The sequence below is a fragment of the Rhizobium giardinii bv. giardinii H152 genome (assembly GCF_000379605.1).
GTDB lineage: Bacteria > Pseudomonadota > Alphaproteobacteria > Rhizobiales > Rhizobiaceae > Pararhizobium > Pararhizobium giardinii.
Genome location: NZ_KB902679.1, coordinates 1 through 101,167 on the forward strand (window position 1 = coordinate 1; position 101,167 = coordinate 101,167).

Below are 101,167 nucleotides of genomic sequence, written 5' to 3' on the forward strand. Positions count from 1 at the left end.
CACGCAAAACGCTGGTAATAGTGGCGATTTTGCTCACGCAAAACGCTGGACATTCGGCAAAGCCGAATGCGGACGCGACAATCCTAACGGATTGCGCTGGTAATACCGACATTCGGCTAAAGCCGAATGCGGAGATAACGCGGGGTGGAGCAGCCCGGTAGCTCGTCAGGCTCATAACCTGAAGGCCGCAGGTTCAAATCCTGCCCCCGCAACCAAAAATTCCCAAAATACCCGACCCTTGTGCCCTCACGCACAAGGGTTTTTCTGTTTCTGAGCTTAGAATTTACAGGGTCTCCCCTTGGGGGAGGCACGAATTTGCCACAAGATCCCCGATGAGCGGTCCGGCTTTTGATAGCTCTCTGATGGTTTGGCGCCAGCTTCAGGCCGGATTTGCTGGTGCTATGCCCCTCCCTGGCTGGGGCGCTGTGAAACGGTTGTGCCCTGGGTCAGCGCCTGTAGCGCAGGCCCTCCCGGAGAGTGGCCAGCAACACAAACCAACAGTGTTGCATCATTGCGATATACGAGACAGGAATGTCGGCGCGGTTCCAGGATTGTGGTCCTTGCAATGGCCACTTGTTAAAATCGCATCAAAACGATATTCCTCGGAAAAAGGGGAAAGGGGAGGATCGAATGAACCCTCGAAAAGGACAACGCATTGCGGTGCTGTCTGATGCCCTGTCACAGCACCGCATCCTCCATATCAAGACGGCGGCCCAGATACTCGGCGTTTCCGAGATGACCGTTCGTCGGGATGTGAGCGCCAACGCCGATCAGTTCGCGTTTTTCGGCGGCCATATCGTGCCTGCCTCGGATGTGGAGAACGACAATCCCTATGAACTATCCAGAGCCGCGGACAGTCATGCCGCGGCAAAGAGGCAAGCTTGCGCCCACGCTGTTGAATACATCCACGACGACGACACGATCTTCTTCGATTGCGGCACGACGGTGCCATATCTTGTTGACCTTCTTCCCGATCACTATCACCTCACCGCGATCTGTTACGCCCTCAACATAGCCGAGCGGCTGACCCGCAAGCCGAACGTTCGCCTCGTCATGCTGGGCGGGCTTTATCATTCGGCTTCGGCGTCTTTTTCCGGTTCCGCAGGGCTGGAAACGCTTGATGCCCTCGGCATCAATGTCGCGTTTCTCTCCGCCGCAGGCGTCGACAGCCGCCGCGGCGCGACATGCGCGCATTTCCACGAGGCGGAAATCAAGCGGAAAGCCATGTCCCGGGCCCAGAAGACCATTCTCCTTGTCGACAGCAGCAAGATCGGCAAGCTCAAGCCCGCTTTCTTCAGCGATCTGCAGTCCTTCGATGCGGTCATCACCGAAGATGGAATCAAACACTTCCCGGAGTGATTGCCTTTTTTCCATTTGCTGGCAAGAATCAAACTTGACGCCGCCTCGGTATGGTGGAAATGTCACAAAATAATGTTATGAAAATAACAAGCAAGCCGATGGTGTAACACCGCCCAGCACGGGGGAGGATAATCAAGTGGAACGAGAAAGCGGGCTGCGCAGGTTGGCCGGTGACGAAGCGTCCCCCATGCTGTCGAACCATGCCGCGGTGCGCAATCCAGGCATGCCGCTGGATCTCTCCTGGGTGCTGGATTCACGCGTCAATCTGTCGGCGACCGAGCGCCGCGTCGCGACCTTGCCCGGCCGTCGCACGGTCAAGAAGGACGCGCAGGCGGCCTGGCTGCTGAAGGCAGTTACCTGCATCGATCTGACGACGCTGAACGGCGACGACACGGCCGAGCGTGTCAAGCGGTTGTGCGCCAAGGCGATGAACCCCATCCGCGCCGACATTCTGGATTCCCTCGGCATGAGCGGCCATTCGATCACCACCGGCGCCATCTGCGTCTACCATCGTTTTGTTGCCACCGCCGTCGAGGCGCTCGGAGATTCCGGCATTCCGGTTGCTGCGGTTTCGACAGGGTTCCCGGCCGGTCTCAGCCCGCACCATCTCAAGGTCAAGGAAATCGAAGCATCGGTTGCCGACGGCGCCAAGGAAATCGACATCGTCATCACCCGTGAGCACGTGCTGACCGGCAATTGGACAGCGCTTTACGAGGAAATGAGGGACTATCGCGCCGCCTGCGGCGATGCCCATGTCAAGGCAATTCTGGCGACCGGCGACCTGAAGACCTTGCGCAATGTCACCAAGGCCTCGCTCGTTTGCATGATGGCAGGCGCCGATTTCATCAAGACATCGACCGGCAAGGAAGGCGTCAACGCGACGCTGGCCGTGACATTGACGATGCTGCGGGCGATCCGCGCCTATCAGGAGCGCACCGGCATCAAGATCGGCTACAAGCCGGCCGGCGGCATTTCCGCGGCGAAGGACGTGTTGAACTACCAGTTCCTGATGAAGGACGAACTGGGCCGCGAGTGGCTGGAGCCCGACCTCTTCCGTATCGGGGCATCAAGCCTGCTTGCGGATATCGAGCGGCAGCTGGAGCACCACGTCACCGGTGCCTATTCTGCCCTCAACAGACACCCGATTGGATGATCCAGATGACCGTTGCCAAGTATTTCGACGAAATGTCCTACGGGCCTGCACCTGAAGCCGACACGGAAGCTCGCGAATGGCTGGCGCGCCACACTTCCGGTTTCGGCCACTTCATCAATGGGGCGTTCGTGGCTTCCGCGTCGGCCAGGAGCTTCGACACGTTCGAACCAGCCACCGGCAAGGTCCTTGCGAAGCTCGCGACGGGCGGCGCCGAGGATGTCGACAACGCGGTTGCCGCGGCTCGCAAGGCACAGGTGTCATGGGCGCGACTGCCGGGCCATGCGCGCGCGCGCCATCTCTATGCGCTTGCCCGGATGATCCAGCGTCATGCGCGCCTGATTGCTGTGGTCGAGGCGATCGACAATGGCAAACCGATCCGCGAAACCCGCGATCTCGACGTGCCGCTGGCGGCCCGTCACTTCTATCATCATGCCGGATGGGCGCAGATCCAGGACACGGAATTTGCCGATCATGTGCCGGTGGGCGTCGTCGGCCAGATCATTCCGTGGAATTTCCCGTTCCTGATGCTGGCCTGGAAAGTGGCGCCTGCTCTGGCGCTCGGCAATGCCGTCGTTCTGAAACCTGCCGAATTCACGTCACTGACGGCCCTTCTCTTTGCCGAACTCGCTTCCGCGGCGGGTCTTCCGCCGGGCGTGCTCAACATCGTCACGGGAGACGGCGAAACAGGAGCGCTGCTTGTCGGGCACGAGGATATCGACAAGATCGCCTTTACCGGATCGACCGAGGTCGGACGCGTCATTCGCGAGCGCACGGCGGGCAGCGGCAAATCCTTGACCTTGGAACTCGGCGGCAAGTCACCTTTCATCGTTTTTGACGACGCCGACATCGACGGCGCCGTGGAAGGGGTCGTCGATGCGATCTGGTTCAATCAGGGGCAGGTCTGCTGCGCGGGTTCGCGACTTCTGGTGCATGAAGGAATTGCCGACATTTTTCATGAGCGGTTGAAGCGCCGCATGCAGACATTGCGGGTCGGTCAGCCTCTGGACAAGTGCATCGACATGGGTGCGATCATCGCACCGGTGCAATTGACGCGCATCGAAGCACTGGTGAATAAGGGAGTGTCAGAAGGCGCGACGCTGCATCAAGCCAAGATCGATATGCCGAAGGGCGGCAGCTTCTATCCGCCGACGCTTCTCAGCGGCGTGCAGCCGACATCGATCGTGGCGACTGAGGAAATCTTCGGGCCGGTTGCGGTCTCCATGACTTTCCGTACGCCGGAAGAGGCGATCCAGCTTGCCAATCACACGCGCTACGGCCTCGCCGCGAGCCTCTGGAGCGAGACGATCGGCCTGGCGCTGAACGTTGCTGCGAAGCTCGCAGCAGGCGTGGTCTGGGTGAACGCTACCAATCTATTCGACGCCGCCGTCGGTTTTGGTGGCAAGCGCGAATCCGGTTTCGGCCGGGAAGGCGGACGGGAAGGTTGCTACGAATATCTGAAGCCGAAGGCCTGGATCGGCCGCAAGGCGCGCCCTGCAACCCCTGCTCCTTCGCCAGTTAAGCCGGCTGCCGGCGATTTTACCCTGTCCACCATTGACCGGACGGCAAAGCTCTTCATCGGCGGCAAGCAGGCGCGGCCGGACGGCAATTATTCCCGTGTCATCGCCTCACCCAAGGGCAAGGCGATCGGCGAAGTCGGCGAGGGCAACCGCAAGGACATCCGCAATGCCGTGGTTGCCGCTCGAGCCGCGACCGCCTGGTCGAATGCTACCGCCCACAACCGCGCTCAAATTCTGTATTACATCGCCGAAAACCTCAGCGGCCGCGCCGACGAGTTCGCCGCACGGATAACCGCGATGACCGGAGCGTCCGCAGCCAGTGCAAAAGCCGAGATTGACGCCGCGATTTCGCGTCTCTTCACCTATGCGGCCTGGGCGGACAAATATGAAGGCGTCGTTCACCAGCCACCACTCCGCGGTGTGGCCCTGGCCATGCCGGAAGCCATTGGGGTGGTTGGCGTCATTTGCCCGCCGGAAGCGCCGCTGCTCGGCCTTGTCAGTCTGGTTGCGCCGCTGATTGCCACCGGCAATCGTGTCGTTGTCGTGCCGAGCGAGCCCTATCCGCTGTCGGCGACGGATTTTTACTCGATTCTGGAAACGTCGGACCTGCCTGCCGGTGTCGTCAACATCGTGACCGGCTCGGCAATCGAACTGGCAAAGACCCTCGCTGCACACAATGATGTCGATGCGGTGTGGGCCTTCGGCTCCACCGAGCTTTCGGCGATGGTGGAGAAGCTGTCTTCGGGCAATCTGAAACGCACGTTCGTGGACAATGGCAAGGCGACGGACTGGATGGACAGGGCTGCGGCAGAAGGGGCGCTATACCTTCGCCGCGCCGTGGACGTGAAGAATATCTGGATCCCCTACGGAGAATAAGGGATACTGCTTGCTCACCTGGGCGGGAGGAGAACCGCTGTGAAAGGCGTGAGCGCACGCAATTTTTAAGGCGATCCAGATCGGCGTCGTTGACGGACGGCGAATATCAGGTCGCGCAGCAGACCAAGGCTCAAAAATCCGTGCTTTTGCGAGCCGCCGGCGTTGGATGACCTGCCGAAGAGGAGTTGCGGCACGGCCGGCTCTCGTCCATATATCCAGGCATCCGCCTCGCAGAGGCATTCAAGGCCGGAGGCCAAATGAGCTCGCCTGCAGACAATGTCACGGTCGAACCGGCTAGTACACGGAAATTCCTCGTCCTTCTGCTTGGCTCCATCGGGGTGGTCTATGGTGATATCGGCACCAGTCCGCTTTATGCCTTCCGAGAGGCGCTCAGACCTTTCTCCCACGACGGCGTGACCCAGGCAGAAATCGTTGGCCTGATCTCGCTGATGGTGTGGACGCTGACGATCATCGTCACCTTCAAATACGTCCTGTTTCTGTTGCGCGCCGACAATGACGGCGAGGGCGGAACATTGTCGCTGCTGGCGCTGCTGATGAAGAAGACTGGTCGATATATGCCGGTGCTGTTCTTCGCCGGTCTTATTGGCGCAGCGCTCTTCATCGGCGACGCAATGATAACGCCGGCGCTATCGGTAATGTCTGCCGTCGAAGGGCTGAAGCTCGTCACGCCCGCCCTTGAAAGCTACGTGCTGCCGATCTCGGCCATCATCATGGTCCTGCTGTTTGCTGTTCAGTCGCGTGGCACCGCGGCCGTTTCGAATTTCTTTGGACCGATTACTGCGCTTTGGTTTCTTGCCATGGCCTGGGGCGGTCTTCTGCATATCGGCGACGACTTCACCATTCTCCAGGCCTTCAACCCGGTGAACGCCATTTGGTTCATCACCCATGCGGGGTTTGTCGGCCTCATCGTACTTGGCGCCGTTTTCCTCACCGTGACCGGCGCCGAGGCGCTCTATGCAGATCTCGGTCATTTCGGCAGAAAGCCGATTCAGGTCGCCTGGTTCACGCTCGTTTTTCCGTCGCTGGCCCTGAACTACCTTGGCCAGGGTGCGTTTGTGCTGGCGCATCCAGAAGCCGCCACAGACCCATTCTACCTGATGTATCCGGACTGGGCACTTCTGCCGATCGTCCTGCTTGCTACCGCCGCCACAATCATCGCCAGCCAGGCCGTCATCACCGGCGCTTTTTCTCTGGCGCGGCAAGCGGTGCATCTCGGTTTCCTTCCACGCCTGCTGATTGCATTCACGTCCGAGACCAACACCGGGCAGATCTACGTGCCGGCGGTGAACACCCTGTTGTTCGTCGGCGTGCTGGTTCTGATCTTCACCTTCGGTGACTCGGAATCGCTTGCGACCGCATACGGGATCTCGGTCACCGGCGCGATGGTCGTCACGACCCTGATGGCGTTTCAGTTCCTCCGTTCGGTTTGGGGATGGTCGGCAATCATGGCCGGGGTGACACTCGTGCCTTTGCTCCTCCTGGAAACCGTCTTCCTTGGCGCCAACCTTCTCAAGGTTCACGATGGCGGCTGGGTACCGATTCTGCTGGCGATCGCGATCATGCTGATCATGTGGACCTGGACGCGGGGATCCCAACTGCTGCGCGAGAAGACGGCCCGGAACGACATTCCGCTCGATGCCTTCATTCGCTCGATTGAAAAGGATTCGGAGCATGCGCCGGTGCGGGTGCCTGGAACCGCCGTTTTCCTCACCAGTGTCGGGGACAAGGCCCCGGCGGTCCTCTTGCACAACATCAAGCACAACCATGTGCTTCATGAAAAGAACATCATCCTGACGGTCAAGACCACGGAACAGCCCTATGTGGCCGACGCCAACCGCGTGACAATTACGAAGTTGTCGGAGCGCTTCGCGCGGATTGAAGTTTACTTCGGCTTCATGGATGAACCGAACGTCTCGAAGGCGCTCGCGCTGTGCAAGAAAGCCGGCCTCAAATTCGAAATCATGCAGACATCGTTTTACCTTGGACGGCGAACCTTGGTCAGCAAGGCGAATTCGGGATTGCCGGGCTGGCAGGACAAGCTCTACATCGCGCTTTCAGGACTGGGAATCGACCCCTCGGCCTATTTCAGCCTCCCTGCCAATCGGGTCGTCGAGATCGGCGAACAAGTCGCCATCTGACAGTCAAGCCATTAAGGCCAAGTCAAAAATGCCTCGCCGCCCTGGAGTGAGGTGCGATCAGAATAGCGGTACGTTCTCGCTTTCCTTTTCAACAAGGACAGCAATCCGTAGCCGCCCGTCCACCTGCCGAAGCCGCTTGCAATATTGATATGCCCGGCCTGTCCAAGGTTTCTGGCCTCGGTCTTCCAGAGGCGGCAATACAGCGACAGGCTTTCGAGAGGCATGTAGATATCGTTCAAGCTTCCAACGGTGATGGTTGGAAATGGAAGTGTCCGGGTCGGCATCCGCCCAAAATGGATGGCGCCGGGATGAAGCTTTTCGGTGGTCGACAGGTCACAGGGAGCAACGAGCAGAGCACCTTTGATCAGCCGCGCGGAGGGCCTATCTGCGCATTTGGCGGCGAGCAGGCAGCCAAGGCTGTGAGCGACAATGTAGGCCGGCCCCTCCCGGACAAGAACCTCTTCCAGGCGCTCCAGCCAGACCTCAACCCTCGGGGATTGCCAATCATCCTGCTCGACCAGACGGCTTTCGGCATCGTCCTTGAGCCAGAACTGCTGCCAGTGCCCCTCGCCGGATCCATTCAAGCCAGGTAAGATTAAGGTGAGCGTCATCCGGGCTGTCCTCGACCGCGACGGTGTCAGTACTGCAAGGAGCAGCGAGACCGCTGTTCCAATGCGAAGATTTCTTCCGAGATCTCGGCTATCCGGTCGCGCAGGTCACGCCGCCTCCGGTAATCCATGCGACCACTTCCCGAAATGCCCGCCTCATCAAGATCGAGCCTTTCCTCCATCTGGTCTCTCATTGTTTGCAGTCGGTCAAAATGGCTAAGCAAGCTCATTGTGTCCTCATTCCAAAGGGGTGAAAGTCCCATCCTCGCTGTCGAGGAAATGAGACAACATAATTGCCCATAAAAATGATAGACTAAAGCAACGGCGAACTAGGCGCACCGACGATTGCAGAAAAAATTGGCCGTTGGCTGGAAAAAACGCTCTGGCCGACCGAGAGCGAACGGCCGACTCATCGCGAGCGGGCTATCGCAATCAGCATGGGGTCGCGACCGGCGCTGATTGCCCAGATGTGTTCAGGGCCAGAGCCGCGCAGCAGCCACCGGACAATCGTCGCACCTTGGTCGACCCGTAAGGCGATTGCCCGGAATGTTATCTCTGGCAGCAACCGTCTGCCCGGACGAACATCCGGCCGTAGAGCGGCCGGATTTGGGGGCCATCGTTATGGATTCTCGTAGACGCGGGCCAAGCTCAAGAGTGCGGAGACAGCCCCATGTCCGGACTTGCCCGGCAGCGGCAAGCGGCTCCTAGCCGTTAAGGCTATGCGCAAGCTTGTGAATGTGCTTGGCGCCGATGCCACAGCAGCCGCCGACGATGGTGGCGCCGGCCTCGACCCACTCGCAGGCGAAAAGCGAGTAGCGGTCGTCCGTCAAGTCATCGCGTGTGCCATGAAGGGTTTCGTTTGCGCCGCCGTCGCTCTCCTCGGCTTCGAACGCATTGGCGTAGACGCCGATATCGATAGTCACGCCCTTCCGTTGAAACACGGCGGATGCGGTTTCAACGGCGCGTCGCATGACCTCGGGCCGGCTGCAGTTGAACAGAAGCGCCTGCGCGCCTGAACCGGCTACCCAGGCGGCGGCTGCTGCAACGGTTTCGCCGGATCTCAGCCTTGGTTCGTCAAGCGAAAAGGCCTCATCGCCGTCCTCAAGCGTGAAGGAAATCCAGAATGGTTTGCCGAGCGCAGCAACGGCGGCGCGCACGGCATCGCCTTCGGCGATCAGGCTCAGCGTTTCCCCCAACCAGACATCGACATGAGGCGCCAGTCCCTCGACGAGGACGTTCAGGTATTCACCGGCGCGTGCGGGGTCGAAGCGCTCCGGCTCGTAGGAGCCGAAAATCGGCGGCAGCGAGCCGGCAACCAGGACCTGGCGGCCGGCCTGTGCATCGGCAGCCTCGCGTGCAAGCTTCCCCGCCAACGCTATCAGCGCCGGTCCCTCGGAGCGAAAACGCTCTTCGCCGATGTGGAACGGCACCAGCGCATAACTGTTGGTGGTGATGACATCCGCGCCGGCATCGATGAAGTCCGCATGGACCTGCCGGACGATATGCGGGGTTTCCATCAGCGCCAGGGCGGACCATTCCGGTTGCCGCAACTCGGCGCCAAGGCGGATCAGTTCCCGGCTCATTCCGCCGTCCAAAATACGTGTTTTGCTCATCAGGTAACAACTCCAAGTCAGAACAGTTCGGTCAGCGCCGGATCATCGATCGCAGCGCAAAGGCGGTCAGCGTGTCGCGGACGTCGGGGAATGTGGCATCTTTGCTCGCAGGACGCCTCGCGCGTGGGCGACGTCGCCGCCGCGCCTCCGGTCGCCACGGTAGCCGAACATCATGGCCGCGATCGTCGACGCTGCGAGCGGCGTCTCTCGCGGTTGCTGTCGGCAAGGCATCATGCGCTCAGCGCCTGGTCCAGATCCTCGACAAGGTCGTCGACCGATTCGAGGCCGACGGAGAGCCGGAACACGCCGTCTCCGGCGAAGGTCCGGTAGTCCGCCAGTTGCGCCCCTTCAAGACGATAGGTGGAGTGCATCATTTCGGCCGTATCGAGAAGAACGACGATGCTGCGCTGGTGGCCGAGCGAAAAGGCGTAATGCGCAACCCGAAGCTTGCTGGCGAGACGGACCGCCATCATCTGCGGATTTTCGGTCTGGAACGTCAGCAGCCCGCCGAAGACGTCCATCTGGCGTTTCGCCAGATCGTGCTGCGGGTGGGTTTCCAGCCCGGGATAGGTGACCGATGTGACGCCGGGGTGATCGCCGAGGAAGCGCGCGATCCGCAGGGCGGAATCGGACACGGTCCGCAGCCGTGGAAACAGCGTATCGATACCGCGCATGACCAGCCAGGCATTCTGTGCCGACAGGGTTGCGCCAAGATAGACGCCGGCGCGGGAGCGAATTTTCTCGACCAGGTCTTTGCAACCGCAAACGATACCGCCGAGCGCATCGCCGTGGCCATTGATGAACTTGGTCAGCGAATGGATGACCAGATCGACACCGAGCGCCAGCGGCCGGGTTGCGACCGGTGTGGCAAGGGTCGAATCGACCGAAACCAAGGCACCATGTCGATGTGCCAGCGTCGCCACCGCGGCAAGATCGGTCAGCCGCAGGATCGGGTTGCAGGGGCTTTCACAATGGACCAGCCGCGTGTTGGGCCGGAAGGCCGCCGCCAGTTCGCCGAGGCGCGACATGTTCACGGCAGTCACCTCGATGCCGTAATCCGGCAATATTCGCCGCGCGAGTTCATTGGCGCCGGCGTAGCAGACGTCGCTGACGATCAGATGATCGCCCTTCTTGAGAAAGGTCAGGAACGTGGCGGCAATCGCTGCGACACCGGTTGCGGTTGCGAGCGCATCGTCGGCGCCCTCGAGTGCCGCCATGCGCTGCTCAAGCTGTCGAACGGTCGGATTGGTCCAGCGGGCATAGAGAAAGGGCAGGGCGGTGAGGTCCGCGACGCCTTCAGCCGAAAAGGCTCCGTCACCGGGCGTAAGGATGTTGTTGACCGACATCGAGATGTTGGGGGCGATGGCTTTAGTCGCCGCGTCGATGACCAGACCGCCATCGAGCGCCAGTGTTTCGCGGCGCAGCACACGATTGGCTCCGCAGGATGGGCGCAGCGGAACCGCGCCGCTTGGGCGATCCGCTGCCGCGAGGGAGGACGATACGCTCGGGGACATGGAAGACCTTTCCTGAAATGCAGTGAGGTGTGGAACTCTAGTCCGGCCCGCATGTTTGTGACCGCTCAATCGCTCGGAATATGCCGATAAGCGGCGCCAGACGGGCCTGTCGCGCGCCGGCGCGGAGAAGCGATACTAGCGTCGCGCCGGGACCTGCGCCTCGACCAGCTTGAAGGCGCGGGTAATGAGAAGCGTCAGCAAGACGTAAAAGACCGTAACGACCATCAGCGGCTCGTAGACCAGCAGCGTGTCCTGCCTGACCTTGTACGCCACGGCATAGAGGTCCATCACGGTGACGGTGAAGGCGAGCGGCGTTGCCTTTAGCTGCAGCACGACCTCGCCGGCAATCGTCGGCAGTGCAATGCGGACGGCGCGCGGCAGCCAGATCCGCCTCAGCAGCGTCCAGGAGGACATGCCGAAGGATCGGCCCGCTTCGAGTTCACCCTTGGGGACGGCCAGGAGCGCGCCGCGCAGTACTTCCGCTTCGTAGGCGGCATAGTTGAGGGTGAAACTCAGCGCCGCGAAGAAGAAGCCTTCGCGTACGATCGGCCAGAGGAAGCTGCCGCGCAGGCCCGGAACGAGCGGCAGCAGCGACCCGACGCCGTAGTAGAGCAGCCACAACTGGATCAGAAGCGGCGTTCCACGCAGGCAGGTGCAATAGCCCCGGGTAAGCCATTTGAGCCAGCGCGGGCCGCTGACCTGCGCCAGGGCGAGGCCGATCGCCAGGATGAAGCCGAAACCGACGGAAATGACCAGAAGCAGCACGGTCTGAACTGCGCCCGCTGCAAGCAGCGGCCAGTAGGAGAAAATCCACGAAAAGTTCACCGGCCAATCCTCATGCGGTTTTCGGTTGTCCGCGCCGGAAGCGGCTCTCCAGCAGGCCGAAAACGACGTTGGAAAGCAGCGTAATGACGAGATAGAGGGCGGCGGCGGCAAGGAAGAACAGAAAGTAGTGCTTGGTGTTGCCGGCTGCGAGGCGCGTCGCGAGCGCCAGTTCCTGATAGCCGACGACCGCGATCAGCGCGCTGTCCTTGGTGACGGACATCCAGAGATTGGCAAGGCCGGGGAGCGCATTCGGCATCAAAGCCGGCAGCACGATGCGGCGAAACCGTAGAAATGGCCGCATCCCAAACGCGCTGGCAGCTTCGATCTGGCCGACCGGAATGGCGAGGATGGCGCCGCGCAGGACCTCCGTCATATAGGCACCCTGGACGATACCGAGCACTGCAATGGCCGCGACGAAGCCGTTTATCTCGATGGCTGGAAGGCCAAGGCTAAGCAGAATGCGGTTCAGGCCATCAGTGCCGGCGTAATAGAGACCGATGATCAGGATCAGTTCGGGAATGGCGCGGACCGCCGTCGTATAGACATCGAGAACGAAGAGAACCGGTCGGTTGCCCTTCAACTTGCCGGTTGCCCCGAGAAGGCCGATCAGCACGCCGACAAGATAGGCTCCCAGCGATATCATGACCGTCGAAAGTGCTCCGCTGAGAAGAACGCCACCCCAACCCGGCGGGTAGGGCGACAGCAGTTCCAGCATGGATTGGGTGGATGACATGACGTACCTTGGTGTCGGGAAGCTGCGGCGCATCTGCAAAGGGCGGCCGCGCGGTTCGGCTCAGCCCGCAGTGGGGAAACGGCGCATGACGAAGCCGCATGCGCCGTTTCCGTCAATCATTCGCCATAGGGATCGAAGTCGAAGTACTTCTTGGAGATTTCGGCATATTTGCCATTCGCGCGGACTGCCGCGATGGCCGCATTGAGTTTTTCAAGCAGCGCGTGATCGTCTTTACGCAATCCGCCGCCAATACCGGACCCCAGAATTGCCGGATCGTCCTTCACATTGCCCTTGTCCTCGCAGCAGTCCTTGCCGAAGTCGGATTTGAGAAATTCCGACAACGGAATGGAATCGCCGAAGACATAGTCGATCCGGCCGGCGGAAAGGTCCTGAAACGCTTCATCCAGCGTCGTGTAGGTGTTTTCCGATGCCTTGTCGGCAAAGTATTTCTTGTAGTAGTCGGACTGGATGGTCGAAACCTGGATGCCGATGGTCTTGCCGGCGACGTCGTCGGGCGATGCGCCGGTCTCGCCATCCTTGGCGCCGATCAGCTTGCTCGGCGTGTTGTAGTATTTGCCGGTGAAGTCGATGGTCTTCTTGCGCTCGTCGGTGATCGACATCGACGACCAGATGACGTCGAATTTTTTCGCCTCGAGACCGGGAATGAGACCATCCCAGGACATGTCGACGATGGAGCACGTCTCCTTCATCTCGGCGCAGACGGCATCCATCAACTCGATTTCCCAGCCGACCCACTTGCCGGAGGCGTCCTTGGTGAAGAAGGGCGGATAGGCTTCGTTCATGACGCCGAAGCGGACTTCGGCATTGGCTGCGGCGCTTGAAACCGAAAGCGCGGCGCCGGCCAGCAGGATAGACAGCAATTTCATGTATTTCCCCTTTTTCAGTTTGGGCAGAATGGGCGCGGTTGAATGATCAATTGTCGAGCGCGCCCGTGAATTCGCGGCAGCGGGCGCTGATCGGTGCACCGAAGACCTGAGCCGGCGGTCCTTCCTCCTCGACGCGCCCCTGATGCAGGAACATCACGTGATTGGAGACGTCGCGGGCGAACTTCATCTCGTGGGTGACGAGCAGCATCGTCCGCCCCTCTTCCGCCAGATCGCGAATGACCTTGAGCACCTCGCCGACAAGTTCCGGATCGAGCGCCGACGTGGGTTCGTCGAGCAGCATCACCGCAGGGTCGACGCATAGGGCGCGCGCGATCGATGCGCGCTGCTGCTGGCCGCCCGACATGAAAGCCGGATAGACGTGGCGCTTCTCGTAGAGGCCGACCTTGGCAAGCAGCCCTTCGGCCCGCTCGATCGCCTCCTTGCGGTTCATTTTCTGGACGTAAACCGGAGCCTCGATGACATTTTCTAGCACGGTCATGTGGGGCCAGAGGTTGAAGCTTTGGAACACCATGGCAAGGCCGGTCCGAATCCGTTCGATCTGCCGCCAACTGGCCGGATACGCGCGCCCGCCTTGACCGGACTTCAGCAAGACGTCTTCGCCGTTGAAGACGAAGCGGCCGCGATCCGGAATCTCTAGGAAGTTGATGCATCGCAGGAACGTGCTCTTGCCGGAGCCCGACGATCCGATGAGCGAGATGACGTCGCCCTTCGCGGCCGATAGCGATATGCCTTTCAGGACCTCGTGGATCCCATAACTCTTGTGAACATCGTCCACGAGTAAGGCGGGAGGAGCCAGTCTCGTCATGCCTCACGTTCCCCATTTGCATTTTTTTGCGTTGCCTTTGGGCCGATATTATCGTGCGCTCATGCGCGGCATTCCCGCGCAATTGGTATGCACAACGCGGAATTTGCGCGCAAGCGCCTTCCAGGCGCGGAGAGTCGGCAACAACGTCCGGCATGACGGACCTTTGGCTGAGTAGAACGGCACGACCTCGGCAGTTTCCCTTAAAGCGATGCAGAAGTGCGGGGAGGATGCGCGCATCGTTCGATTTTTGACGAATCGCCGCGCTGATCTAGGATAGGCTGCGGCAAATCACTGCACGTGGAAACCGTGCACAGTCCTTCCCTTGAATCATTTCGGTTTCAGGGTTTATCCACAATAGGCGAGAGGCAGATGACGGAACCACTGGACCAATTCGACCGAAACATCCTCGACATTGTGCAGCGCGATTGTCAGATGAAAGCGGAAGCGGTCGGCGAGATGATCGGCCTTTCTGCGTCCGCCGTGCAACGCCGCCTGAAGCGAATGCGAGAAGAGGGGATCATCTCGGCGGAAATCGCAGTCGTCGATCGAAAGGTTGCCGGAAATCCGATGACGTTCATCGCGGGAATGGAGATCGAGCGCGAGAACTACGATGCGCTGGCGAAATTCCGCACCTGGGTCGATAAGCAGGACCATATCCAGCAGGTCTATTACGTGACAGGTTCAGTGGACCTTGTCGCGATAATTACGGCGCAGGACGTTGGCCAATATGATGAAATCACCGCGCAGATCATGTCGCAGAACCCGCAGATCAAGCGAATCCACACGAATGTCGTCCTCAAATCCGTAAAGCTGGGCATGTTCGTTCCGACACAGTCCTGAGGTTCGATGCACCTTCATCAGGCGAGGCGCGATCGCAGCAGGCGGTAGTAACCGCCAAGCCGCGGAATCTCCCGTTCCAGTCGCTCCAGCGCAGAATCGTGCGCGCGCAGCGTTCCGGCGTATTTGGCAGCAAGCATCTGCTTGTGGTTCTCCAGAGCCTGCGGCGCGGGCGCGGGCTGCAGGATTGTGAAGATCGGCGACAGTGCAGTGCGGCCTTTGACGGTGATGCTGTCGAGCTCGATGCTGGTGAAATCAGCCGCGCTCAATCGTGCCGTCTGCTCGCCGATGAGCAGTGGCACGCCGTAATTCTTCGATTCGCCCTCGAGCCGAGAGGCGAGATTGACGCAATCGCCGAGCACCGAATAGTCGAAGCGGCGCGACGAGCCCATATTGCCGACGACGCAATCGCCGGTGTTGATGCCGATGCCGATCTTCAGCACATGCGGCGCTGTGCCCTTGCCGTCTGCCTCCCGGCGCAGTTCGGCATTCAGTGTCTCGATCGCTTCCAGCATGCGCAGCGCGGCACCCACTGCATGGCTGGCATGGTCGGGATCATCGAGCGGTGCGTTCCAGAACGCCATCAGGCAGTCCCCGATGAACTTGTCGATCGTGCCGCCGCTCTCGAGGACGATCTCCGAAAGCGGGGTGAGCAGCCGGTTGATCAGGGTCGTGAGCTGCTCGGGATCGTCTTTCAATGTTTCGGAAATCGTGGTGAAGCCGCGCACGTCGCAGAAAAGAATGGTCAGCGTCCGTCGCTCGCCGCCAAGTTTCAATTGCGAGGGGTCGTTGGCGAGCCGCTCGACCAGCGCCGGGGAGAGGTAGCGCGAAAAGGCGCGCGTGATCTCCCGGCGACTGCGCCGCTCCGCAGCATAATCAACCCCGGTCTGACCTGCAACGACGCAGATATAGGACAAAACCGGGCCGACCGGGGAAACGAACATGTGGCCGAGTCGCAGCAGCGCATAGCTCGCGGCCGCAAAAAGGAGCAGGACCAGGGCGCTGACGGCCGCCGTTGGCCAACCGATCGAACGAAAGACAATGCCGGCCGCCAGCAATGCACCAAGGGCAATCGCGGCAATAGCGATCGGTCGCCCGGCCGTTTCGATGAACAGGCCTCCGGTTAGATTGTCGAAGATCGTCGCCTGGATTTCGGCGCCGGAGATCAGTTGGCCGGTATGGACGGTGAACGGCGTCGCAAACGCATCCGCGCCGCCGGCCTGAAGCGTCGGCGCGTTCTGCAGACTGAGCCCGACGATGACGACGCGGTTTCGAAAGAAGCCCTCCGGCAGGAACTGGCCGGGATCGAGCGCCTGATAATAGGACACGGTCGGATAGGTTCGCGCCGGCCCGAACATCTGGAGCAGTGCGGGGCCGGATCGCGCCTTTGGCTGCCGTCCGGCGGTCTGCGCCAGTAGTGCGGCAAAGCCGTCCGGATAGGCAGGCACCTGCCGAAACGTACCGTCGCCACTCAACTGCACCGATGCGATCCCGGTTTTCGCGCCGCGCTCGATAAGCTGGGCCAGCGGTTCCGTCCGCACGAACTGATCGGCCTGCGGCGTCTCGATCAGCGTCTCGTCGCCCGCCAGCACCACATCCGGGCCCACCGCCGCAGCAAGGGTGGCATCGTTTTCCGGCGCCACCGAAGGTTCGGCAAAGATGATATCGACCCCGATGGCTTTCGCCCCGGCCCCGCGCAGCGCTTTGATCAGCCTTGCATGCAGCGCGCGCGGCCAGGGCCACTGGCTGCCGATCTCCGCCATGGAGGGCTCGTCGATCGCCACGATTACCGGCCCGTCCTGCGGCAGTGGTGGTGGCGCGAAGGTGGAGAGATAGTCGAAGCTGCGCAACTCGACGAGCGAGAAGGGAGAGGTCAGCGAGACGAGGGAAAGGGCGGCGACCGTGAGGGCCGCGAGCAGGCCCAAGCGGGTGCGCCGGCGTCGGATGCGCCCGGCGGCTGTTTCGGTCGAAGGGCCGCTGGCATTCCGGCGATGCGCTTTGAGTATCGCCATCAGAAGCGCACTTTCACCGTTCCCTTGAAGGTCGGTCCCCAGCCGGGCAGGCCGGACTCGAGGTCAAAGTTCTCGTCCAGCAGGTTGAATGCGGCGAGATCCACCTCGACGCGTTTGTCGAAGGATTCCCATTTCACCCCGGCGTCAAGCGTCCAGTAGTCTTCAAGACGGGTCCCCGAACTGTCCAGGCGTTCGCCGGTATAATTCGCGGCAAGTGTGGCGCGGATATTGTTGGTGTTGACCCATGTCAGGGCAATGCGGCCCGCAGTATCGGGAACGAATGGCAAGGCACCATCGAACATGTCGCCGACGGCGGCGCCGTGGCCGCTGGACTCGTTGGCGGCGATGGTGGCCGAAAGCCCGAAGCCGTACCCAAGCCAGAAGTTGGCCGTCAGGCTTCCCCGGTCCAGCCGCCCTTCGTCGATCGCGATCAAATCAATCGTATAGGGCAACGTCGCCGTTATGGAATCAAATTCCTGGTGCTGGACATCGACCGACGTGAAAAAGCGATCGGTCCATTCGGCGTCCCAGCGAAACGCGAAGGTGTCGACTTCACCGTCCAGTGCGAGATCGAGCTGGTTTGACTGTATGCCGACCACGCCGATCGGGGCGAGCGTAGGGGTATCCGATGCGGCGCCTTCGCGCAAATAGGCGGCCCGCAGCCATTGCCCCTCGAAGGGGCTCCAGGCGAGACCGACGCGGGGCTCAAGTCTCTCGATGCTGGCGCCGCCGCTTTCCAGATAGGTGGCGAAAAGGGATGCCTCTGTTTTGACGGAAGGCGTTATCTCGGCAAGTACGGAGGCATAAGCCCTGCCGAGCGGCGACGTCTCGCTCGACGCGATATCGAAAAACGCGCCCGGTGGTGTAATATCGCTGTGCACCAGGCGCGACTTTACTGCGAGTGTGCCACCTTCAAGTCCATACCGAAAGGTCAGGCCGCCATCTCCATAGATATGACCAACGGCAGCAACGACGCTAGTTGTTTCAACGTCTGTGGATTCTTCGACCAGCGGAATGTTACGGACCAGCGATCGCTCAAGAATGTGTGCCTCACTGGATGAATAGAAGAGACCGGCATTGACGACATTCTGATAGGCGATGGTGTGGCTCCACCCGGCCCCGACGTTCAGGTTCTTGGCCGATACGTCCAGCGGACCGTCCACCAACTCAGGAAGTGGAAACAGTGGCAATGTTGTTAGAGTGCTCGAATCGCGCGAAAGGTCGCTGCGCGCATAATTGGTATAGAAGACGAGCCGGTCGTCAGGCGTCGGAGTTGCCGTCAGATAGCCGTTCCCGGCAAGAAGCTCGGTCTCGGCTGCAAAGTTGTCAATGACGCCATCGAGCGCACGGCCCTGCGGGGTCGTTTCCCATTGCAGGGTACCGTAGAGGCTGATGGGAAAGACTGAATTGCTGAAGCTGCGGATGTCGGCCTCGCCGATATATCCGAGTTCTCCGTCACCTGAAATCAGGCCGCCGCCGAGGGATGCCTCCACGAACGGTCTCTGGATGAGATTGGCGGTGCGGTCGCGACTGACAAGCATATGGGGCTCGATCAGCAACCCTTGAATGTAGGACGAGAACGACGCATCATTGATGCTGTTTTCGATGATTTGGCCATCATAGCCGTCTTCGCCGGTGAACGGATTGACGCTGCCGCGCACCGCCTGGTCGATATAGCTCGAACCGGTAAAGGGATCGAACACCACGTCGCCATAATATTGCCCCCAGGCATCGAGCCCCTGCAGGCGGAAGGCGTCGTTGAGCGTCGAACCCGCCTGCTGGTTGGCGCCGAGCGGTGCGTAGTCGCCGCCCCGAGCACGCGTCCGTCGCATGATCTCCTGCGCGTTTCGGATCGCGGCATCGGAATCATATTCATCTATGGCGATCGTCGTGCGAACGACCGGGACAATGGGATCTTCGGGATCAAGCCGCTCGGCATTGTCGAGCGCTTGCGCGGCAGGCAGGCGATCGCCCTTTTCATAGTGAGCGGCAGCCAGCAGCAATTGCGCCTGGGAATAGCCTGGATTGGCGGTCGATCCGGCCAACAGGTCTTCCACCGCCTTTTCCATCTCGCCGGTCTGCAGGTGATACCGGCCGCGGGCCACCAAGGCGATGTCGAAGGACGGATCGACCTTCATCGCTTCGTCGATCTCTCGCTTGGCTTCCGCCATGCGCATCTCGTCGAGATAGAGAAGCGCAAGATTGGCGTGGCCGACGGGATCGAGCGGGTCGAGCTCGATCGCTTTCTTGAAGGCGGCTTCGGCTTCCCGGTTGGCATCCCGGTCGGATTGAGCAATGCCGATCGTGTTCCAGATGGTGCTGGAGCCCGGCGCGGTTTGCAGAGCGCGGTTCAGATCGTCCAGTGCCCCCTGGCGGTCGTTCAATATAGCGAGCTTATAGTGCGCCCGCGCTTCGAGCCCGGTCGGATTGTCCGGGTCGATTGCCAGGGCGCGTTCGAAGCCATCGACAGCCTCTTTTTCATCGGCGAGCAGAATGCCGAGTTGGGCGCGTATGGCGGGCAGGGTTGGATCGTTGGGCGTATTGCGCTCGCCCTCCTTGATGACCGCGATCGCTGCCGGGAGGTCCTCGCGGAAGCCGGCGGTCCAGGCCTTTGCCACGGCGGCATAACCGCTGCTGCCGACCCTGGGCGGTTCTTCGACGTGGTTGGGGTCGGCAAGAGACCGGGCGAAGTAACCGCCATAGGCAGCGATCGCGCGGCGCTTGGCATCAAGCCCTGGCCGGGCTTTCTCGAACAGCCTCGCCGCATCCTGGTAGCGGTTCTCGGAGCCGGCGATCAGCGCATCGAGCAGATCCGCGCGCGCCACCTCAGCGCCGTGCAGGCCTCTGGCGCGTGCCTCTGCCAGCGCAGCGTTTGCCTTCTGCTTTCCATCGAGCGCGAGATAGATTTCCGACAGGCTCAGCCAATCCGCCGCCGAACGCGCACCGGCTTCCTCCATTTCGATACGGCTTCGCTCGGAGCGCATTTGCGGCACAATCAGTGGCGTTGCAGGCATCCACTGGAAGGCGGTCCGCAGCTGCAGGCTGAACAGCATCTGCTCCCGGTCTTTCGGCTTGGCAATGATGATCTTCGAGGGCGCCTGACCAATGGCCGCGACGGCGCCTTCCCCTTGGCTGACCGTTACTGAACCCTGCGCATTTGACAGTTCGACCAGGCCTTCGAGCACGATCAGCGAGGTCTTGCCGTCGGCGCCGACGGTCATCGTCCAGTCGGTGCCGCGAATGGCGGCTGTCGCGGCAGGTGTGTCGATGGATACGCCCTGCCCCCCGCGTTCGGCGCGGGCCCAGATCGTGCCGGACTGCAGCTCGAGCCCGGTATCGCTGCTGCCGCCCATCTGCTTGACGAGAAGTGACGTGTTGCGCCCGAGACGGACCTGGGTGCGGTCGGAAAACAGGACGGCCAGCTGGCCAGTCGCATTGGTGCGCAGCACGTCGCCGGTCAGCAGATCCTGCTTGAGGTCGACATAGCGCCAGCTGGAGACATCGACGAAACGCACCTCCTCGCCGGATTTGCGGGCAATGACCGATCCGGCGGCGGGAAACGGACGCGGCAAAGGGTCTGCCAATGCTGCGGACGCAGCGAGACAGAGCAATCCAAACGCATACACGACCCCCACGGATGCGTATTTCATGCAGTTCCCCAAAAAATGCACAGATGATCACTGGATTTGACCACCCCAAAAGTCAAGCCGGACGGGCGCGCGAACATTGCTTTGCAGGAGCGGTGTAGGAATGAAGAAACACATTACAACATCCGGGGGGTATTCCTGTCGATACATGAAGAAGCTCGGCTGCAACCTCTGGAAGACGCACACGAGTTGCGATCTATTCAAACGACAATCAACGCTTGGCCTGTCTTGCTGCCGCCGGGCAAGCGCCGCCGGCGCGGTGCGTTCATCGGCAAGCTCGGTCACGTCCTCAACGCTCCTAAATTCCTATGAGATTTTTATTTCTCTCCCGGGTCATGCGTCTCGAACGCTTATGCGGTTCGGCGGCATAGTGAGCGTGGAATTCAGGCCCCGGATCTTGTGCTGAGCAAGGTCTGACGGGGCCACTTTCGCGTCATTTCCCTCCTTTGACGAAGAGGGAACGTTGAAATTCAACAAATGGAGCCTGCATCGATGCTGGATATCGTCTTGATCGGGATCGGCGTTTTGTTTTTCGCGCTGTCGTTTGCCTACACCAACGCCTGCGACCGTCTTTAATTCGAAGGATCAGAAGAATGTTTGTCGATTATGTGCTCGGAGCCGGGGTGACCTTGTTTCTCCTCGCCTACCTGACCTACGCCCTCATTCGCCCTGAGCGCTTCTAACGCCCGGGTATTGAAAGTTATTGCTATGACACTCAATGGATGGATCCAGATCCTCGTCTTCTGCGGGATCGTCATTTTGCTCGTCAAGCCGCTCGGCGCCTACATGACGCGCGTTTTCAACGGCGAGCGGACGCTTCTGTCACCGCTCTTCGTTCCGCTAGAGCGTGGCCTCTATCGGCTGGCGGGCACCCATGAAAAGGAAGAGCAGCACTGGACGAGCTATGCTTTTTCCCTCCTGCTGTTCAATCTCGCCGGCTTCTTCATTCTTTATCTGGTGCAGCGCTTTCAAGGCGCCCTGCCGTTCAACCCGGCCGGCATGACGGCCGTCGGTCCCGAGCTTTCGTTCAATACCGCCGCCAGCTTCATGACCAACACCAACTGGCAGAATTACGGCGGCGAAAGCACGATGTCCTATCTCGTGCAGATGGCCGGGTTAACGGTCCAGAACTTTGCCTCGGCCGCGACCGGCATTGCCATCGCCGTCGCGCTCATTCGCGGTTTTTCGCGGGCCTCCGGCAAGTCGATCGGCAATTTCTGGGTCGATATGACCAGAACCACGGTCTATATCTTGCTCCCCGCCTGCATCATCCTGACGCTTGTCTACGTCTATCTCGGCGTTCCCCAGACCTTGGGCGCCTATGTGACGGCAACGACGCTCGAGGGTGCGCAGCAGACGATCGCGCTCGGTCCGGTCGCCTCGCAGTTGGCGATCAAGATGCTTGGCACGAATGGCGGCGGCTTCTTCAATGCCAACTCGGCTCATCCGTTCGAAAACCCCGATGCGATCTCCAATCTCATCCAGATGGTCACGATCTTCGCGCTCGGCGCGGGTCTCACCAACGTCTTCGGCCGCATGGTCGGCAATGAGCGCCAGGGCTGGGCGATCTTCGCGACGATGGGCGTGCTCTTCGTCGCCGGCGTGGTCGTGACCTATTGGGCAGAAGCCGCCGGCAATCCGCTTGTCCATGCCATGGGCATCGATGGCGGCAACATGGAAGGCAAGGAAGTCCGCTTCGGCATCGCGCTGTCGTCGCTGTTTGCGGTCATCACCACAGCGGCCTCCTGCGGCGCGGTCAATGCCATGCATGGCTCGTTCACGGCGCTGGGCGGCCTCATTCCGCTGATCAACATGGAACTCGGCGAAGTCATCGTCGGCGGTGTCGGCGCAGGCTTCTACGGTATTCTCTTGTTCGTCGTTCTCGCTGTCTTCGTGGCGGGCCTGATGGTCGGACGCACGCCGGAATATCTCGGCAAGAAGATCGAGGCCAAGGAGGTCAAGATGGCCGTTCTTGCCATCCTCTGCCTGCCGACGGCCATGCTGATCTTCACCGCGATCGCCGTGATCCTGCCGACAGGGGTCGCCTCGATCGGCAATCCCGGGCCGCACGGATTTTCGGAAATCCTCTATGCCTACACCTCGGCTGCCGCCAACAACGGATCGGCGTTCGGCGGGCTCACCGGCAACACGCCCTGGTACAACATCACGATCGGCATCGCCATGCTGATGGGCCGCTTCCTGGTGATCATCCCGGCGCTCGCCATCGCAGGCTCGCTGGTGACGAAGAAGACGGTTCCCGCCTCGGCCGGCACCTTCCCGACCGACGGCTCGCTGTTCGTCGGCCTGCTCTGCGGCGTCATCCTGATTGTCGGCGGTCTCACCTTCTTTCCGGCGCTTGCGCTGGGGCCGATCGTCGAGCACCTGGCCATGATCTCCGGCCAGACGTTCTAGGCCGATGATCATGGCTCGCCCCTTGATGACGTTCGGCAAGCTCCGTCACCCTCGCGACGGCGACCCGCCGCGAGGGGCTCATGGAACGCCGGCTACCGATATTGTCCTCGCGATGATGCTGGTCCTCCTGGTGGTGACCGTTCTCGCCCTTGCCTTCACCGAATTGTTCCACGGCTGACCGCAGTCACCGTGATCACAACAAAAGAAACTGGAGTTCTGTCATGAGCCAGTCCAAATCTGCGAGCCTCATGGACTCGCGCATCATCATTCCCGCCGTTGGCTCGGCCTTTGCCAAGCTCGACCCGCGCGCACTCGCCAGGAATCCGGTGATGTTCGTCGTCGCTGTCGTGTCGACGCTGACGACCATTCTGTTCCTGCGTGATCTCGTCACCGGCGGCGAAGACCTCGGCTTCTCGCTGCAGCTGAATGTCTGGCTCTGGTTCACCGTGCTTTTTGCCAATTTCGCCGAAGCCGTCGCCGAAGGCCGTGGCAAGGCGCAGGCGGATTCGCTGCGCAAGACGCGCACCGAAACCCAGGCGAAGCTGCTGACCGGCAGCGATCTCAAGAGCTACAAGATGGTTCCGGGAACCAGCCTCAAGGTCGGGGACGTCGTGCTCGTCGAGGCCGGCGATATCATTCCGTCGGACGGCGAAGTCATCGAGGGTGTCGCCTCCGTCAACGAGGCGGCGATCACCGGCGAATCGGCCCCGGTCATCCGTGAATCCGGCGGCGACCGCTCGGCCGTCACCGGCGGCACGCAGGTGCTGTCGGACTGGATCCGGGTGCGCATCAGCGCCGCTGCCGGCTCCACTTTCATCGACCGGATGATCGCGCTGGTTGAAGGGGCAGAACGCCAGAAGACCCCGAACGAGATCGCGCTCAACATCCTTCTCGCCGGCATGACGCTGATCTTCGTGCTTGCCGTGGCGACGATCCCGAGCTTTGCCACCTACGCCGGCGGCGCCATCCCGGTCATCGTTCTCGTCGCTTTGTTCGTGACGCTGATCCCGACGACGATCGGCGCGCTTCTCTCGGCCATCGGCATTGCCGGCATGGATCGCCTCGTCCGCTTCAACGTGCTTGCCATGTCGGGTCGCGCCGTCGAAGCTGCCGGCGACATCGATACGCTGCTGCTCGACAAGACGGGCACGATCACGCTCGGCAACCGCCAGGCAACGGAGCTGCGGCCGATCGCCGGTGTCTCGGAACGGGACCTGGCCGACGCCGCCCAGCTGGCATCCTTGGCCGACGAAACGCCGGAAGGCCGGTCAATCGTCGTTCTCGCCAAGGAAAAGTACGGTATCCGTGCGCGCGACATGGCGCAACTGCACGCGAGCTTCGTCCCGTTCACGGCGCAGAGCCGCATGAGCGGCGTCGATGTGGAGGGCTCGTCGATCCGCAAGGGTGCGGTGGACGCCGTGCTGAGCTATGTCGGCGGATCTGCCTCGGCGCACCCGGAAAGCGTCCGGGAAATCCAGGCCATTGCCGACGGGATCGCCAAGGCGGGCGGGACGCCGCTGGCTGTCGCCCGTGACGGCCGTTTGATGGGTGTCGTGCACCTGAAGGATATCGTCAAGGGCGGCATTCGCGAGCGTTTTGCCGAACTGCGCCGCATGGGCATCCGCACCGTGATGATCACCGGCGACAATCCGATGACGGCAGCGGCGATCGCGGCCGAAGCCGGCGTGGATGACTTCCTTGCCCAGGCGACGCCCGAAAACAAGCTGTCACTGATCCGCGAGGAGCAGGGCAAGGGCAAGCTCGTCGCCATGTGCGGCGACGGCACCAACGACGCCCCGGCACTTGCCCAGGCCGATGTCGGCGTGGCGATGAACACCGGCACGGTGGCAGCCCGCGAAGCCGGCAACATGGTCGACCTGGATTCCGATCCCACGAAACTGATCGAGATCGTCGAGATCGGCAAGCAGCTCCTGATGACCCGCGGCGCGCTCACCACCTTCTCGATCGCCAACGACATAGCCAAGTATTTCGCCATTATCCCGGCGATGTTCCTGGCCTTCTATCCGCAGCTGTCAACGCTGAACATCATGGGGCTGGCGTCACCGCAGAGCGCCATCCTGTCGGCCATTATCTTCAACGCGCTGGTCATCGTGGCGCTGATCCCACTGTCGCTGAAGGGCGTGAAGTATCGCGCCGTCGGCGCTGGAGCGCTGCTGTCGCGCAACCTGCTCGTCTACGGCCTTGGTGGCGTCATGGTGCCGTTCATCGGCATCAAGGCCATCGATTTGGCCATCACCGCCCTTGGTCTCGTGTAAAAAGGCCTCGTTTAAAGGAATTCACCCATGTTGAAACAACTGAGACCAGCCCTTGTCATGATCGTTGCCATCACGCTGATCACCGGTCTTGCCTATCCGCTCGGCATGACGAGCATCGCCCAGGCCTTGTTCCCGCACCAGGCCAATGGCAGCCTGGTCGAAAAGGATGGAACCGTCGTCGGCTCGGCGCTGATCGGCCAGGTCTTTTCAGGCGACAGCTATTTCCACGGCCGCCCCTCCGCTGCGGGAGATGGCTACAATGCCGCCGCATCGAGCGGTTCGAATCTCGGCCCGACCAATCCCAAGCTGCTTGACCGGATCAAGGCGGAAGCGGACGCTCTCAAGGCGACGAACCCCGGTGCCGCCGTACCGATGGACCTGGTCACCACGTCGGGTAGCGGTCTGGACCCGCATATCACGCCGGAAGCGGCCTATTTCCAGGTGCCGCGTGTCGCCAAGGCCCGCGGCATGGACGAAGGTCAAGTCCGCACGGCGGTAGACCAAGCCATCGAGACCCGCGAACTCGGTGTCTTCGGTGAGCCGGCCGTCAACGTCTTGGCGCTGAACAGGGCACTTGATACAGCTGTCTCTCCCTGACAGCGCCGGTAGGGAAAGCGGCGCTGTGCCGCTTTCCGTCGCCGGTGGAGGAAGACCGAACATTTGATGCGAGATGATAGCCGCGACATGGATGGCAGACCATCGCCGGACGCGCTCCTGGAGCGGGCGGAGCGGGAAACCCGCGGCCGCCTGAAAATTTTCCTGGGTGCAGCGCCCGGTGTCGGCAAGACCTTTGAAATGCTGACCTCGGCCCATGCGCGCAAAGCCGACGGGGTCGATGTCGTCGTCGGCGTCGTCGAGACTCACGGCCGCAAGGAGACCCAGGCACTGGTCGATGGCCTGGAGGTGATGCCGCGTCGCACGATCGACTACAAGGGCCGCATTCTCGATGAAATGGACATTGACGCCATCATCGCGCGGCGTCCCGCCCTCGTCCTCGTCGACGAACTGGCGCATACCAACGCGCCCGGCAGCCGCCATCCCAAACGCTATATGGATGTGCAGGAACTGCTCTCGCGCGGCATTGACGTCTATTCGACGCTCAACATCCAGCATGTCGAAAGCCTGAACGACGTCGTCGCCCAGATCACCCGTATCCGCGTGCGTGAAACAGTGCCCGATTCGATCATCGATCGCGCCGACGACGTCGAGATCATCGACCTGACGCCCGATGACCTGATCAAGCGGCTGCATGACGGCAAGGTCTATGTGCCGAACACCGCGCAGCGGGCGATCGAGAACTATTTTTCCCCCGGAAACCTGACGGCCCTGCGTGAGCTCGCGCTTCGCCGCACGGCACAGCGGGTTGACGAGCAGTTGCTGACCCATATGCAGGCGCATGCCATATCGGGTCCCTGGGCGGCGGGAGACCGGGTGCTTGTCTGCGTCGACGATCACCCCCGCTGCGCTTCGCTGGTGCGCTATGCCGCGCGCCTCGCTGATCGCTTGCGTGCGCCCTGGGCGGCCCTCTACGTCGAAACGGCGCGATCCGTACATTTGCCCGAGGCCGCGCGCGACAGGATTGCAGCAACGTTGCGTCTCGCGGAACATTTGGGCGGTGAGGCGATCACCTGGCCGGGCTCCGATGAGGCCGAGGAAATTGTGCGCCACGCAGCGGCGAGCAATGTGACGCATATCATCGTCGGCAGCCCCAAAAACTCGCGCTGGCGGCTGTGGTTCCAAGGTTCGGTGACCGACACGCTCATCCGCCGCGCCGGCGATATCAGCGTCCATGTCCTTGCTGGGGACGACCGCGAGGGCGATCCGGTCGCAACAGGCGTCAAGACGGTGCCGACGCCGGCGCCGTTGAAGATGTGGCCCTATGTGTTTGCGACCCTCTATGTCGGCTGCGCGCTGGGTGTCGGCTTTCTGCTCGACCAGTCCCTCGACGTGCGCAATATCGCGCTGGTCTTTCTGATGGCGGTTCTGACGACGGCGGTAACGGAGGGTCTGAAGCCGGCTCTCTATGCCAGCGTCATCGGTGCGCTCGCCCTGAACTTTTTCTTCTTGCCGCCGCTTTACACATTCGTGATCGGCGATCCGGAAAGCGTCGTCGCTTTCGTCTTTTTCTTCGTGGTGGCCATTGTCGCCAGCAATCTGACGGCGAGCGTGCAACGTCAGGCGGCGGCGGCTCGCCTGCGCGCCCGCACCACCGAAGACCTCTATCTGTTCAGCAAGAAGCTGGCGGGCACCGGCACACTGGACGACGTGCTCTGGGCAACAGCATTTCAGCTCGCCTCCATGCTGAAGGTGCGCGTCGTGTTGCTTCTGCCGGAAGACGGCACGATTGCCGTGAAGGCCGGCTATCCGCCGGACGATACACTGGACGATGCCGATATCGCCGCGGCGCGCTGGGCCTGGGAGCATAATCGTGCCGCCGGCCGCGGCGCCGATACGCTGCCGGGCGCCAAGCGGCTCTACGTGCCGCTGCGTACCGCGCGCGCCGCCGTCGGCGTCATTGGCCTCGACAACGACCGGCAGGGACCGCTGCTCACGCCGGAACAGCAGCGCCTGCTCGACGCGCTTGCCGATCAGGCCGCACTTGCCATCGAGCGTGTTCAGCTTGTGGCCGATGTCGACAATGCCCGGCTTGCAGAGGAAGCCGGAAAGCTCCGTTCGGCACTGCTGACCTCGATCTCGCACGATCTGAAGACGCCGCTCGCGGCGATCATGGGCGCGGCGGGCACCTTGCGGGACTATCAGTCGGCGCTGCCGGAAGAAGATCGCCTCGAGCTGTTGACGACGGTGACGGACGAATCGGAGCGGCTGAACCGTTTCATCGCCAACCTTCTCGACATGACTCGGATTGAATCCGGGTCGATGGAGCCGAATGCGGCGTTCCACTATATCGGCGATATCGCCGGCAGCGCCTTGCGCCGGGCGAGCAAGATCCTGGCTCACCACAAGGTCGATGTTCGCGTTCCCGCCGAACTGCCCATGGTCAGGGTGGACCCGGTTCTATTCGAGCAGGTGCTCTTCAATCTGCTCGACAACGCCGCCAAATATGCGCCGGAGGGATCGATTGTCCGGGTGCAGGCGGAAAGCACTGGCGAGCGCGTGTTGGTGCGTGTTTTCGACGAGGGGCCGGGCATTCCGCCCGCTGATCTCGAGCGCGTCTTCGACACGTTCTACCGGGTGCGCAAGGGTGACCATGTCCGAGCCGGAACCGGGCTTGGCCTGTCGATCTGCCGGGGCTTCGTCGAGGCAATGGGCGGCACCATCGCTGCGGAAAACAGGACGGATCGCTCGGGCGCCGTCTTCACCGTCAGCCTGCCACTCTTGCCGGATGCGCCCAATCTCAAGGACATGCCATGACCCTTACGGCCGTCAAGATTCTCGTCGTTGACGACGAGCCGCCCATTCGCCGGCTGTTGCGCGTTGGCCTGGCGACACAGGACTATGCGGTAAGCGAAGCGGGCAATGGCAGATCCGCGCAGGACATGGTCAGAACAGAGCTGCCCGACCTCATCCTTCTCGATGTCGGCCTGCCCGACATTCCCGGTCATGACCTCTTGCGCGAATGGCGCGAAGAGGGCCTGACGCTGCCGATCATCATCCTGTCGAGCCGCACCGACGAGGCGGGGATCGTCAAGGCACTGGAGCTCGGTGCCGACGATTATGTGACGAAGCCGTTCGGCATGAATGAGCTGGTGGCGCGCATCCGCGTGGCACTGCGCCACCGGCTGCAGCAGCAGGGCGAAAAGCCGCTGTTCCATACCGGCGGCCTCTCCGTCGATCTCGTCAAGCGTAGCGTGAGGGTGGATGGACGCGAAGTGAAGCTGTCGCCGAAGGAATACGATATTCTGCGCATCCTGGTACAACACGCGGGCAAGGTGTTGACCCACCAGTTCCTGCTTAAGCAGGTCTGGGGCAATACGGCCGACGTGCAATATCTGCGCGTCTATGTCCGCCAGCTTCGCCAGAAGATCGAAGTGAGCCCCGACCAGCCGCAATACATTACCACCGAGACCGGCGTCGGATACCGGTTGCGCGAGGCTGATATTTAGCCGGCATACCTTGCGCTCAGACGTTGTTTCGCCGCAGCCAGTTGCGCAAGGCGGTAAGTCCTTCCGGGACATGCCGGCGGCCGAAGCCGATGCGCAGGCAGTTTTCCGGAACGGGCGTCAGGTCCGAGCGATAGACGCTTGAGGGCAGGAAGAACACGCCCGCTTCCTCGACCACCCGCTTGGTGAATTCCTCGACGCCATCCGCGCCCCTGTAGCGGATGAAGGCGACGCAGCCGCCATCGGGTTCGCGCCAGTCGAACAGGTGCGGGAACTCTGCGAAGAAGTCGTTCAGCACTCCGAGGTTATTGCGAACGATCCCCCGCGTTCGCGCCAGAATCCGGTCGCGGCTTTTCAGCGCGATCCGCGCCAGGATTTCCGATGGCGCGGAATTGCAAATGGAGAGGAAATGCTTGTAGCGCTCGCAGCGCACCAGGAAGTCGCGATCCTTGGATGCCAGCCAGCCGATACGTAGCCCCGGCAGGCCATAGGCCTTCGACATGACGTTGAGGGAAATGCCGCGCTCATAGACGTCGACTGCCTGGGGTAGGCGAAACGTTTCGTCCTTCTCGATCAGCCGGTAGACCTCGTCGCTGAACAGCCAGATGCCATGCTTGCGGCAGAGGCCGATGAGAGCGTCGAAGGCCGCGCGTGGAAGAATCTTGCCGGTCGGGTTATTGGGGAAGTTGATCGAAATCAGTTTGGTGTTCGGCCGCAGCGCTCTTTCGACAAGGCCGATGTCGAGTTCCCAATCATTGTCGATGTCGAGCGCCACGCCGGTCACGGCGCAGATGCTGAGTGGAATGGTTTCGGCGGCCTGATAGTTCGGCGTGATGACGATGGCGTGGTCGTTCGCGGTCAGCAGGACCTTCATCGCCACGTAGATCGCTTCTTCGGCGCCGGCAAAGCAAATCAGGTTTTCAGGCTCGACCGTGTCATAGGTGCCGGCGATCTCCTGGCGGAGTGCGGGCGCGCCAAAGGTTTCGGTATAGCCGAGGCTCAGGTTATCGAAATCGGCCCGATCCTCGTCGCTTGCCATGGCAAGCAATTCCGGCAGCCGCATGCTTTCCGCGTCGGAGGCGGTCATGTTGTATTTTGCGACGAACTCCCACTTGGACATGTAGGTTTCCAGCGCAAAGTCACGCATCGGCTTTATCACCGCGGTTCTCCCCGATTGGCGGTTTCCTGTTTCCGGCGGATGACGCCGAGGCGATTGTAGATCGTCGCACGCGACAGCTTCAGGATCTCGGCGACATAGGGAACGGCCTTGCGGATGGCAAAGACGCCGCGCGCGTCGAGCATGCCGATCAGCTCATCCATGTCGGCGCTTGTGAGACCGGCGAGCGCGGCCCTGCGTGTGCCAAGGAAGTCGCCGATCACCGAATTGACCGCCTCGCGCCAATCTTCCGCCATCAGTGCCGACGTCTTCGTCAGGGGCGCGGCGATGTCGACCATCGATTTCAATTGGTCGAACACCCCGGCAAAGGCTTCGATGTCATGGTTGATGCAGAGCAGCCCGATCGGCCTGCCCTCGGCATCGCGCAGCACCGCCGTGATCGCCTTCAGCCGGCGGCCATCCCAATTGGATTTGCCGTAAGGTCCGATCACATCGCCGTCGAGCGAGGATGTCAGATCAGCCTCGTTGAGCGAGCTGTCCCCCGGCCGCCGCTTCGAGAAGGCATTGGTGATATGGAAAATCAGTCCGCTGTCGAGATCGTGCAGAACGGCTTCCACGTGTGGCGAGAACAGCGTGGCGATCGCGTCGCAGACGGGGATGAAGGGTGTCAATGGATGAGACATGCAGTCTTATCCATCGATTTTTACAATTAGTCAAGATAGACGAATTGTAAACCTAGGACATTGCGCCTTGGCTCAGTTGCTGGCGAAAGGCTGGATCGCGCTGGGACAGCTTCTTGTGAAGATGCACCATCATCCCGGCAGCAAAGAGAGGCGTCAGCAGATTGAGAAGGGGCACGGCCAGGAAGGCTGCGAGAATGAGGCCTGCCATAAAGACCGTGCCCGCATGTTTGGCACGAAACAGCCGCGCCTCGGCGGGCTGGCGGTGGCGCATGGCAGCGAATTCGAAGAATTCCCTGCCGAGCAGATAACCGTTGACCAGGAAGAATGCGATAAGGTTGATGCCGGGGATGAGCAGCAGGAGCAGCGCGACGATATTGCCGGCGATGATGACGCCAAGGAACTTGATGGTTCCCGCAGTCGCTTCGCGGAGCGGCAGCGGACGGCCCGCTGGTTCCTGTGCGTAGTCACGCTTCTCGACAACCTCCGCCACGTCGTCGAGAAAGAAGCCGGCGATCAGCGCCGTGACCGGCGCCAGAAGCAGCGCCAGCGCCAGCGCGATGCCGAGGCTTGCGAATATGCCGATGACGAAGGCGAGCCACCCTTCCCAACCGGCCGTGCCGGGGATCAGTCCGTCGAGCCATGGCAGGGCGAGGTAGATGAAGAGTTCGCGCAACGCCAGCCACAGTGCGACAAGCGCCAGCAGCGTCAGCCCCAGGACCTTCCAGAAAACCGAACGCGTCTCCGGTGCAAAGAGATTGGCAAAGGAAAGCCGCGCCGCGTCGAGTATCATCTGTCATCTCCGTGGTAATACGGCTCCTTCGCCGCCTTGGGCATGTAGGAGGGCGCACACCACCGGGCAAGGTCACGGCGAAAATCATGTGCGAACGAAGAGGAATGCGCTGCCATTCAACGGGTCACACCGATATGATGCTGCATTGAAGCAATTGCGGAGAAGATGACGATGGATGGATTGGACGGAAACATTTCGATTGCGGGCCTTTCCGTCCTGCTGCAGGCGGGTAACCTCCATCCGGTGCAACTGGCAAAAACGACGCTGGAAAGAATAGCCGGCTATCAGGATCAGGCGATTTTTACCGCTTTGCTGGGGGAGCGGGCGCTGGCGGAGGCCAAGGCTTCAGGCGAGCGCATCCGCTCGGGCCGGTCCCGCGGTCTTCTCGATGGCATTCCGGTCGCGTGGAAGGATCTGTTCGACACGAAGGGAGCGGTGACGACGGCCGGTTCCGCCGTGCTGACCGACAGCGCTCCGGCAGAGGCTGACGCCGCCGTCGTCAAGGCGCTTGCCGAGGCCGGCATGGTCAGTGTCGGACGCACCAATTTGAGCGAATTTGCCTTTTCCGGTCTCGGCATCAATCCGCACTACGGCACGCCCCACAACGCGGCCTCCCGCGACCTGCCGCGCATTCCGGGTGGCTCCTCGGCCGGTTCCGGGGTGGCGGTGGCGGCGGGTCTGGTGCCTGTTGCGATCGGCACGGATACGGGCGGTTCCATCCGTATTCCAGCAGCCCTTAACGGCATCGTCGGCTACAAGGCAACGCGCGGCCGCTATTCGATGCAGGGCGTCTATCCTCTGGCCAAGAGCCTCGATTCGCTTGGGCCGCTCTGCCGCACGGTGCAGGACGCAGTATGGGTGGACGCGGCGATGCGCGGCCGCGCGGCGCCGGAAGTCGGCCGCACCGACGTCAGCGATCTGAAGCTGGTCATTCCGGAAACCGTCGTTTTCGATGATGCCGAACCCGGTGTGGTCACCGCATTCGAAGCGGCGATTTCCCGTCTTGAAAAGGCGGGAGCGCGGATCATACGGCGCGCCTTCCCGATCTTTGCCGAGATCTTTGCGCTGATGGCGCGTCATGGTGCCCTGGTGACGGCCGAAGCCTATGCCCTTCACAAGGAGCGCCTGCAGGGCGCCGATGCCGAACGGATGGACCAGCGCGTGGTCGCTCGCACCCGGCTGGGTGAAAGGATCAGCATGACGGACTACGTCGCGATCCTCGACGCCCGCCAAAGGTTGATCGCGGCCCTGGCCGACAATCTCGAAGCCGGCGGACTGATGGCGCATCCGAGCCTGCCGCATGTGGCACAGCCGATCGCGCCGCTGCTTGCCGATGACGACCTGTTTTTCAGGGTCAACGGCAAAACGCTTCGCAACACCTCGATCGGCAATTTTCTCGATGGCTGCGGCGTCTCCATTCCCTGCGGCACGGGCGATGCCGGCATGCCGGTCGGTTTCCTCCTCTCTGGCCAAAGGAATGAGGATGGGCGCCTGTTGTCGGCGGCGCTTTCGGCCGAAGCTGTCATCCGCGGTGACGCATGATCGTCTGCTTCGACATCGGCGGCTCGGCTATCAAAGGTGCAGTTGCACATTCGGCGGAACGAATAGAACCGCTCGGCCGCCGGGCAACCCCGCTTGATGATTTCGACGCGTTTGCCGCGACGATCCGCGATGTCATCGGTGAGGCGGGCGGCAAGCCCGACCGCATCGCCATATCGATCACCGGCGTCGTCGACCCGGAAACCAAGGCGATCAAGTGCGCCAATATTCCCTGCATCGACGGCGGCACGCTTTCTGCCGACCTGTCCGATATCCTTCGCCTGCCCGTGCTCGTCGCCAATGATGCCGATTGTTTCGCGCTGGCGGAGGCCGGTGCCGGTGCCGGACGCGGCCACCGGATCGTGCTCGGCGTCATTCTCGGCACTGGAGTCGGCGGCGGACTTGTGGTGGATGGCAGGCTGATCAATGAGGATGGCGGTTTCGCCGGCGAATGGGGTCACGGCCCGGCGGTCGCCTCGATGGCCGGCACGCCGCCGATTGCCATTCCCGCCTTCGATTGCGGCTGCGGCCAGCGCGGCTGTGTCGATACCATCGGCGGCGCCCGCGGCATCGAGCGCCTGCACCGAACCCTGCATGGCAAGGCGCTGAGCAGCGAAGAGATAACGACGCTCTGGCAGCAGGGCGATGCCGAGTCTGCCCGGACCATCGATGTGCTGGTCGATCTCGTGAGTTCGCCGCTGGCGCTGACGGTCAACATTACCGGCGCGACGATCGTTCCGGTTGGCGGCGGCCTTTCAAACGTGGCTCCGCTCATTGCCCGGATCGACACGACCGTGCGCTCGCGCATCCTGCGGAAATTCGATCGGCCCCTGGTCGTGCCGGGTGAATGTCGCATCGAGCCGGGTCTGATTGGTGCCGCAATCCTCGGCCTCGGCGGAGAAGCACAATGACGAACATTCTTCTGGAAGTCTGCGTCGAGGATGCGGCAGGCCTCACGGCAGCTGTCGAAGGTGGCGCCGATCGCATCGAACTGTGCTCGGCGCTGTCGGTCGGTGGCCTCACGCCCTCGCCGGGTTTGATAAGCATGGCCGCCAAACTTGATATTCCGGTCTACGCAATGATCCGGCCGCGTCCCGGCGATTTCGTCTTCCATGCCGATGATATCAGCGTCATGTGCGCGGAGATCGATACAGTGCGCGCCGCAGGTCTTGCCGGCGTTGTCCTGGGGGTAAGCGGTCGACATGGTGGTTTGGATGTGGCCACATTGCGGCTGTTGGTCGAGCATGCTGCCGGGCTGGGCCTGACGCTGCACCGGGCCTTCGATCTGGTGCCGGACTTTGCCGAGGCGGTGGAAATCGCGGTCGACCTCGGCTTCGAGCGGATCCTCACCTCGGGCGGAGCGAAAAGGGCGTTGGAGGGTGTCGACGCCCTGGCATCGATCATCACGGCAGCCGATGGGCGCATATCCATTATGCCGGGGTCGGGCGTGACCTTGGATACGATCGACGCACTGCTGGCACGGCTTGCAGTTGGTGAGGTTCATTCGTCATGCTCGATCGATCAGCCGGCTCATGATCCGCGGCTGGTATCGCTCGGCTTTGTCGCGCCGAGCGCCAAGCGGACGGATGCACATGTCGTGCGCAAGCTGAAGGCGCGGCTGACCGCCACGCCCTGACGAACCGCCCGACTTATGCCTGGAAAACGCGTTTGCCGCCAATCCAGGTCGAGACCATGTCCAGCCCCTCCGTCAGCACAACGAAGTCGGCGTCGAGGCCGGGCACCAGCCGGCCCTTGCGGGCGGCAATGCCCACGGCATCAGCGGGATAGGCAGATGCCATGCGGATCGCCTCGTCGAGCGTCAGGTTCAGCTTTTCATGGGCAAAGCGCACCGACGACAGCATATCGATATCCGCGCCGGCGAGCGTCCCGTCGGCCAGCGTCAGGCGCCCATCCTTGCGAAAGATCTCCCGGCCGTTGAGCAGGAAACTGGTCTGGTCGGAGCCGATCGTCGACATGGCGTCGGTGACGATGAAAATCCGCCCCGGCCCGGTCTTGGCGCGCAGCGCCACACCCATCGACACCGGATCGACATGAAAACCATCGGCAATGATCCCGGCATAGAGGCTGCCGGTGTCAAGGGCGCCGCCGACGACGCCGGGCTCGCGGTGGCCGAGCGGACTCATGGCGTTGAACAGATGGGTGACGGTGCGCGCGCCGGCGGCGGCGTAGTCCACCACGGTCCTATAGCCCGCGTCCGTATGGCCAAGGCTGACGATGATGCCGGCTTCCGCCAGCGCCTTCACCTGGGCCGCCGTTGTATTTTCCGGCGCCACGGTCACCATCATCGCGTCGAATACGCCGGCGCAGGCGAGCATGGCATCGAGATCCCCCTGCTCCATCGGACGGATCAGCGCCGGATCATGGGCGCCTTTGCGGGCAACGGAAAGATGCGGTCCCTCCAGATGAAGCCCGAGGAAACCGGGCACACCTTCAGCCTTCGCCTGCCGTCCGCCTTCGATCGTGCGTGCGCGAACCTCGAACGTATCGGTGATCAGCGTCGGCAAAAGCGCAGTCGTGCCGAATTGCGCGTGGGCGGCGCAGATGGTGCGGATGGCATCGACGTCCTGGCGATCGTTCAGCATCACGCCGCCACCGCCATTGACCTGCAGGTCGATGAATCCGGGGACCAGCAGTTGCCCCTGGGCAGCGGTCGTTTCCGTGCCGGCAGGCAGGTCGTTCTCCGGCAAAATACCGGTGACGGTTCCGCCGTCCAGCAGCAGGGACTGACCGTCGTGCCACAGAAGGCCGTCGAAAATCCGGGCGCCGGTGATTGCTGTCTGTGCGGTCATCGTGTCTCCGTTACCTTCTTGAGGGCGACGGGCGCGTCAGGGTTAAGGCCGCGCGATCGCGACCAGGATTCGACGAAGCCGTAGAATGGGAGGATCAGCGTCAGCGCGTCGGTGATCGGATGGCCGGTCTCGACGAAGGGCAGCATCTTCGCGGCCTTGGCGTTGGAGGACGTGACGAAGGCAAGCGCGCCCTTGCCGCTGAGACCATCGAGAATGTCGGTGACCGAGCCTTCCGCGGCGTCGCGCGCGGCAAGGCCGATGACCGGAAAACGCTTCCCCACCAGCGCCACCGGCCCGTGCAGCACTTCCGCCGCCGAGTAGGCTTCGGCATGCATGCCGGAGGTTTCCTTGAATTTCAGCGCGGCCTCGCTGGCAATGGCAAGGGCCGGCCCGCGGCCGAGCACGAACAGCGATTCCGCGTCGCCCAATTCATCGGCCAGTAGCTGCCAGTCAAGCTTCACGGCCTTGGCAAATTGTGCCGGCAGATCGGCGACAGCGCGCTGCAGGGCCTTGTCGCCGGTCCAGTCGCCGAGGATGGCAAGCCCGGCGACAATCGAGTTGACGTAGGATTTGGTCGCGGCCACGGCGATTTCCGGGCCGGCGAGGATATCGAGTGGATGAGTGCTGGCTTGCGAAATCGGCGAAGGCATGGTGTTGGTAAGCGCAATGGTCACCGCGCCCGCCTTGGTGGCGGCGTCAGCCATGGCGACGATGTCCGGGCTCTTGCCGGATTGCGAAATCGCAATCGAAGCGGCGCCGGAGAGCTGCATCTTCGCGCCGTAGATCGATGCGAGCGAGGGCCCAAGCGACGCAACGGGGCGGCCGGTCGAAAGCTCGATCGCATATTTCAGAAACAGGGCGGCATGGTCGGACGAGCCGCGGGCAATGGTGACGAGGAAGGCCGGATCCTTGTCGCGCAGCGCCGCGCCGGCCTGTTTGATCGCGTCTCCGGACTGGTCGAGAAGGCGGGCCGCCGCTTCGGGAATCTCGTCGATTTCGCGCCGCATGTTGGTCTGCATGGTCATGTCTTTCTTCTTTGGCCGTTCTTACGATTCCGGCAGGGTCAGTTCCGCCACGAAGTCGTAGGCGTCGCCCCGGTAGAGCGAGCGGGTGAATTCCACGACGCGGCCGGAGGCGAGATAGGAAATACGCTCGATCGACAGGCTCGCCGATCCCACCGGCACGCCGAGCATTGCCGCGTCCGGATCCTTCAGGCTGCAGGCGGAAATCCGCTGCACCGCGCGCACCGGCCGCGACTTGGTCTTGTCGAGTTCGGCATAGAGCGATGCACCGATCCGGACAGGGTCGGGCAGGAATTCGGCGGAAATGCTCGCCCGCTCGATGGCGAGCGGCATGTCGTCGGCAATACGCAGGCGACCGAGGCGCGCCACGAGCGAATCGGCGGCAAGGCCGAGCACCATCATTTCATCGGGCGACGGGTGAAACAGCCCGCGCTCGATCCACTGCGCCGTTGTCGTGAGCCCGCGCCGCGCCATGTCCTCGGTAAAGGAGGTCAGCCGTGAGAGCGACTGCTGCACGCGGTTCACCGGCTTGACCACGAAGGTCCCCGAGCCATGCCGGCGCACCAAGAGCCCGTCCTTGACCAGATCGTCGACCGCCTTGCGCACCGTCACCCGGCTGATATTGGCGTAGTCGGCCAGATCGCGTTCGGGCGGCAGTGCATCGCCGTGATTGAGCTTGCCCGACAGGATCGCCTCTTCAAGCGATTGCCGCAGTTTCAGGTACAGCGGGCCGGAGCCTCCGCCCTGCAGGCCGTCCAGCGGCAGTATGGCTTCGAGATGCTGGGTCATGCCTTTTCCCTCGCATCAGCCGAAAAACGCTTGGCGGCGAGCGCCACCGAACCGGTCAGCGCGTCGGCTTCCGGCTCCACGAACAGGGGCTGGTGCCGCTCTGCCAGCCAGGGGCGATAGAGTGGTGCCAGCCCGCCGAGCAGGCAAAGCCTGCGGCTGCCGCGCGCCACGACTACGTCGAGCGCCTCGTCAATGGTTTGCGCCGATGCCCGCAGCAGCGTGACCGCCACCGGGTCGTTGTGTTCCGCGAACGCGAAGACCTTCGGCGCGAAGCGGCCGAATTCACCGGGCCGTGCAACGCGCGCGAACTCCACCACGTCGCGCGGATCAGCGTTGAATTCCGCCATCACGGCATCGGTCAGCGGCGAGGAAGGGTGGATATGGTCGAAAGCCAGCACGCTTTCCTGCAGAAGGACATGCCCCAGACGCGCGCCGCTGCCGAGATCACCGATCTGAAAACCCCATCCGCCGATATAGCGGATGTCGCTTCCCTGCCGGGCGATATAGATCGAGCCGGTGCCGAGGATGGCGACGGCACCGTCGTTGTCGCCGAGCGCGCCCTGGAGCGCGATCAGCCCGTCGGATTCGATATCGGCCTTCGCAAACGGCAGGCGCTCCTTCACATAGTGCACGGCGTCGCCGACATTGCTGCCGGCAAGCCCCAGCAGCGCCGAGGCTGAGCCGATCTCCGAGGGTGCGATATTCGCCTCCTCGAACGCGGCCGTGGCTGCGCCGACAATATGGATCAGGGCATTGTCGGGATCGGTCAGAATATTGGCGGCACCGCTCTTGCCGCGCCCGAGGATGCGCCCTTTGGCGTCCGCTACGGCCGCGCGGCAACTCGTGCCCCCGCCATCGATTCCCAGAATGTAGTGTGGCATGGATACCTCCGAGAAGAAGGATACCAAAAAAATACCATTAACCAAGAGGGATTTGGTCTTTAATTGGAATTATCATTTAAGTCGCTGAAATAACGATGTAATTTTAAGCGTCGAAAATTTTCTTCGCTCAAACGTTAATTTTCCCTAGACAATTGGTATTTTTTTGGCATTAATTTGTGAAGAGGGAGATTGAGCGCATGCCGTCAGTGAAGACCGAAGAGCGTCATGACAAATCGGAGGGATTGGATGTGATGCATCCGGCCCTGGCGCTTCGCCTGCTTGCGTCCGGCCAGCAGGCCGCGGCCAGGGCGGTCGATGCCGCAATCGAGCCGCTTGCCATGGCTGCGCAGATCGCCGCCGACGTGCTCGCCGGCGGTGGCCGCCTTGCCTATGCCGGCGCCGGCAGTTCGGGTCTGATGGCCATGACCGATGCGCTGGAATTGCCCGGGACTTATGGAATTGCCCACGACAAGGTCGTTGTCCTGCTGGCCGGCGGTGCTGCAAGCCTGACCGATCTCGCCGGCGGTTACGAAGACGACATGGATCTGGCGCGCAAGGATGTGCGCGATGCCGGCATTGGCAACGGCGATTGCCTGATTGCCGTGTCCGCCAGCGGTTCGACGCCCTATGCGCTGGCTGCGGCCGATGAAGCGCGGCAGCGCGGGGCGCGTGTCATCGCCATGGCGAACAATCCGGGCGCGGTGCTCTTTGACGGTGCCGACGTGGCCGTCCTGTTGCAGACGCCGCCCGAGGTGATTTCCGGATCGACCCGCATGGGGGCGGCGACGGCCCAGAAGATCGCCTTCAACATGTTTTCGACCCTTGTCGGTATCCATCTCGGCCATGTCTACGATGGACACATGGTCAATCTGAAGGCCGACAACGCCAAGCTGCGCGGTCGCGCCGTTCGTATCGTCTCCGATATCGCTGGTATCGGCGCGACGGAAGCGGGTCGCTATCTCACCGCGTCATCGGGCTCGGTAAAGATCGCCATCCTTCTTGCTGCTGGGGCAAGGGATGTGGCGGCGGCAGAGACCGCACTGGCCGAAGCCGGTCAAAACTTGCGCCGCGCTTTGTCAAGCGTCGCGCCACATTGATTTCAAGGGTTCCAAAACCGCGCCATGCCGGCGCATATAAAAGGGAGAACGTAATGACCCGCACGACTTTGAAAGGCCTGCTGCTTGCATCCAGCATCCTCGGCTCCGCCGGGCTGGCGCATGCAGAAGACGTCACTCTGACGATCGAAAGCTGGCGCAACGACGACCTGACCATCTGGCAGGAAAAGCTGATCCCGGCCTTCGAAGCGAAGAACCCCGGTATCAAGGTGAAGTTCGCGCCGACGGCGCCGACAGAATACAACGCCGCGCTGAACGCCAAGCTCGACGCCGGCTCCGCTGGTGACCTCGTCACCTGCCGTCCGTTCGACGTCTCGCTCGAACTCTACAACAAGAAGCACCTCGCCGACCTCACGGGTCTTGCCGGCATGGAGAATTTCTCTCCGGTCGCCAAATCCGCCTGGACGACGGACGACGGTTCGGCGACCTTCTGCGTCCCGATGGCATCGGTTATTCACGGCTTCATCTACAACAAGGATGCCTTCGACAAGCTCGGTATCGCCATTCCGACGACGGAGGCCGAATTCTTCGCCGCGCTCGACAAGATCAAGGCCGATGGCACCTATGTCCCGCTGGCCATGGGCACGAAGGATCTCTGGGAAGCCGCAACCATGGGCTATCAGAACATCGGCCCGACCTATTGGAAGGGTGAGGAAGGCCGCGCCGCTCTCATCAAGGGCGAGCAGAAGCTGACCGACGAGCCGTGGGTCGAGCCCTACCGCGTTCTTGCCAAGTGGAAGGACTATCTCGGCGACGGCTTCGAAGCCCAGACCTATCCGGACAGCCAGAACCTGTTCACGCTCGGCCGCGCCGCCATCTATCCGGCCGGCTCATGGGAAATCGGCCTGTTCAACACCCAGGCCCAGTTCAAGATGGGCGCCTTCCCGCCGCCTGTTAAGGCCGCTGGCGATACCTGCTATATCTCCGACCACACCGACATCGGCGTGGGCCTGAATGCCAAGAGCGCGCATCCGGAAGAAGCCAAGAAGTTCCTGAGCTGGGTTGCCTCGCCGGAATTCGCCGACATCTACGCCAACGCGCTGCCGGGCTTCTTCAGCCTGAATTCGACACCGGTGAAGATGGCCGATCCGCTCGCCCAGGAGTTCGTGTCCTGGCGCGAAAAGTGCAAGCCGACCATCCGCTCGACCTACCAGATCCTGGCGCGCGGCACCCCGAGCCTCGAAAACGAGACGTGGGTTGAATCGGCCAACGTCATCAACGGCACCGATACGCCGGAAGTTGCCGCCGAGAAACTGCAGAAGGGTCTCGACAGCTGGTATAAGCCGGCGAAGTAAGCTTGGGTGGTGGGGGGGATTTGAATGGGGATGTCTCTTGTGAAAAGCCCCTCGCCCTAGCCCTCTCCCCGCTTGCGGGGAGAGGGGACTACGGAGGTCGCCGCATCCTCCTTCTCCCCGTTTGCGGGGAGAAGGTGCCCGACAGGGCGGATGAGGGGCGGCTCTTGCGCCGGACGATCACTCGCAAAAATGCGAAGCTTCCGCGGAAAACATGTAATCTGAAATCACATCCCACCGGCGTTCCGCTGGTTCAGGCATGCGCGGTGGGGACCGGCGGCGCAGCGCCTTGCCGCATATCGCGGCAATCGACGAAAAACGGGTCGGAGCGGCAGAGCCATGAGCAGCGCCACAATGTCTGAGGACAGCATCCAAACACTGGCACGGCCGAAGCGCTGGCATATTCTGGTTTTCCTGCTGCCGGCCTTTATCATCTATTCGGCCGTGATGATCCTGCCGCTGGTGGAGACGCTGCGCCTGTCGCTGTTCAACACTGTCGACGGCCAGTCGACCTTCGTCGGCTTGGCCAATTTCCAGGTGCTGTTCGGCGAGGAGCGCTGGGCGGCGGATTTCTGGCGGGCACTGAAGAACAATTTCATCTTCTTTGCCATCCACATGCTGGTTCAGAACCCGGTCGGCATCGCGCTTGCCGCCATGCTGTCGATCCCGAAGCTCAGGCTCGCAACCTTCTATCGCACCGCGATTTTCCTGCCGACGCTGTTGTCCTTCGTCATCGTCGGCTTCATCTGGAAGCTGATCCTGTCGCCGATCTGGGGCATCACGCCGTTCTTCATGGATCTCGTCGGGCTGAAATCCTTCTTCGCGCCCTGGCTCGGCAAACCTGGCTCGGCGCTGATCGCGGTATCGCTCATCTCCGTCTGGCAGAATATCGGCATCCCGATGATGCTGATCTATGCGGCGCTGCTCAACATCCCGGACGAGGTGATCGAGGCGGCAGAATGCGACGGCGTCACCGGCTGGAGCCAGTTCTGGAAGATCAAGCTGCCGCTGGTGCTGCCGGCGATCGGCATGGTGTCGATCCTCACATTCGTCGGCAACTTCAATGCCTTCGACCTGATCTATACCGTGCAGGGGGCGCTTGCCGGGCCGGACGGATCGACCGACATTCTCGGCACGCTGCTCTACCGCACGTTCTTCGGCTTCCAGCTGCAGCTCGGCGACCGCTCGATGGGCGCCACCATCGCCACGGTGATGTTCCTGATCATCCTTGCCGGCGTGTCGCTTTATCTCTTCGGCATCCAGCGGCGCGTCCGCCGCTACCAGTTCTAAGGGAGAAGACCAATGTCAAAAGCACGCGTATCGCCCCTGCGTTCCGGCTTCGTGCATCTGGCGCTCGCCGGCTACACCGTCATCGCCCTGTTCCCGGTGTTGCTGACGATCCTGAATTCGTTCAAGGACCGCAACGCCATTTTCCGCACGCCGCTTGCGCCGCCGACGGCGAACACCTTCAGTCTAGTCGGTTACGAGACGGTGCTGAAGCAGGGTGATTTCGTCGGCTATTTCCAGAACAGCCTGATCGTCACCGTCGTCTCGATCTTCTTCGTGCTGCTGTTCGGTGCGATGGCTGCTTTCGCGCTGTCTGAATATCGCTTCAAGGGCAATACGATGATGGGGCTTTATCTCGCCATCGGCATCATGATCCCGATCCGTCTCGGCACGGTTGCGATCCTGCAGGGCATGGTCGCCGCCGGTCTGGTGAACACGCTGACGGCGCTGATCCTGGTTTATACTGCGCAAGGTCTGCCGCTTGCCATCTTCATCCTGTCGGAGTTCATGCGCACGGTTTCGGACGATCTGAAGAATGCCGGGCGCATCGACGGCCTGTCGGAATATGCGATCTTCTTCCGCCTGGTGCTGCCGCTCGTCAAGCCGGCCATGGCAACGGTCGCGGTCTTCACGATGATCCCGATCTGGAACGATCTCTGGTTCCCGCTGATCCTCGCTCCCGGCGAAACCACCAAGACGGTGACACTCGGCTCACAGGTCTTCATCGGCCAGTTCGTCACCAACTGGAACGCGGTGCTATCCGCCCTGTCGCTGGCGATCTTCCCGGTTCTCGTCCTCTACGTCATCTTCTCGCGGCAGCTGATCCGCGGCATCACCGCAGGAGCAGTGAAGTGAGCGCCAAGCCCATCCGCGTCCTCGTCGCCGGCCTCGGCAATATGGGCCGCAGCCACGCGCTCGCCTATCACAACAATCCGGGCTTCGAGATCGTTGGCCTGGTCAACCGCTCGAAGGTCGATCTGGTGCCTGAACTCCAGGGCTACACGATCCATCCGAGCTTCGAGGCGGCGCTGAAGGAGCTGAAGCCCGATCTCTGCTCGATCTGCACCTATTCCGACAGTCACGCGGACTATGCTGTGATGGCGTTCGAGGCCGGCTGTGACGTCTTTGTTGAAAAGCCGCTTGCAACGACCGTCGCCGACGCTGAGCGGGTGGTGGCAGCGGCGAAGGCGGCCGGCAGGAAACTCATCGTCGGCTATATTCTGCGCCATCACCCCTCCTGGGTGCGGCTGATCGCCGAAGCTAGGCTGCTCGGCGGTCCCTATGTCTTCCGCATGAACCTCAACCAGCAATCGAGCGGGCCGACCTGGGCGACCCACAAGGCGTTGATGCAGACGACCCCGCCGATCGTCGATTGCGGCGTCCATTACGTCGATGTCATGTGCCAGATCACCGACGCGAGGGCCGTCGAGGTGCGCGGCATGGGCCTCCGGCTCTCCAATGAGATCGCGGCTGACATGTACAATTACGGCCACCTGCAGGTGATCTACGAGGATGGCTCGGTCGGCTGGTACGAGGCGGGATGGGGACCGATGATCTCGGAAACCGCCTTCTTCGTGAAGGACGTGATGTCGCCGAACGGTTCGGTCTCGATCGTCATGGACCCGAACGCCAAGTCCGACGACATCGACACGCATACCAAGACAGCGGTCATTCGAGTCCACAAGGCCGAGACCGGGTCGGACGGAAAATTTCTCCACAAGGACGAAGACCTGACGATGGACGGAGAACCCGGGCACCAGGAACTCTGCGATCTGGAACAGGCCTATGTGCTGAAAGCCATAACCGAAAACATCAATCTGGAACGACACATGGATGATGCCGTCCAGTCGCTGCGCATCTGCCTTGCGGCCGATGAAAGCGTGCGCACCGGCCGTCCGGTCAAGCTGTAACGAAGCATGTTCGTTCCGGTGCCAGGCAGCGGAACGAAACCATATGCGACAAACAAGAGGCACCTCACGTGGGATCTTTGAATCTGAAATCAATCCGCAAGGCGTTCGGTACCCATGAGGTGCTGAAGGGCATCGATCTTGAGGTGAAGGACGGCGAGTTCGTCATTTTCGTCGGCCCGTCCGGCTGCGGCAAGTCCACGCTGCTGCGGGTGATCGCCGGTCTCGAGGATGCGACCTCCGGCAGCGTCCAGATCGACGGAAAGGAAGTCATCACCACGCCACCTGCCAAACGCGGCATCGCCATGGTGTTCCAGTCCTACGCGCTTTATCCGCACCTGACGGTGAAGGATAATATGGGCCTTGGCCTGAAACAGATGGGCGCCCCGAGGGCCGAGGTCGACGCCAAGGTTGGCAAGGCCTCCTCGATGCTGTCGCTGGACCCCTATCTCGCCCGCCGTCCGGCCGAACTGTCCGGCGGCCAGCGCCAGCGCGTCGCCATCGGCCGCGCCATCGTGCGCGAACCGAAGCTCTTCCTGTTCGACGAGCCGCTGTCGAACCTCGATGCGGCGCTGCGCGTCAATACGCGCCTCGAAATCGCCAGGCTTCACCGCAGCCTCAAGGCGACGATGATCTATGTGACGCACGACCAGGTCGAAGCCATGACGCTCGCCGACAAGATCGTCGTGCTCAATGCCGGCCAGATCGAGCAGATCGGTTCGCCGATGGAGCTCTACAACAAGCCGGCAAATGTCTTCGTTGCCGGTTTCATCGGATCGCCGCAGATGAACTTCATCGAGGCGGGCAGGCTCGGCGACAGCCAGGCGAAAACCATCGGCATCCGGCCCGAACATATCACCCTGTCGCGCGATGGCGGCGACTGGAAAGGCAAGGTCATCCATGTCGAGCACCTTGGCGCCGATACCATCCTCTATCTGGAGACCGAGGTTACCGGCTTACTGACGGTGCGGCTGTTCGGCGAGCACCGCTACGACGTCGATGACGTCGTCTACGCAACGCCGGACAAGGCGCTCATGCATCGTTTTGGCGCTGACGATCGCGTTCAACGCTGATCTTCGAATAACCATTTTTATCGAGCGGTGGCGAAGTCCATCGCTCGATCACGTTTATTTGTGCGCCGCATCATCGGCTTGCGCTCCCTCTGATTTTAACATACATGTTTGTTTGTATAGCTTGATATGGCCGCCTCGATACGTGTTCGGTGGGCCGTATCTCACTGATATTTTTTAATCTTCCGGCCGCTACCGCTTCCTTACACGAGAAGCTGGTTCGCGCCGGACTTTTGCATGGAACCGACGATGCGGATGAATCGATTGCTCTCGACAGCGGCTGTGGCAGGACTTGCTTTGCTTGCCGGATGCCAGAAACAGGACGAGCAGGCTGCTCCGGCGTTTCCTCCCTCCCAGGTCGCGGTCGTGACGACGAAGACCGAAGAACTGCCGATCACCAACGAGCTTCCGGGCCGAATCGCTGCAACCCGGATCGCCGAGGTCCGTCCGCGCATCAGCGGCATTATCGTCGATCGCGTGTTCCAGCAGGGCTCGATGGTCAAGGAAGGCGAGGTACTCTACAAGATCGACCCGGCCCCCTTCCAGGTCCAGGTCGACAGCGCCGAGGCGACACTGGCACGCGCCAAGGCCGTGCAGCTTCAGGCCAGGCAGGCCGCCGACCGGCAGACCCAGCTGCGCAAATCCGGAGCGGCGGCGCTGCAGCAGTACGACGATGCGATCGCGCAACTGGCGCAGGCCGATGCTGACGTCGCAGTTGCCGAAGCCGGTCTTGCGACCGCCAAGCTGAATCTCCAATATGCAAGCGTCACCGCGCCGATCAGCGGCCGGATCGGCCGCGCCTTGATCACCGAAGGTGCGCTGGTCAGCGCCAACGGCACGGAAAACCTGGCAACGATCCAGCAGCTGGATCCCGTCTATGCCGACTTCACCCAGCCGGCGACCGATCTGATCCGCCTGCGCAAGGCCCTGCAGGACGGCCAGCTGATGACGGCGAAAAATGAAGCGGCGGTAAAGCTGATCCTCGATGACGGCACGCTCTACGAGCAGGAGGGCAAGCTGCTCTTCTCGGAGGCCGCCGTCGATGAAACGACCGGGCAGGTGACGCTGCGTGGCGAATTTCCCAACCCTCACAGCGATCTGCTGCCGGGCATGTATGTCCGCGTACAGATCCAGCAGGGTGTCGAGAAGAACGCGATCGCCATCCCGCAACAGGCTGTCCAGCGCAGCAATAGCGGCCAGTCGCAGGTCTATGTCGTGAACGCCGAGAACAAGGTGGAGTTCCGCAGCATCACGCTGGGGCGCACCGTCGGCAATCGCTGGATGGTGACGGAAGGCCTGAAGGCTGGCGAAAAGGTGATTGTCGAGGGCTTCCAGAAGATCGGCCCCGGAGCGGTGGTCGTTCCGGCCGAATGGGACCCGAACGGCAAGCCTGCCGGTGAGGCGGGAGCGGCTCAGTCCGCACAGGCGGACGGCGCAAAGCCCGCCACCGAGCAGAAGTGAGGGCGGGACTATGCCAAGCTTCTTCATAGACAGGCCCATTTTTGCCTGGGTGGTTGCGATCTTCATCATGGTGGCCGGCGCCATCGCCATCCCGCAGCTTCCCATCTCGCAATATCCGGATGTGGCGCCGCCGCAGATCTCGATCACCGCCACCTATCCCGGCGCCTCGTCGCAGGACACGTACCAGAGCGTTACGCGTCTCATCGAGGATGAGTTGAACGGCGTCGACGGGCTTCTTTATTTCGAGTCCACCTCCAGCGCTCAAGGATCGAGCGAAATCAACGTCACTTTCGAGCCGGGCACGGATCCGGCGCAGGCTGCGGTCGATGTGCAGAACCGTGTCCGCCGCGTCGAAGCGCGGCTGCCCGACAGCGTCAAGCAACAGGGCGTGCAGGTGGATGAAGCCGGCTCCGGCTTCCTTCTGATCATTGCTCTGACCTCCACCGACGGCTCGATGGATGCCATCGGCCTTGGCGACTACCTGAACCGCAACGTTCTGAGCGAAGTCCAGCGCGTGCCCGGCGTTGGCCGCGCCCAGCTGTTTGCCACCCAGCGCTCGATGCGTGTCTGGCTCGATCCCGACAGGATGCTCGGCCTCAACCTGACGGCGGCAGACGTGACGACGGCGATCGGCGCACAGAATGCGCAGGTCGCGGCCGGTTCGATCGGTGCGCAGCCGAACCCGATCACCCAGCAGATCGCAGCGCCCGTCATCATCAAGGGCCAGTTGTCGTCGCCGGAGGAGTTCGGCGCCATCGTTCTTCGCGCCAATCCGGATGGATCGGCGGTGCGGCTGCGCGACGTGGCGCGGCTCGAGGTCGGCGGCGAAAGCTATTCCTTCACCACCCGCCTGAACGGCAGGCCTTCTGCTGCCATCGGCGTACAGCTCTCGCCGACCGGCAATGCCATGGAAACGTCGGCCGCGATCAAGGCGCGCATGGACGAGCTTTCGGCCTATTTCCCGCAAGGGCTGGAATACTCGATCCCCTACGATACCTCGCCCTTCGTCAAGGTGTCGATCGAGAAGGTGCTGCACACCCTGCTTGAAGCGGTCGGCCTCGTCTTTCTGGTGATGTTCCTGTTCCTGCAGAATATCCGCTATACGATCATCCCGACGATCGTCGTTCCTGTCGCCCTGCTCGGCACCTGTGCCGTGATGTATTTCATGGGCTTCTCGATCAACGTGCTCACCATGTTCGGCATGGTGCTGGCGATCGGTATTCTCGTCGACGATGCAATCATCGTCGTTGAAAATGTCGAGCGCATCATGTCGGAAGAAGGGCTGACGCCGCGCGAAGCGACCCGCAAGGCGATGAAGCAGATCACCGGTGCCGTTATCGGCATCACGCTGGTTCTGGCTTCGGTGTTCATCCCGATGGCTTTCTTCCCGGGCGCTGTCGGTGTCATCTATCGTCAGTTCTCGCTGACGATGGTGGTGTCGATCCTGTTTTCGGCGCTGCTCGCCTTGTCGCTGACGCCCGCACTCTGCGCCAGCTTCCTGAAGCAGGTGCCGAAGGGCCACCATCATGCGAAAAGCGGTTTCTTCGGCTGGTTCAACCGCCTGTTCGAGCGCACCTCGCATCGCTACAGCGGTTCCGTGTCATGGCTCACCCGCAGAACCGGTCGCTTCATGATCATCTATCTGGCGGTGCTGGCCGGGCTCGGCTATCTGTTCCTGAAATTGCCGTCCTCCTTCCTGCCGGATGAGGACCAGGGCTATGTCATCGTCATGATGCAGCTGCCGTCCGAAGCGACCGGACATCGCACTGACGAGGTGATCAAGCAAACCGAGGATATCTTCAGCAAGGAACAGGGCGTCGATCGCATCGTCGCGATCAACGGCTTCTCCTTCTTCGGCGCCGGCCAGAATGCGGCGCTTGCCTTCGTGACGCTGAAGGACTGGGCGGAGCGCGGGCCGGAAAACGCAGCGCAGGCGATCGCCGGCCGCGCCAGCATGGCGATGAGCCAGATCAAGGATGCAATCAGCTTTGCGCTGTCGCCGCCACCGATCCAGGGTCTCGGTACGACGGGTGGCTTCTCCTTCCGCCTGCAGGATCGTGGCGGTCTCGGCGAGGCAGCCCTTGCACAGGCTCGCGACCAGTTGCTTGGTCTTGCGGCGCAGAGCCCGGTCGTCGCCGGCGTGCGCTTCGAGGGCATGCCGGACGCAGCGCAGGCAAACGTGATCATCGACCGCGAAAAGGCCAACACCTTCGGCGTGACCTTCGCCGATATCAACGCGACGATCTCCACCAACCTCGGCTCGACCTATGTTAACGACTTCCCGAATGCCGGCCGCATGCAGCGCGTGACGGTGCAAGCGGACGAGAACAAGCGCATGCAGACGGCCGATCTGCTCAATCTGAATGTTCGCAATTCGAATGGCGGCATGGTGCCGATCTCCTCCTTCGCAACCGTCGAATGGGTGAAGGCGCCGACGCAGACCGTTGGCTACAATGGCTATCCGGCCGTGCGCATCAGCGGCGATACCAAGCCTGGTTATTCCTCGGGTGACGCGATTGCCGAGATGCAGAACCTCGTCAAGCAGCTCCCGGCCGGTTTCGGCTATGAATGGACCGGCCAGTCTCTGCAGGAGATCCAGTCAGGTTCGCAGGCGCCGATCCTGATCGCGCTGTCCTGCCTCCTGGTGTTTCTGTGCCTGGCCGCGCTTTATGAAAGCTGGTCGATCCCCGTCTCGGTGATCATGGTTGTGCCGCTTGGCGTCATCGGCGCGGTTCTGGCCGTCACCCTGCGCGACATGTCGAATGACGTCTACTTCAAGGTGGGCCTGATCGCGATCATCGGCCTTTCGGCGAAGAATGCGATCCTGATCATCGAGTTCGCCAAGGAACAGATGCAAGCCGGCAAATCGCTGCTGGAAGCAACGATCGAGGCATCGCATCTGCGTTTCCGGCCGATTCTGATGACCTCGCTGGCCTTCACGCTCGGCGTTCTGCCGCTGGCGATCGCCACTGGCGCAAGCTCGGGCAGCCAGCGTGCCATCGGCACCGGCGTCATGGGCGGCATGATCTCGGCGACGGTTCTGGCGGTCTTCTTCGTGCCGATCTTCTTCGTCTTCGTGATGAATATCTTCGGGCGGACGAAGGCAAAGCCGGCCGCGCAGACAGCCGAGACAGTGGCAGCACCGGGCGAATGATGATGATAAGGGCTCGCCAATGGCGAGCCCTTTTTAGGAGCGGCGATGCGCAGAACCAAGGCCGAGGCGGAAGAAACACGCAACAGCATCCTCCATGCGGCGGAGCGGGTTTTCTATGAGAAGGGCGTCTCCAATGCGACGCTTGACGATGTCGCCAAGGCGGCCGGCGTAACGCGCGGCGCCATCTATTGGCATTTCTCCAACAAGACCGATCTTTTTCTCGAACTTTACAATTCCGTGTCCTTGCCGCTGGAAGACATGATTGCGCGCGATATCGAGCAACCGGCCTCCGGTGTTCTCGCATTCATCGAAAAGCTGACGGTCGACTGGCTGGACGAACTGGCAAGCGACGAGCATCGGCAGCGTATCTTCACCATCCTCCTGCGCTGCAGCTATGGCGGGGACCTCATGCCGGTTCTCGAAAGACAGCAGGAGGTCGACGACAGGCACGTCGCTTCGCTCGAGAGCGCCTTCGCAAGGGCTGGGAACGAGGGCTATCTCAATGCAAACTGGACGCCGCACTCGGCGACCAGGGCATTGTGGTGGATGGTGGGCGGGCTCTGCACCGAGTGGCTTCTCTTCGGCCGCCGGTTCGATCTGGCGGCCGAAGGCCGGGACGGATTGAAACGATTGTTCGCCAGCTTCAGGCCGGCAACCATCGACATCACAGCTTCGGCTGATGTCCACTCTATGGCCTAGCGGAACACCACGGTCTTGTGACCGTTGAGCATCACGCGGTCTTCCAGGTGCAGCTTGACGGCGCGGGCAAGCACTCGGCTCTCGATGTCGCGGCCGGCGGCGACGAAATCCTCGGCGCTCATCGCATGTGTCACGCGCTCGGTTTCCTGCTCGATGATCGGGCCTTCATCGAGATCCGGCGTCACGTAATGGGCAGTGGCACCGATCAGCTTGACGCCGCGCTCATGGCCTGATGATAGGGCTTGGCGCCCTTGAAGCTCGGCAGGAAGGAGTGATGGATGTTGATCGCCTTGCCGTAGAGCCGCTTCGACAGGTTGTCGGAAAGGACCTGCATGTAGCGCGCGAGGATGACGAGATCAGCGCCGGTTTCCTGGACGAGCCGCAACAGCTTCTCTTCCTGCTCCGCCTTGTTTTCCTTGTTCACCGGCCAACAGTAGAAGGGAATTTTCTCCAGCTCCGCCGTCCTCTGGCTGTCATTGTGATTGGAAACGATGGCGACCACGTCGGCATTCAGCCAGCCGACACGGATTTGGTAGACCAGGTGCAGCAGTGCATGATCGAACCTGGAGACGAGGATGAGGATGCGCGCCTTGCGGCCGCCATCGGTGATGCTGACCTTCATGCCGAAGCGATCGATCGGCGCCTTCAACGCCCGCTCCAGATGTTCCCGCGAGACGCCGACCGGCACCTGGAAGGCAATCCGCATGAAGAAGCGGTTCGTCTGCGTGTCCCAGAACTGGTTGCTCTCGGCAATATTGGCGCCGGCGGCAGAAAGCTCCGTCGTCACGGCAGCTACGATGCCGGGTTTATCGTCGCAGGACAGCACGAGTATGAAAGTCTGAAACGCCATGATTTCCTCCAAATCGACGTAAGGGGCAGGAAGGATCAAGGTCAGTTCCGCCCGGAAGTACACGCCGGTATCGCCGGACAGCCACGGCGGCAACCGTTTCGCGGGGGCGGCAGTTCCGTTTCTATCATCCTGAGGGGCGGGCGGGTCGATGATCGATCTGATGGTCGAAAATGCAAGAATAGTGGCGCGAAGCTGTCAGGCCATGAGAGGATTGTCGCGCGTTTGATTTTGGCTCGCGCGCTGCGCGATCAGGCGTCCGGCGCGAAGATGCGTCGGACGCCGCGATCGTTCAGTGGGCCTCGTCCCAGTTATGCGCGGCGCGGGCATCGACCTTGAGCGGCACCTTCATGTCGAGCGCCGGCATGGCGGCGTTCTCCATCACCGAGACGATCAGCGGGATCGAGGTTTCGACATCGCCATCCTCGACCTCGAAGATCAGTTCGTCATGCACCTGCAGCAGCATGCGCACGCGCTGGGACAGCCCGGCCTTTTCCAGCGCCGGCTCCATCTTGATCATTGCCCGGCGAATGATGTCGGCGGCGGAGCCCTGGATCGGCGCGTTGATCGCGGCGCGCTCGTTGAAGGCGCGGTGCGAGGGATTGGAGGAGCGGATGTCCGGATAGTGGGCGCGGCGGCCGAAAATGGTCTCGACATAGCCGTTCTCGCGGGCGAACGCCTTGGTGCTCTCCATGTAATCGCGGATGCCGGGGAAGCGCTCGAAGTATTTCTTGATGTAATCGCCTGCTTCCGAGCGCTCGATCGACAGCTGGTTGGCAAGGCCGAAAGCCGAGATGCCGTAGATGATGCCGAAGTTGATCGCCTTGGCGCGGCGGCGGATTTCGCTCGGCATGCCCTCGACCGGTACGCCGAACATTTCCGAGGCGGTCATTGCGTGAATGTCGATGCCGTCGGAAAAAGCCTGCTTCAGCTGCGGGATTTCCGCGACATGGGCAAGCACCCGCAGCTCGATCTGGCTGTAGTCGGCCGAAACCAGTTTATGCCCGGGCGTCGAAATGAAGGCGGTGCGGATCTTGCGGCCTTCGGCGGTACGCACCGGAATGTTCTGCAGGTTGGGATCGGACGACGAGAGTCGGCCCGTGGTGGTGGCGGCCAGCGCATAGGACGTGTGGACGCGCTTGGTCTGTGGATGTACGAAGCCGGGAAGCGCATCGGTATAAGTGGATTTGAGCTTGGTCAGTTGCCGCCAGTCGACGATCTTGCGCGGCAGTTCGTGCCCCTCGGCGGCCAGGTCCTCGAGCACCGAGGCCGACGTCGACCATTGGCCGGTCTTGGTCTTCGCGCCGCCGGGCAGGCCGAGGCGGCCGAACAGGATATCGCCGAGCTGTTTCGGCGAGCCGATGTTGAAGCTCTCGCCGACAATGGCGTAGATTTCGTGTTCGAGGCCGGCCGCACCTTGCGCCAGTTCGCCCGAAAGGCGCGACAGGATCTGCCGGTCGATGGTGATGCCGCGCTCTTCCATTTGCGCCAACACCGGGACCAGCGGCCGCTCCAGTCGCTCATAGACCGTGTTGAGGTTTTTCGCTGCAAGGCGCGGCTTCAGCACCTGCCACAGCCGCAGCGTCACGTCGGCGTCTTCCGCGGCGTAGGCGGTCGCCTTGTCGATGTCCACATAGTCGAAGCCAAGCGCGGATTTGCCGCTGCCGGCGACGTCCTTGTAGGGGATCGGCTGGTGGCCGAGCCATTTTTCCGAAAGCGAATCCATGCCATGGGCACCGGCCCCGGCGTCAGCCACATACGACATCAGCATCGTATCGTCGAAGCTGGCTATGGTCATGCCGTGGCGGCGCGCCACCAGGTAGTCGTATTTGAGGTTCTGCGCCACCTTCAGGACGGACGGATCCTCGAGCAGGTCCTTCAGCCGTTCGAGGGCAAGCGCGGCCGGGATCTGATCCGGCGCCAGCTTCACGCCGTCGCTGAAAAGATCGTGGCCGCCCGTCTTGTGAAGAATCGGAACATAGGCGGCGCGGATGTCGGTGCCGGTCGGGTTCTTGCTGTTGTCGGCGATTGCCAGCGAAAAGCCGACCAGTTCGGCGTGCATGGCGTCGAGCGACGTCGTCTCGGTATCGAAGGCGACAATGCCGCTCTCGCGCGCCATGGCGATCCATGCGTCGAGCGTGGCAATATCCCGGATCGTCACATAGGCGCTGCGGTCGATCTTTGCCGCGGCAAAGGCTTCGGCGCGCGCTTGCGCAAGGGTTTGCGGTGTTGCGGCCGGCTCGGCTGCCTTGACGGCGGCAAGGGTGGTTGCGGCTTCGGCGGCGCTACCGCGCGTCGGCGATGTTGCCGACGACAGCTCGGACGGCGGCGGGGGCGGCGAGAGCTCGCCCATGTCGAGATCGGGTCCGTGGGCCGCCGCGCCCCATTCGACCGGCACGCTTGCGGCTTCCACCGCATCCGCATCCGTTTCCGTCGCAGCGGCGACGCGACGGGTCAGAGACGTGAATTCCATCGCCTTGAGGAAGGCAATGAGCTTTGGCCCGTCCTGTGTGTGAAGTTGGAAGTCCTCGAGCGGAACGTCGATAGGCGTGTCGGTTTTCAGCATGACCAACTGGCGCGACAGCCGGGCAAGCTCGGCATTGGCGAGGATGTTCTCGCGGCGCTTCTGCTGCTTGATCTCGCCGGCGCGGGCAAGCAGCGTGTCGAGGTCGCCGAATTCCTCCAGAAGCTGTGCCGCCGTCTTCGGGCCGATGCCAGGGATGCCGGGCACATTGTCGGTCGAATCACCGGTCATCGCCTGCAGGTCGATCATCTTCTCCGGCGGCACGCCCCATTTCTCGATCACGTCCGGAATCGAGATCTGCTTGTCCTTCATGCTGTCATACATCGACACATTCGGCGTAACGAGCTGCATCAGGTCCTTGTCGGACGATATGATGGTGACGCCCGCGCCTGCTGTCTCCGCCATTCGCGCATAGGTGGCGATCAGGTCATCGGCCTCGAAGCCTTCCTTCTCGATGCACGGGAGGTTGAAGGCGCGCGTCGCCTGCCGAATCAGGCCGAATTGCGGGATCAGGTCTTCGGGCGGAGCCGTGCGGTTCGCCTTGTACTGGTCGTAGAGCGCGTTGCGGAACGTTTTCGAGGAATAGTCGAAAATCACCGCGAAATGGGTCGGCGTCACGCCGACGGAGGTATCGCGGGCATCGGTCAGCAGCTTCCACAGCATGTTGCAGAAACCGGAAACGGCATTGACCGGCAGGCCATCCGACTTGCGGTTGAGTGGAGGAATGGCGTGGAACGCCCGGAAAATGAAACCGGAGCCGTCGACGAGGAAGAGATGATCACCTTTTTTCATGGCGACAAGGGATAGCGTGGGCCGCGTTGGGCGTCCATATTTCATTCCGGAACAGGAGGAATTTTATCGCGCGGGGGAAAATTGAGGGCCCTCACGGAGACGTTACCAATTTGTAATGTCGTCTCGACGCGCCTCTCCCTTGAAAAGCCACATTTCACACCACAAATCATAGGCAACGGCAAATTGAACACGCCGTCGTCTGGCACAAGGCCTGTCCCCCGCCGAAGCCAGATGTTAGGACAAAGGCCTATCCCCCCTCTCCGGGCCTTTGTCCGAATTCTGACAAGACCGCCGTGGCCCCGCCTCCGCCATGGCGGTTTTTGTTTGTGTACGGGAGCAATCGCATCCATGTGAAAGGCGCTCCCCCCGGAGTGCATCGCCTGCAATGTAACTTGTGTTCCAGCTTGGTGAGAGGTACCCATACCCATGGCCTTCGACCGCATGGATTCGGCGACATACCTGGCGAGCCTCCTGGCAAAAAGCTTCTCCCGTGCCTTGCAGGAGAGGGGCCAGAAGCTCGGCTTCGCGCCCGGCCAGTTTCCCGTTCTTCTGGAACTCTGGAGCGAAGAGGGCCTCACCCAGAGGCAGCTTCTCGATCGCGTCGACATCGAGCAGGCGACGATGGCCAATACGCTGGCGCGGATGGAACGCGACGGGCTGATCCACCGCAAAAAGCACCCGACCGACAAACGCGCCCAGCAGATTTTCCTGACCGACAAGGCGCGGGCGATGGAGGCGGAAGCCAAGGCGGCAGCGATTGCCGCGGACCAGTCGCACTTCTCCGACTTTCGTCATTTTGAGCGGGAACTGATGCTCGAATATATGCGCAAGGCGATTGTCAACGGCGCGCGTAGCTGAAGGATCGCCCCGTCGCCGGCCATGATAGGACGATCAAAATATTTTGCTTAAAGCCGCTGCGATCTTTGTCTAGGTTTCGCCCGCACAACAAGGATTCGGACATGACAGACACGGCCAGCATTCTCACCCGCGCGGACGATAATCTCCCCCAGAGCCTGGAGCGGCTTTTCGATCTGGTGCGGATCCAGTCGATCTCCACCGACCCGGCCTACAAGGCGGAATGCCGCAAGGCGGCGGAATGGCTCGTGGCCGAACTGACAGGCCTCGGTTTCGACGCATCGGTGCGCGATACGTCCGGTCATCCGATGGTGGTTGCCCACCACGCAGCCGGCAGGGCCGGCGCCCCGCATGTGCTGTTCTACGGCCATTACGACGTCCAGCCCGTCGATCCGGTCAATCTCTGGGACACGGCGCCTTTCGAGCCGTCGATCAAGGAACTGGACGGGGGCCGCAAGGTCATCACCGGCCGCGGAACGGCCGACGACAAGGGCCAGTTGATGACCTTCGTCGAAGCCTGCCGCGCTTATAAGGACATCAACGGTTCGCTGCCCTGCGAAGTCACGATCCTGTTCGAAGGCGAAGAAGAATCCGGCTCACCATCGCTGAAGCCCTTCCTGGAAGCCAATGCGGCCGAGCTGAAGGCGGACTATGCGCTGGTCTGCGATACCAACATGTGGGACCGCGACACGCCGGCCATCTCGGCCGGATTGCGGGGCCTGGTCGGTGAGGAGATCGTCATCACCGCGGCCGACCGCGATCTGCATTCCGGTTATTTCGGCGGCGCAGCGGCCAATCCGATCCATATCCTCGCCAATATTCTGGCCGGCCTTCACGACGAGACCGGCCGCATCACGCTCGACGGTTTCTACGAGGGCGTCGAGGAAACGCCGTCGCAGATCAAGGCGGCCTGGGAAACGCTTGGTATGTCGACCGAAAAATTCCTCGGCGAGATCGGTCTTGCCATTCCATCCGGCGAAAAGGGCCGTTCGGTGATGGAACTGACCTGGGCCAGACCGACGGCCGAGGTCAACGGCATCTGGGGCGGCTACACCGGTGAAGGCTTCAAGACGGTAATCGCGGCGCAGGCATCCGCCAAGGTTTCGTTCCGGCTTGTCGGCACCCAGGACCCCGACAGGATCCGGGCCGCCTTCCGTTCCTATGTGGCGTCGAAAATCCCTGCCGATTGCTCTGTCGAATTCCACGAGCATGGCGGCTCGCCGGCGATCCAGCTTCCTTACGATTCGGCTCTGCTGAACACGGCGAAATCTGCCTTGTCCGACGAATGGCCGAAACCTGCCGTGCTGATCGGCATGGGCGGATCGATCCCGATCGTCGGCGATTTCCAGAAGATGCTCGGTATGGAATCGCTGCTGGTCGGCTTTGGCCTCGCGGACGACCGCATCCATTCGCCCAACGAGAAATACGAGCTGCAGTCCTTCCACAAAGGTATCCGCTCGTGGATTCGGATTCTCGCCGCACTCGCCGGCTGATGGCTGGCCCGGTGCGCTACGCTGCCGCGCGCCACAGGGTCTGTTGTTAACGGTTAGCACCCTTGACCCGTTTGGCTGGCGGTGTACTCATCGTCAGGATGATGTTTTGCCTGCAGCCTTCAAGAATTCCGGCCTCATGAAACTGGTTCGTAAATTCGCCTGGCCGGTCGTAGGACTGACCGCGATTCTGTTTTCGGTCTACGGCCTCTATCACGAGCTGCATGGCCTTTCGGCCCATGATTTCGTCGAAAGCCTCAAAGCCGTGTCCCTCAAGGGGTGGATGCTGTCCGGCTGTGCAACCCTTGCCGCCTATGCCGCTTTGGCGGCTTATGATCACCTGGCGCTGGAGCATCTCGGTCACAGGATTTCGCTGTGGTTCATCACCATCTGCTCCTTCACCGCCTATGCGCTGTCGCACACGGTGGGCGCATCGGTTTTCTCCGGCGCTGTGGTGCGTTATCGCGCCTATGGTTCGAAGGGCCTTTCCGCCGGCGAAACCGGTGTCCTCGTCGCCTTCTGCTCCTTCACTTTCCTGCTCGGAACCTTGATGCTGTCGGCCATCGTGCTTTTGATCGAGCCGGAGATCACCGCCCGCTTTGCCGCCTTCCTGCCGATCGGTGCGTCGCTCTCGACGGGGCTGGTCATTCTCGCGCTGATCACGCTTTACGTTGTCGGCAGCCTGGTCGGCTTCCAGCCGTTGAAAACCCGGTGGTTTCAACTGGAATATCCGAAGCCATCGCTGGCGCTGCGGCAATTGCTGATCGCGCCCGTCGAACTGATCGCTGCGGCGGCCATCATCTACTTCGCGCTGCCGGAAGCCGGGAATCCGGGCTACATGGTGATTCTCGGTGTCTTCCTCGCCTCCTTTTCGGCCGCACTCTTGTCGCATGCGCCCGGCGGCCTTGGCGTGCTGGAATTGGTCTTCATTGCCGGCCTGCCGGAAATGGATCCGGCGGGTGTTCTGGCCGCACTTGCCATCTTCCGGCTGTTCTACCTGATCGTACCCTTTCTCTTCGCGCTCCTCGTCGTGATCGTTTTCGAGCATTCGCAATTCCTCGCCGGCAGACAGGCAGGCAGCGGGCGCAAGCGGGACGAATAGGCTTTCCTCTCACGAGGGCGGATAGCAAACCCTCGGCAAGGCCTTCTCCAGGGGTCCATCGACCTCTTCCAGTTCGGCGCTCTCGATATGCAGCGGCGCAAAGGGCGGCTCCTGGATCGCGGCGTTGGCGATGCGGGTGACGTAGCAGCCGGCGAAAATACGTTCCTTGCCACCCTCTTCCGTCGATTTGATCGCGACCGGCACTGGCGCGTAGATGCTTCCCGCCGCACCCTCGGGCGTTACCGTGCCGGTGATCACCTGGACATCCACCGTCTTTGCATAGCCCTCAACAAAGGACTGGTAGTCGGCGAAGGGTTTCCGGTCGGCGAAATAGCTGTAGGCGCGCGCATATTCCCTGCGATTGATCGCATTGTAGAGCGAGCGGATCAGCGCCGGCCCATCGGAGCGGTCATCGACATAGGCGGTCTTGTCCTGCGCCGTTGCGCTGATGCAGAGAACGGTCAGCATGGCCGCGGTCATCAGGGAAGTAGGGATGGTTTTCATCGCATTGCTCCTGGTGTTCAGGGAAATTTCAATGCGGATACGGCGATTTGAAGGTCGTGGCCGATTTCTGGAGGGCATCCAAGTCCAGAAAAACAAAAAGGCCGGGAAAACCCGACCTTTCACAACGCGCTTCGACACACCTGCCAGTACATCCGTGGTCAACCGCGGAAGCGCATTTCTCCGGCGCGGATAATCGCGCCAGATTGGAATTAGGCAGCCTGGAGGCTGTCTGCCGACATCTTGCCGGACTTGCGGTCACGAACCAGCTCGAAGCTGATCTTCTGACCGTCGTTGAGGCTGCGCATTCCAGCGCGTTCGACAGCCGAAATGTGGACAAATACGTCCTGGCTGCCGTCGTCCGGCTGAATAAAGCCGAAGCCCTTGGTGGAATTAAACCATTTTACAGTGCCAGTGGCCATAACGATCCCTTTCTCTAGCAAATTATAGTGAACCAAGCCGTAGATATTACAGCGAGGCTTGATGTTCGAATCTGAAGGAAAGTTCGTCCGATTGCGCTCTAAGTCGCAAAAACCAAAGTCATCTAACAAATATCGACCAAGGCTCAGATAGGTTACCGGGACCGCGCAGTCAAGTTTTATTATTTTTATTTTGCGATGTTCGTTGTTTTCGTTTGTCTTTTATAAACCGGGACCGAAGATCCGCAGAGTTTATTTTCCGGCGCCGTGAGGTCGCTGTTTCTGAAGACGTCGGGAAGAATGCCAGTTTTTTGGGTCGGCCGAATTGATTTCTCGGCGACGCGCATCATCTTCCTCTCATTGCCGAATTCACGGGAGGAAGAACCATGTCGAAAGTCGTGATCGCCGTTGCCTGCCTGTCCTTGTTGACGCTCGCCGCATGCGGCAACACCGCGCGCGGTTTAAAGCAGGACGGCGTGCAGACCAGCAATGCCCTCGATGACGCGACGCGCCGCGTCGCGAATGCGGACGCCAACTGAGGAAACCTGCGAGAAGCTGCGGTGTACAGCGAACGTGCGGCCACCTCGATGGTGCGCGCTGTGCAACGCCGCGCCATACCCGCACTCCCGCCGGGAGCGCACCGAAAACGCTTCCGCGCAACGAGTTGAAAGCGCACGATTTTATTCGAACGGAAATTTAACTCCCCCTTAAATCGCCGCATTTACACTTCATCGCACTGTTTAAAATCGGCGTGGCGGCGGAATGGCCGGCCTGGCTTCCCGAAACGCTCATCTGGAGCAACCCTACCCCGGCATGGCAGGAAATCGCAAATCACCGCAGAGAATAGAGCCTTCTTTCGAGGGCGGGCGGGGCCGCGACGATGGCGAACTGCGGGTCGATGCCGCGGATCGCGTCGGCGGGGGAGGCCGCAAGTCTGGAAGCTCGAAATCGGCGGCGAAAACGAACAGATCGAAGAGAGGCTCCGGCCGCGGCGGCTCGCGCGGTGGCGGCGGATTGACCGGCCTGATCCGCTCGATGGTCTATTGGTGTGTCGTTCTCGGCATCTGGGGCGCCATCGGCGTCGGCGGGCTGGTGCTCTATTACGGCTCTCGCATGCCGAGCGCCACGAGTTGGGCCATTCCCGACCGTCCGCCAAACGTCAAGATCCTTGCCGTCAGCGGCGATATCATTGCCAATCGTGGTGCCACCGGCGGCGAGGCGCTGTCGCTCGAAAACATGTCGCCCTACATCCCGCAGGCGGTCATCGCCATCGAGGACCGGCGGTTCTATTCGCATTTCGGCGTCGATCCGCTCGGCCTGGCGCGCGCGATGCTGACCAACATCACCACCGGGCGCATGGTGCAGGGCGGCTCGACGCTCACTCAGCAGCTTGCCAAGAACCTGTTCCTCTCGCCGGAGCGCACGCTCGAGCGCAAGGTGCAGGAAGTGCTGCTCGCCGTCTGGCTGGAGCAGAAATACACCAAGGACCAGATTCTTGCGATGTACCTGAACCGCGTGTTTTTCGGCTCGAACGCCTATGGCGTCGAGGCGGCATCGCGGCGCTATTTCAACAAGTCGGCACGGGATGTGAACCTCGGCGAGGCGGCGCTCCTTGCGGGCCTGCTCAAGGCGCCGTCGCGCCTGTCGCCGGCACGCGATCCGAAGGCTGCCGAAGAGCGCGCGCAGTTGGTGCTCGGCGCCATGCGTCAGGAAGGCTTTATCACCGACGCCGAGATCAAGACGGCCATGTCGCAGCCGCCGACCAAGGCAAAGAGCTTCTGGTCCGGCGCGCAATATTATGTGGCCGACATGGTCATGGACCAGTTGCCGGGCATGGTCGGCGAAATCAGCCAGGACCTCGTCGTCGATACGACGCTTGATCTCGACCTCGAGAAGAAAGCCGAAGAGACGCTCGCCGCCAGCCTCGACGAATCGGGCGAGAAGCTGAACGTCAGCCAAGCCGCCCTGGTATCGATCGACGGCACCGGCGCCATTCGCGCGCTGGTCGGCGGCCGTGATTATGCCGACAGTCAGTTCGACCGCGCCGTCAAGGCCAAGCGCCAGCCCGGTTCCGCCTTCAAGCCGTTTGTCTATGCCGCCGCCATGGAAATCGGCCGTACGCCCATGTCGATCCGCAACGACGCGCCGGTTAGGATCGGCAATTGGACGCCGGAGAACTATGACGAGAAATATCGCGGCGAGGTCTCGCTTGCGACGGCCCTTGCCAATTCGCTGAACACGATCGCCGCCCAACTCGTCATGGAGGTCGGACCGCAGAACGTCATCAAGCTCGCCCATAGGCTCGGCATCGAATCGGAAATGCAGGCCAATGCCTCGATTGCGCTCGGCACCTCGGAGGTCAGCCTGGTCGAACTCACATCCGCCTACGCGCCCTTCATGAATGGCGGCTTCAAGGCGACGCCGCACGTCATCAAGCGGGTCTCGACGGCCGATGGCACGGTTCTCTACGAAAACACCTATGACAATCCGCCGCGCGTTCTTGATCCCGCCGTCGTCAGCGAGATGAACCAGATGATGGTGGGCGTGATCGAGCATGGCACCGGCAAGAGCGCCAAGCTCAAGGGCTGGCAGGCGGCAGGCAAGTCGGGCACGACGCAGTCCTTCCGCGATGCGCTGTTCGTCGGCTTCACCAGCAATCTGACGACCGGCGTCTGGTTCGGCAATGACGACGGCAAGTCGATGAAGAAGGTGACTGGCGGCGGTCTCCCGGCCAAGGCCTGGCACGACTATATGACGGCCGCACATGAGGGCCTGCCACCATCGCCGGTGTTCGGCACGACCGGTGTCCAGCCGACATTCGAGGACAATCAGGCCGCCCCCGAGACCGTCGGCGATGTCATTTCCGGTACTTTCGGCAATGGTGGCGCGGAGGAGTTTCCGCAGGCTCCGGTCGGCAACGGGCAGGCTGCTGCCCAGCAGGACCTGGCCCAGCCGGCGAATTCGGGGCTAGTGCCACCGGCCGATGTCGGCGAGACGACCGGCGCGACACGGCGGACCACGCTGCTCGATATCCTCACCGGCGGTTGACCGTTGATCCCTTCTTTCCTACGTTTTGCAGCACAGGAGGCGCTGCCGGGTGAACCCGTTGCCTTCAAACGCAGGCCGAGCGCGAAATGCCTGCGTTTGGAAGGGTGGGTTTTTCTGCCAGCTTGTCGTTTACGGCTCGGTTTTTGCGTGTTTTCGCCCCCTCAGATGCCTTGCAGTCCGAAACGCCGCTCCTTATATACGCCCCATCACCGCGGCTTCCGCTGCGAATATTCCACAGACCATCCCGTTAGGGGCTGTCAAATGAATGCCTGACCGGGTTCTGACAGTCCGCTGCAAGGAGAGAACGACATGGCTAAAGTAATCGGTATTGACTTGGGAACGACCAACTCCTGCGTCGCCGTCATGGACGGCAAGGACGCGAAGGTCATTGAAAATGCGGAAGGCGCGCGCACGACCCCATCGATCGTTGCATTCAACGATGATGGCGAGCGCCTGATCGGCCAGCCGGCCAAGCGTCAGGCCGTCACCAACCCGGAAAACACGCTTTTTGCAATCAAGCGCCTGATCGGCCGCACGTTCGCTGATCCGACGACGCAAAAAGACAAGGGCATGGTGCCCTACAAGATCATCAAGGCAGACAATGGCGACGCCTGGGTCGAAGCGCACGGCGAGAAGTATTCCCCGTCGCAGATCTCCGCCATGATCCTGCAGAAGATGAAGGAAACCGCCGAATCCTATCTCGGTGAAAAGGTGACGCAGGCCGTTATCACGGTCCCCGCTTACTTCAACGACGCGCAGCGCCAGGCAACCAAGGATGCCGGCAAGATCGCCGGTCTGGAAGTCCTGCGCATCATCAACGAGCCGACGGCTGCGGCGCTCGCCTATGGCCTCGACAAGAAGGACGGCAAGACCATCGCCGTCTACGACTTGGGTGGTGGCACGTTCGATATCTCGGTTCTTGAAATCGGCGACGGCGTCTTCGAGGTGAAGTCGACCAACGGCGACACCTTCCTTGGCGGTGAAGACTTCGACATGCGTCTGGTCGAATACCTCGCAGCCGAGTTCAAGAAGGATCAGGGCATCGACCTGAAGAACGACAAGCTGGCTCTGCAGCGCCTCAAGGAAGCTGCCGAAAAGGCAAAGATCGAGCTGTCGTCCTCGCAGCAGACTGAAATCAACCTACCGTTCATCACGGCAGATGCTTCCGGTCCGAAGCACCTGACGATGAAACTGTCGCGCGCCAAGTTCGAAAGCCTGGTCGACGACCTCATCCAGCGCACCGTTGCTCCGTGCAAGGCAGCCCTCAAGGACGCCGGCGTCACGGCGGCCGAGATTGATGAAGTGGTTCTGGTCGGCGGCATGAGCCGCATGCCGAAGGTGCAGGAAACCGTCAAGCAGCTGTTCGGTAAGGAACCGCACAAGGGCGTCAACCCGGATGAAGTGGTTGCCCTCGGCGCCGCTATCCAGGCGGGCGTTCTGCAAGGCGACGTCAAGGACGTTCTACTCCTCGATGTCACCCCGCTGTCGCTGGGCATCGAAACGCTGGGTGGCGTCTTTACCCGCCTGATCGAACGCAACACGACGATCCCGACGAAGAAGAGCCAGACGTTCTCGACGGCCGAGGACAGCCAGTCCGCCGTGACCATCCGCGTCTCGCAGGGCGAGCGCGAAATGGCGGCCGACAACAAGCTGCTGGGCCAGTTCGACCTCGTCGGCATCCCGCCGGCACCACGCGGCGTTCCGCAGATCGAAGTGACCTTCGATATCGACGCCAACGGCATCGTGCAGGTTTCGGCCAAGGACAAGGGCACCGGCAAGGAACATCAGATCCGGATCCAGGCATCGGGCGGTCTGTCCGACGCGGATATCGAGAAGATGGTCAAGGATGCCGAGGCCAACGCCGAAACCGACAAGAAGCGCCGCGAAGCCGTCGAAGCCAAGAACCAGGCCGAGAGCCTGATTCATTCCTCGGAAAAGTCGCTGAAGGAATATGGTGACAAGGTCACGGAAGCTGAGCGGACCGCGATCTCCGATGCGATCGCCGCATTGAAGACCGCCGTCGAAGCCTCGGAGCCCGATGCTGAAGACATCAAGGCCAAGACCCAGACGCTGCTCGAAGCGTCGATGAAGCTCGGCCAGGCGATGTATGAAGCCCAGCAGACGGATGCGGCCAATGCCGATGCGGCCGCTGACGCTGCCCGCGATGGCGATATCGTTGACGCCGACTATGAAGAAGTCAATGACGAGGACGATCGCAAGAAGTCCGCATAAGCCTTCTTCGACCTGGAAATCATCTGAGCCCGGAGCCACCCGCTCCGGGCTTTTCCTTTGCTCAAACCGGTGTCGCCGCGTGCCTCGACAGAGGATGTTGCCACCGCCGTTTGGCGGCGACGGGTTCTCGCACCCGGTCCGGAGCGCAGATGCGACGGCTTTAATCTGCGCTTTTTCGACAAAAACCTGCACGGATAGTGTATTGCCTATGGTATCGCGCTTGAAGGTTCACTAAATCCTGTTGCAAGGAAATCAGGCGACCATCGGGCGGCCTTTTTCGGCATGCCTATTCAACAGGACAACCTGCAAGTATGAAACGTGATCTTTACGAAACGCTCGGCGTTGGGAAAACAGCGGACGAGAAAGAGCTCAAGGGCGCTTTCCGCAAACTGGCGATGAAGTATCACCCGGACAAGAATCCCGGCGACGCGGAAGCGGAAAAGACTTTTAAGGATATCAGCCACGCCTATGAAACCCTCAAGGACCCGCAGAAGCGGGCTGCCTATGATCGCTATGGCCATGCTGCCTTCGAAAATGGCGGCATGGGTGGTGGTGGCGGCGGTTTCGGCGGTGCGGGCGCCGGCGGCTTCTCCGATATCTTCGAGGACATTTTCGGCGAGATGATGGGCGGCGGCCGCCAGCGACGGTCGTCGGGCGGACGCGAACGCGGCGCCGATCTGCGCTACAATATGGAAATCTCGCTGGAAGAGGCCTATTCCGGTAAGACGGCACAGATCCGTGTGCCGACGTCGATCACGTGTGATGTCTGCTCGGGCTCCGGCGCCAAGCCGGGTACGAAACCTCAGACCTGCGGCACCTGCCAGGGCTCGGGCCGCGTGCGCGCTGCCCAGGGTTTCTTTTCCATCGAGCGGACTTGCCCGACCTGCCATGGTCGCGGCCAGACCATCACCGATCCGTGCGGCAAGTGCCACGGCCAAGGCCGCGTGACCGAGGAGCGTTCGCTGTCGGTCAACATTCCGGCCGGCATCGAGGACGGAACACGGATTCGCCTTTCGGGCGAAGGCGAGGCAGGCCTGCGCGGCGGTCCCGCCGGCGATCTCTATATCTTCCTGTCGGTCAAACCGCATGAGTTCTACCAGCGCGATGGCGCGGACCTCTATTGCAGCGTGCCGATCTCGATGACGACGGCAGCACTTGGCGGCAAGTTCGATGTGGCGACGCTCGACGGCACCAAGTCGCGCGTCTCGGTGCCGGAAGGCACCCAGGCCGGCAAGCAGTTTCGCCTGAAGGGCAAGGGCATGCCGGTGCTGCGCTCCAGCCAGATCGGTGATCTCTACATCCAGATCCAGATCGAAACGCCGCAGAAGCTCACCAAGCGCCAGCGCGAGCTGTTGCGGGAGTTCGAAGAACTGTCTTCGAAGGACAACAATCCCGAATCCGCCGGTTTTTTTTCGCGCATGAAGGATTTCTTCGACATCGAGTGACTGGCCAAGCCGACAATCGGCAATATATCCCGGCCGGAGGCAGCAATGCCTCCGGCTTTTTTTATCCATTTGCCGGTGCCGCCGGCATGGCGTTCGCAAGCGAAAGGTTTTCCCATGACCTATGAGCTCTTTTATTGGGACGGCATACCCGGCCGCGGTGAGTTCGTCCGTCTTGCACTGGAACAGGCGGGTGCAGACTACATCGACGTCGCCCGCACGGAGGGCGGCATGGGACGCATGATGGCGATGATGAAAGGCAAAGCGGGAACATTCGCGCCCTTTGCGCCGCCCTTCCTGAAGGATGGAGATGTCGTCGTTTCCCACGTTGCCAATATCCTGCTCTATCTCGGCGGCAGGCTCGGGCTTGCGCCCAAGGACGAAGCGGGGCGGCTCGAGGCAAACGGGCTGCAACTGACCATCACCGATTTCGTCGGCGAAATTCACGACGTCCATCACCCGATCGGCGTGTCGCTGTATTATCATGAGCAGAGGGACGAGGCGCTCCGGCGGGCCGAAAATTTCCGCGACCAGCGCCTGCCGAAATTCCTCGGCTACTTCGAAAGGACGCTCGGCAATGGCGAGGGACAGGTCCATGCCGTCGGCGGAGCGCTGACCTATGTCGACCTGTCTCTGTTTCATCTCCTGGAGGGGCTGCGCTATGCCTTCCCGAAGGCGATGCAGGCGGCCGAACCGGACTATCCGCTTCTCGTCGCGCTCAACGCGCAGGTGCGCGAACTGCCCCGGATCAAGGCCTATCTCGCGTCCAAGCGCCGGCTTGCCTTCAACGAGGAAGGCATCTTCCGCCACTACCCGGAACTCGACCTTCCCTCTGGCTGACGTGCCCCGCATTGGATGTCCGCTGCGGCGCGTGTTCGCCGCCCGTGCCGGTTGCGACGTAGGCGAAACAGGCGCAAGATCCCGGAGTGAAAAGAGGAGGCTGGTCAATGACTGATCGAGGCACACTTGAACTCGCAATTGGGGAAATCTATCAGGCGCGCGATGCCGATGACATCGACGCCTTGATGAACTGGATCGATCCCGCCTGCAGTTTCCGGATTGTGGGGACCGGCCGCCTGGGACCGATGACGCAGAAGGTGGATGATCCGGTATCTCTACGCGCAACCTTGACGGCGCTCACGCAGAACTGGGACCTTACGGCTGTCGGAAATACCGGCCTTTGCATTGATGGCGATACGGTATTTGTCCATCGGGCCGGAACGGTTCGGTTCATCCCGACGAATACGCGTTTCGATACCGAGTTCGTGGACAAATTCACATTCAAAAACGGACGCGTCACCGAACTGACCGAGTTCGTCGATACGCTATCGGTGGCCGAAGCTGCCGGCCTCGTTGCGCCGGAGTTGGCTCAGCAGCTTCCGGTGATCGTTTCGCCGGCTGATGCGGCAAATATTCACGCCTGATCCACGCAGGCTTATCGGCCGTTCGTCATTTGCCTTCCGGGAGTTACTGGAGGGGATGTAGGCGCCGTTGGCAATAGTCCGCGCAACGCGCCAGCGGCGTCCCGGTCTTGGCCGCGTCGCCCTTTCGTCTTGCCATCCGGCGCTGTTCGGCATAGCTCTCAACCGGATACGCAACCGGATAAGCCATGCCGCACAAGGTCTTTCTCAGCCGCCTCAAGCTCAGCGATTTCCGCAACTATGCGGGCCTGTCGCTGCAGCTTGACGCGCGCCATGTGGTGCTGACGGGCGACAATGGCGCGGGCAAGACCAACCTGATGGAAGCCGTTTCCCTCCTGTCTCCCGGGCGAGGCCTGCGCCGAGCCGCCTATGCCGATGTTGCCCGGGTCGGCGCGGAAACCGGGTTCTCCGTCTTTGCGGAGCTGGACGGCATGGAGGGTCCGGTCGAGATCGGTACCGGCACGGCCGGGGCCGAGGAGGGGCAGGCACGGCGCCTGCGCATCAACGGAACAACGGCAAAAACCGTCGATGAGATTCTCGATCATCTGCGGGTGCTCTGGCTAACACCCGCCATGGACGGGCTTTTTACCGGCGGCTCCAGCGACCGCCGCCGCTTCCTTGACAGACTGGTTCTGTCGCTCGATCCGGACCATGGCCGTCGCGCCAGCGACTACGAGCGCGCCATGCGCAGCCGCAACAAGCTGCTGTCCGAGGGGCGGGCGGATCCCGCCTGGCTGACGGGGCTGGAGCGCCAGATGGCCGAACTTGGGATATCGATGGCCTTGGCGCGGCAGGAGATGCTGGGTCTTCTGGCAGCCCTGGTGGAAAAGAATCACGCGGGCGGCGTCTTCCCGGCTGCCGATCTTGCATTGTCCGGTTTTCTCGACGGCGAATGGCACCGTCCCGCCTTCGATCTGGAGGAACAGTACCTGGAGATGATGAAAAACGGCCGTTATCGCGACGCCGCCGCCGGTCGCACGCTCGATGGCCCGCATCGCAGCGACCTTCTGATCCGCCACCGGGCGAAGAACATGGAAGCCGAGCGGTGTTCGACCGGCGAGCAGAAGGCGCTCCTCGTCGGCCTTGTGCTGGCCCACTCCCGCCTCGTTGCCAACATGACCGGCCATGCGCCCGTGCTGCTGCTCGACGAGATCGCCGCGCATCTCGATGAAGGGCGGCGGGCGGCACTGTTCGATCTCGTCGACGATCTCGGTGGCCAGGCCTTCATGACCGGCACCGACCAGTCGATGTTTTCGGCGCTTGGCGCGCGCGCGCGTTATCTTACGGTTGCCAATGGCACCGTTTCCGGGTGACATTCCGCCATCATGACGACAGAGCCGCTCAATCCCGAAGAAATCCAGCGCTATGCGCGCCACATCATCCTGCCGGAGATCGGCGGCGCCGGTCAGCAGGCGCTGAAGGCCGCGCGCGTCCTTGTCATTGGTGCCGGCGGTCTTGGCGCGCCGGTGCTCCAGTATCTTGCCGCGGCCGGCATCGGCACGCTCGGGATCGTCGATGACGATACCGTTTCGCTGTCCAACCTGCAGCGGCAGGTGATCCACGCCACGTCCGATATCGGCAGGGCCAAGGCCGATAGCGCAGCCGAGTTCATTGGCCGCATCAACCCGCATGTCGCGGTGATCCGGCATGGCGTACGACTTGACGCCTCCAATGCGCAGACGCTGTTTTCCCGCTACGATATCGTCGTCGACGGCTCCGACAATTTCGAGACCCGTTACCTTGCCGCCGATACGGCCGAGCATCTGCAGATCACGCTGGTGACCGGTGCCGTCGGTCGCTTCGACGGCTCGCTCACCGTCCTCCAGCCATGGAAAAGGGGGAGCGATGGCCGGCAGAACCCGTCCTATCGCGACCTCTTCCCCGCGCCGCCGCCGCCCGGCGTCGTGCCCAGCTGTGCGGAGGCCGGCATCGTCGGCGCGTTGACCGGCGTGATCGGTACATTGCAGGCGATGGAAGTCATCAAGCTCGTTACCGGCGCCGGCGAACCGCTGATCGGCCGTCTGCTGATGTATGACGCGCTTACGGCTCGATTCGATACGATCCGATACGGCCGGAAGGTCAGATGAAGCTCGTGCCGATCGATCAGGCGTTCGCGGACTGGGATGCGTTGATGTCGCTGATCCTCGCCTCCTTCGCCTATATGCACCCGCGTATCGATCCGCCATCATCGGCCCTTCGCCTGACGCGGCAGTCGCTGAAGCAGAAGGCCGAGACCGAGAAGGCCTATGCCGCCATCGAAAACGGTCATCTGGTCGGCTGCATCTTCTGCAAGCCGGAACCACCGGAATGCCTCTATATCGGCAAACTTGCCGTCGCGCCGGATGCGCAGGGCAGAGGCGTCGGGCGGCTGCTGTTGCAGGCAGCCGAGGGTTGTGCCCTCGAATGCGGCTTGTCATGCCTGCGCCTGGAGACGCGAATCGAGCTTGAAGAGAATCACCGCCTGTTTGCGCGGTGGGGCTTTGTCAGGACCGCCGAAGCGTCGCATCCCGGCTTTACGCGCCCCACCTTCATCGAGATGCGCAAGGCGCTTTAATCAGACCCTGCCCGGCAGGACGCGATCCGGCGGTCGGTGCCCGTCGAAGAAGGTGCGGATGTTGATCACCACCTTGTCGCCCATGTCGATGCGCCCCTCGAGCGTCGCGGAGCTCATATGCGGCAACAGCACGACCTTGCCTTCGGTCGCAAGCTTCACCAGCTTCGGGTTCACGGCAGGTTCGTTTTCGAACACGTCGAGACCGGCGCCGGCGATCTTGCCCTCGCGCAGGCATTTGATCAGCGCCGTCTCGTCGACGATGCTGCCGCGCGCGGTGTTGACGATGTAGCTGGTCGGCTGCATCAGCGCGAGCCGCCGTGCCGACAGGAGGTGAAAGGTGGCGGGCGTCGAGGGGCAATTGACCGACACGATATCGACGCGGGCGAGCATCTGGTCGAGACTGTCCCAATAGGTCGCCTCCAGCTTCTCTTCGGTCTCGGCGCTGACGCGCTTGCGGTTGTGATAGTGGATCGAAAGCCCGAAGGCCTTGGCGCGGCGGGCGACGGCGGTGCCGATGCGGCCCATGCCGACAATGCCGATGCGCTTGCCGGAGATGCGTCGTCCGAGCATCCAGGTTGGCGACCAGCCCGCCCAATCGCCGCGCGGGTCGGTCAGGATATTGGCGCCTTCGATCAGGCGTCGCGGAACGGCAAGGATCAGCGCCATGGTCATGTCGGCCGTATCTTCCGTCAAGACGTTCGGCGTGTTGGTGACGGTGATGCCGTGGCGTGCAGCGGCATCGATGTCGATGTGGTCGACGCCGTTCGAAAAGCTGGCGATCAGCTTCAGCTGCGGTCCGGCCTGTTCGATCAGTGCCGCATCGATCCGGTCGGTGAGGGTCGGAACCAGCACGTCGACGCGTTTTACAGCAGCGACGAGCTCCGGCTGGCTGCGCGGTGTGTCATCGATGTTGAGCTCGGCGTCAAACAGTTCCCGCATGCGCGTTTCGACCACATCGGGCAATCTGCGGGTGATGTAGACCTTGGGCTTTTTCTTGTTTGTCATCGCTGCTGCCGAGCCCTTGTTGACGGGTTTTTAACCAAGATGAGTGATCGTTCTCCCTGCAGTTCATTTTCTACCAGACCCGGTGTGGAAGACAAACAAAACTCTAGGTGCCCCTGACGATTTGCCTGTCTTTGGCAGAGCCGGTCAGAGATTTGGCTGCAAGTTCCTGAATCTTTTTGGAAAACGGATTTCGTCATGCGTCAGTTCCTTTCCAGGCTCGCTTTCGTCACGGCAGCCCTCCTGTCTGTCGCCGCCATCGATGCAATGCCGGCTTTCGCCCAGGCCGCCAAGGGCGCAAGCGGCCTGCCGCTGCCGCGCTTCGTCAGCCTGAAATCCAAGAGCGTCAACCTGCGTGTCGGACCGAGCGTCGACTACGCGGTCGCCTGGCGTTACATGAAGTCCGGCGTTCCGGTGGAAATCATCCAGGAATATGACAACTGGCGGCGCATTCGCGACGCAGACGGCACGGAGGGCTGGGTCAACCAGGCACTGCTCTCGGGGGATCGCACCGCAATCACGGCGCCGTGGATGCGCGGCAAGGGCGAGGGTATTTTCGTCAACATGCGGCACGATCCGCAGTCCAACAGCGCCATTGTCGCGCGCATGGAGCCGGGTGTCGTCGTGCATGTCGGCGAATGCAACGGCGACTGGTGCCGCGCCGAAGCGCAAGGGGTGGAAGGCTGGATCGCCCAGGGCGAGATCTGGGGCGCCTATCCGGGTGAAGCTTTCAAGTAGACGAGCGGCTGTCGACCTTCAGAGGAGGCCGGCTTCCTTTGCCGCTGCCGCCAGCGAAACCATCGGGCGTGGGCCGATCTGCTCGATGACGATGCCGGCAGCCAGGCTTCCAAGCCTGCCGCAGTCGGCAAGCGTCCTGCCGGTCGTATACCCGTGCAGGAAACCGGCCGCATAGAGATCGCCGGCGCCCGTCGTATCGACGACATTGGTGATCGTCGTTGCCTCGACCTTGACGCGTTCGGATCCCCTGGCGATGATCGACCCTTCTTCGCTGAGCGTCACCGCGGCAAGCTTGCAATCCCTGGCGATCATCGACAGCGCATGCTCGAAATCGTCCGTCTCGTAGAGTGCCAGGGCTTCGGCCCGGTTGGCAAAGACGATGTCGACGGTGCCGGAGCGCATCAGCTCGAGGAATTCCGCCCGGTAGCGATGGACGCAGAAACTGTCGGACAGGGTCATCGCCACTTCTCGTCCGTTTTCATGGGCGATGCGGGCACAGTCGCGGATCGCGTCCTTGGCAAGCGGCGGATCCCAGAGATAGCCTTCGAAATAGGTGACGGCTGCGTCCGCAACCACGGTGGGTTCGACGTCGCTTGGTCCGAGCTCGACGCATGCGCCGAGATAGGTGTTCATCGAGCGCTCGCCGTCTTCAGTCACGAAGATCATCGAGCGGGCGGTCGGCGGATGCGTGTCGAGCGGCGCCGTTTCGAAATGAACGCCCTGCGCGCGGATATCGTGGGTGAAGATCTCGCCGAGCTGATCGTTGGCCACCTTGCCGAAATAGGCGGCCCGGCCGCCAAGGCTGGCGACACCCGCGGCCGTGTTGCCGGCACTGCCGCCGGAGGCTTCCAGGGCCGGTCCCATGCGCGAATAGAGCAGCTCAGCCCGCTCCGCATCGATCAGGTTCATCGCGCTCTTGATGATGCCGTTGTGGACAAGAAATGCATCGTCGCAGCGCGCAATGATATCCACGATGGCATTGCCGATCGTGAGCACGTCGAATTTGGTCATTCGGAACCGCCTGAAGTGTTTGTGTCAGCCGGTGACCGGTAATAGCGGATTTTCCGCGGTTTGGAAGGGAAAAGAACGGAAGAGCGCCACAGTCCGGATTTTGCCCGGATATTTTGACTTGGATTGCGCGGGCATGTGGCGCCGCCACCGTGTTTCGTCAGACGGGCAAGACGAACGCGTCAAACTGCGCGGCATATTCTTCGGTCGGCGGAATTGGCTTGATCACGTCGATCAGCACGCCGTTCGGGTCGGCCGTGATGAAGTGCCGCTGACCGAAATCCTCGTCGCGGAGGGTTTGAAGGATCGGGAGGCCTGCTGCCTGGAATTCGGCATAGAGTGCGTCCGGGTCTTCGACCTCGAAATTCAGGAGCAGCCCGGAAACGGTGCCGCGGCCGCTTTCCGGAATGGTGTGGTGGTTGCCGTCGAGGACCGCCAGCGCGACGTGCTCGTCCAGGGTCGATTGCAGGTGTACGTACCAGTCGTTGGTAAACAGCGCCTCGAAGCGAAGATGGCGCTTGTAGAAATCGACTGTTCCCTTGACGTCGCCGGTCATGATGACGGGATAGTAGCTGGTGATCTTCATGGCTTTCTTCTCCTCCGAAATCCACATACAATCTGTCTGTATCTAACTAACATACATACAGATTGTATGTAAAGGCGGTAAATTGCGACGTAGCAACAGCGAGCGGACAGAAACGATGCGGGCAGCGCTGATCGCGGCGGCCCGGAGCCTCTTCATCGAGAAGGGTTATGCGGAGACGACGACCCCGGACATCGTCGAGGCGGCGGGCGTCACCCGCGGCGCGCTCTATCATCATTTCGAGGACAAGAAAGCGCTCTTCGCTGCCGTTGTCGCCGACGAGGCAAGCAAGGTCAGTGAAGAAATCGAAACTGCCTCGGCAGCCTCGGCGACAGCGCGCCAGGCCATTCTCGACGGCACGCGTGCCTATTTCGATTCCTTGGCAGTGCCGGGGCGCACTCGGCTCTTGCTGCTGGAGGGGCCTGCCGTTCTTGGATCAACCGCCATGCGGCAGGTGGACGAGAAATATTCGGAAGCCAGCCTCAAGCAGGGCCTGAAGGAACTCCTCGCCGTCGGCGGCAAGGCCCCGGACCTGCTCGACGCTTACACAGGTCTTCTCGCCGCGGCGTTTGATCGGGCTGCACTTGCCATCGAAGCCGGCGGCAATCGCGAGGACTACGAAAGGGCGATCGCCGCGCTGATCGACGGCATTTCCGTCAAATGACCTGCGCCGGCAGCTCGACCAGTGGTGCGGGGATTTCGTTGGTCTTTTCCGCCGACTTGCAGATATCGGCAATGACGCAGCGCTGGCATTCGGGTTTGCGCGCCTTGCAGCAATAACGGCCGTGCAGGATCAGCCAGTGGTGTGCATGGTATAAATAGTGATCCGGAACGATCCGCATCAGCTGCTCCTCGACCTCGTCCGGGGTTTTGCCGGGGGCCAGACCGAGTCGGTTGGCGATGCGGAAGATGTGCGTATCGACGGCCATCGTCGAATGTCCGAAGGCCATCGAAAGCACGACGTTGGCGGTCTTGCGGCCGACGCCGGGCAGGGTGATCAGCTCTTCGCGCGTGCGCGGCACCTCGCCGCCGAAATCGGCGATCAGCTTCTCGCTGAGCGCAATGACGTTCTTCGCCTTGTTGCGGTAGAGGCCGATGGTCTTGATGTATTCGCGAACCTTTTCCTCTCCCAGTGCAACCATCTTTTCCGGCGTATCAGCTGCGGCAAACAGCGCCCGCGTCGCCTTGTTGACGCCCGCATCCGTCGCCTGTGCCGACAGCGCCACCGCGACGACGAGCGTGAACGGATTGACGTGTTCCAGCTCTCCCTTCGGCTCGGGACGTTGGATCGAGAAGCGGCGGAAAATCTCCTCGATTTCCGCCTTGCTGTAGACGGTCTTCGGCTTGGTTCTGGCGCGGCTGACTGTCGCTGGTCTCGCTTTCACGGCACCGATCGCTGATTTCGATTTCAGGTTTTTCATGATGCATCTATAGTCATTGGTCATGAACGATGGCAACGCCGAGATAGCGACAGACGAGCAGCCGGTTTTCGCCGCCGAGCTGACGCCGCATCGTTCGCTCGGCCTCAAAGGCTTCAGGATTTTGCTTTTGATCGCCGGCCTGCTGAGCCTCGTCCACATCTTCGTCTTCGTCGTCATCGGCGCCTGGCCGATCGTTTTCTTTTTCGGGCTCGATTTCCTGCTGCTCTTCGGGGCGTTTTGGCTGAACTATCGGTCCGCCCGCGCCCGTGAAGAGGTGAGTGTCTCGCGCACCGACGTGTCCGTGCGCAAGTTCACGCCGACCGGCCGCATGACCGAGCATCGTTTCAATACATTCTGGGCGCGGTTCAACATTTCCCGCCACGAGGAGATCGGCATCGTCTCCATGCAGATCAGCGACCGGCGCAGGGCAACCGATGTCGGCTCCTTCCTCAACCGCGACGACCGGGAAACCTTCGCCACCGCCTTTGCCTGCGCGCTGGCGACAGTGAAGCGCCGCTAGGGCATGATGCCGAAAAGTGCAAGCGGTTTTCGGACGACATCATGCTCAACTGCGTTGCTCTAGGGCAAGAATCGGGTGGCGAAGAGCCGGTTGCGATGATTATCTCTGCCCTTAAGGAGATACGATCATGAATATCACGACATCGCTTGCCGCCGACATTACGCCGCATGGCAGCGACTATGAGATCGTCAGCCGGGTGGTCGAGATGCTGACCGAAAACTACCGCGACCAGCCGTCGCTGGAGGTGATCGCCGGTGAAATCGGCCAACCGCCGACGCAATTGCAGAAGACGTTCACGCGCTGGGCCGGACTGTCGCCGAAGGCATTCCTGCAGGCGGTCACGCTCGACCACGCCAAGCGCCTGCTGCGGCAGGAGGAACTGCCGCTGCTTGAAACCAGCTTCGAGGTCGGCCTTTCCGGTCCGAGCCGCCTGCATGATCTCTTCGTGACCCATGAGGCAATGTCGCCGGGCGAATGGAAGCAGCGCGGCGGCGGTCTGACGATCCGCTACGGCTTCCATCCCAGTCCCTTCGGCGTGGCGCTGGTCATGGTCACCGATCGCGGCCTTGCGGGTCTTGCCTTCAGCGATGCCGGTGGTGAAAAAGCCAGTTTCGAGGATATGGCAAATCGCTGGCCGAATGCGCAGTACGTCGAAGACAGCGCAGCGACCGCCGCCTATGCGGCACGCATCTTTGATTCCCGCGAGTGGCGCCCGGAGGAGCCGTTGCGCATCGTGCTGATCGGGTCCGACTTCCAGATCCGCGTCTGGGAAACCCTTTTGAAAATCCCGATGGGCAAGGCGGTCACCTATTCGGATATCGCCTGCAATATCGGCCAGCCGACTGCCTCGCGCGCCGTCGGCGCTGCAGTCGGACGCAATCCGATCTCCTTCGTCGTGCCGTGCCACCGGGCGCTCGGCAAGAGCGGCGCGCTGACCGGCTACCACTGGGGCCTTACCCGCAAGCGGGCGATGCTCGGCTGGGAAGCCGGCAAGGTTTGACAATGAAAAAGGGCCGCATCCGCGGCCCTTTCGTCATCTGTTGGTCTCTGTGCTCAATGGGCGCCCGACATGTCGCCGAGAACTTCCTTCGAGGCGACGGTGGAGTCGGCGTTCAGCTTGTAAACCATCGGCACGCCGGTCGCGAGGTTGAGCGCGAGAATCTGCTCCTTGGTCAGCCGGTCGAGCACCATCACCAGCGAACGCAGCGAGTTGCCGTGCGCCGCAACCAGGACCTTTTCGCCTCTGAGGACCCGCGGCAGGATGTCGGTGAGGTAATAGGGCCAGACGCGGGCGCCGGTGTCGCGCAGGCTTTCGCCGCCCGGCGGCGGGACGTCATAGGAACGGCGCCAGATATGCACCTGCTCTTCGCCCCATTTGGCGCGCGCGTCGTCCTTATTGAGGCCGGAAAGGTCGCCGTAGTCGCGCTCGTTCAGCGCCTGGTCGCAGATCGTCTCGAGGTCGGGCTGGCCGACATTGTCGAGGATGATCTGGCAGGTCCGCTGGGCGCGGGACAGCACCGAGGTGAAGGCAATGTCGAACTTGATGCCGTATTCGGCAAGCGCCTTACCGCCCGCATTGGCCTCTTCGACGCCGAGCGCCGTCAGGTCCGGGTCCTTCCAGCCAGTGAACAGGTTTTTCAGGTTCCAGTCGCTCTGGCCGTGGCGCACAAGGACGAGGGTGCCGCTCATGATGATGTTTCTCCGGGATTTTAAGGTTCAGGACAGCCCGAGCACGTCGAGCATGGAATAGAGACCGGGCTTCTGGCCACGGGCCCAAAGGGCTGCAGTCACGGCGCCACGCGCAAAAATCGAGCGGTCCGTGGCGCTGTGCGAGAGCGTCACCTGTTCGCCTTCGCCGGCGAGGATGACCGAATGCTCGCCGATCACCGAGCCGCCGCGCAGCGTCGCAAAGCCGATCGTGCCGGCGACGCGAGCGCCGGTATGGCCGTCGCGCACGCGCACGGACTGGCTGGCGAGATCTATACCGCGGCCTTTTGCGGCAGCTTCACCGAGCAGGAGGGCGGTTCCGGACGGCGCGTCGACCTTGTGTTTGTGGTGCATTTCAAGGATTTCGATGTCCCAGTCTGCCGGCCCGAGCGCGCGCGCAGCCTGTTCGGTGAGAACGCCGAGAAGATTGACGCCGAGGCTCATATTGCCGGATTTTACGATCCGCGCGTGCCGCGCCGCCGCCTTGATCTTCTCGTCGTCACCGCTGGAGCAGCCGGTCGTGCCGATGACATGGACGATGCGCGCCTGCGCGGCGAGACCGGCAAACTCGACGGAGGCTGCCGGTGAGGTAAAGTCGAGCACACCTTCGGCCTCGACGAAGGCCTCGAGCGGCTTGTCGCTGATCGCCACGCCGATCGGCCCCAATCCTGCAATCTCGCCCGCATCGCGGCCGATGAAGGCCGAGCCCGGCCGTTCGACGGCGGCAAAGAGTTGGGCGCCGGGCATCGCATTGATCGTGCGGATCACCGTCTGGCCCATCCGTCCGGCGGCGCCCACCACCACGAGTTTCATCTCCGTCCCGCTCATGCCTGCCTCAATTCCTCTTTATCAAACTTGCGCTTCCACCGCCGGCTGGGCCGTGCTGCCCTGCAGATTGTGCAATCGAGCGTAAAGGCCGTCCGATCGCTTCGCAAGCGCCTCGTGGGTGCCCTCCTCGACGACCAATCCATCCTTCATGACGATGATCTTGTCGGCGTTGACGACGGTCGAAAGCCGGTGGGCGATGACGACGACGGTGCGGCCGCTCATGGCATGGTCGAGCGCCTTCTGCACGGCGGCTTCCGATTCGGTATCCAGCGCCGAGGTTGCCTCGTCGAGCAGCAGGATCGGCGCCTGGCGCACCAGCGCGCGGGCGATGGACAGCCGCTGGCGCTGGCCGCCGGACAGCGTCACGCCGTTTTCGCCGACCGGCGTATCGTAGCCCTGCGGCTGGGCGCGAATGAAGTCATGCGCATAGGCGAGCCTTGCCGCTTCCTCGACCTCGGCATCGGTCGCCTCGGGGCGGCCGTAGCGGATATTGTCCCGGATCGAGCCTTCGAAAAGGTAAGGCTGCTGCGACACATAGGCGAGGCCGTTGCGTAGCGATTGCTTGGTGACGTGGGCGATGTCCTGCCCGTCGATCAGGATCTCGCCGCCGGAAGGGTCGTAGAAGCGCGGAATAAGGCTGATCACCGTCGACTTTCCGGCGCCGGAGGGGCCGACCAGAGCCGTCGTCTTGCCGCCTTCCGCAACAAAGCTGACACCCTTCAGGATGTCGTCGCTCTGGTTATACCCGAAGCGGACGTTCCTGAACTCGATCGTCGCCTGCTGAAGCGCGAGATTACCGGCACCGGGGAGGTCACGCTGATGCGGCACGGTATCGAGGATCTCGTAGATCATCCGCGCATTGACGACGGCGCGTTCGAGCGAGACCTGGAGCCTCGCAAGGCGGCGGGCCGGGTCGTAGGCCATCAGCAGCGCGGTGACGAAGGCGAAGAAGGCCCCCGGTTGGATGCCGTTGTAGATCGATCGGAATGCCGCATAGGCAAGTACGCTGGAAATCGCGAAGCCGGCAAAGGTCTCCGTCATCGGGGCGGTGCGCTCGCTGAGGCGGGCGATGCGGTTGGCGCGGTTTTCGGCCCGGTCGATGATCGTCTCGACCTTGGTCTTCAGTTGCTTCTCCATCGTGAAGGCCTTGACGATGGTGATGCCCTGAATGGTCTCCTGCATGGCCCCGAGCACGTGGCTGTTGATTTCGACGGATTCCCGGGTTGCCTGCTTCAGCCGCCGCGAGATGTAGCGAAGGCCGATCAGCAATGGTGGCGCGATGACGAAGACGATCAGCGTCAGCAGCCAGTCCTTGCTGATCATCACGCCGATCAGCGCAATGAGCGTCAGGAAATCGCGCGCCAGCGATGTGACCGTCATGTTGAGGACGTCGCGGATGCCGGAGACGTTCTGGCTGATCTGCGCCGAGATGCGGGCGGAGCGGGTTTCGCTGAAATAGCCGACGCTCAGTGCCATCAGATGCGAATAGAGTCTGCGCTGGTAGCTGGCGACGATGCTGTTGCCGATCTTGGAGAGCGCCACGGCCTGGCCGTAGGTGGCAAAGCCGCGCACCACGAAGGCAATGAAGATCGCGCCGCATATATAGAGAACGATATCGGCCCGCTTGTTGGCGAAGGCCTCGTTGACCACCGATTCCATGATCCAGGCGGTGAAGGCGGTCGTGCCCGCGACAAGCCCGAGGCAGGCGATGGCGAAGATATAGCCGCGCATATGGGCGCGTCCGTTCTCGGCAATAACCCGCTTCAGGACGCTGGCAATGGTCTCGCGGTCAACGGGTGGCAGCTTTGTCTTGGCTTGTTTCAAGCAGGTTTCCTTAAAGCCCGACGCGCTTGCAGGCGCTTTATTTCAGTGGGCTCTATAGTCCCTTGATCCCACTTTGGCGAGTCCTTGACGCTGGCTTGCCCTTCAAGTTCTCCAGCGCCGTCCCTCTGTTGCCACACCAAAGCGCGACGGGGTGCGCGAATAGGCGGCAAGGCCTGAAAGCGCAGCCGTCGGATGGGTGACGACGAAAGTCGGGATCGTCCGGAGCAACGCCGAGTGCGGCGCCTTGTCTTCGAAGGCGACGCGGAACTGCGGTTTTCTCAAGGCAGGCAGGATTTTCTGGGAAATGCCGCCGGCAAGAAAAACGCCGCCGCGTGCCATGAAGATCATCGCCATGTCACCGGCGACGCGGCCGAGATAGGTGCAAAACAGCGAGATGGTCTCCACCGCCGCCTCATCGCGTTCGGCAAGCGCACTGGTCGTCACGGCAGCCGGGTCGGGCAACTCCGGATACCAGGCTTTCGATTCGCACACCGCGCGGTAGATGTTCATGATGCCGCGGCCGCAGAGCAGTTGCTCGGCCGAAATGCGGCCCTCGATCGGCTCGAGGAAGGGCCAGATCTGATAGTCGCGCTCCGTGCGCGGACCGACATCGATATGGCCGCCTTCGCCGGGAACCGGAATCCAGCTGTGTTGCGCATGAACGAGGCCGGCCACGCCGAGACCGGTGCCCGGGCCGAGTACGGCGCAGGAGGCGTCTTCGAGAATGCTGCCGGGACCGATCTGCTCGCGGCCTGCCTCGCCGATCGAGGCGATCGCCAGCGCCTGGGCCTCGAAATCATTGATAATGATCACGTCCTCGAGCGAAAGCGCCGTCAGCATGTCTTTCGGCTTGATCACCCAGCCGGCATTGGTGAGCGGAATATCGTCACCCTTGACCGGGCCGGCAACCGCGATGATCGCCGAGCGCGGCTGCACCGAGGTCTTGTCGAGGATGCTGGTCTGCAGCGCTTCCTCAATGCTCGCATAGCTCGTCGTCGGGATGATCGGGAACATCTTTGGCTCGGCGAAGGCGTCGACAAGCAGTGCAAACCGCGCATTGGTTCCGCCGATATCGCCGATCAGGATCGGAAAGGTGAGGCTGCTTTCGGTGTCTGTGAGCGTGGGCATGGGGACATTCCGTTGTGATCGTGCGGGCTCAAAGAGAGCTGTATCAGGGATGATGGAAGTCGATCAACTGTTCTGCCGTTGCCCGGTTCAGCGCCATCGGAATATCGTAGACGGTGGCAAGGCGCATCAATGCCTTGACGTCGACGTCATGCGGCATGGCGGTGAGCGGGTCGGTGAAGAAGATCAGCATGTGCACCTCGCCGGTGGTGATCAGCGCGCCGATCTGCTGGTCGCCGCCGAGCGGGCCGCTCTTCATGCGGATGATATCGAGGCTTGGACAGGCCTCCTGCACCCGGCCGCCGGTCGTGCCGGTGGCGACGATCTTCCAGCGCGCAAGCACGGCTTCGTTCGCCTTGGCAAAGGCTGCGATGTCGTCCTTTTTCTGGTCATGCGCTATCAGCGCCACGCATTTTTGACTGGTCATCCCCGATCCCCCGGCGTCAACCGACCATGACGGTCTCGATTTAAATCGATTTGATCTCCTGTACAGCACAGTTTCGCGGATGAAAAGCGCTTAAGGGGCACCCCCCACCAGCCTATTGCAGGGAGGGGCGCGACAGCGGGATCGGAATCGTGCCATCCGGCAGATCGCTGGTCCCGGCATTGATCACCTGCTGGATCGCCGCATCGCTAGACTGCGCTGGCTGGACCTGGGGCGCGACATAGGCGGTGCCGAAGGTCGCCGACTGCTCGGAGGCTGCCGGAGCGGCCAGCACCGCGGCACAGGCTTTCGGCAGGTCGGAAAGCGTCGCAAACCTTGGCTTCACCGGCTTGTCGCCGGGTTTCTTCACAGGCTTGGCCCAAGGCTCCTTGGTGAACCACCAGGACAGCGACTTGTCGCAGCCGTCGCCGCTTGCAACCGGCGCCTGCGCCTTGCACCCGGCGGCGCCGGGCGGGCAGTGCATGCGAATGTGGAAATGTTCGTCATGGCCATAGATCGGGCGGACCTTGCCGAGCAGCGAGCGCTCGCCCGTCCATGTGTCGCACAGTTTTTTCTTGATCGCCGGATTGACGAAGACCCGCTCCACCTGCGGATAGCTCGCAGCCTGCATGACGACCTTGGCATGGGTCGGCGTCCAGCGTTGGGGGTTCACGGTCAGGAATTTGCTCTTGTCGAGCATGGAGGTGAACGGGAAATCCTCGCGGGCTTGGGAGGAGAGGCGCTGCGCCGGCATCGGCGTGAACCAGATATCCGCATCGAGCCCGATCTGATGGGAGGAGTGTCCGGACAGCATCGGCCCACCCCGCGGCTGGGAAATGTCGCCGATCAGGATGCCGGAGCCCCACCCGAGCCCGGCTGCGTCCTTCGAGAACCGTTCAAGAAGCGCGATCATCGCCGGATTGCCCCAGCGGCGGTTTCGCGACAGCCGCATCGCCTGCCATGTCGGTCCGTCCGTCGGGATGGCGACGGCGCCGGCCATGCAGCCTTTGGCGTAAAAACCGATCGGGCTCGCAGCCGCGTTGCTGGGAAGCTGAACCTTGCCGAAAATCTGCTTGGCCGGCGTGTCATCGGCAGCGGTTGCGTCGCCGAAGACGAGGCTCGAGCCGACCAGCGCCGCCAGTGCCATCGATCCCAGATGCCGAAAGAGTCCTGCCATTCTCACTGTCATTCCCCGCTGATTCCCCGGTCGTCATAATGCCGCATCCCGAAGCGCAGCTCCAGTCGCGATTGTCCTCGCTTGGCGTGACACGGTGTCGTTGTGTCAGCCTTGCGGAGGCTGCGATGCTGACCCAAAAAACATGCCTGATTTGAGGCAGCTTCTGTCAATTGCCCGGATTTTGCCTATTCTGTCCTTCAAGCAAGAAAAAAAGGAAAAGCTGGATGCGGCGAATTGGCATGACTTTCAGAAATGTTGTGACGTTGGTGGCAGTGCTCTTCCTGTCACTACCTGCGCCGGCCACCGCTGAGGAGCCGGAATGGCATGGCGGCACCGCGACGGTGGGCGAACTGAAATACACGGACGGATTTTCCCGCTTCGACTACGTCAATCCCGATGCGCCAAAGGGCGGCAACGTGAACCTGACGGCTTCGGGCACGTTTGATACGCTCAATTCGTTGCTTGCCAAGGGCGAAATCGCTGCGGGAATGGCATCGCCGCCGGCAGGCAATCTCGTTTACGACAGGCTGATGACGCCCTCCATGGACGAGATCGCCTCGGATTATGGTCTTCTGGCGGAGGCCATCGCCTATCCGGACGATTTCGGCTTTGTAAAGTTCCGGCTGCGGGCCGAGGCCAAATGGGCAGATGGCCAGCCGGTGACGCCGGAGGATGTCGTCTTCAGTTTCGAGAAAACCAAGGAGCTCGACCCCCAGAAGGAATTTTACTACAAGCATGTGACCAAGGCCGAAAAGACAGGCGACCGCGAAATCACGTTCTTCTTCGACGAGAAGAACAATCGGGAACTGCCGAAAATCGTCGGCGAACTGATGATCGTTCCGAAGCACTGGTGGGAAGGCAAGGACGCCAGGGGCGTTCAGCGCGACATCTCGAAAACCACGCTTGAAATCCCGATGGGTTCGGGGCCTTACAAGATCGCAGCAATGACGCCGGGCGCAACCATCCGCTACGAGCTGCGCGACGACTATTGGGGCAAAAACCTCAACGTGAATATCGGCCAGAACAATTTCGCTTCCTACACCTATTCCTATTATGCCGACCTCGATGTCGCCTTTGAAGCGTTCCGTTCCGGCAATGCCGACTATTGGGTGGAAAACACCGCCAAGCGCTGGGCGACAGCCTATGACTTCCCGGCCGTCAAGGATGGCCGGATCAAACGCGAAATCCTTGACAATGATTATCGCAACAGCGGCGTTCTGGTCGGTTTCATCCCCAACCTGCGCCGTGCGAAGTTTCAGGATCAGCGTGTGCGCGAGGCGCTCAACTACGCCTTCGATTTCGAGGAGCTGAAGCGGACGATCTTTTACAATCAGTACGACCGCATCGACAGCTACTTTTTCGGATCGGAACTCGCTTCCAGCGGCTTGCCGCAGGGCCGCGAACTGGAAATCCTCAATGAGATGAAGAATCAGGTTCCGCCCGAAGTCTTTACCAAGGAGTACAAGAATCCGGTCGGCGGCGACCAGAAGAAGCAGCGGGATAATCTGCGCCGGGCGATCGCCCTGTTCAAGGAAGCCGGCTACGAACTGAAGGGTAACCGGATGGTCAACTCAAAGACCGGCGAACCCTTCGGTTTCGAAATCCTGCTTGACGGTCCGACGATCGAGGTCGTGGCGCTGCCTTTTGCGCAAAATCTAAAGAAGATCGGTGTTCAAGTCAGCGTTCGTACGGTGGATCGGTCGCAATATACCAACCGTTGGCGCTCGCGCGATTTCGACATGATCTATCTCGGCTGGGGACAATCCCTGAACCCCGGCAATGAACAGGCGGAATATTGGGGGTCTGAATCCGCCAAGCGCGACGGTTCGCAGAATTATGCGGGCATCAGCGATCCGGGCATTGATGCACTTATTCGCCGGATTATCTTCGCCAAGGACAGAGACGAACTGATTGCCACGACCAAGGTCCTCGACCGGGTGCTGCTCGCCCATCACTTTGTCGTGCCCAGCTACACCGCGCGTTATTCGCGGCTCGCCTATTCGGCCAATCTCGAGCATCCACCGGAACTTCCCAAATACGCCGTGGGCTTCCCCGACATCTGGTGGTCGAAGTCGGCTGCCGCGCAATGAAAGCCTTGCACAGGGCTCGCGGTGTACTCCAAATGCACATATGCGAATCAGTTGGGCGCCGGAGCCGGTCGTGGCGGCGGCGCCTTGAAGGAGACCAGCGGATTGACTGAAAACAGGTGCGTTGCCGATAGCGGATCGAATCTTGCTGCCGGAGCAAACGGCAAGCGGGAGGTTCGCTGATGGGTGCCTATATTCTGCGGCGGCTTCTGCTGATGATCCCGACGATCGTCGGCATCATGGCCATCTCCTTTGCCGTCGTTCAGTTCGCCCCCGGCGGGCCGGTGGAACAGGTTATCTCCGACCTGACCGGCCAGAATCAGGGCGGCGATCGGCTGTCCGGCGGCGGTGGCGATCTCGCTGTCCAGCCTCTCGGTGACGAGTCCTCCGGAAAATATCGCGGCGCGCAGGGGCTCGATCCGGAGTTCATTGCGAAGCTGGAAAAGCAGTTCGGTTTCGACAAGCCGCCGCTCGAGCGCTTCGGCCTGATGATGTGGAACTATATCCGGTTCGATTTCGGCGAGAGCTTCTTCCGCAACACCTCGGTGATCGACCTGATCCTCGACAAGATGCCCGTCTCCATCTCGCTCGGCCTCTGGATTCTTCTGGTTTCGTACGCGATCTCCATTCCGCTGGGCATCAAGAAGGCCATCTCGGACGGCTCGACCTTCGATGTCTGGACGTCCGGCATCATCATCATCGGCTATGCGGTGCCGGGCTTCCTGTTCGGCATTTTGCTGATCGTGCTCTTTGCCGGCGGCTCGTTCTTCGACTGGTTCCCGCTGCGCGGCATCGTCTCGGATAATTTTGTCCAGTTGAACTGGTGGCAGAAGATCCTCGATTATTTCTGGCACATGACCCTGCCGTTGATCACGCTGCTGATGTCGGCCTTTGCAACGACAACGCTGCTGACGAAGAATTCCTTCATCGACGAGATCAAGAAGCAATATGTCATCACGGCCCGCGCCAAGGGTCTGAACGAGCGACAGGTCCTCTACGGGCACGTTTTCCGCAATGCCATGCTGATCGTCATCGCCGGCTTTCCGGGCGCCTTCATCACGGCTTTCTTTACCGGATCGCTGTTGACGGAATATATATTCTCGCTCGATGGCCTCGGCCGGCTTGGCTACGAATCCGTCGTCAAGCGCGACTACCCCATCGTTTTTGCGACGCTCTACATCTTCTCGCTGATGGGCCTGCTCGTCGGCCTCTTGTCGGACCTGATCTATACCTGGGTCGATCCGCGCATCGATTTTGAGCGGAGGGATGTCTGATGGCAGATGTCATCTCCACCAATCCGGGCCTCGTCACCGGCGCGTCCGGGCGGCTGTCGCCGATCAACCACCGCCGCTGGGAGAATTTCAGGGCCAACCGGCGCGGCTACTGGTCGTTCTGGATATTCATGGTGCTGTTCGGCCTCAGCCTCTGCGCTGAATTCATCGCCAACGACAAACCGGTCCTTGCTTCCTACAAGGGCGAAATTCTGGTGCCGGTGCTCGTCAACTATCCGGAAGAGAAGTTCGGCGGCTTCCTGGCCGAAACGGATTACCGCTCCGACTATATCCGCGACGAGATCAACGCCAATGGCTGGATGATCTGGCCGCCGATCCGCTATTCCTACCAGACGGCCAATTCCAACATCCCGCATTCGGCTCCGACGGCACCCTTCTGGCTGATGGACAAGGCGGAACGCTGCTCCGGCTATCCTCAAGGGGAGAACGACCCCGGCTGCACGCTCGGCAACCTCAATTGGCTCGGCACCGACGACCAGGCCCGCGATGTTGCGGCCCGGATGATCTACGGCTTTCGTATTTCCGTGCTCTTCGGTCTCGCCTTGACCGTTCTCTCCGCCATCGTCGGTGTTACCGCCGGTGCCGTGCAGGGTTATTTTGGCGGCTGGACGGACCTGCTCCTGCAGCGCTTCATCGAGATCTGGTCGTCGATGCCGGTGCTCTATATCCTCCTGATCATCGCCGCGATCCTGCCACCCGGCTTCTTCGTGCTGCTCGGCATCATGCTGCTGTTCTCCTGGGTCGGTTTCGTCGGCATCGTGCGGGCCGAGTTTCTGAGAGCCCGCAATTTCGAATATGTCCGCGCCGCCCGGGCACTCGGCGTCAACAACCGGACGATCATGTTCCGCCACTTGCTGCCCAATGCCATGGTGGCGACTCTCACCTTCCTGCCGTTCATCCTCTCCGGCTCGATCACCACGCTCACCTCGCTCGACTTCCTTGGCTTCGGCATGCCGCCGGGCTCTGCCTCGCTCGGCGAGTTGATCTCGCAGGGCAAATCCAATCTGCAGGCCCCATGGCTCGGCCTGACCGCCTTCGTCGTCATGTCCGTGATGCTGTCGCTCTTGATCTTCATCGGCGAAGCGGTCCGCGATGCGTTCGACCCGAGAAAGACGTTCAGGTGATCAACTCGATGACAGATACACTCCTTTCCGTGCGCGACCTCTCCGTTTCCTTCCACCAGGGCGGCAAGACGTCGGTGGCGGTGGACCGCATATCCTTCGGCATCAAGCGCGGCGAAGTCGTCGCGCTGGTCGGCGAATCCGGCTCGGGCAAGTCGGTTTCGGCCAATTCGATTCTGAAGCTCTTGCCCTATCCGGCGGCAAGCCATCCGAGTGGCGAGATCCTGTTCAACGGCAAGGATCTGATGAAGGCGTCCGAGGCCGAACTGCGCCAGGTGCGCGGCAACGACATCACCATGATCTTCCAGGAGCCGATGACGTCGCTCAACCCGCTGCACTCGATCGAGCGGCAGATTGCCGAAATCGTCGAACTGCATCAGGGCCTTACAGGAGCCGCTGCCCGAACCCGTGTTTTGGAACTGCTCAATCAGGTCGGCATCCGCGAGCCGGAGAAGCGCCTCGCGGCCTATCCGCATGAGCTCTCCGGCGGCCAGCGCCAACGTGTGATGATCGCCATGGCGCTCGCCAACCGGCCGGAGCTCCTGATCGCCGACGAGCCGACGACGGCGCTCGACGTGACCGTTCAGGCGCAGATCCTCGAGCTTCTGAAAGAGCTCAAGGACGAGCATGGCATGTCGATGCTGTTCATCACCCATGACCTCGGCATCGTCCGCAAGATCGCCGACCGGGTCTGCGTCATGACCAAAGGCAAGATCGTCGAAACAGGACCGACGGCGGAGATTTTCGCCAATCCGCAGCACGCCTATACCCGCCATCTCCTCGCTTCGGAACCCAAGGGTGTGCCGCCGGTCTCCGACACCACGAAGCCTGTGGTGATCGAAGCACAGGATGTGAAGGTCTGGTTCCCGATCAAGGCGGGTTTCCTGCGCAAGGTCGTCGACCATGTGAAAGCCGTCGACGGGATCGACGTGACGCTGCGCGCCGGTCAGACGCTCGGGGTGGTCGGCGAATCCGGCTCGGGAAAGACGACGCTTGGCCTTGCCCTGACGCGCCTGATCTCCTCCAGGGGCCGCATCAGCTTCGTCGGCAATGAGATAGCCGGCTACTCGTTTACACAGATGCGCCCCTTGCGCCGCCGCATGCAGATCGTCTTTCAGGATCCCTATGGTTCGCTGAGCCCGCGCATGTCCATCAGCGATATTGTCGGCGAAGGCCTGAAGGTGCACGAGCCCTCGCTGTCTGAAAAGGAGCGCGATGCGCGCGTCGCGGCTGCCCTTGAGGAGGTCGGGCTCGATGCGGCAACGCGGTGGCGCTATCCGCACGAGTTCTCCGGCGGCCAGCGCCAGCGTGTCGCCATTGCCCGCGCCATGGTGCTCAAACCGCAATTCGTCATGCTCGACGAGCCGACCTCGGCGCTCGACATGAGCGTGCAGGCGCAGGTGGTCGACCTGTTGCGTGACCTGCAGGCAAAACATTCGCTCGCCTATCTCTTCATCAGCCACGACCTGAAGGTCGTCAGAGCGCTCGCCAACGACATGATCGTGATGCGGTTCGGCAAGGTGGTCGAGCAGGGGCCGTCGGAACGCATCTTCATGGCTCCCCAGGAAGATTATACCAAGGCGCTGATGGCCGCCGCCTTCAACCTGGAAGCGGTCAACGTCCCCGCCATCAATCAATAGAGTTCCGTTTCATGCCTTCGAAAAGCCCCGTCATCATCGATCTGAAGTTCATTCCGCAGGAGGTCGAAGACGGCCTGAAAGGTGCCTTTTCCGGCCGCGAGGTCATCAATCTCGCCGATCCCGCGCACAAGGGCCGCGACCTCTCCGGCATCGCCTATGCGGTCGTCTGGAAATCCGCCCCGGACCTGTTTTCGCGTGCGCCGGATCTGAAAGTCGTGTTTTCCGGCGGCGCCGGCGTCGATCACGTGCTGACGCTTCCCGGCCTGCCGGACGTGCCGCTGGTCCGCTTCGTCGATCGCAGCCTGACGACGCGCATGAGCGAGTGGGTGGTGATGAACTGCCTTCTGCATCTGCGCCAGCACCGCGCCTATGAGGCGCGCGCCAAGGCGCACGTCTGGGAAGATCTGAGCCAGCCCGAGGCCGCCGAGATCACTGTCGGCGTCATGGGCCTTGGCGTGCTGGGGCAGGACGCCATCCGCAAGCTCGGCGTCATCGGCTTCCAGACCATCGGCTGGTCACGCTCGAAGAAGGAGATTGACGGTGTCGAGACCTTCGCGGGCGCTGAACTGGGAGCGTTCCTCGCTCGAACGGATTTCCTCGTCGGCCTGCTGCCGCTGACGGACGAAACCCGCGGCATCTTCAATGCCGCGGTCTTCTCAAAGCTCAGGCGCGGCAGCCCACTCGGCGCGCCGGTCTTCATCAATGGCGGCCGGGGCGGCAGCCAGGTCGAGGCCGACATTCTGGCAGCGCTGCAATCGGGCGTGCTCGGCGGGGCCTCGCTCGACGTGTTCGAGCAGGAACCGCTGGCCAAGGACAGCCCCTTCTGGGACATGGACAACGTCTATGTCACCCCGCACGTCGCGGCCTCGTCGGACGTCAAGGCGCTGTTTTCTCATGTCGAGCAGCAGATCAACCGTTTCGAAAGCGGTCTGTCGCTTCAGCATCTGGTGGATCGCAAAGCCGGCTATTGATCAGGGCCGGCGATACCCCGTCGGCTGATCATAAAGCCAGCCGATACGGGCGATCGCATCGTCCAGTCCCTCCAGCGCGACGTTCATCGTATGGCCGTTGGCATGCAGCAGTGTACGCTCATCGAGCATGATGGCCACGTGACCCTTCCAGAAGACGAGATCGCCGCGACGAAGTTCGTCGCGGGCAATGGCGGTGCCAAGTTCCTTGGCCTGCATGTCGGTGTCGCGCGGTGCGGTTTTTCCGGTCATCATCATCGACAGCTGGATAAGACCGGAGCAATCAATGCCGAAGCCGGAGCGTCCGCCCCAGAGATAGGGCGTTTCAAGGAACCGTGCCGCCACGGAGACGTAATCTCCAAAGAGCGGCTTTCCCAATTCCGCGCAGTGATTGGCAATGACGGCCTGTCCACCTTCCAACAGGAAATAGCGCGTGCCGCGGGTCTCGCGCTCGTCGATCACGGCAATGCGATTGCCCATGGAAAGTGCCTGCACCGTCGGAAATTTGAGATCAGGGCCGGAATAGACGAAGGTGCGGGGCGCGGTGACGATATGCGTGCGGCTGTGAACCACAGGCGAAATGGCATAGTCCGGAACATAGCCGACATAGCTGTCGAAATCGGCCTTTACCCAGGCCCAGCCACCCGCGCTGTCGAAGACATGGACCGTTTCTCCGAGCAAAAGTTCAGTGTCGGTGCCGCATTCGAGCTCCGGACGGGCTCGCATCTGGACCACCGGTGCGGAGATGATACCCGGTGAGCCGCTCACATAATTTGCGGCCTCGACGATGCCACGCAACCGCTCCTCGGCAAGGTCGGGGCGATAGGCGTTGAGCCGGCGGTCGGGAAGATCAGGCATGTGTCCTCAGATAGACAGTTTGCGTCCCTGATCAATGATCAGATCGCCCAGTTTTTCAAGATAAAGTGCGCCCTCGACCGTCCGTTTGATGATCACATTGCGCCTGTCGCGCTCGTCGCGCGCGCGGGCGACGAGGCCGAGATCGCCCATCGTGTCGAGGGCACGGGTGATCACGGGCTTGGTCACGCCGAGAATGGCGGCCAGCCCGCGTACGGTATGCGGTGGCGGCACGAGGTAAATATGCAGAAGAATGGAGATCTGGCGCAGAGTGAGGTCGCGATTGTCGATGCGCACCCGCTCCAGCGAGACGGCGTGCCAGAGATTCAGCGCCTGAGAGGCTGTGAGTTCGACAGGCATCCGACGTCCCCTGGTTGCGAGTGGTCAAATGTACAGGCGGGTTCGTTACGGAAGCGTTTCTTTTCGCCCATTGACCCTTTTCAAATCCGCGCGATCGCCTTTTCGATTTTCGCCAGATGCGCCGTGCGCTGCTTGGATGTCGCGCGATCCATGTCATGCAACGAGATCGTCCGGAATTGTACTTCCCTTGAGCAAAAGGCGGCGATGCCCCGCTTCAACAGGCGGCGAACGGGGTCGCCCATATAGAGTTTGACGACCCACCAGGGCGAACCGGTCGTTGTCAGCGCCCAGAAGAGCTTGATATTGGTCAGTCGCGGAATGATGCGGCCGCCGGCTTGTTCATGATCGAAGGCGATGCCGGGGGCAAAGACCCGGTCGAAGAAACCTTTCAGGATTGCCGGGAAATTGAACCACCATTGCGGAAACACAAGGATCAACCCGTCCGCCGCCTTGAGCCGTGCGACGATATCATCGACGCCGGACGCATCGTAGGGAACGTCGAAATAGCCGCGCCGTTCGGTTTCGCTCAGGCAGGGGTCGAAGTCCTCCCCGTAGAGATCGAGCAGATCGACACTGTGGCCATTCTTCTCCAGCGCCGCCGTGGCGGCAGTAGCAACGCTCGAGGCGAAACTGCCGGCCAAGGGATGAGCGAGAACCATCAGAAAGCGCACGCGGTTTCCATGCTTAGAACAGGCTCCCTTGCTTCGGCGGTTCCGGCGACGCGTGCTTTTCCGCACGCTTCCTGGCAGGTTGCGGCGGCGTTGGAGCGCCGCCTTCCGTGGTCATGGCGTTGACAGACCCGTCGGCAAATTCGATCGCAATCGCCTGATTCAGCGACAGGGCCGAGGCCGCCTTGACCGGGGCACCCGTCTCGTCGCGGACCAATGCATAGCCGCGCTTCAGCACGTTGCGATAGGACAGCGACTGAAGGATGCGGTCCTGCGCGATGATGGCGCTGCGTCGTCGCCGCAGATCGGCCAGAAGCGCGTTGTCGGCTCGGCCTGCGAGGCCCGTCAGGCGATCCTGGGTGCGGTGAATCTGGCTAAGCAGCCGGCCGGGCAGGGTTCTGAGTGAGGCATCAGCCGACGATATCCTGGCAGCCGAGCGATGGATCAGGCGCTCGACGATGCGTTCCGCGCGGATCATATGCTCAGACAGTTTCTGCCGCCGCTCGTAGATCCGGCTCGACAGCACATCCGGGCGCAGATGCGCGGCCGTGCGCTCGAAGGCGCGCCGTTTGTTGGCCGTGTTCATCTGCAACCCACGCCCTAGCCCTGCCGACGCCTCGTCGAAGCGGCGACGCGGCAAGGCGAGCAGTTGGTCGAGCGAGGGTAGCGCCCGTGTCAGCGCACGAACGTTGTGCCGCCGATTGTCCATCTGCCGTGTCACGGCTGCCTTCAGACGCGCAGAGAGGCCCGAGACGCTCGCCTCCAGATCGGCCTTCACCGGCACGGCCATTTCTGCGGCACCCGTGGGCGTCGGCGCCCGTTGGTCGCTCGCATAGTCGATCAGCGTCCAGTCGGTTTCGTGTCCAACCGCAGAGATCAGCGGGATTTGCGAATTGGCTGCGGCACGCACCACCGCTTCGTCGTTGAAGCTCCAGAGGTCTTCGAGACTGCCGCCGCCGCGGGCGACGATCAGCAGGTCCGGCCGAGCGATCGGGCCATCCGCGGCAAAGGCGTTGAAACCCTCGATCGCCGCAGCCACCTCGTTGCCCGAGCCGTCGCCTTGGACTCGCACCGGCCAGACGATGACATGAACGGGGAAACGATCCGAAATCCGGTGCAGGATGTCGCGGATAACGGCGCCGGTCGGCGAGGTCACGACGCCGATGATGCGCGGCATATAGGGTAGGGGCCGCTTTCGCGCCTGATCGAAAAGTCCCTCGGCTCCGAGCTTGCGCTTGCGCTCTTCGATCAACGCCATCAGCGCGCCGGCGCCGGCCGGCTCAAGCGTCTCGATGACAATCTGGTATTTCGACGAACCGGGGAAGGTCGTCACCTTGCCGGTGGCGATCACCTCCATGCCTTCTTCGGGCCGGAATTTCAGCCGGCTCATCGTGCCTTTCCAGATGACCGCATCGATCCGCGCCTTGTCGTCCTTCAGCGAAAAATAGGCGTGCCCCGAGGAATGCGGCCCGCGATAGCCGGAGATTTCGCCGCGCACTCGCACTTGATCAAAGGCCTGCTCGACCGTGCGCTTGATCGAGCCGGACAACTCGGAGACCGAATATTCGGTGAGATTGGTGGGCGAATCGGAATCGAAGAAAGAGCTCATGGCCTATTTTGCCGCGCCCAGCCCTGGATGACCAGCCGTTGCCGGCGCCACTCAACAGGCCTTTCAGTTTCCCCGTTTGTCCCCGGTGCTCAAAGCCGTGCGCATCATGGCGCCAACGTCAACCGCAACCGAGGAACAAGCCGATGCCCGACCGTTTTTCCAGCAATATTCCGTCCCTCACCAGTCCGGCAACGCACGGATTTACTGTCACCCCCAGCGACACGATCGACCTGTCCGAGGTGACGCGGGCGATCTATGTCGGCTCCGGCGGTGCACTCGCGGTGCGCCTCCTGTCGGGCCAGACCGTCACCTTCGCCGGCGTCTCCGCCGGCAGCATACTGCCGCTGCGCGCCGATCGCGTGCTGGCAACCGGCACGACCGCCGGCAGCATCGTTGGGCTCGTCTGATGGTGTCGCTCGGTCTCAGTTCAGGCCTTGGTCTGGCCGGCACAGGCGCCGCATCGTTTGCCGGCGCAGCTTTTACGGCTATGCGACCAACCTTTTCCTCAATGCGTTCACACCCGCGACGCAGACTGTCGCGGTCACCAATGCAGCGCAATACACCGTTTCCTGTCGGGGCACTGGCTCGCTGAACCTGTCAGGCGCGGCGGCTGGCACGGTGACGCAAGCCGCGCCAGTCACCTTCACCGCGACGTCGACAAGCCTGACGCTGACGGTCAACGGCGCTTTGAGCCGGGTGCAGCTGGAAACGGGGGCGGCGGCCAGCTCCTTCGTCCAGACGGCGGCCAGCGCAGCAGCGCGAAGCGCCGATAGTTGCCGCCTGTCGCCGGTCGGCGAAGCCTTGATTCAGAGGGGCGCAGCCACCCTTCTCCTGAAGGGGCAGGGCATCTCCGGTTCTCTCGGACGTCTCGTCGGCATCGGCACGGGTGACGAGATCATGCGCCTCAACACGGCTCAGACCAACGTGATTGCCGGCAATTCATTGGCGATTGCGGGCGTCAGCGTGCCCCTGCCCGCCTTCGGCATCTGTCTCGGTTGGAGCGCCGCCGGCCGGTCAGGCAGCTACAATGGCGGGACAATCGCCACCGATGCGACGGTACCGGCAGCAGCGGGTCAGGTCTTCCTCGGGCGGAATCAGGCGGGCCTGTTTGCCGCCGGCCGTTATGACAGCCTGACGGTCTGGCCCTTTGGGGCGTCCAACGCGGCGATCCAGGCAAAGGCCTTAGCCTATTCCTGACCCAAGCAACGGCCATAGATTTCCCGCAAATGTACCTTATGCCGGTCGCCGAGGAGCTCTTCGGCGACCGCTTCGTCAAGAGCAATCGGAGGGTTAAACCAGTTTTTGCGAGCCTTGGGCAGATTTTTGCGCTATGCTGATCATCGGGAGGGGTCGGATGATAGTCTTGACCACATTTGCAATCGGACTTTCGACGGCGGGTTTGCGATCTGTGCCTTGCTATGCTCTGGCCGGTGGTCTGATCATCGCAGCCTTCGTTCTTGCGGCACTCTTTTCAGCCGGCGCCGTCTCCCTGATTGCGCTCGTTCTCGCGTTACTCGCTTACAATGCGGGGATCGCCGCACCGGTCTTCGCCGCGTTCATTCTTGCGCGAAGAAGGCAGGCATAGGGCGAGACCCCCACTATGTGAGCAACCCGCCGCTTTCTGCAGCGGGCGGGTATTTCCCGTTCAGACCGGCTCCCAACCACCCTTTTCGCTGGCGCGGTAGATCGCATCAATCAGCTTCTGATTGTTCACAGAGCTTTCCAGCGTCACTACTTCTTCCGTCTCCCCCGTTGCGGCGCGCGAAAAGGCCTCGGCTTCGAGCTTGTACTGGCGCGCGTCCTGAAAGCGGAAGTGTTGAGATTGCGAGTGGTTCTGGTTTGTCAGTTCCAGTTCTTCCGCACCGTAGCGATCAGCGTTGAACGGCGACTTGACCTCGATGAAGCCCTTGTCGCCGTGGAACACCATCACCTGGCGAGCGGCAAGCTGGGTGGAAATGTAGAAGCTCAGCTCGAACTCGCCGAAGTCGGCCCTGACGCTCGAATAGATGTCGGTGCCGAATTCCGGATCGCGATCGGTGCTCGCCTGAACGCGGATCGGTTCCTTGCCCGTGACGAAACGCGTCGTGATCGTCGGATAGACGCCGATGTCGGGCAGGCCGCCGCCGCCCAGTTCCGGCTTGTTGCGCATATTGGTGGCATCGCGGTTATAGTAGGTGAAGGCGCCCTGAACGTGGCGCAACCTGCCGATCGCGCCTTCCTGCAAGAGCGAACGAACCTTGTGCCAGACAGGGCTGTAGGTCACCATGAAGGCTTCCGATATCAGCACCTTGTTGCGGTCGCGCGCCGCGATCACGGCGTCGATTTCCGATGCCTTCAAGGACATCGGCTTTTCGCAGAGCACGTGCTTTCCGGCATCGGCCGCCTTGATCGTCCATTCGATGTGCTGTGAGGTTGGCAACGGAATGTAGACGGCGTCGATGAGGTCAGAAGCCAGCATTTCCTCGTAGGAGCCGAAAGCGTGGGGCACCGAGAAACGGTCGGCCATGGCGCGTGCCTTGGAGAGATCGCGGCTGGCGATCGCCGCGACGACGCAGTTCTCAGCATCCTGGATGGCGGGAACAACGAGCTCGCGGCCGATCTTGGCCGTCGACAGAATACCGAAACGCAACATGACCTATCCTCCCTGTTTCGGCGGCACAGTAACCGCGCGGTAGGTGCCGTTCAAGCTAAGCAGGTTCCGGAAAAGTGTCCAACGGTTTTCCGGCCAGAACCTGCGTTAAAACAAACACCTAAGCAGACGAAACGTTGGCCTGCCAACAAAAGTCTGCTTAGGTGCGCGGGAATAAAATTGCCGCCGGGCATGTAAAAACGCTGTACCTCGCCTATGTCCATGGGGCAGACTTCGGAGCCTCCCAAGCGATACCCCTTAGCAGCCAGGAGCGACTTCATGGAAAAGCGAACCCTCGGCCGCACCGGCCTGTCCATCGCGCCGCTGGTCTTCGGTGGCAATGTCTTCGGCTGGACCGCGGATGAAAAGACCTCCTTCCAATTGCTCGGCGCCTTCTTCGCCGCAGGCTTCAATGCCGTCGATACTGCCGATGCCTATTCCACCTGGGTTCCGGGCAATAGCGGCGGCGAATCCGAGACGATCATCGGCAAATGGCTGAAGCAGTCGGGCCGATCGCGGGACGAGGCCGTGATTGTCACCAAGGTCGGCTCCGAGATGGGGCCGGATCGCAAGGGGCTTTCGGCAAGATGGATCCTGCAGGCCGTCGAGGATTCCCTTCGTCGGCTGCAGACCGATCATATCGACGTCTATCTGTCGCATTGGCCCGATCCGGAAACGCCCTATGAGGAAACGCTCAGGGCCTATGAGAGCCTTCTGCAGCAGGGCAAGGTTCGCCATATCGGAGCCTCCAATCTGAATGCGGAGCAGCTGCGCGCCGCACTCGATGTTTCGAAACAGCAGAACCTGCCGCGCTATGACGTGCTGCAGCCGGAATATAATCTCTATGACCGCGCGTCCTTCGACGGTGCGCTGCGCAATCTCTGCATCGCCGAGGAGATCGGCGTGATCACCTATTTCGGCCTTGCGAGAGGTTTTCTTTCGGGGAAATATCGTTCGCACAGGGATATGGAAGCCTCGGCGCGCGGCAGCGGCATCGGCAAATATCTCGACGGCCGCGGTATGCGGATCCTGGGCGCGCTGGACGAGGTAGCGGCGGAGACCGGCAACACCCAGGCAGAGATCGCGCTGGCCTGGATCATGGCACGCAGGGGCGTCACGGCACCGATTTCCAGCGCGACGAACCTGACCCAGCTCGAAAGCCTGGTCAAGGCGGCTTCGATCCGCCTTTCCAATGAGGCCTGCCAGCTGCTAAACGAGGCCAGCGAATAGCAGACCCGGGAGGAAGAAGGCATGACGGTTGAGATACGCCACGCGGCACCCGGCGACGAAGCGGACTGGCGCAGGCTCTGGGCGGGCTATGTCGCGTTTTACCGGGTGGCGGTATCCCCGGACGTGACGACAACGACGTGGGGCCGGATCATCGATCCTGCAACGCCGCTGTTCATGCGTGTCGCGGTGCTGGACGGCCACGTCGTCGGCTTTGCCATCTGCCTCTTGCATGAGGCGACCTGGGTGAAGGAGCCGGTCTGTTATCTGGAAGACCTTTTCCTCGATGAGGCTGTGCGCGGAAAGGGCATCGGCAAGGCGCTGCTCGACGATCTCGTCGACAAGGCCAAGGCCAACGGCTGGGCCCGCCTCTACTGGCATACCGACGAAGGTAATCAGACGGCACGGCGGCTCTACGACAAATATACCGAGGCCGATGGCCATGTTCACTACCGGATGAGCTTTTAACCGTTCAGGGACGGAAAGCCCTGATATAACACGGCATGGCTGCCGGAATGATTGGCCATGCCTTCCTTCGTCAGCAGGCCAGCCGGCGCCGCATAGCTGCGGATGCGCCGTGCCGGCCGCTCGTGCCACTGGATATTCACCGCCCAGAGTTTCGGGAAGAAGCAGAGCGACGCGTAGGGCAGGTTGTCGTGGATCCACCAGGCGAGCGACTGCCAGCCGCCGAGTTCCGCGCGCCGGTCCCAGACCCAGGGAACGACAATGCAGGCCGTCGCCCCCATGCAGCCGTCGGCGTCGCGCATGTCCCAGATGTGATCGGCGGCGCTGGCTGCATTGGTCGAGCAGTTCAGCTTGTTGCGATTGCCGAATTCATTGATGGAGCGGGACCTATAGCCGGACCGGATATGCAGCCGGCCGAAGGTCCGCTGCAGCGGCTCCAGCAATTCCTCGCAGAGCTTCGTGCCGGCAGCGATCGCCAGTTCCGGATCGTCGGGGATGTTCGGCATGCCATAGAAATCGGCGATCTCGGAATAGAGGAAGTCTCTGAGAAAGAAATTCTCCGACAGGCGCACGCGGCCCAGATTCTCGAGCGCCCTCATCGATCCAGGCTTTTTCATGCAACTTCTCCCCTTTTCCGGGAGACTATGCCGGCGGCGGTCTGCGTTCCACCCGTTTTCCTTCAGCCAACGTGCCGGAAGAAATCGATGAAGGCGCGCAAGGCCGGGCGCATCTGCCGGCGGCTGGCATAGTAGAGATAGGGGCCGGGATAGGGCGGGCACCAGTCCTCCAGGACCCGAACCAGCCGCCCCGCCTCGATATGCTCGATCACCCGCATCTCGAAGGCGTAGGCGATCCCCGCGCCGCCGATCGCCGCCGCAATGATCGGCCGGTCCTCGCCGAGAATGAGCGGCCCCTCGATGGGGATGGTCAGTTCCTGCCCATCCTTGCCGAATTCCCAGTTGTAGAGCGTGCCGTTGGAAAAACGGCGGCGGATGCAGCGGTGCCGGAGAAGATCGCGCGGATGCTCGGGGACCGGGAACCGGTCGAAATAGGCGGGCGAGGCGACGATGGCACCGCGCAGCGGCGGGCCGATCCTGACTGCGATCATATCGGCTTCCAGGCTTTCTTCCAGCCGGATACCGGCATCGAAGCCCTCGCGCACGATATCGGTAAAGCCGTCCTCGTCGGCGATTTCCAGCATGATATCCGGATAAAGACCCAGGAACTCGCCAAGCCGGGGTGCGATCAGGAGGTCGGCGGCAAAGCGCGGCGCGGTGACGCGCAGATTGCCGGAGGGCTGCCCCTTCGCCTCGATGACGGCGTCGAGCGCCATGCCGATCTCGTTCAGCGCCGGGCGCAGGCGTTCCAGGAGCAGCAGGCCTTCTCCGGTCGGCGCGACGCTGCGCGTGGTGCGTGCCAGAAGCCGGACGCCGAGGCTCTCCTCCAGTGTCGAGATCGCATGGCTGACCGCCGACGGCGCGATGCCGAGCTCCTTGGCGGCCGCGCGGAAGCTGCGATGCGCGGCGACGGTTGACAGGACGGCGAGCTGGGCGAGTTGGTTTCTGTTCATTGCTCGAAGTGATAGAACAACCCGTTAGGATTTGCAGCCATTATCAAACGATCCCAGGCGCATTAGTTTCATGCTGTAACGCCGGTGCCGGTCGGTGCTCGCGTTCCCTTTCCGGCTCACAAAGGAGCAATCAGATGAAAACCCGCAAACTTGGACAGGATCTCACCGTCTCCGCCATTGGCCTCGGCTGCATGGGCATGAGCTTTGCCTATGGCGCAGCCGATGAGCAGGAATCGATCCGCACATTGCACCGGGCGGTCGATCTCGGCGTCACCTTTTTCGATACGGCGGAGGTCTACGGCCCCTATGAAAACGAAATCCTGCTCGGAAAAGCCCTGAAGGACGTTCGCGACCGCGTCACCATTGCCACCAAGTTCGGCTTTCGCATCGCCGCCGGGAAATCCTCCAGCGAAACCATCACCGGTGTCGATGGCCGCCCGGAAAATGCCAGGGCGGTCGCCGAAGCGTCGCTGAAGCGCCTCGGCACCGACGTCATCGATCTCTACTACCAGCACCGCGTCGATCCTACCGTGCCGATCGAGGAGACGGTCGGCGCGATGGCGGAACTGGTTCGCCAAGGCAAGGTTCGCGCGCTCGGCCTTTCGGAGGCAAGTGCCGCCACCATTCGCCGCGCCCATGCCGTCCACCCGATTGCCGCCGTCCAGAGCGAATATTCGTTGTGGACTCGCGATCCGGAGGACGAGGTGCTCGAGGTCTGCCGCGAACTTGGCATCGGCTTCGTGCCGTACAGCCCGCTCGGACGCGGCATGCTGACCGGTGCGATCCGCAAGGTGGACGATCTCGAACAGGACGACTTCCGCCGCAACCTGCCGCGCTTCCAGGCTGAAAACCTCGATGCCAATGCGGCGCTTGTCGAAACGCTGGCCGGGATCGCTAAAGCCAAGGGTGTGACGGCGGCGCAGCTGGCGCTTGCCTGGGTGCTCAATCAGGGCGATTTCATCGTCCCCATCCCCGGCGCCCGCAAGCTCGACCATCTCGAGCAGAATGCGGCCGCGGCAGTGATCGATCTATCGGTCGACGAGCTGGCAATGCTTGGCGAGGCCGTGTCTCCGAGCCGCGTGGCGGGCAAGCGCTACTCGGATGCTTCGCTGGCATTGACGAACCGGTAGTGGCGTCAAGGGCTTCGCCCCTTCGGGCAAAGCCCTTGACGCGTTCTGCGCCGTATCCTTCGGTTCGTCCTTGTTCCCTTGGGCCGTCGTGGTAGGATCGCACGGCACGCTACAGCGCCGCGCGTCAAACGTGACGCGCAAAGGACGCTGCAGTAGGGAGGTGGCTCCGTATGTCGGACGAACAGGCAATTGGCACAGTCGTTCATCTCTATGTCGATGGAATGGCGTTTTGCAACGAAGCGGCCCTGCGCAAGGCCTTCCATCCGGATGCCAAGATCATCGGCAATTTTCAGGGCGCCGTCGAATGGATGTCCCGCGACGAGTTCATCGCCGCCATCCTCGCCGAACCGCCGGCCGCGCCCGGAACCCAGCCCCTGCTCGATATCGAGATCACCGACATCGAGGGCGACGCTGCCTTCGTCAAGGTGACCGACGAGTTTGCCGGAATGCGCTTCACCGATTATCTGTCCTTTCTGAAGATCGGCGGCCACTGGGTGATCGTCAACAAGCTCTATCATCTGCACCGGTAGAAGCCCTCGAGGGGGAAAGTGGATCCCCCAACGGCCGATAGCCACGCCCGGAAAATCCGCCGTGGTTCTGCTTCATGTTTACTTGGCCGGGGCGCTGGAAAGTGCCGATGACTAAGTAATTTTATATGACGCCTTCCAGCGCCCCGTTCAGTGTTGGTCGACGGGCAACTCCGGTTTCTCTGCGGGGATGGCGGCACCTTTTTTCGGTACAGGGTGACGCTCGACTGATGCCGGATTGCTCCAGCATCGACGGCGCCACGAAAGGAATTGCTCGTCGCAAGCCCAGTCGCCGGTCCTGATGTGTGCCTCACAGGCACGCCCCGTCCTGTTTCAGACGAGAGGGAAACCATTTTCTGCCGGTCCACCGGGCAAAGGCTCACGTCCTTCCTTAACCCGGCACCGGTCCCGCCTCGCCGCGACGCCTCGCGGGGTAGCCGATGACGGAACGCCACGATCATGGCACAGGTTTTCGGGGCGGGGATCAGCGGGGAAACTGCGGGG

Annotated in this window: 90 protein-coding genes, 1 tRNA gene and 1 pseudogene; 54 read left to right on the top strand and 38 right to left on the bottom strand. The window is 61.8% G+C overall.

Annotation, left to right across the window (positions count from 1 at the left end; genetic code table 11):
• Positions 1–138: 138 nt before the first annotated feature.
• From A3AY_RS0115290 to A3AY_RS0115310, 5 genes are all read left to right on the top strand, one after another.
• Positions 139–215, top strand: a tRNA-Met gene (locus A3AY_RS0115290).
• Between the two features lie 415 nt (positions 216–630).
• Positions 631–1,359 (top strand): DeoR family transcriptional regulator, encoded by a 729-nt coding sequence (locus A3AY_RS0115295; protein ID WP_018326527.1) that lies wholly within the window; start codon positions 631–633, stop codon positions 1,357–1,359.
• Between the two features lie 187 nt (positions 1,360–1,546).
• On the top strand, positions 1,547–2,512 hold the full coding sequence (gene deoC / locus A3AY_RS0115300) for a deoxyribose-phosphate aldolase (protein WP_051108357.1): 966 nt from the start codon (positions 1,547–1,549) through the stop codon (positions 2,510–2,512).
• Positions 2,513–2,517: 5 nt separating this feature from the next.
• Entirely contained in the window at positions 2,518–4,905 is a 2,388-nt protein-coding gene (locus A3AY_RS0115305; protein WP_018326529.1) for an aldehyde dehydrogenase family protein, read from the top strand.
• Between the two features lie 257 nt (positions 4,906–5,162).
• Entirely contained in the window at positions 5,163–7,064 is a 1,902-nt protein-coding gene (locus tag A3AY_RS0115310; protein ID WP_026203473.1) for a potassium transporter Kup, read from the top strand.
• Positions 7,065–7,075: 11 nt separating this feature from the next.
• Here the strand turns inward: A3AY_RS0115310 and A3AY_RS0115315 are convergent, their stop codons facing one another.
• The 8 genes from A3AY_RS0115315 to A3AY_RS0115350 form a co-directional block, all read right to left on the bottom strand.
• Entirely contained in the window at positions 7,076–7,675 is a 600-nt protein-coding gene (locus A3AY_RS0115315; RefSeq protein WP_040668834.1) for an RBBP9/YdeN family alpha/beta hydrolase, read from the bottom strand.
• Between the two features lie 26 nt (positions 7,676–7,701).
• Positions 7,702–7,902, bottom strand: coding sequence for a hypothetical protein (locus A3AY_RS0115320; RefSeq protein ID WP_018326532.1), 201 nt, complete (start codon positions 7,900–7,902; stop codon positions 7,702–7,704).
• A 474-nt stretch (positions 7,903–8,376) separates the two neighbouring features.
• Positions 8,377–9,285, bottom strand: coding sequence for a homocysteine S-methyltransferase family protein (locus tag A3AY_RS0115325; RefSeq protein WP_018326533.1), 909 nt, complete (start codon positions 9,283–9,285; stop codon positions 8,377–8,379).
• A gap of 230 nt (positions 9,286–9,515) precedes the next feature.
• On the bottom strand, positions 9,516–10,799 hold the full coding sequence (locus tag A3AY_RS0115330; protein WP_018326534.1) for a trans-sulfuration enzyme family protein: 1,284 nt from the start codon (positions 10,797–10,799) through the stop codon (positions 9,516–9,518).
• 135 nt (positions 10,800–10,934) lie between these two features.
• Entirely contained in the window at positions 10,935–11,624 is a 690-nt protein-coding gene (locus A3AY_RS0115335) for an ABC transporter permease (RefSeq protein ID WP_018326535.1), read from the bottom strand.
• Positions 11,625–11,634: 10 nt separating this feature from the next.
• Positions 11,635–12,357, bottom strand: coding sequence for an ABC transporter permease (locus A3AY_RS0115340; RefSeq protein ID WP_018326536.1), 723 nt, complete (start codon positions 12,355–12,357; stop codon positions 11,635–11,637).
• A gap of 116 nt (positions 12,358–12,473) precedes the next feature.
• Positions 12,474–13,244: a transporter substrate-binding domain-containing protein gene (locus A3AY_RS0115345; protein ID WP_018326537.1), complete on the bottom strand. Its 771-nt coding sequence runs from the start codon at positions 13,242–13,244 to the stop codon at positions 12,474–12,476.
• Positions 13,245–13,290: 46 nt separating this feature from the next.
• Positions 13,291–14,070 (bottom strand): ABC transporter ATP-binding protein, encoded by a 780-nt coding sequence (locus A3AY_RS0115350; RefSeq protein ID WP_026203474.1) that lies wholly within the window; start codon positions 14,068–14,070, stop codon positions 13,291–13,293.
• 369 nt (positions 14,071–14,439) lie between these two features.
• On the opposite strand from A3AY_RS0115350, the gene A3AY_RS0115355 reads away from it, so the two are divergent.
• Positions 14,440–14,910 (top strand): Lrp/AsnC family transcriptional regulator, encoded by a 471-nt coding sequence (locus A3AY_RS0115355; RefSeq protein ID WP_018326539.1) that lies wholly within the window; start codon positions 14,440–14,442, stop codon positions 14,908–14,910.
• A 17-nt stretch (positions 14,911–14,927) separates the two neighbouring features.
• Here A3AY_RS0115355 and A3AY_RS0115360 read toward each other — a convergent pair whose 3' ends face one another.
• Both A3AY_RS0115360 and A3AY_RS0115365 read right to left on the bottom strand, forming a co-directional pair.
• On the bottom strand, positions 14,928–16,919 hold the full coding sequence (locus A3AY_RS0115360) for an adenylate/guanylate cyclase domain-containing protein (RefSeq protein ID WP_018326540.1): 1,992 nt from the start codon (positions 16,917–16,919) through the stop codon (positions 14,928–14,930).
• On the bottom strand, positions 16,919–20,569 hold the full coding sequence (locus A3AY_RS0115365) for a FecR domain-containing protein (RefSeq protein ID WP_026203476.1): 3,651 nt from the start codon (positions 20,567–20,569) through the stop codon (positions 16,919–16,921). The genes A3AY_RS0115360 and A3AY_RS0115365 overlap by 1 nt, the downstream gene beginning before the upstream one ends.
• A gap of 36 nt (positions 20,570–20,605) precedes the next feature.
• On the opposite strand from A3AY_RS0115365, the gene A3AY_RS39190 reads away from it, so the two are divergent.
• From A3AY_RS39190 to A3AY_RS0115405, 8 genes are all read left to right on the top strand, one after another.
• The gene (locus tag A3AY_RS39190) at positions 20,606–20,878 is read left to right on the top strand and encodes a hypothetical protein (RefSeq protein WP_154663298.1); all 273 of its coding nucleotides are present in this window, start codon (positions 20,606–20,608) and stop codon (positions 20,876–20,878) included.
• 281 nt (positions 20,879–21,159) lie between these two features.
• Positions 21,160–21,249 carry a K(+)-transporting ATPase subunit F gene (gene kdpF / locus A3AY_RS35395; RefSeq protein ID WP_018326543.1) on the top strand — a complete coding sequence of 30 codons (90 nt, stop codon included), beginning with the start codon at positions 21,160–21,162 and terminating at the stop codon, positions 21,247–21,249.
• Between the two features lie 25 nt (positions 21,250–21,274).
• Positions 21,275–22,978, top strand: a complete 1,704-nt coding sequence (gene kdpA, locus A3AY_RS0115380; RefSeq protein WP_018326544.1) for a potassium-transporting ATPase subunit KdpA — start codon at positions 21,275–21,277, stop codon at positions 22,976–22,978.
• 10 nt (positions 22,979–22,988) lie between these two features.
• Entirely contained in the window at positions 22,989–23,156 is a 168-nt protein-coding gene (locus tag A3AY_RS39195; RefSeq protein WP_154663299.1) for a hypothetical protein, read from the top strand.
• 43 nt (positions 23,157–23,199) lie between these two features.
• A complete protein-coding gene (gene kdpB, locus A3AY_RS0115390) occupies positions 23,200–25,254 on the top strand; it encodes a potassium-transporting ATPase subunit KdpB (RefSeq protein ID WP_018326546.1) in 2,055 nt (684 codons plus the stop codon).
• Positions 25,255–25,281: 27 nt separating this feature from the next.
• Positions 25,282–25,851 carry a potassium-transporting ATPase subunit KdpC gene (kdpC, locus tag A3AY_RS0115395; protein ID WP_018326547.1) on the top strand — a complete coding sequence of 190 codons (570 nt, stop codon included), beginning with the start codon at positions 25,282–25,284 and terminating at the stop codon, positions 25,849–25,851.
• A 66-nt stretch (positions 25,852–25,917) separates the two neighbouring features.
• Complete coding sequence (locus tag A3AY_RS0115400) at positions 25,918–28,626, top strand: sensor histidine kinase (RefSeq protein WP_026203477.1); 2,709 nt, start codon at positions 25,918–25,920, stop codon at positions 28,624–28,626.
• Positions 28,623–29,318, top strand: coding sequence for a response regulator transcription factor (locus A3AY_RS0115405; RefSeq protein WP_018326549.1), 696 nt, complete (start codon positions 28,623–28,625; stop codon positions 29,316–29,318). Before A3AY_RS0115400 ends, A3AY_RS0115405 begins: the two co-directional genes overlap by 4 nt.
• Before the next feature lie 16 nt (positions 29,319–29,334).
• On the opposite strand, the gene A3AY_RS0115410 is transcribed toward A3AY_RS0115405, so the two are convergent.
• Genes A3AY_RS0115410 through A3AY_RS0115420 form a run of 3 tightly spaced genes read right to left on the bottom strand, consistent with a single transcriptional unit; the run spans position 29,335 to position 31,905 of the window.
• Positions 29,335–30,471 (bottom strand): aminotransferase class I/II-fold pyridoxal phosphate-dependent enzyme, encoded by a 1,137-nt coding sequence (locus tag A3AY_RS0115410; RefSeq protein WP_085995038.1) that lies wholly within the window; start codon positions 30,469–30,471, stop codon positions 29,335–29,337.
• Positions 30,471–31,115 (bottom strand): helix-turn-helix transcriptional regulator, encoded by a 645-nt coding sequence (locus A3AY_RS35400; RefSeq protein ID WP_018326551.1) that lies wholly within the window; start codon positions 31,113–31,115, stop codon positions 30,471–30,473. Before A3AY_RS35400 ends, A3AY_RS0115410 begins: the two co-directional genes overlap by 1 nt.
• A 52-nt stretch (positions 31,116–31,167) precedes the next feature.
• Positions 31,168–31,905 carry a sulfate transporter family protein gene (locus A3AY_RS0115420; RefSeq protein ID WP_018326552.1) on the bottom strand — a complete coding sequence of 246 codons (738 nt, stop codon included), beginning with the start codon at positions 31,903–31,905 and terminating at the stop codon, positions 31,168–31,170.
• Positions 31,906–32,076: 171 nt separating this feature from the next.
• Here A3AY_RS0115420 and A3AY_RS0115425 point away from each other — a divergent pair, with 171 nt between their 5' ends.
• From A3AY_RS0115425 to A3AY_RS0115435, 3 genes are read left to right on the top strand one after another with little or no spacing between them, the layout of a single operon-like run.
• Positions 32,077–33,447, top strand: a complete 1,371-nt coding sequence (locus tag A3AY_RS0115425) for an amidase (protein WP_018326553.1) — start codon at positions 32,077–32,079, stop codon at positions 33,445–33,447.
• Positions 33,444–34,355 (top strand): ROK family protein, encoded by a 912-nt coding sequence (locus A3AY_RS0115430; RefSeq protein ID WP_018326554.1) that lies wholly within the window; start codon positions 33,444–33,446, stop codon positions 34,353–34,355. The genes A3AY_RS0115425 and A3AY_RS0115430 overlap by 4 nt, the downstream gene beginning before the upstream one ends.
• Positions 34,352–35,080 carry a copper homeostasis protein CutC gene (locus tag A3AY_RS0115435; RefSeq protein ID WP_018326555.1) on the top strand — a complete coding sequence of 243 codons (729 nt, stop codon included), beginning with the start codon at positions 34,352–34,354 and terminating at the stop codon, positions 35,078–35,080. Before A3AY_RS0115430 ends, A3AY_RS0115435 begins: the two co-directional genes overlap by 4 nt.
• 13 nt (positions 35,081–35,093) lie before the next feature.
• On the opposite strand, the gene nagA is transcribed toward A3AY_RS0115435, so the two are convergent.
• Genes nagA through A3AY_RS0115455 form a run of 4 tightly spaced genes read right to left on the bottom strand, consistent with a single transcriptional unit; the run spans position 35,094 to position 38,946 of the window.
• A complete protein-coding gene (gene nagA / locus A3AY_RS0115440) occupies positions 35,094–36,254 on the bottom strand; it encodes an N-acetylglucosamine-6-phosphate deacetylase (protein ID WP_018326556.1) in 1,161 nt (386 codons plus the stop codon).
• Positions 36,251–37,273, bottom strand: a complete 1,023-nt coding sequence (locus A3AY_RS0115445; protein ID WP_026203479.1) for an SIS domain-containing protein — start codon at positions 37,271–37,273, stop codon at positions 36,251–36,253. Before A3AY_RS0115445 ends, nagA begins: the two co-directional genes overlap by 4 nt.
• A 27-nt stretch (positions 37,274–37,300) precedes the next feature.
• Positions 37,301–38,065 carry a GntR family transcriptional regulator gene (locus A3AY_RS0115450; protein ID WP_018326558.1) on the bottom strand — a complete coding sequence of 255 codons (765 nt, stop codon included), beginning with the start codon at positions 38,063–38,065 and terminating at the stop codon, positions 37,301–37,303.
• A complete protein-coding gene (locus tag A3AY_RS0115455) occupies positions 38,062–38,946 on the bottom strand; it encodes a glucosamine kinase nucleotide-binding domain-containing protein (RefSeq protein WP_018326559.1) in 885 nt (294 codons plus the stop codon). The genes A3AY_RS0115450 and A3AY_RS0115455 overlap by 4 nt, the downstream gene beginning before the upstream one ends.
• A gap of 197 nt (positions 38,947–39,143) precedes the next feature.
• Here A3AY_RS0115455 and A3AY_RS0115460 point away from each other — a divergent pair, with 197 nt between their 5' ends.
• The 9 genes from A3AY_RS0115460 to A3AY_RS0115500 all read left to right on the top strand — a co-directional run bounded on the left by A3AY_RS0115460 (position 39,144) and on the right by A3AY_RS0115500 (position 50,931).
• Positions 39,144–40,043 (top strand): N-acetylmuramic acid 6-phosphate etherase, encoded by a 900-nt coding sequence (locus A3AY_RS0115460; protein WP_018326560.1) that lies wholly within the window; start codon positions 39,144–39,146, stop codon positions 40,041–40,043.
• A 53-nt stretch (positions 40,044–40,096) separates the two neighbouring features.
• Complete coding sequence (locus A3AY_RS0115465; protein ID WP_018326561.1) at positions 40,097–41,356, top strand: ABC transporter substrate-binding protein; 1,260 nt, start codon at positions 40,097–40,099, stop codon at positions 41,354–41,356.
• 336 nt (positions 41,357–41,692) lie between these two features.
• A complete protein-coding gene (locus A3AY_RS0115470) occupies positions 41,693–42,643 on the top strand; it encodes a carbohydrate ABC transporter permease (RefSeq protein WP_018326562.1) in 951 nt (316 codons plus the stop codon).
• A 12-nt stretch (positions 42,644–42,655) separates the two neighbouring features.
• Positions 42,656–43,495 (top strand): carbohydrate ABC transporter permease, encoded by an 840-nt coding sequence (locus tag A3AY_RS0115475; protein ID WP_018326563.1) that lies wholly within the window; start codon positions 42,656–42,658, stop codon positions 43,493–43,495.
• A complete protein-coding gene (locus A3AY_RS0115480; RefSeq protein ID WP_018326564.1) occupies positions 43,492–44,550 on the top strand; it encodes a Gfo/Idh/MocA family protein in 1,059 nt (352 codons plus the stop codon). Before A3AY_RS0115475 ends, A3AY_RS0115480 begins: the two co-directional genes overlap by 4 nt.
• A 68-nt stretch (positions 44,551–44,618) precedes the next feature.
• Positions 44,619–45,620 carry an ABC transporter ATP-binding protein gene (locus A3AY_RS0115485; protein ID WP_018326565.1) on the top strand — a complete coding sequence of 334 codons (1,002 nt, stop codon included), beginning with the start codon at positions 44,619–44,621 and terminating at the stop codon, positions 45,618–45,620.
• 234 nt (positions 45,621–45,854) lie between these two features.
• Positions 45,855–47,078 (top strand): efflux RND transporter periplasmic adaptor subunit, encoded by a 1,224-nt coding sequence (locus A3AY_RS0115490; protein ID WP_018326566.1) that lies wholly within the window; start codon positions 45,855–45,857, stop codon positions 47,076–47,078.
• Between the two features lie 10 nt (positions 47,079–47,088).
• Positions 47,089–50,232, top strand: coding sequence for an efflux RND transporter permease subunit (locus A3AY_RS0115495; protein WP_018326567.1), 3,144 nt, complete (start codon positions 47,089–47,091; stop codon positions 50,230–50,232).
• Between the two features lie 45 nt (positions 50,233–50,277).
• Positions 50,278–50,931, top strand: coding sequence for a TetR family transcriptional regulator (locus A3AY_RS0115500; RefSeq protein ID WP_018326568.1), 654 nt, complete (start codon positions 50,278–50,280; stop codon positions 50,929–50,931).
• Here the strand turns inward: A3AY_RS0115500 and purU are convergent.
• Together purU and polA are read right to left on the bottom strand one after the other, a co-directional pair.
• Positions 50,928–51,781: pseudogene (purU, locus tag A3AY_RS35405) on the bottom strand (formyltetrahydrofolate deformylase). The gene A3AY_RS0115500 and the pseudogene purU sit on opposite strands and share 4 nt — an antisense overlap.
• Positions 51,782–52,070: 289 nt before the next feature.
• Positions 52,071–55,094, bottom strand: coding sequence for a DNA polymerase I (gene polA / locus A3AY_RS0115510; protein ID WP_026203480.1), 3,024 nt, complete (start codon positions 55,092–55,094; stop codon positions 52,071–52,073).
• Positions 55,095–55,520: 426 nt separating this feature from the next.
• Between polA and A3AY_RS0115515 the strand changes: the two genes are divergently transcribed.
• From A3AY_RS0115515 to A3AY_RS0115525, 3 genes are all read left to right on the top strand, one after another.
• The gene (locus A3AY_RS0115515; protein ID WP_018326570.1) at positions 55,521–55,952 is read left to right on the top strand and encodes a MarR family winged helix-turn-helix transcriptional regulator; all 432 of its coding nucleotides are present in this window, start codon (positions 55,521–55,523) and stop codon (positions 55,950–55,952) included.
• Between the two features lie 65 nt (positions 55,953–56,017).
• Positions 56,018–57,442, top strand: a complete 1,425-nt coding sequence (locus A3AY_RS0115520) for a M20/M25/M40 family metallo-hydrolase (RefSeq protein WP_268841594.1) — start codon at positions 56,018–56,020, stop codon at positions 57,440–57,442.
• 136 nt (positions 57,443–57,578) lie between these two features.
• Positions 57,579–58,541 (top strand): lysylphosphatidylglycerol synthase domain-containing protein, encoded by a 963-nt coding sequence (locus A3AY_RS0115525; RefSeq protein WP_026203481.1) that lies wholly within the window; start codon positions 57,579–57,581, stop codon positions 58,539–58,541.
• A gap of 9 nt (positions 58,542–58,550) precedes the next feature.
• Here the strand turns inward: A3AY_RS0115525 and A3AY_RS0115530 are convergent, their stop codons facing one another.
• Positions 58,551–59,045, bottom strand: coding sequence for a hypothetical protein (locus A3AY_RS0115530; protein WP_026203482.1), 495 nt, complete (start codon positions 59,043–59,045; stop codon positions 58,551–58,553).
• A gap of 209 nt (positions 59,046–59,254) precedes the next feature.
• The gene (locus tag A3AY_RS0115535; protein WP_018326575.1) at positions 59,255–59,464 is read right to left on the bottom strand and encodes a cold-shock protein; all 210 of its coding nucleotides are present in this window, start codon (positions 59,462–59,464) and stop codon (positions 59,255–59,257) included.
• Positions 59,465–59,847: 383 nt separating this feature from the next.
• Between A3AY_RS0115535 and A3AY_RS0115545 the strand changes: the two genes are divergently transcribed.
• The 9 genes from A3AY_RS0115545 to A3AY_RS0115590 all read left to right on the top strand — a co-directional run bounded on the left by A3AY_RS0115545 (position 59,848) and on the right by A3AY_RS0115590 (position 70,158).
• Entirely contained in the window at positions 59,848–60,000 is a 153-nt protein-coding gene (locus A3AY_RS0115545) for a hypothetical protein (protein ID WP_018326577.1), read from the top strand.
• A gap of 274 nt (positions 60,001–60,274) precedes the next feature.
• The gene (locus A3AY_RS0115550) at positions 60,275–62,509 is read left to right on the top strand and encodes a transglycosylase domain-containing protein (RefSeq protein WP_018326578.1); all 2,235 of its coding nucleotides are present in this window, start codon (positions 60,275–60,277) and stop codon (positions 62,507–62,509) included.
• A gap of 309 nt (positions 62,510–62,818) precedes the next feature.
• Positions 62,819–64,741 carry a molecular chaperone DnaK gene (gene dnaK, locus A3AY_RS0115555; protein ID WP_026203484.1) on the top strand — a complete coding sequence of 641 codons (1,923 nt, stop codon included), beginning with the start codon at positions 62,819–62,821 and terminating at the stop codon, positions 64,739–64,741.
• Positions 64,742–65,052: 311 nt separating this feature from the next.
• Complete coding sequence (gene dnaJ, locus A3AY_RS0115560; protein ID WP_018326580.1) at positions 65,053–66,186, top strand: molecular chaperone DnaJ; 1,134 nt, start codon at positions 65,053–65,055, stop codon at positions 66,184–66,186.
• A 114-nt stretch (positions 66,187–66,300) separates the two neighbouring features.
• A complete protein-coding gene (locus A3AY_RS0115565; RefSeq protein WP_026203485.1) occupies positions 66,301–67,023 on the top strand; it encodes a glutathione S-transferase in 723 nt (240 codons plus the stop codon).
• 107 nt (positions 67,024–67,130) lie between these two features.
• Complete coding sequence (locus A3AY_RS0115570; RefSeq protein WP_018326582.1) at positions 67,131–67,607, top strand: nuclear transport factor 2 family protein; 477 nt, start codon at positions 67,131–67,133, stop codon at positions 67,605–67,607.
• A gap of 185 nt (positions 67,608–67,792) precedes the next feature.
• On the top strand, positions 67,793–68,917 hold the full coding sequence (recF, locus tag A3AY_RS0115580; RefSeq protein ID WP_018326583.1) for a DNA replication/repair protein RecF: 1,125 nt from the start codon (positions 67,793–67,795) through the stop codon (positions 68,915–68,917).
• Positions 68,918–68,929: 12 nt separating this feature from the next.
• Entirely contained in the window at positions 68,930–69,691 is a 762-nt protein-coding gene (locus tag A3AY_RS0115585) for a molybdopterin-synthase adenylyltransferase MoeB (protein WP_018326584.1), read from the top strand.
• Complete coding sequence (locus A3AY_RS0115590; RefSeq protein ID WP_018326585.1) at positions 69,688–70,158, top strand: GNAT family N-acetyltransferase; 471 nt, start codon at positions 69,688–69,690, stop codon at positions 70,156–70,158. Before A3AY_RS0115585 ends, A3AY_RS0115590 begins: the two co-directional genes overlap by 4 nt.
• On the opposite strand, the gene A3AY_RS0115595 is transcribed toward A3AY_RS0115590, so the two are convergent.
• Positions 70,159–71,163 (bottom strand): 2-hydroxyacid dehydrogenase, encoded by a 1,005-nt coding sequence (locus tag A3AY_RS0115595; RefSeq protein ID WP_018326586.1) that lies wholly within the window; start codon positions 71,161–71,163, stop codon positions 70,159–70,161.
• A gap of 195 nt (positions 71,164–71,358) precedes the next feature.
• Here A3AY_RS0115595 and A3AY_RS0115600 point away from each other — a divergent pair, with 195 nt between their 5' ends.
• Complete coding sequence (locus A3AY_RS0115600; RefSeq protein WP_018326587.1) at positions 71,359–71,898, top strand: SH3 domain-containing protein; 540 nt, start codon at positions 71,359–71,361, stop codon at positions 71,896–71,898.
• Between the two features lie 18 nt (positions 71,899–71,916).
• Here the strand turns inward: A3AY_RS0115600 and A3AY_RS0115605 are convergent, their stop codons facing one another.
• Both A3AY_RS0115605 and A3AY_RS0115610 read right to left on the bottom strand, forming a co-directional pair.
• On the bottom strand, positions 71,917–72,909 hold the full coding sequence (locus A3AY_RS0115605) for an adenosine kinase (RefSeq protein WP_018326588.1): 993 nt from the start codon (positions 72,907–72,909) through the stop codon (positions 71,917–71,919).
• A gap of 157 nt (positions 72,910–73,066) precedes the next feature.
• Entirely contained in the window at positions 73,067–73,492 is a 426-nt protein-coding gene (locus A3AY_RS0115610) for a VOC family protein (protein ID WP_018326589.1), read from the bottom strand.
• Positions 73,493–73,607: 115 nt separating this feature from the next.
• Between A3AY_RS0115610 and A3AY_RS0115615 the strand changes: the two genes are divergently transcribed.
• Positions 73,608–74,153, top strand: coding sequence for a TetR/AcrR family transcriptional regulator (locus A3AY_RS0115615; RefSeq protein WP_018326590.1), 546 nt, complete (start codon positions 73,608–73,610; stop codon positions 74,151–74,153).
• Here A3AY_RS0115615 and nth read toward each other — a convergent pair.
• Positions 74,146–74,910 carry an endonuclease III gene (gene nth / locus A3AY_RS0115620; protein WP_026203487.1) on the bottom strand — a complete coding sequence of 255 codons (765 nt, stop codon included), beginning with the start codon at positions 74,908–74,910 and terminating at the stop codon, positions 74,146–74,148. The two genes, A3AY_RS0115615 and nth, sit on opposite strands and share 8 nt — an antisense overlap.
• 22 nt (positions 74,911–74,932) lie before the next feature.
• On the opposite strand from nth, the gene A3AY_RS0115625 reads away from it, so the two are divergent.
• Positions 74,933–75,430: a DUF2244 domain-containing protein gene (locus A3AY_RS0115625; RefSeq protein ID WP_018326592.1), complete on the top strand. Its 498-nt coding sequence runs from the start codon at positions 74,933–74,935 to the stop codon at positions 75,428–75,430.
• Positions 75,431–75,557: 127 nt separating this feature from the next.
• Positions 75,558–76,430, top strand: a complete 873-nt coding sequence (locus A3AY_RS0115630) for a methylated-DNA--[protein]-cysteine S-methyltransferase (protein WP_018326593.1) — start codon at positions 75,558–75,560, stop codon at positions 76,428–76,430.
• A gap of 53 nt (positions 76,431–76,483) precedes the next feature.
• On the opposite strand, the gene A3AY_RS0115635 is transcribed toward A3AY_RS0115630, so the two are convergent.
• The 6 genes from A3AY_RS0115635 to mepA all read right to left on the bottom strand — a co-directional run bounded on the left by A3AY_RS0115635 (position 76,484) and on the right by mepA (position 82,515).
• Complete coding sequence (locus A3AY_RS0115635; protein ID WP_018326594.1) at positions 76,484–77,119, bottom strand: 2,3-bisphosphoglycerate-dependent phosphoglycerate mutase; 636 nt, start codon at positions 77,117–77,119, stop codon at positions 76,484–76,486.
• A gap of 27 nt (positions 77,120–77,146) precedes the next feature.
• Positions 77,147–77,965, bottom strand: coding sequence for a 4-hydroxy-tetrahydrodipicolinate reductase (gene dapB, locus A3AY_RS0115640; protein ID WP_018326595.1), 819 nt, complete (start codon positions 77,963–77,965; stop codon positions 77,147–77,149).
• Between the two features lie 21 nt (positions 77,966–77,986).
• On the bottom strand, positions 77,987–79,789 hold the full coding sequence (locus tag A3AY_RS0115645; protein WP_018326596.1) for an ABC transporter ATP-binding protein: 1,803 nt from the start codon (positions 79,787–79,789) through the stop codon (positions 77,987–77,989).
• Positions 79,790–79,891: 102 nt separating this feature from the next.
• Complete coding sequence (locus A3AY_RS0115650; RefSeq protein ID WP_018326597.1) at positions 79,892–80,917, bottom strand: glucokinase; 1,026 nt, start codon at positions 80,915–80,917, stop codon at positions 79,892–79,894.
• Between the two features lie 43 nt (positions 80,918–80,960).
• Positions 80,961–81,341, bottom strand: coding sequence for a methylglyoxal synthase (locus A3AY_RS0115655; protein ID WP_026203488.1), 381 nt, complete (start codon positions 81,339–81,341; stop codon positions 80,961–80,963).
• A gap of 112 nt (positions 81,342–81,453) precedes the next feature.
• Positions 81,454–82,515 (bottom strand): penicillin-insensitive murein endopeptidase, encoded by a 1,062-nt coding sequence (mepA, locus tag A3AY_RS0115660; RefSeq protein WP_018326599.1) that lies wholly within the window; start codon positions 82,513–82,515, stop codon positions 81,454–81,456.
• A gap of 239 nt (positions 82,516–82,754) precedes the next feature.
• Between mepA and A3AY_RS0115665 the strand changes: the two genes are divergently transcribed.
• The 5 genes from A3AY_RS0115665 to A3AY_RS0115685 all read left to right on the top strand — a co-directional run bounded on the left by A3AY_RS0115665 (position 82,755) and on the right by A3AY_RS0115685 (position 89,626).
• A complete protein-coding gene (locus tag A3AY_RS0115665) occupies positions 82,755–84,605 on the top strand; it encodes an extracellular solute-binding protein (RefSeq protein WP_040668846.1) in 1,851 nt (616 codons plus the stop codon).
• 179 nt (positions 84,606–84,784) lie between these two features.
• On the top strand, positions 84,785–85,876 hold the full coding sequence (locus A3AY_RS0115670; protein WP_018326601.1) for a microcin C ABC transporter permease YejB: 1,092 nt from the start codon (positions 84,785–84,787) through the stop codon (positions 85,874–85,876).
• Complete coding sequence (locus A3AY_RS0115675; RefSeq protein WP_018326602.1) at positions 85,876–87,018, top strand: ABC transporter permease; 1,143 nt, start codon at positions 85,876–85,878, stop codon at positions 87,016–87,018. The genes A3AY_RS0115670 and A3AY_RS0115675 overlap by 1 nt, the downstream gene beginning before the upstream one ends.
• An 8-nt stretch (positions 87,019–87,026) precedes the next feature.
• A complete protein-coding gene (locus A3AY_RS0115680; protein ID WP_026203490.1) occupies positions 87,027–88,655 on the top strand; it encodes an ABC transporter ATP-binding protein in 1,629 nt (542 codons plus the stop codon).
• Between the two features lie 11 nt (positions 88,656–88,666).
• A complete protein-coding gene (locus tag A3AY_RS0115685) occupies positions 88,667–89,626 on the top strand; it encodes a 2-hydroxyacid dehydrogenase (protein WP_018326604.1) in 960 nt (319 codons plus the stop codon).
• Here A3AY_RS0115685 and A3AY_RS0115690 read toward each other — a convergent pair whose 3' ends face one another.
• From A3AY_RS0115690 to xseA, 4 genes are all read right to left on the bottom strand, one after another.
• Entirely contained in the window at positions 89,627–90,481 is an 855-nt protein-coding gene (locus A3AY_RS0115690; protein ID WP_018326605.1) for a C40 family peptidase, read from the bottom strand.
• Positions 90,482–90,487: 6 nt separating this feature from the next.
• Complete coding sequence (locus A3AY_RS0115695; protein WP_018326606.1) at positions 90,488–90,838, bottom strand: MarR family transcriptional regulator; 351 nt, start codon at positions 90,836–90,838, stop codon at positions 90,488–90,490.
• 80 nt (positions 90,839–90,918) lie between these two features.
• Complete coding sequence (locus tag A3AY_RS0115700) at positions 90,919–91,509, bottom strand: NAD(P)H-dependent oxidoreductase (RefSeq protein ID WP_018326607.1); 591 nt, start codon at positions 91,507–91,509, stop codon at positions 90,919–90,921.
• 13 nt (positions 91,510–91,522) lie between these two features.
• The gene (gene xseA / locus A3AY_RS0115705; RefSeq protein WP_018326608.1) at positions 91,523–93,115 is read right to left on the bottom strand and encodes an exodeoxyribonuclease VII large subunit; all 1,593 of its coding nucleotides are present in this window, start codon (positions 93,113–93,115) and stop codon (positions 91,523–91,525) included.
• Positions 93,116–93,258: 143 nt separating this feature from the next.
• Between xseA and A3AY_RS0115710 the strand changes: the two genes are divergently transcribed.
• From A3AY_RS0115710 to A3AY_RS0115725, 3 genes are all read left to right on the top strand, one after another.
• Complete coding sequence (locus A3AY_RS0115710) at positions 93,259–93,522, top strand: spike base protein, RCAP_Rcc01079 family (RefSeq protein WP_018326609.1); 264 nt, start codon at positions 93,259–93,261, stop codon at positions 93,520–93,522.
• Positions 93,509–94,312, top strand: a complete 804-nt coding sequence (locus A3AY_RS0115715; protein WP_018326610.1) for a hypothetical protein — start codon at positions 93,509–93,511, stop codon at positions 94,310–94,312. Before A3AY_RS0115710 ends, A3AY_RS0115715 begins: the two co-directional genes overlap by 14 nt.
• A 166-nt stretch (positions 94,313–94,478) precedes the next feature.
• Entirely contained in the window at positions 94,479–94,700 is a 222-nt protein-coding gene (locus tag A3AY_RS0115725) for a hypothetical protein (RefSeq protein WP_154663300.1), read from the top strand.
• Positions 94,701–94,760: 60 nt separating this feature from the next.
• Here the strand turns inward: A3AY_RS0115725 and A3AY_RS0115730 are convergent, their stop codons facing one another.
• Positions 94,761–95,747, bottom strand: a complete 987-nt coding sequence (locus A3AY_RS0115730) for a Gfo/Idh/MocA family protein (RefSeq protein ID WP_018326612.1) — start codon at positions 95,745–95,747, stop codon at positions 94,761–94,763.
• Positions 95,748–96,023: 276 nt separating this feature from the next.
• Here A3AY_RS0115730 and A3AY_RS0115735 point away from each other — a divergent pair, with 276 nt between their 5' ends.
• Positions 96,024–96,974: an aldo/keto reductase gene (locus tag A3AY_RS0115735; protein ID WP_018326613.1), complete on the top strand. Its 951-nt coding sequence runs from the start codon at positions 96,024–96,026 to the stop codon at positions 96,972–96,974.
• A 21-nt stretch (positions 96,975–96,995) separates the two neighbouring features.
• Positions 96,996–97,439, top strand: a complete 444-nt coding sequence (locus A3AY_RS0115740) for a GNAT family N-acetyltransferase (protein ID WP_018326614.1) — start codon at positions 96,996–96,998, stop codon at positions 97,437–97,439.
• Here A3AY_RS0115740 and A3AY_RS0115745 read toward each other — a convergent pair.
• On the bottom strand, positions 97,436–98,053 hold the full coding sequence (locus tag A3AY_RS0115745) for a hypothetical protein (RefSeq protein WP_018326615.1): 618 nt from the start codon (positions 98,051–98,053) through the stop codon (positions 97,436–97,438). The two genes, A3AY_RS0115740 and A3AY_RS0115745, sit on opposite strands and share 4 nt — an antisense overlap.
• Before the next feature lie 62 nt (positions 98,054–98,115).
• A complete protein-coding gene (locus A3AY_RS0115750; RefSeq protein ID WP_018326616.1) occupies positions 98,116–99,006 on the bottom strand; it encodes a LysR family transcriptional regulator in 891 nt (296 codons plus the stop codon).
• A gap of 134 nt (positions 99,007–99,140) precedes the next feature.
• Between A3AY_RS0115750 and A3AY_RS0115755 the strand changes: the two genes are divergently transcribed.
• Both A3AY_RS0115755 and A3AY_RS0115760 read left to right on the top strand, forming a co-directional pair.
• A complete protein-coding gene (locus A3AY_RS0115755; protein ID WP_018326617.1) occupies positions 99,141–100,136 on the top strand; it encodes an aldo/keto reductase in 996 nt (331 codons plus the stop codon).
• Between the two features lie 170 nt (positions 100,137–100,306).
• A complete protein-coding gene (locus tag A3AY_RS0115760; protein WP_018326618.1) occupies positions 100,307–100,666 on the top strand; it encodes a nuclear transport factor 2 family protein in 360 nt (119 codons plus the stop codon).
• Positions 100,667–101,167 lie beyond the last annotated feature (501 nt).

Coding starts and splice junctions, on each gene's coding strand:
- A3AY_RS0115295 (WP_018326527.1), top strand. CDS start 631: ATGAACCCTCGAAAAGGACAACGCATTGCGGTGCTGTCTGATGCCCTG.
- deoC (WP_051108357.1), top strand. CDS start 1,547: ATGCTGTCGAACCATGCCGCGGTGCGCAATCCAGGCATGCCGCTGGAT.
- A3AY_RS0115305 (WP_018326529.1), top strand. CDS start 2,518: ATGACCGTTGCCAAGTATTTCGACGAAATGTCCTACGGGCCTGCACCT.
- A3AY_RS0115310 (WP_026203473.1), top strand. CDS start 5,163: ATGAGCTCGCCTGCAGACAATGTCACGGTCGAACCGGCTAGTACACGG.
- A3AY_RS0115315 (WP_040668834.1), bottom strand. CDS start 7,675: ATGACGCTCACCTTAATCTTACCTGGCTTGAATGGATCCGGCGAGGGG.
- A3AY_RS0115320 (WP_018326532.1), bottom strand. CDS start 7,902: ATGAGCTTGCTTAGCCATTTTGACCGACTGCAAACAATGAGAGACCAG.
- A3AY_RS0115325 (WP_018326533.1), bottom strand. CDS start 9,285: ATGAGCAAAACACGTATTTTGGACGGCGGAATGAGCCGGGAACTGATC.
- A3AY_RS0115330 (WP_018326534.1), bottom strand. CDS start 10,799: ATGTCCCCGAGCGTATCGTCCTCCCTCGCGGCAGCGGATCGCCCAAGC.
- A3AY_RS0115340 (WP_018326536.1), bottom strand. CDS start 12,357: ATGTCATCCACCCAATCCATGCTGGAACTGCTGTCGCCCTACCCGCCG.
- A3AY_RS0115345 (WP_018326537.1), bottom strand. CDS start 13,244: ATGAAATTGCTGTCTATCCTGCTGGCCGGCGCCGCGCTTTCGGTTTCA.
- A3AY_RS0115350 (WP_026203474.1), bottom strand. CDS start 14,070: ATGACGAGACTGGCTCCTCCCGCCTTACTCGTGGACGATGTTCACAAG.
- A3AY_RS0115355 (WP_018326539.1), top strand. CDS start 14,440: ATGACGGAACCACTGGACCAATTCGACCGAAACATCCTCGACATTGTG.
- A3AY_RS0115360 (WP_018326540.1), bottom strand. CDS start 16,919: ATGGCGATACTCAAAGCGCATCGCCGGAATGCCAGCGGCCCTTCGACC.
- A3AY_RS0115365 (WP_026203476.1), bottom strand. CDS start 20,569: ATGAAATACGCATCCGTGGGGGTCGTGTATGCGTTTGGATTGCTCTGT.
- kdpF (WP_018326543.1), top strand. CDS start 21,160: ATGTTTGTCGATTATGTGCTCGGAGCCGGGGTGACCTTGTTTCTCCTC.
- kdpA (WP_018326544.1), top strand. CDS start 21,275: ATGACACTCAATGGATGGATCCAGATCCTCGTCTTCTGCGGGATCGTC.
- A3AY_RS39195 (WP_154663299.1), top strand. CDS start 22,989: ATGGCTCGCCCCTTGATGACGTTCGGCAAGCTCCGTCACCCTCGCGAC.
- kdpB (WP_018326546.1), top strand. CDS start 23,200: ATGAGCCAGTCCAAATCTGCGAGCCTCATGGACTCGCGCATCATCATT.
- kdpC (WP_018326547.1), top strand. CDS start 25,282: ATGTTGAAACAACTGAGACCAGCCCTTGTCATGATCGTTGCCATCACG.
- A3AY_RS0115400 (WP_026203477.1), top strand. CDS start 25,918: ATGCGAGATGATAGCCGCGACATGGATGGCAGACCATCGCCGGACGCG.
- A3AY_RS0115405 (WP_018326549.1), top strand. CDS start 28,623: ATGACCCTTACGGCCGTCAAGATTCTCGTCGTTGACGACGAGCCGCCC.
- A3AY_RS35400 (WP_018326551.1), bottom strand. CDS start 31,115: ATGTCTCATCCATTGACACCCTTCATCCCCGTCTGCGACGCGATCGCC.
- A3AY_RS0115420 (WP_018326552.1), bottom strand. CDS start 31,905: ATGATACTCGACGCGGCGCGGCTTTCCTTTGCCAATCTCTTTGCACCG.
- A3AY_RS0115425 (WP_018326553.1), top strand. CDS start 32,077: ATGGATGGATTGGACGGAAACATTTCGATTGCGGGCCTTTCCGTCCTG.
- A3AY_RS0115430 (WP_018326554.1), top strand. CDS start 33,444: ATGATCGTCTGCTTCGACATCGGCGGCTCGGCTATCAAAGGTGCAGTT.
- A3AY_RS0115435 (WP_018326555.1), top strand. CDS start 34,352: ATGACGAACATTCTTCTGGAAGTCTGCGTCGAGGATGCGGCAGGCCTC.
- nagA (WP_018326556.1), bottom strand. CDS start 36,254: ATGACCGCACAGACAGCAATCACCGGCGCCCGGATTTTCGACGGCCTT.
- A3AY_RS0115445 (WP_026203479.1), bottom strand. CDS start 37,273: ATGCAGACCAACATGCGGCGCGAAATCGACGAGATTCCCGAAGCGGCG.
- A3AY_RS0115450 (WP_018326558.1), bottom strand. CDS start 38,065: ATGACCCAGCATCTCGAAGCCATACTGCCGCTGGACGGCCTGCAGGGC.
- A3AY_RS0115455 (WP_018326559.1), bottom strand. CDS start 38,946: ATGCCACACTACATTCTGGGAATCGATGGCGGGGGCACGAGTTGCCGC.
- A3AY_RS0115460 (WP_018326560.1), top strand. CDS start 39,144: ATGCCGTCAGTGAAGACCGAAGAGCGTCATGACAAATCGGAGGGATTG.
- A3AY_RS0115465 (WP_018326561.1), top strand. CDS start 40,097: ATGACCCGCACGACTTTGAAAGGCCTGCTGCTTGCATCCAGCATCCTC.
- A3AY_RS0115470 (WP_018326562.1), top strand. CDS start 41,693: ATGAGCAGCGCCACAATGTCTGAGGACAGCATCCAAACACTGGCACGG.
- A3AY_RS0115475 (WP_018326563.1), top strand. CDS start 42,656: ATGTCAAAAGCACGCGTATCGCCCCTGCGTTCCGGCTTCGTGCATCTG.
- A3AY_RS0115490 (WP_018326566.1), top strand. CDS start 45,855: ATGGAACCGACGATGCGGATGAATCGATTGCTCTCGACAGCGGCTGTG.
- A3AY_RS0115495 (WP_018326567.1), top strand. CDS start 47,089: ATGCCAAGCTTCTTCATAGACAGGCCCATTTTTGCCTGGGTGGTTGCG.
- A3AY_RS0115500 (WP_018326568.1), top strand. CDS start 50,278: ATGCGCAGAACCAAGGCCGAGGCGGAAGAAACACGCAACAGCATCCTC.
- polA (WP_026203480.1), bottom strand. CDS start 55,094: ATGAAAAAAGGTGATCATCTCTTCCTCGTCGACGGCTCCGGTTTCATT.
- A3AY_RS0115515 (WP_018326570.1), top strand. CDS start 55,521: ATGGCCTTCGACCGCATGGATTCGGCGACATACCTGGCGAGCCTCCTG.
- A3AY_RS0115525 (WP_026203481.1), top strand. CDS start 57,579: ATGAAACTGGTTCGTAAATTCGCCTGGCCGGTCGTAGGACTGACCGCG.
- A3AY_RS0115530 (WP_026203482.1), bottom strand. CDS start 59,045: ATGAAAACCATCCCTACTTCCCTGATGACCGCGGCCATGCTGACCGTT.
- A3AY_RS0115535 (WP_018326575.1), bottom strand. CDS start 59,464: ATGGCCACTGGCACTGTAAAATGGTTTAATTCCACCAAGGGCTTCGGC.
- A3AY_RS0115545 (WP_018326577.1), top strand. CDS start 59,848: ATGTCGAAAGTCGTGATCGCCGTTGCCTGCCTGTCCTTGTTGACGCTC.
- A3AY_RS0115550 (WP_018326578.1), top strand. CDS start 60,275: ATGGCAGGAAATCGCAAATCACCGCAGAGAATAGAGCCTTCTTTCGAG.
- dnaK (WP_026203484.1), top strand. CDS start 62,819: ATGGCTAAAGTAATCGGTATTGACTTGGGAACGACCAACTCCTGCGTC.
- dnaJ (WP_018326580.1), top strand. CDS start 65,053: ATGAAACGTGATCTTTACGAAACGCTCGGCGTTGGGAAAACAGCGGAC.
- A3AY_RS0115565 (WP_026203485.1), top strand. CDS start 66,301: ATGACCTATGAGCTCTTTTATTGGGACGGCATACCCGGCCGCGGTGAG.
- A3AY_RS0115570 (WP_018326582.1), top strand. CDS start 67,131: ATGACTGATCGAGGCACACTTGAACTCGCAATTGGGGAAATCTATCAG.
- recF (WP_018326583.1), top strand. CDS start 67,793: ATGCCGCACAAGGTCTTTCTCAGCCGCCTCAAGCTCAGCGATTTCCGC.
- A3AY_RS0115585 (WP_018326584.1), top strand. CDS start 68,930: ATGACGACAGAGCCGCTCAATCCCGAAGAAATCCAGCGCTATGCGCGC.
- A3AY_RS0115590 (WP_018326585.1), top strand. CDS start 69,688: ATGAAGCTCGTGCCGATCGATCAGGCGTTCGCGGACTGGGATGCGTTG.
- A3AY_RS0115595 (WP_018326586.1), bottom strand. CDS start 71,163: ATGACAAACAAGAAAAAGCCCAAGGTCTACATCACCCGCAGATTGCCC.
- A3AY_RS0115600 (WP_018326587.1), top strand. CDS start 71,359: ATGCGTCAGTTCCTTTCCAGGCTCGCTTTCGTCACGGCAGCCCTCCTG.
- A3AY_RS0115605 (WP_018326588.1), bottom strand. CDS start 72,909: ATGACCAAATTCGACGTGCTCACGATCGGCAATGCCATCGTGGATATC.
- A3AY_RS0115610 (WP_018326589.1), bottom strand. CDS start 73,492: ATGAAGATCACCAGCTACTATCCCGTCATCATGACCGGCGACGTCAAG.
- A3AY_RS0115615 (WP_018326590.1), top strand. CDS start 73,608: ATGCGGGCAGCGCTGATCGCGGCGGCCCGGAGCCTCTTCATCGAGAAG.
- nth (WP_026203487.1), bottom strand. CDS start 74,910: ATGAAAAACCTGAAATCGAAATCAGCGATCGGTGCCGTGAAAGCGAGA.
- A3AY_RS0115625 (WP_018326592.1), top strand. CDS start 74,933: ATGAACGATGGCAACGCCGAGATAGCGACAGACGAGCAGCCGGTTTTC.
- A3AY_RS0115630 (WP_018326593.1), top strand. CDS start 75,558: ATGAATATCACGACATCGCTTGCCGCCGACATTACGCCGCATGGCAGC.
- A3AY_RS0115635 (WP_018326594.1), bottom strand. CDS start 77,119: ATGAGCGGCACCCTCGTCCTTGTGCGCCACGGCCAGAGCGACTGGAAC.
- dapB (WP_018326595.1), bottom strand. CDS start 77,965: ATGAGCGGGACGGAGATGAAACTCGTGGTGGTGGGCGCCGCCGGACGG.
- A3AY_RS0115650 (WP_018326597.1), bottom strand. CDS start 80,917: ATGCCCACGCTCACAGACACCGAAAGCAGCCTCACCTTTCCGATCCTG.
- A3AY_RS0115655 (WP_026203488.1), bottom strand. CDS start 81,341: ATGACCAGTCAAAAATGCGTGGCGCTGATAGCGCATGACCAGAAAAAG.
- mepA (WP_018326599.1), bottom strand. CDS start 82,515: ATGGCAGGACTCTTTCGGCATCTGGGATCGATGGCACTGGCGGCGCTG.
- A3AY_RS0115665 (WP_040668846.1), top strand. CDS start 82,755: ATGACTTTCAGAAATGTTGTGACGTTGGTGGCAGTGCTCTTCCTGTCA.
- A3AY_RS0115670 (WP_018326601.1), top strand. CDS start 84,785: ATGGGTGCCTATATTCTGCGGCGGCTTCTGCTGATGATCCCGACGATC.
- A3AY_RS0115675 (WP_018326602.1), top strand. CDS start 85,876: ATGGCAGATGTCATCTCCACCAATCCGGGCCTCGTCACCGGCGCGTCC.
- A3AY_RS0115680 (WP_026203490.1), top strand. CDS start 87,027: ATGACAGATACACTCCTTTCCGTGCGCGACCTCTCCGTTTCCTTCCAC.
- A3AY_RS0115685 (WP_018326604.1), top strand. CDS start 88,667: ATGCCTTCGAAAAGCCCCGTCATCATCGATCTGAAGTTCATTCCGCAG.
- A3AY_RS0115690 (WP_018326605.1), bottom strand. CDS start 90,481: ATGCCTGATCTTCCCGACCGCCGGCTCAACGCCTATCGCCCCGACCTT.
- A3AY_RS0115695 (WP_018326606.1), bottom strand. CDS start 90,838: ATGCCTGTCGAACTCACAGCCTCTCAGGCGCTGAATCTCTGGCACGCC.
- xseA (WP_018326608.1), bottom strand. CDS start 93,115: ATGAGCTCTTTCTTCGATTCCGATTCGCCCACCAATCTCACCGAATAT.
- A3AY_RS0115710 (WP_018326609.1), top strand. CDS start 93,259: ATGCCCGACCGTTTTTCCAGCAATATTCCGTCCCTCACCAGTCCGGCA.
- A3AY_RS0115730 (WP_018326612.1), bottom strand. CDS start 95,747: ATGTTGCGTTTCGGTATTCTGTCGACGGCCAAGATCGGCCGCGAGCTC.
- A3AY_RS0115735 (WP_018326613.1), top strand. CDS start 96,024: ATGGAAAAGCGAACCCTCGGCCGCACCGGCCTGTCCATCGCGCCGCTG.
- A3AY_RS0115740 (WP_018326614.1), top strand. CDS start 96,996: ATGACGGTTGAGATACGCCACGCGGCACCCGGCGACGAAGCGGACTGG.
- A3AY_RS0115745 (WP_018326615.1), bottom strand. CDS start 98,053: ATGAAAAAGCCTGGATCGATGAGGGCGCTCGAGAATCTGGGCCGCGTG.
- A3AY_RS0115750 (WP_018326616.1), bottom strand. CDS start 99,006: ATGAACAGAAACCAACTCGCCCAGCTCGCCGTCCTGTCAACCGTCGCC.
- A3AY_RS0115755 (WP_018326617.1), top strand. CDS start 99,141: ATGAAAACCCGCAAACTTGGACAGGATCTCACCGTCTCCGCCATTGGC.
- A3AY_RS0115760 (WP_018326618.1), top strand. CDS start 100,307: ATGTCGGACGAACAGGCAATTGGCACAGTCGTTCATCTCTATGTCGAT.